The sequence below is a fragment of the Nonomuraea rosea genome (genome assembly GCF_039539705.1).
Classification (GTDB): domain Bacteria; phylum Actinomycetota; class Actinomycetes; order Streptosporangiales; family Streptosporangiaceae; genus Nonomuraea; species Nonomuraea rosea.
This window is the reverse complement of record NZ_BAABDQ010000012.1, coordinates 173,015-285,041: the sequence shown is the minus strand read 5'-3', so window position 1 is coordinate 285,041 and position 112,027 is coordinate 173,015. Positions and strand designations below refer to the sequence as shown.

At 71.0% G+C, this 112,027-nt stretch carries 105 protein-coding genes and 1 riboswitch (2 of these 106 cut by a window edge); of the genes, 66 read left to right on the top strand and 39 right to left on the bottom strand.

Features of this window, described 5'->3' with window-relative positions:
- Positions 1–180, bottom strand: partial view of a FecCD family ABC transporter permease gene (locus ABEA43_RS27720; RefSeq protein ID WP_345566280.1) — the 5' portion only. 894 nt of this gene lie to the left of the window's left edge; only the first 180 of its 1,074 coding nucleotides appear in the window; its start codon is at positions 178–180; its stop codon lies off the left edge, out of view.
- 88 nt (positions 181–268) lie between these two features.
- Between ABEA43_RS27720 and fes the strand changes: the two genes are divergently transcribed.
- From fes to ABEA43_RS27705, 3 genes are read left to right on the top strand one after another with little or no spacing between them, the layout of a single operon-like run.
- On the top strand, positions 269–1,585 hold the full coding sequence (fes, locus tag ABEA43_RS27715) for an enterochelin esterase (protein WP_345566278.1): 1,317 nt from the start codon (positions 269–271) through the stop codon (positions 1,583–1,585).
- A 22-nt stretch (positions 1,586–1,607) separates the two neighbouring features.
- Complete coding sequence (locus ABEA43_RS27710) at positions 1,608–2,579, top strand: ABC transporter substrate-binding protein (protein WP_345566276.1); 972 nt, start codon at positions 1,608–1,610, stop codon at positions 2,577–2,579.
- 46 nt (positions 2,580–2,625) lie between these two features.
- Positions 2,626–3,753, top strand: a complete 1,128-nt coding sequence (locus tag ABEA43_RS27705; RefSeq protein WP_345566273.1) for an acyltransferase family protein — start codon at positions 2,626–2,628, stop codon at positions 3,751–3,753.
- A 17-nt stretch (positions 3,754–3,770) separates the two neighbouring features.
- Here ABEA43_RS27705 and ABEA43_RS27700 read toward each other — a convergent pair whose 3' ends face one another.
- The 3 genes from ABEA43_RS27700 to ABEA43_RS27690 all read right to left on the bottom strand — a co-directional run bounded on the left by ABEA43_RS27700 (position 3,771) and on the right by ABEA43_RS27690 (position 8,213).
- A complete protein-coding gene (locus tag ABEA43_RS27700; RefSeq protein WP_345566271.1) occupies positions 3,771–5,798 on the bottom strand; it encodes a SpoIIE family protein phosphatase in 2,028 nt (675 codons plus the stop codon).
- Between the two features lie 121 nt (positions 5,799–5,919).
- Positions 5,920–7,740 (bottom strand): glycoside hydrolase family 15 protein, encoded by a 1,821-nt coding sequence (locus ABEA43_RS27695; protein ID WP_345566270.1) that lies wholly within the window; start codon positions 7,738–7,740, stop codon positions 5,920–5,922.
- A 65-nt stretch (positions 7,741–7,805) separates the two neighbouring features.
- On the bottom strand, positions 7,806–8,213 hold the full coding sequence (locus tag ABEA43_RS27690) for a VOC family protein (protein ID WP_345566269.1): 408 nt from the start codon (positions 8,211–8,213) through the stop codon (positions 7,806–7,808).
- A 26-nt stretch (positions 8,214–8,239) separates the two neighbouring features.
- On the opposite strand from ABEA43_RS27690, the gene ABEA43_RS27685 reads away from it, so the two are divergent.
- On the top strand, positions 8,240–8,884 hold the full coding sequence (locus tag ABEA43_RS27685) for a TetR/AcrR family transcriptional regulator (protein WP_425570373.1): 645 nt from the start codon (positions 8,240–8,242) through the stop codon (positions 8,882–8,884).
- Between the two features lie 3 nt (positions 8,885–8,887).
- Here the strand turns inward: ABEA43_RS27685 and ABEA43_RS27680 are convergent, their stop codons facing one another.
- On the bottom strand, positions 8,888–9,268 hold the full coding sequence (locus ABEA43_RS27680; RefSeq protein ID WP_345566263.1) for a hypothetical protein: 381 nt from the start codon (positions 9,266–9,268) through the stop codon (positions 8,888–8,890).
- 243 nt (positions 9,269–9,511) lie between these two features.
- On the opposite strand from ABEA43_RS27680, the gene ABEA43_RS27675 reads away from it, so the two are divergent.
- The 6 genes from ABEA43_RS27675 (at position 9,512) to ABEA43_RS27650 (ending at position 15,280) form a co-directional block, all read left to right on the top strand.
- Positions 9,512–10,093: a hypothetical protein gene (locus ABEA43_RS27675; RefSeq protein WP_345566262.1), complete on the top strand. Its 582-nt coding sequence runs from the start codon at positions 9,512–9,514 to the stop codon at positions 10,091–10,093.
- A gap of 49 nt (positions 10,094–10,142) precedes the next feature.
- Entirely contained in the window at positions 10,143–11,168 is a 1,026-nt protein-coding gene (locus tag ABEA43_RS27670) for a phosphotransferase enzyme family protein (RefSeq protein ID WP_345566260.1), read from the top strand.
- 68 nt (positions 11,169–11,236) lie between these two features.
- Entirely contained in the window at positions 11,237–11,605 is a 369-nt protein-coding gene (locus ABEA43_RS27665; RefSeq protein WP_345566259.1) for a metalloregulator ArsR/SmtB family transcription factor, read from the top strand.
- Positions 11,602–12,120: an SRPBCC family protein gene (locus tag ABEA43_RS27660; RefSeq protein WP_345566258.1), complete on the top strand. Its 519-nt coding sequence runs from the start codon at positions 11,602–11,604 to the stop codon at positions 12,118–12,120. The genes ABEA43_RS27665 and ABEA43_RS27660 overlap by 4 nt, the downstream gene beginning before the upstream one ends.
- A 51-nt stretch (positions 12,121–12,171) precedes the next feature.
- Positions 12,172–13,143 carry an NAD(P)-dependent alcohol dehydrogenase gene (locus tag ABEA43_RS27655; RefSeq protein ID WP_345566256.1) on the top strand — a complete coding sequence of 324 codons (972 nt, stop codon included), beginning with the start codon at positions 12,172–12,174 and terminating at the stop codon, positions 13,141–13,143.
- 7 nt (positions 13,144–13,150) lie between these two features.
- Positions 13,151–15,280 (top strand): protein kinase domain-containing protein, encoded by a 2,130-nt coding sequence (locus tag ABEA43_RS27650; protein ID WP_345566254.1) that lies wholly within the window; start codon positions 13,151–13,153, stop codon positions 15,278–15,280.
- 13 nt (positions 15,281–15,293) lie between these two features.
- Here ABEA43_RS27650 and ABEA43_RS27645 read toward each other — a convergent pair whose 3' ends face one another.
- Complete coding sequence (locus tag ABEA43_RS27645; protein WP_345566253.1) at positions 15,294–15,644, bottom strand: MerR family transcriptional regulator; 351 nt, start codon at positions 15,642–15,644, stop codon at positions 15,294–15,296.
- 58 nt (positions 15,645–15,702) lie between these two features.
- On the opposite strand from ABEA43_RS27645, the gene ABEA43_RS27640 reads away from it, so the two are divergent.
- Positions 15,703–16,884 (top strand): MFS transporter, encoded by a 1,182-nt coding sequence (locus ABEA43_RS27640; RefSeq protein ID WP_345566251.1) that lies wholly within the window; start codon positions 15,703–15,705, stop codon positions 16,882–16,884.
- Here the strand turns inward: ABEA43_RS27640 and ABEA43_RS27635 are convergent.
- The 6 genes from ABEA43_RS27635 to ABEA43_RS27610 form a co-directional block, all read right to left on the bottom strand.
- On the bottom strand, positions 16,871–17,656 hold the full coding sequence (locus ABEA43_RS27635) for a class I SAM-dependent methyltransferase (protein WP_345566250.1): 786 nt from the start codon (positions 17,654–17,656) through the stop codon (positions 16,871–16,873). The genes ABEA43_RS27640 and ABEA43_RS27635 overlap by 14 nt on opposite strands.
- A gap of 44 nt (positions 17,657–17,700) precedes the next feature.
- Positions 17,701–18,633 (bottom strand): anti-sigma factor RsbA family regulatory protein, encoded by a 933-nt coding sequence (locus ABEA43_RS27630; protein WP_345566249.1) that lies wholly within the window; start codon positions 18,631–18,633, stop codon positions 17,701–17,703.
- On the bottom strand, positions 18,630–18,977 hold the full coding sequence (locus ABEA43_RS27625) for an STAS domain-containing protein (RefSeq protein WP_345566247.1): 348 nt from the start codon (positions 18,975–18,977) through the stop codon (positions 18,630–18,632). Before ABEA43_RS27625 ends, ABEA43_RS27630 begins: the two co-directional genes overlap by 4 nt.
- 219 nt (positions 18,978–19,196) lie before the next feature.
- Positions 19,197–20,468, bottom strand: coding sequence for a cytochrome P450 (locus ABEA43_RS27620; protein ID WP_345566246.1), 1,272 nt, complete (start codon positions 20,466–20,468; stop codon positions 19,197–19,199).
- A 10-nt stretch (positions 20,469–20,478) separates the two neighbouring features.
- Entirely contained in the window at positions 20,479–20,670 is a 192-nt protein-coding gene (locus ABEA43_RS27615; protein WP_345566245.1) for a ferredoxin, read from the bottom strand.
- On the bottom strand, positions 20,667–21,548 hold the full coding sequence (locus ABEA43_RS27610) for a TetR/AcrR family transcriptional regulator (RefSeq protein WP_345566242.1): 882 nt from the start codon (positions 21,546–21,548) through the stop codon (positions 20,667–20,669). Before ABEA43_RS27610 ends, ABEA43_RS27615 begins: the two co-directional genes overlap by 4 nt.
- A gap of 412 nt (positions 21,549–21,960) precedes the next feature.
- On the opposite strand from ABEA43_RS27610, the gene ABEA43_RS27605 reads away from it, so the two are divergent.
- A complete protein-coding gene (locus ABEA43_RS27605; protein WP_345566240.1) occupies positions 21,961–22,527 on the top strand; it encodes a helix-turn-helix domain-containing protein in 567 nt (188 codons plus the stop codon).
- A 321-nt stretch (positions 22,528–22,848) separates the two neighbouring features.
- Here the strand turns inward: ABEA43_RS27605 and ABEA43_RS27600 are convergent, their stop codons facing one another.
- The gene (locus ABEA43_RS27600) at positions 22,849–24,531 is read right to left on the bottom strand and encodes a PucR family transcriptional regulator (RefSeq protein WP_345566238.1); all 1,683 of its coding nucleotides are present in this window, start codon (positions 24,529–24,531) and stop codon (positions 22,849–22,851) included.
- A 119-nt stretch (positions 24,532–24,650) separates the two neighbouring features.
- On the opposite strand from ABEA43_RS27600, the gene ABEA43_RS27595 reads away from it, so the two are divergent.
- From ABEA43_RS27595 to ABEA43_RS27575, 5 genes are all read left to right on the top strand, one after another.
- Positions 24,651–25,958, top strand: coding sequence for an alpha-hydroxy acid oxidase (locus tag ABEA43_RS27595; RefSeq protein WP_345566237.1), 1,308 nt, complete (start codon positions 24,651–24,653; stop codon positions 25,956–25,958).
- Complete coding sequence (locus ABEA43_RS27590) at positions 25,955–26,878, top strand: ABC transporter substrate-binding protein (RefSeq protein WP_345566236.1); 924 nt, start codon at positions 25,955–25,957, stop codon at positions 26,876–26,878. The genes ABEA43_RS27595 and ABEA43_RS27590 overlap by 4 nt, the downstream gene beginning before the upstream one ends.
- A 2-nt stretch (positions 26,879–26,880) precedes the next feature.
- Positions 26,881–27,822 (top strand): amino acid ABC transporter permease, encoded by a 942-nt coding sequence (locus ABEA43_RS27585; protein WP_345566234.1) that lies wholly within the window; start codon positions 26,881–26,883, stop codon positions 27,820–27,822.
- Positions 27,819–28,583, top strand: a complete 765-nt coding sequence (locus ABEA43_RS27580; RefSeq protein WP_345566232.1) for an amino acid ABC transporter ATP-binding protein — start codon at positions 27,819–27,821, stop codon at positions 28,581–28,583. The genes ABEA43_RS27585 and ABEA43_RS27580 overlap by 4 nt, the downstream gene beginning before the upstream one ends.
- Positions 28,584–29,049: 466 nt before the next feature.
- Positions 29,050–29,403, top strand: coding sequence for a DoxX family protein (locus tag ABEA43_RS27575; RefSeq protein ID WP_345566230.1), 354 nt, complete (start codon positions 29,050–29,052; stop codon positions 29,401–29,403).
- Between the two features lie 301 nt (positions 29,404–29,704).
- Here ABEA43_RS27575 and ABEA43_RS27570 read toward each other — a convergent pair whose 3' ends face one another.
- On the bottom strand, positions 29,705–30,106 hold the full coding sequence (locus ABEA43_RS27570) for a nuclear transport factor 2 family protein (RefSeq protein ID WP_345566228.1): 402 nt from the start codon (positions 30,104–30,106) through the stop codon (positions 29,705–29,707).
- Positions 30,107–30,636: 530 nt separating this feature from the next.
- On the opposite strand from ABEA43_RS27570, the gene ABEA43_RS27565 reads away from it, so the two are divergent.
- On the top strand, positions 30,637–31,065 hold the full coding sequence (locus ABEA43_RS27565) for a hypothetical protein (protein WP_345566226.1): 429 nt from the start codon (positions 30,637–30,639) through the stop codon (positions 31,063–31,065).
- Between the two features lie 25 nt (positions 31,066–31,090).
- Here ABEA43_RS27565 and ABEA43_RS27560 read toward each other — a convergent pair whose 3' ends face one another.
- The 5 genes from ABEA43_RS27560 to ABEA43_RS27540 all read right to left on the bottom strand — a co-directional run bounded on the left by ABEA43_RS27560 (position 31,091) and on the right by ABEA43_RS27540 (position 35,306).
- Positions 31,091–31,447, bottom strand: coding sequence for a nuclear transport factor 2 family protein (locus ABEA43_RS27560; protein ID WP_345566223.1), 357 nt, complete (start codon positions 31,445–31,447; stop codon positions 31,091–31,093).
- Between the two features lie 262 nt (positions 31,448–31,709).
- Positions 31,710–32,930 (bottom strand): ABC transporter permease, encoded by a 1,221-nt coding sequence (locus ABEA43_RS27555; protein ID WP_345566221.1) that lies wholly within the window; start codon positions 32,928–32,930, stop codon positions 31,710–31,712.
- Positions 32,930–33,637 carry an ABC transporter ATP-binding protein gene (locus tag ABEA43_RS27550; protein WP_345566219.1) on the bottom strand — a complete coding sequence of 236 codons (708 nt, stop codon included), beginning with the start codon at positions 33,635–33,637 and terminating at the stop codon, positions 32,930–32,932. The genes ABEA43_RS27555 and ABEA43_RS27550 overlap by 1 nt, the downstream gene beginning before the upstream one ends.
- 8 nt (positions 33,638–33,645) lie before the next feature.
- A complete protein-coding gene (locus ABEA43_RS27545) occupies positions 33,646–34,782 on the bottom strand; it encodes a peptidoglycan-binding protein (RefSeq protein ID WP_345566217.1) in 1,137 nt (378 codons plus the stop codon).
- Complete coding sequence (locus ABEA43_RS27540; RefSeq protein WP_345566215.1) at positions 34,782–35,306, bottom strand: hypothetical protein; 525 nt, start codon at positions 35,304–35,306, stop codon at positions 34,782–34,784. The genes ABEA43_RS27545 and ABEA43_RS27540 overlap by 1 nt, the downstream gene beginning before the upstream one ends.
- Positions 35,307–35,486: 180 nt before the next feature.
- Between ABEA43_RS27540 and ABEA43_RS27535 the strand changes: the two genes are divergently transcribed.
- Positions 35,487–37,052, top strand: coding sequence for an alpha/beta fold hydrolase (locus ABEA43_RS27535; protein WP_345566214.1), 1,566 nt, complete (start codon positions 35,487–35,489; stop codon positions 37,050–37,052).
- Positions 37,053–37,098: 46 nt separating this feature from the next.
- Here the strand turns inward: ABEA43_RS27535 and ABEA43_RS27530 are convergent, their stop codons facing one another.
- The gene (locus ABEA43_RS27530; RefSeq protein WP_345566212.1) at positions 37,099–37,746 is read right to left on the bottom strand and encodes a carboxymuconolactone decarboxylase family protein; all 648 of its coding nucleotides are present in this window, start codon (positions 37,744–37,746) and stop codon (positions 37,099–37,101) included.
- Positions 37,747–37,755: 9 nt separating this feature from the next.
- A complete protein-coding gene (locus ABEA43_RS27525) occupies positions 37,756–38,901 on the bottom strand; it encodes a serine hydrolase domain-containing protein (protein ID WP_345566210.1) in 1,146 nt (381 codons plus the stop codon).
- 143 nt (positions 38,902–39,044) lie between these two features.
- Between ABEA43_RS27525 and sigJ the strand changes: the two genes are divergently transcribed.
- The 4 genes from sigJ (at position 39,045) to ABEA43_RS27505 (ending at position 42,231) form a co-directional block, all read left to right on the top strand.
- The gene (sigJ, locus tag ABEA43_RS27520) at positions 39,045–39,932 is read left to right on the top strand and encodes an RNA polymerase sigma factor SigJ (protein ID WP_345566208.1); all 888 of its coding nucleotides are present in this window, start codon (positions 39,045–39,047) and stop codon (positions 39,930–39,932) included.
- A gap of 229 nt (positions 39,933–40,161) precedes the next feature.
- Positions 40,162–40,299, top strand: coding sequence for a hypothetical protein (locus tag ABEA43_RS27515; protein WP_345566207.1), 138 nt, complete (start codon positions 40,162–40,164; stop codon positions 40,297–40,299).
- 7 nt (positions 40,300–40,306) lie between these two features.
- Positions 40,307–41,788: an MFS transporter gene (locus ABEA43_RS27510; RefSeq protein ID WP_345566205.1), complete on the top strand. Its 1,482-nt coding sequence runs from the start codon at positions 40,307–40,309 to the stop codon at positions 41,786–41,788.
- Positions 41,785–42,231 carry a MarR family winged helix-turn-helix transcriptional regulator gene (locus tag ABEA43_RS27505; RefSeq protein ID WP_345566204.1) on the top strand — a complete coding sequence of 149 codons (447 nt, stop codon included), beginning with the start codon at positions 41,785–41,787 and terminating at the stop codon, positions 42,229–42,231. The genes ABEA43_RS27510 and ABEA43_RS27505 overlap by 4 nt, the downstream gene beginning before the upstream one ends.
- A 13-nt stretch (positions 42,232–42,244) precedes the next feature.
- Here the strand turns inward: ABEA43_RS27505 and ABEA43_RS27500 are convergent, their stop codons facing one another.
- A complete protein-coding gene (locus ABEA43_RS27500; protein WP_345566202.1) occupies positions 42,245–43,084 on the bottom strand; it encodes a helix-turn-helix domain-containing protein in 840 nt (279 codons plus the stop codon).
- 134 nt (positions 43,085–43,218) lie between these two features.
- Here ABEA43_RS27500 and ABEA43_RS27495 point away from each other — a divergent pair, with 134 nt between their 5' ends.
- The 11 genes from ABEA43_RS27495 (at position 43,219) to ABEA43_RS27445 (ending at position 61,124) form a co-directional block, all read left to right on the top strand.
- The gene (locus tag ABEA43_RS27495; RefSeq protein ID WP_345566201.1) at positions 43,219–44,166 is read left to right on the top strand and encodes an alpha/beta hydrolase; all 948 of its coding nucleotides are present in this window, start codon (positions 43,219–43,221) and stop codon (positions 44,164–44,166) included.
- A 79-nt stretch (positions 44,167–44,245) separates the two neighbouring features.
- On the top strand, positions 44,246–45,091 hold the full coding sequence (locus tag ABEA43_RS27490) for an alpha/beta fold hydrolase (protein ID WP_345566200.1): 846 nt from the start codon (positions 44,246–44,248) through the stop codon (positions 45,089–45,091).
- Between the two features lie 290 nt (positions 45,092–45,381).
- On the top strand, positions 45,382–46,584 hold the full coding sequence (locus ABEA43_RS27485; protein WP_345566198.1) for an amidohydrolase family protein: 1,203 nt from the start codon (positions 45,382–45,384) through the stop codon (positions 46,582–46,584).
- A 65-nt stretch (positions 46,585–46,649) separates the two neighbouring features.
- Entirely contained in the window at positions 46,650–47,540 is an 891-nt protein-coding gene (locus tag ABEA43_RS27480; protein WP_345566196.1) for an SseB family protein, read from the top strand.
- The gene (locus ABEA43_RS27475; protein WP_345566194.1) at positions 47,537–47,941 is read left to right on the top strand and encodes a hypothetical protein; all 405 of its coding nucleotides are present in this window, start codon (positions 47,537–47,539) and stop codon (positions 47,939–47,941) included. Before ABEA43_RS27480 ends, ABEA43_RS27475 begins: the two co-directional genes overlap by 4 nt.
- Before the next feature lie 126 nt (positions 47,942–48,067).
- A complete protein-coding gene (locus ABEA43_RS27470; RefSeq protein ID WP_345566192.1) occupies positions 48,068–48,412 on the top strand; it encodes a hypothetical protein in 345 nt (114 codons plus the stop codon).
- Positions 48,413–48,422: 10 nt separating this feature from the next.
- Positions 48,423–59,045, top strand: coding sequence for a WXG100-like domain-containing protein (locus ABEA43_RS27465; RefSeq protein WP_345566190.1), 10,623 nt, complete (start codon positions 48,423–48,425; stop codon positions 59,043–59,045).
- A 268-nt stretch (positions 59,046–59,313) separates the two neighbouring features.
- On the top strand, positions 59,314–59,838 hold the full coding sequence (locus tag ABEA43_RS27460) for a hypothetical protein (RefSeq protein ID WP_345566189.1): 525 nt from the start codon (positions 59,314–59,316) through the stop codon (positions 59,836–59,838).
- On the top strand, positions 59,831–60,379 hold the full coding sequence (locus ABEA43_RS27455; RefSeq protein ID WP_345566187.1) for a hypothetical protein: 549 nt from the start codon (positions 59,831–59,833) through the stop codon (positions 60,377–60,379). Before ABEA43_RS27460 ends, ABEA43_RS27455 begins: the two co-directional genes overlap by 8 nt.
- A 14-nt stretch (positions 60,380–60,393) precedes the next feature.
- Entirely contained in the window at positions 60,394–60,525 is a 132-nt protein-coding gene (locus ABEA43_RS27450) for a hypothetical protein (RefSeq protein WP_345566185.1), read from the top strand.
- Between the two features lie 83 nt (positions 60,526–60,608).
- Complete coding sequence (locus tag ABEA43_RS27445; RefSeq protein ID WP_345566183.1) at positions 60,609–61,124, top strand: GNAT family N-acetyltransferase; 516 nt, start codon at positions 60,609–60,611, stop codon at positions 61,122–61,124.
- Between the two features lie 117 nt (positions 61,125–61,241).
- Here ABEA43_RS27445 and ABEA43_RS27440 read toward each other — a convergent pair whose 3' ends face one another.
- Entirely contained in the window at positions 61,242–61,745 is a 504-nt protein-coding gene (locus ABEA43_RS27440; RefSeq protein WP_345566182.1) for a hypothetical protein, read from the bottom strand.
- Positions 61,746–61,957: 212 nt separating this feature from the next.
- Positions 61,958–62,893 carry a LysR family transcriptional regulator gene (locus ABEA43_RS27435; protein WP_345566181.1) on the bottom strand — a complete coding sequence of 312 codons (936 nt, stop codon included), beginning with the start codon at positions 62,891–62,893 and terminating at the stop codon, positions 61,958–61,960.
- Positions 62,894–62,965: 72 nt separating this feature from the next.
- Here ABEA43_RS27435 and ABEA43_RS27430 point away from each other — a divergent pair, with 72 nt between their 5' ends.
- Entirely contained in the window at positions 62,966–64,330 is a 1,365-nt protein-coding gene (locus ABEA43_RS27430; protein WP_345566179.1) for an MFS transporter, read from the top strand.
- A complete protein-coding gene (locus ABEA43_RS27425; protein ID WP_345566177.1) occupies positions 64,327–66,549 on the top strand; it encodes an arylsulfatase in 2,223 nt (740 codons plus the stop codon). The genes ABEA43_RS27430 and ABEA43_RS27425 overlap by 4 nt, the downstream gene beginning before the upstream one ends.
- Before the next feature lie 23 nt (positions 66,550–66,572).
- Here the strand turns inward: ABEA43_RS27425 and ABEA43_RS27420 are convergent, their stop codons facing one another.
- Together ABEA43_RS27420 and ABEA43_RS27415 are read right to left on the bottom strand one after the other, a co-directional pair.
- Positions 66,573–67,394, bottom strand: coding sequence for a fumarylacetoacetate hydrolase family protein (locus tag ABEA43_RS27420; protein ID WP_345566175.1), 822 nt, complete (start codon positions 67,392–67,394; stop codon positions 66,573–66,575).
- A complete protein-coding gene (locus ABEA43_RS27415) occupies positions 67,391–68,254 on the bottom strand; it encodes a dioxygenase family protein (RefSeq protein WP_345566173.1) in 864 nt (287 codons plus the stop codon). Before ABEA43_RS27415 ends, ABEA43_RS27420 begins: the two co-directional genes overlap by 4 nt.
- A 304-nt stretch (positions 68,255–68,558) precedes the next feature.
- Between ABEA43_RS27415 and ABEA43_RS27410 the strand changes: the two genes are divergently transcribed.
- The 12 genes from ABEA43_RS27410 (at position 68,559) to ABEA43_RS27355 (ending at position 79,815) form a co-directional block, all read left to right on the top strand.
- Positions 68,559–69,521: a DUF6772 family protein gene (locus tag ABEA43_RS27410; protein ID WP_345566172.1), complete on the top strand. Its 963-nt coding sequence runs from the start codon at positions 68,559–68,561 to the stop codon at positions 69,519–69,521.
- A gap of 7 nt (positions 69,522–69,528) precedes the next feature.
- Positions 69,529–69,867 carry a hypothetical protein gene (locus tag ABEA43_RS27405; protein WP_345566170.1) on the top strand — a complete coding sequence of 113 codons (339 nt, stop codon included), beginning with the start codon at positions 69,529–69,531 and terminating at the stop codon, positions 69,865–69,867.
- A gap of 13 nt (positions 69,868–69,880) precedes the next feature.
- Positions 69,881–71,428: an ABC transporter substrate-binding protein gene (locus ABEA43_RS27400; protein WP_345566169.1), complete on the top strand. Its 1,548-nt coding sequence runs from the start codon at positions 69,881–69,883 to the stop codon at positions 71,426–71,428.
- 33 nt (positions 71,429–71,461) lie between these two features.
- A complete protein-coding gene (locus ABEA43_RS27395; RefSeq protein WP_345566168.1) occupies positions 71,462–72,517 on the top strand; it encodes a LacI family DNA-binding transcriptional regulator in 1,056 nt (351 codons plus the stop codon).
- Positions 72,514–73,440 (top strand): ABC transporter permease, encoded by a 927-nt coding sequence (locus tag ABEA43_RS27390; RefSeq protein WP_345566166.1) that lies wholly within the window; start codon positions 72,514–72,516, stop codon positions 73,438–73,440. Before ABEA43_RS27395 ends, ABEA43_RS27390 begins: the two co-directional genes overlap by 4 nt.
- Positions 73,440–74,309, top strand: a complete 870-nt coding sequence (locus ABEA43_RS27385; protein ID WP_345566165.1) for an ABC transporter permease — start codon at positions 73,440–73,442, stop codon at positions 74,307–74,309. Before ABEA43_RS27390 ends, ABEA43_RS27385 begins: the two co-directional genes overlap by 1 nt.
- Positions 74,310–74,311: 2 nt before the next feature.
- Positions 74,312–75,301, top strand: a complete 990-nt coding sequence (locus tag ABEA43_RS27380) for an ABC transporter ATP-binding protein (protein ID WP_345566163.1) — start codon at positions 74,312–74,314, stop codon at positions 75,299–75,301.
- Positions 75,285–76,298: an ABC transporter ATP-binding protein gene (locus tag ABEA43_RS27375; protein ID WP_345566161.1), complete on the top strand. Its 1,014-nt coding sequence runs from the start codon at positions 75,285–75,287 to the stop codon at positions 76,296–76,298. The genes ABEA43_RS27380 and ABEA43_RS27375 overlap by 17 nt, the downstream gene beginning before the upstream one ends.
- A 55-nt stretch (positions 76,299–76,353) precedes the next feature.
- Positions 76,354–77,535 (top strand): phospholipase D-like domain-containing protein, encoded by a 1,182-nt coding sequence (locus ABEA43_RS27370; RefSeq protein ID WP_345566160.1) that lies wholly within the window; start codon positions 76,354–76,356, stop codon positions 77,533–77,535.
- A 180-nt stretch (positions 77,536–77,715) separates the two neighbouring features.
- On the top strand, positions 77,716–79,011 hold the full coding sequence (locus ABEA43_RS27365; protein WP_345566159.1) for an extracellular catalytic domain type 1 short-chain-length polyhydroxyalkanoate depolymerase: 1,296 nt from the start codon (positions 77,716–77,718) through the stop codon (positions 79,009–79,011).
- 184 nt (positions 79,012–79,195) lie between these two features.
- Positions 79,196–79,321, top strand: coding sequence for a lasso RiPP family leader peptide-containing protein (locus ABEA43_RS27360; protein WP_345566157.1), 126 nt, complete (start codon positions 79,196–79,198; stop codon positions 79,319–79,321).
- Between the two features lie 164 nt (positions 79,322–79,485).
- Complete coding sequence (locus ABEA43_RS27355; RefSeq protein ID WP_345566156.1) at positions 79,486–79,815, top strand: hypothetical protein; 330 nt, start codon at positions 79,486–79,488, stop codon at positions 79,813–79,815.
- A 26-nt stretch (positions 79,816–79,841) separates the two neighbouring features.
- Here ABEA43_RS27355 and ABEA43_RS27350 read toward each other — a convergent pair whose 3' ends face one another.
- The 4 genes from ABEA43_RS27350 to ABEA43_RS27335 form a co-directional block, all read right to left on the bottom strand.
- Positions 79,842–81,623 carry an AfsR/SARP family transcriptional regulator gene (locus ABEA43_RS27350; RefSeq protein ID WP_345566155.1) on the bottom strand — a complete coding sequence of 594 codons (1,782 nt, stop codon included), beginning with the start codon at positions 81,621–81,623 and terminating at the stop codon, positions 79,842–79,844.
- A 110-nt stretch (positions 81,624–81,733) separates the two neighbouring features.
- Positions 81,734–82,297 carry a GAF domain-containing protein gene (locus ABEA43_RS27345; protein ID WP_345566154.1) on the bottom strand — a complete coding sequence of 188 codons (564 nt, stop codon included), beginning with the start codon at positions 82,295–82,297 and terminating at the stop codon, positions 81,734–81,736.
- Positions 82,298–82,353: 56 nt separating this feature from the next.
- Positions 82,354–82,890, bottom strand: a complete 537-nt coding sequence (locus tag ABEA43_RS27340; RefSeq protein ID WP_345566152.1) for a dihydrofolate reductase family protein — start codon at positions 82,888–82,890, stop codon at positions 82,354–82,356.
- Between the two features lie 95 nt (positions 82,891–82,985).
- A complete protein-coding gene (locus ABEA43_RS27335) occupies positions 82,986–83,795 on the bottom strand; it encodes a lytic polysaccharide monooxygenase auxiliary activity family 9 protein (protein ID WP_345566150.1) in 810 nt (269 codons plus the stop codon).
- A 178-nt stretch (positions 83,796–83,973) separates the two neighbouring features.
- Here ABEA43_RS27335 and ABEA43_RS27330 point away from each other — a divergent pair, with 178 nt between their 5' ends.
- Complete coding sequence (locus ABEA43_RS27330) at positions 83,974–84,471, top strand: hypothetical protein (protein ID WP_345566147.1); 498 nt, start codon at positions 83,974–83,976, stop codon at positions 84,469–84,471.
- A 110-nt stretch (positions 84,472–84,581) separates the two neighbouring features.
- Here the strand turns inward: ABEA43_RS27330 and ABEA43_RS27325 are convergent, their stop codons facing one another.
- Complete coding sequence (locus tag ABEA43_RS27325) at positions 84,582–85,574, bottom strand: helix-turn-helix transcriptional regulator (RefSeq protein ID WP_345566144.1); 993 nt, start codon at positions 85,572–85,574, stop codon at positions 84,582–84,584.
- Between the two features lie 136 nt (positions 85,575–85,710).
- On the opposite strand from ABEA43_RS27325, the gene ABEA43_RS27320 reads away from it, so the two are divergent.
- Positions 85,711–86,832: a WD40/YVTN/BNR-like repeat-containing protein gene (locus ABEA43_RS27320; RefSeq protein ID WP_345566142.1), complete on the top strand. Its 1,122-nt coding sequence runs from the start codon at positions 85,711–85,713 to the stop codon at positions 86,830–86,832.
- A 50-nt stretch (positions 86,833–86,882) separates the two neighbouring features.
- On the opposite strand, the gene ABEA43_RS27315 is transcribed toward ABEA43_RS27320, so the two are convergent.
- Positions 86,883–87,368 carry a hypothetical protein gene (locus tag ABEA43_RS27315; protein ID WP_345566141.1) on the bottom strand — a complete coding sequence of 162 codons (486 nt, stop codon included), beginning with the start codon at positions 87,366–87,368 and terminating at the stop codon, positions 86,883–86,885.
- Positions 87,369–87,582: 214 nt separating this feature from the next.
- On the opposite strand from ABEA43_RS27315, the gene ABEA43_RS27310 reads away from it, so the two are divergent.
- The 4 genes from ABEA43_RS27310 to ABEA43_RS27295 all read left to right on the top strand — a co-directional run bounded on the left by ABEA43_RS27310 (position 87,583) and on the right by ABEA43_RS27295 (position 92,751).
- Positions 87,583–89,226 carry an FAD-binding oxidoreductase gene (locus ABEA43_RS27310; protein WP_345566139.1) on the top strand — a complete coding sequence of 548 codons (1,644 nt, stop codon included), beginning with the start codon at positions 87,583–87,585 and terminating at the stop codon, positions 89,224–89,226.
- Between the two features lie 102 nt (positions 89,227–89,328).
- Entirely contained in the window at positions 89,329–89,919 is a 591-nt protein-coding gene (locus ABEA43_RS27305; RefSeq protein ID WP_345566137.1) for a TetR/AcrR family transcriptional regulator, read from the top strand.
- A 99-nt stretch (positions 89,920–90,018) separates the two neighbouring features.
- Complete coding sequence (locus ABEA43_RS27300) at positions 90,019–91,479, top strand: FAD-dependent monooxygenase (RefSeq protein WP_345566135.1); 1,461 nt, start codon at positions 90,019–90,021, stop codon at positions 91,477–91,479.
- Positions 91,480–91,602: 123 nt separating this feature from the next.
- On the top strand, positions 91,603–92,751 hold the full coding sequence (locus tag ABEA43_RS27295; RefSeq protein WP_345566133.1) for a DUF418 domain-containing protein: 1,149 nt from the start codon (positions 91,603–91,605) through the stop codon (positions 92,749–92,751).
- Between the two features lie 20 nt (positions 92,752–92,771).
- Here ABEA43_RS27295 and ABEA43_RS27290 read toward each other — a convergent pair whose 3' ends face one another.
- Positions 92,772–94,121 carry an aminotransferase class I/II-fold pyridoxal phosphate-dependent enzyme gene (locus ABEA43_RS27290; RefSeq protein WP_345566131.1) on the bottom strand — a complete coding sequence of 450 codons (1,350 nt, stop codon included), beginning with the start codon at positions 94,119–94,121 and terminating at the stop codon, positions 92,772–92,774.
- Positions 94,122–94,222: 101 nt separating this feature from the next.
- On the opposite strand from ABEA43_RS27290, the gene ABEA43_RS27285 reads away from it, so the two are divergent.
- Complete coding sequence (locus tag ABEA43_RS27285; protein WP_345566129.1) at positions 94,223–95,146, top strand: LysR family transcriptional regulator; 924 nt, start codon at positions 94,223–94,225, stop codon at positions 95,144–95,146.
- A 184-nt stretch (positions 95,147–95,330) separates the two neighbouring features.
- The gene (locus tag ABEA43_RS27280) at positions 95,331–95,852 is read left to right on the top strand and encodes a hypothetical protein (RefSeq protein ID WP_345566127.1); all 522 of its coding nucleotides are present in this window, start codon (positions 95,331–95,333) and stop codon (positions 95,850–95,852) included.
- An 11-nt stretch (positions 95,853–95,863) separates the two neighbouring features.
- Here ABEA43_RS27280 and ABEA43_RS27275 read toward each other — a convergent pair whose 3' ends face one another.
- Positions 95,864–96,535, bottom strand: a complete 672-nt coding sequence (locus ABEA43_RS27275) for a response regulator (protein WP_345566125.1) — start codon at positions 96,533–96,535, stop codon at positions 95,864–95,866.
- On the bottom strand, positions 96,532–97,704 hold the full coding sequence (locus ABEA43_RS27270) for a sensor histidine kinase (RefSeq protein WP_345566123.1): 1,173 nt from the start codon (positions 97,702–97,704) through the stop codon (positions 96,532–96,534). The genes ABEA43_RS27275 and ABEA43_RS27270 overlap by 4 nt, the downstream gene beginning before the upstream one ends.
- Positions 97,705–97,951: 247 nt before the next feature.
- Here ABEA43_RS27270 and ABEA43_RS27265 point away from each other — a divergent pair, with 247 nt between their 5' ends.
- Positions 97,952–99,193, top strand: a complete 1,242-nt coding sequence (locus ABEA43_RS27265) for a serine hydrolase domain-containing protein (protein WP_345566121.1) — start codon at positions 97,952–97,954, stop codon at positions 99,191–99,193.
- Between the two features lie 72 nt (positions 99,194–99,265).
- On the opposite strand, the gene ABEA43_RS27260 is transcribed toward ABEA43_RS27265, so the two are convergent.
- On the bottom strand, positions 99,266–100,048 hold the full coding sequence (locus tag ABEA43_RS27260) for a dienelactone hydrolase family protein (protein ID WP_345566119.1): 783 nt from the start codon (positions 100,046–100,048) through the stop codon (positions 99,266–99,268).
- 413 nt (positions 100,049–100,461) lie between these two features.
- Here ABEA43_RS27260 and ABEA43_RS27255 point away from each other — a divergent pair, with 413 nt between their 5' ends.
- On the top strand, positions 100,462–101,001 hold the full coding sequence (locus ABEA43_RS27255) for a hypothetical protein (protein WP_345566117.1): 540 nt from the start codon (positions 100,462–100,464) through the stop codon (positions 100,999–101,001).
- Between the two features lie 66 nt (positions 101,002–101,067).
- On the opposite strand, the gene ABEA43_RS27250 is transcribed toward ABEA43_RS27255, so the two are convergent.
- Both ABEA43_RS27250 and ABEA43_RS27245 read right to left on the bottom strand, forming a co-directional pair.
- Positions 101,068–101,688: a hypothetical protein gene (locus ABEA43_RS27250; RefSeq protein ID WP_345566115.1), complete on the bottom strand. Its 621-nt coding sequence runs from the start codon at positions 101,686–101,688 to the stop codon at positions 101,068–101,070.
- 98 nt (positions 101,689–101,786) lie between these two features.
- Positions 101,787–102,302: a hypothetical protein gene (locus tag ABEA43_RS27245; protein WP_345566113.1), complete on the bottom strand. Its 516-nt coding sequence runs from the start codon at positions 102,300–102,302 to the stop codon at positions 101,787–101,789.
- A 201-nt stretch (positions 102,303–102,503) separates the two neighbouring features.
- Between ABEA43_RS27245 and ABEA43_RS27240 the strand changes: the two genes are divergently transcribed.
- The 3 genes from ABEA43_RS27240 (at position 102,504) to ABEA43_RS27230 (ending at position 105,400) form a co-directional block, all read left to right on the top strand.
- The gene (locus ABEA43_RS27240; RefSeq protein WP_345566111.1) at positions 102,504–103,133 is read left to right on the top strand and encodes a hypothetical protein; all 630 of its coding nucleotides are present in this window, start codon (positions 102,504–102,506) and stop codon (positions 103,131–103,133) included.
- Positions 103,134–103,242: 109 nt separating this feature from the next.
- Positions 103,243–104,196, top strand: coding sequence for an NAD(P)H-dependent flavin oxidoreductase (locus ABEA43_RS27235; RefSeq protein WP_345566110.1), 954 nt, complete (start codon positions 103,243–103,245; stop codon positions 104,194–104,196).
- A 244-nt stretch (positions 104,197–104,440) separates the two neighbouring features.
- A complete protein-coding gene (locus ABEA43_RS27230) occupies positions 104,441–105,400 on the top strand; it encodes a sulfotransferase family protein (RefSeq protein ID WP_345566108.1) in 960 nt (319 codons plus the stop codon).
- A 16-nt stretch (positions 105,401–105,416) separates the two neighbouring features.
- Here ABEA43_RS27230 and ABEA43_RS27225 read toward each other — a convergent pair whose 3' ends face one another.
- On the bottom strand, positions 105,417–106,328 hold the full coding sequence (locus ABEA43_RS27225; RefSeq protein ID WP_345566106.1) for a hypothetical protein: 912 nt from the start codon (positions 106,326–106,328) through the stop codon (positions 105,417–105,419).
- Between the two features lie 279 nt (positions 106,329–106,607).
- A riboswitch (SAM riboswitch) is annotated at positions 106,608–106,728 on the top strand.
- Between the two features lie 93 nt (positions 106,729–106,821).
- Here ABEA43_RS27225 and ABEA43_RS27220 point away from each other — a divergent pair.
- The 5 genes in view from ABEA43_RS27220 to ABEA43_RS27200 are tightly spaced (each overlapping or abutting the next) and all read left to right on the top strand, a layout consistent with a single transcriptional unit that may run on beyond the window.
- Entirely contained in the window at positions 106,822–107,877 is a 1,056-nt protein-coding gene (locus tag ABEA43_RS27220; protein WP_345566104.1) for an ABC transporter substrate-binding protein, read from the top strand.
- A complete protein-coding gene (locus ABEA43_RS27215; RefSeq protein WP_345566101.1) occupies positions 107,856–108,956 on the top strand; it encodes an ABC transporter ATP-binding protein in 1,101 nt (366 codons plus the stop codon). Before ABEA43_RS27220 ends, ABEA43_RS27215 begins: the two co-directional genes overlap by 22 nt.
- Positions 108,953–109,819, top strand: coding sequence for an ABC transporter permease (locus tag ABEA43_RS27210; protein WP_345566099.1), 867 nt, complete (start codon positions 108,953–108,955; stop codon positions 109,817–109,819). Before ABEA43_RS27215 ends, ABEA43_RS27210 begins: the two co-directional genes overlap by 4 nt.
- A complete protein-coding gene (locus ABEA43_RS27205) occupies positions 109,812–110,624 on the top strand; it encodes an ABC transporter permease (RefSeq protein WP_345566097.1) in 813 nt (270 codons plus the stop codon). Before ABEA43_RS27210 ends, ABEA43_RS27205 begins: the two co-directional genes overlap by 8 nt.
- Positions 110,621–112,027, top strand: the 5' portion of a protein-coding gene (locus ABEA43_RS27200) for a hydantoinase/oxoprolinase family protein (RefSeq protein WP_345566095.1). It continues 837 nt past the right edge of the window; the window shows 1,407 of its 2,244 coding nt (coding positions 1–1,407); the start codon lies at positions 110,621–110,623; its stop codon lies beyond the right edge, outside the window. The genes ABEA43_RS27205 and ABEA43_RS27200 overlap by 4 nt, the downstream gene beginning before the upstream one ends.

Below are 112,027 nucleotides of genomic sequence, written 5' to 3'. Positions count from 1 at the left end.
GGGGATCTGCTTGGTCCCGATCGCCAGGCCGGCCAGGATCACCGCCGCGAGCAGGGCGACGCCCAGCAGCAGCCCGCCGCCGCGCGCCGCGGCGGTGCTGCGCCGCGACCGGCCTTCTTCCTGGCCGGGGGCCGGTCGGACCGCGGGCGCGCGACCCCGGGGTGACGGTCTTGAGAGCATGAAGTTAGCTTAGGCTAAGCTAAGTTAACGCTGGTGACAGGGGGGCTGGTGGGATCCCGTCATGGACCACAGGAGAGGCGGGACAGACGTGTCAGACATCCAGCGGCCGGCGGCCCACGTCACGGCGGGACCGTGCGTCGAGCGCCTGGAGCGTGACCTGGCGGGCGCGTCCGGGGCGGCCGGGCGGGCGGAGCTGCTGGCGGAGTTCTGGGCGGCGGCCGAGCGCCGGGGCACGCCGCTGGTGGCGGAGATCGAGGGTGATCCCGGCCATCGCGCCGTCACCTTCCTGTGGCGCGGCGGGCCTGACGACCGGATGCTGGTCGCGCTGAACCGCGTCGCCGTGCGCGACGATCCGGCGGCGTCCCTGATGCGCCGACTGCCGGGCACGGACGTCTGGCATCTCACGTACCGGCTGCGCGCCGACCATCGCGGCTCGTACCGGATGGCGCCGGCCGGCGTCTCGGGGCCGGCGGCTCTCGCCGGCGTCTCGGACAGGCCGTCGGACCCGCGGAGGGCGGGCGTGCCCGGCGGCGAGCTGTCCAAGGCGGCGCTGATGGCGGACGGCCGGCCCGATCCGCTCAACCCGCATCGCCTGGCGAGCCGCTGGGGCCGGCCGGACGCCTCGGTGGTCTCCCTGCCGGCCGCGCCGCCCCAGCCGTGGGCGGACCGGCGCGCCGGGATCCCGCGCGGCGAGGTGCACGAGCACCGGCTGCCCGCCGGCGTCCTGGGCGCAGAGCGGACGGTGTGGGCGTACGTCCCGCCGGGCGGCGTCCCCTCGGGTGCCCCGGTGGCGGTCCTGTGCGACGGCGACATGTGGTTCGGCGGGCTCGCGTTCCAGGACACCCTCGACGCCCTCATCGCGGACGGCGCGGTGCCGCCGCTGGTCGTCGTCGCCCCTGATTCGGCCGGCAACGACGTCCGCTGGGCGGAGCTGGGGGCGCGGGAGCCGTACGTGAGCTTCCTCGCCGACGAGGTGCTCGGCTGGGCGTCGGAACGGTGGCCGATCACCCGCGACCCCGCGCGGACCGTCGTCGCGGGGCAGAGCCTCGGCGGGATGGCCGCCCTGTACGCCGGTCTGCTGCGGCCCGAGCGGTTCGGCAACGTGCTGGCGCAGTCGGCGTCGCTGTGGTGGCGGCCGGGCCTGGAGCCGGGCGTGCCGAAACTCGCTCCCGCCGGCCCTCCCTGGCTGGCCGGGCGCTTCGCCGAGGACCTGCGGCGGCCGATCAGGGTCCGCCTGGACGTCGGCCTGCATGAGGGACCGATGGCCGGCTACGCCCGCGACCTGGACGACGTGCTGCGATCGCGCGGATGTCCGGTCGTCCTGACCGAGTACAACGGCGGCCACGACTATGCCTGCTGGCGCGGCTCGCTGGCCGACGGCCTGATCGCCCTGCTGACCCCCTGATGATCACCCTGAGGAGCAATTGATGGACAAGCAGGCATTCCGGCGAGCCCGACGCACCGCCGCCGTCCTGGCCGGCGCGCTCGTCGTGGCCGCCTGCGGCAGCGCACAGAGCGGCACGGCCGCCGCGCCGGGCGCGTCCGCCGCCACCCGGACCCTCACCGACGCCGCGGGCCGCACGGTGAACGTGCCCGCCGCCCCGCACGCCGTCGTCGCCCTGAGCGAGCCGACCCTGGACGCCGCCCTGGCGCTGGGGATCCAGCCGGTCGGGACCACCGCGGGCAGGGGCCAGAACGGCGTGGCCACGTATCTGGCGGCCAAGGCCGAGAAGGCGCAGGTCGTGGCCACGGTCGCCGAGCCTGACCTGGAGAAGCTGGCCACGCTGCGGCCGGACCTGATCCTGCTCGACGAGACGGTCGGCGCCAAACGGGTGCTCGACAAGCTGCAGGCCATCGCCCCGACGGTGCTGACCGCCAAGCTCAACGCGGACTGGCGCACGGCGTTCACCGTCACGGCCGACGCCCTGGGCAAGAGCTCCCAGGCGCAGACGTGGCTGACGGACTTCGACGCGAGCGTGGCCTCGGCCAAGACGAAGCTGGGCGCGAACGCCGGCGCGACGGTCAGCGTCATCCGCTGGCAGAACGGCGCCCCTTCCGTGGTCGGCAAGGGTGTCGGCCACGTCGGGTCCACCCTGTCCGCGCTCGGCCTCGGCCGGCCCGCCGACCAGCAGGGCGCGAGCTCCGGGCACAGCGAGCCGGTCAGCCTGGAGAAGCTCGACACGATCGACGGCGACTGGATGTTCTTCGGCACGCTGGGCGACAAGACGGTGGGGCAGCAGGCGTACGAGGAGGCGGCCAAGGTGCCCAACTTCACCGAGCTGGGCGCCGCGAAGAAGGGGCACGTGGTGGTCGTCGAGGGCTCGGCCTGGAACAGCGCCGGCGGGCCGCTGGCGGCGCAGACCGTACTGGACGACATCACCCGGGCCCTGGCCGGCTGACTGGCCCCAAGTCGGACGAATCCCCTCATGACCTAGAATCCCTCAGATGCTCCCGGCCCCCAACCGGCTGGCCTGGCTGGATGCCCTGCGGGGGCCGGCCGCGCTGGCCGTCACCCTGCACCACGCCGGCTGGACCTTCCTGCCCGGCCTCTGGGCGGTGGTGGACCGCCGGATCGATTTCGGCACGTGGGGCGTGTTCGTCTTCTTCCTGGTCAGCGGCTACATCATCCCGGCCTCCCTGGAACGGCGCGGCGATCTGCGCGCCTTCTGGACCGGCCGGGCCTTCCGGCTCCTCCCGCTGCTGCTCGCCGCCTGCTGCCTGGCGCTGTTCCTGGCGCACCTGGGCTTGATCCCCGGCGAGCCGCACCTCACCGAACGCCCCCTGCCCCTGGTCGTGCTCGGCAACGTGACGATGCTGCAGGAGCTGCTCAATCTGCCCGCCGTCATCAGCGTGACCTGGACGCTGTCGTACGAGATGGCGTTCTACCTGATGAGCGTCGCCCTGTTCGCGGTGCGGCAGGCGCACCGGTCGGCCGGGATCGCGGTCGCGCTGGCGCTGGCGGCCGTGCCCCTGGGCCTGCTGTTGCCGGGGGCGACGATCGGCGGCGACGCCGGCCTGGCCGCCGCGCTGCTCGCCCTCGCCGTCGTCGCGGCCATCGCGGTGACGGCGCTGGGGCCCGGCCGGTTCCGTACGGCGGCCGCGGTCGCGGGCGGGCTCCTTGGCCTGGCGCTGGTGGTCCTGGGCAGCCGGGCGGGCACCTGGCAGGGCGTGATCATCCTGGCCACGATGTTCGCGGGCACGGCGGTGCACCGGGCCCAGCAGGGGACGATCTCCTGGCGCGCGGCGGGGACCGCGGCGGCGGCGGTGCTGGTGTGCGGGCTGCCCGCCAAGGACGACTCCGGCTGGGCCCCCGCGCTCGTGCTCGCCTTCGGCGTCTTCGCGCTCGCGTACGGCCTGCGCCACCGGTCGTTCCCGCGCTGGCTGACGCGGCTCGGCGTGATCAGCTTCTCCCTCTACCTGCTGCACCCGATCCTGCTGCACGTGGTGCCGAACCTGCCGCTGTACCTGCTCGCCCTGATCCCGCTCAGCCTGCTGACCTACCACCTGATCGAGGCCCCCGCCCAGCGCCTCGGCAAGCGCCTGACCACCCCCATGACGCCGCGCGGCGGCTGAGCGCACCGAAGGGCCAATCAGCGGGTACGGGCGACAAGGAGGGCGATGTCGTCCTCCGAGCCCTTGTCCCCCACCATCGTCTCGACCACCGTGGCGCACAGGCTCTCCAGCGGCAGCGCGGCCCCGGCCAGCGCGGCCCCGAGGCGGTCGATGCCCGCCTCGATGTCGGCCTCGCGGGTCTCGATCAGCCCGTCGGTGTAGAGGGCGATCAGGCTGCCCTCGCCGAGCTCGAGTTCGAGGGACCCGAAGGAGCCCAGCCCCACGCCGATCGGGGTGCCGCTGGGCGGGCGCGGGAAGCTGACCGCGCCGGACGGGTCCATGAGCGCGGGCGGCGGGTGCCCGGCCGTGGCCATGGTGCAGCGCCGGGTGCCCGGGTCGTAGATCGCGTACAGGCAGGTGGCCCCCACGGCGTCCAGCGGGAAGCCGTCGTCGCCCGCGTCCTCCTCCGTCAGCCGCAGGACCAGGTCGTCGAGGTGCGTGAGCAGCTCGTCCGGCGGCAGGCCCATGTACGTGAGCGTGCGCACGGCGGTGCGCAGCCGCCCCATGGTCGCGGCGGCGTTGATGCCGTGCCCGGTCACGTCGCCGACGACCAGGGCCACCCGGGAGTCGCGCAGCGGGATCGCGTCGAACCAGTCGCCGCCCACCCCCTCGTGGACGTCGGAGGGCAGGTAGATCGAGGCCACGTCGACGGCGTCGCCGCCGCTCAGGTTGCGCGGCAGGAGGTTGCGCTGCAGCGCGAGGGCGGCGGTGCGCTCACGGGTGTACTGGCGCGCGTTGTCGAGGCTCAGCGCGGCGCGCGCGACGAGCTCTTCCGCGAGCATCAGGTCGTCCTTGGTGAACGCCGCCGGATTCTCGTTGCGGACGAACACCGTCACGCCCAGGATCTCGCCGCGGGCGGCCAGCGGGATGATGAGCAACGTGTGCATCCCGGTGCCGTGGATGATCTCGGCGCGGGCCGGGTCCTGGTCGAGCCAGGTGCCGGGCGAGGTGTCGAGCAAGGGCTCGAAGTGCGACCGGCCGGAGGACAGGACCTCGGTGAACGGGGACGACGGGGGGACGAAGACCGCCTGCCCGCGCGGCCAGAGGGACTCGGGGATCCCGTCGTGGACGGAGGCCACGCCCGCGCGGCGGAAGACGGGGATCCGCGCTTCGGTGGCGGCCAGCCGTTGCAGGGGCGGGGTGTCCGGGAGCACCGATTCGGCCAGGTCGACGGTGACGTAGTCGGCGATGAGCGGCACGGCCAGGTCCGCCAGCTCCTGGGCGGTCTGGTTGACGTCGAGCGTGCTGCCGATCCGGATGCTGGCCTCGCGCAGCAGGGACAGGCGGTCGCGGGTCCTGCTGGTGCTGATGTCCAGGGCCAGCGAGCACACCCCCAGGGGCTGCCCGTCCACGCCGTCCAGGCGGAACAGCGAGGTCGACAGGGTGAGCTCCGCGCTCCCGTCGGCGGCGGTCCAGCGGGCCTCGCGGTCGATCATGGGGTTGCCGTCGCAGAGCACCCTCGACATAGCCTCCCGCGCGGCGTCGGTGTCGATCCCCGGTATGGGCTCGCGCAGCGAGCGGCCGATCGCGTAGTGGGGGAAGACGCCGTTCAGCTCGTGCGCCGCCGCGTTCAGCCAGACGCATCGGAGATCGCGATCCCAGATCGCCATGGCCACCGGCGAGCGGCTGATGAGCGGCTCCAGCAGGTCGGCGGCCCTCCCGGGCGTCTCCGCGGTCGCCGGCGTCATGGACAGCACCCACGCGACGCCGGGTCCGGGGGTGCGCAGCCGGGAGCCGGCGACCCGGACGAGGAGGGCGCCGCCGTCGCGGTGGCGCGCCTGGAGGAGGCCGGACCAGCGCTCCCGGTCGCCGGGTGCGACCGGTGGCAGGAAGACCGGCGCGGCGGATCGGTCGAGGACTTCGGCGGCCCGGTATCCGAAGAGCTTCTCCGCGGTCCGCGACCAGCCGGTCACGGTGCCCGCGTCATCGATCACGACGACCGCTGGAAGGGTCTCTTCCGCCGCGCCGCCCGACGTGCTGCCAGGTGCGGCCATATCAGCATCCATCCACGCTTCAGGCGAAGCCTCGCAGCCCAGCATAGTACGTCTGACCTGCGGAAATACTTGACCTCCGCTTGTCGCGGCCGATGCCGGCCACAGGGGTACGGCGCGGTAGCCTGCCGCGAGCTCAGCCGAGCGCGTGGTCGAGGTTGAAGGCGGCGCTGATGAGCGCCAGATGGGTGATGGCCTGCGGGAAGTTGCCGAGCTGCTCGCCGGTGTGCCCGATCTCCTCGGCGTACAGGCCCAGGTGGTTGGCGTAGGTGAGCATCTTCTCGAAGGCCAGCCGGGCGTCGTCGAGGCGGCCGGCGCGGGCCAGCGCCTCGACGTACCAGAAGGAGCAGATCGAGAACGTGCCCTCGTGGCCTTCCAGCCCGTCGGGGCTGACCTCGGGGTCGTAGCGGTAGACCAGCGAGTCGGAGACCAGGCCGTCGCTGAGCGCGTCGAGGGTGGACAGCCACTTGGGGTCGGTGGGCGAGACGAACTTGGCCAGCGGCATCATCAGGATGGACGCGTCCAGCACGTCCTCGTCGAAGTGCTGGACGAACGCCTGCATCGTGTCCGACCAGCCCTGCCGCATGATGTCGCGGTAGATGGTGTCGCGGGCCCGCCGCCAGCGCGGGATGTCGGCGGGCAGGCCACGCTGGGAGGCCATCCGCATGGCGCGTTCGATGGCCACCCAGCACATCAGGCGGGAGTAGACGAAGTTCTTCCGGCCGCCGCGGGTCTCCCAGATGCCCTCGTCGGGCTGGTCCCAGTTGTCGCAGACCCAGTTCACCAGCGTGCACACCTCGTCCCAGCGGTGGCTGGAGATCGGCTGGCCCCACTTGTTGTAGAGGTAGACGGAGTCGATGAGCGCGCCGTAGATGTCGAGCTGGAGCTGGTCGGCCGCGGCGTTGCCGACGCGTACGGGCTTGGAGCCGCGGTGGCCCTCCAGGTGGGTCAGCTCGTGTTCGGGCAGGTCGCTGCGGCCGTCGATGCCGTACATGATCTGCAAGGGCCCGGTACGCTCGTCGCCGCCGAGCGAGACGTGCTCTGACAGGAACCCCATGAAGGCCTCGGCCTCCTCCGTGAAGCCCAGCCTGAGCAGGGCGTACACGCAGAACGCGGCGTCGCGCACCCACACGTAGCGGTAGTCCCAGTTGCGCCCGCCGCCGATCCGCTCGGGCAGGCTGGTCGTGGGGGCGGCGACGATCCCGCCGGTCGGGGCGTAGGTGAGCAGCTTCAGGGTGAGCGCCGAGCGGTGCACGACCTCCCGCCACCGGCCGCGGTAACGGGAGGCGGACAGCCATTTACGCCAGAACCGCACCGTTTCCGCGAACTGCCGCTCCGCCTCCTCGATCGGGCAGTCCTGGGCGGCGACGCTCCCGCCGATCCGGTCGAGGGCGAACACCGCGTGCTCGCCCTCCTGGAGCTCGAACCTGCTCCAGGCGTCGCGCCCGTCGTGCTCGACCGGCACGCTGGCGGCGAGCGAGAGGGACAGCGACTCCGACTCGAAGATCGTCCTGGACCCGTCGCCGCGGATGGTGTGCGGCTGCCTGGCGTAGTCGAAGCGGGGCGCGATCCTGGCGCGGAACGGGAGCGTGCCGCGCACGCAGGCGACCCGGCGGATCAGCCGGTGCCGGTCGGCCTCGCGCGAGTCCTCCTCGATCGGCATGAAGTCCTGGATCTCGCCCACCCCGTCCACCGCGAAGAAGCGGGTGATCAGGACGTTCGTGTCGGGGAAGTAGAACTGCTTGGTCGTCGCCGGGATGTCCGCCGCCAGCTCGAACGACCCGCCCTGGTCCGCGTCGAGGATCGAGGCGAACACGCTGGGGGCGTCGAAGCGCGGGCAGCAGTACCAGTCGATGGTGCCGTTCGTGCCCACGAGCGCGACGGTCCGCAGGTCGCCGATCAGCCCGTGCTCGCCGATCGGCAGGTAGCGCGCGTCGTCCGCGGCGTCTGACTGCATGCCCCCAAAGTACGCAGCTCAGCGGCTTCGTGCCCGTTTCCGCGCGGTGCGCGCGCCAGATCTTCTCAGCCTGTCTGGTACTGGCCGGCGTACTCGGCGGTGGGCGGGATGGGGGTGATCACGTCGATGAGCGCCCCGCCGGGGTCGGCGACGATGAAGTGCCGCTGCCCGAAGTCCTCGCTGCGCAGGTCCAGCACGGCGGGCAGCCCGCCCTGTACGACGAGCCGCCGCCACTCGGCGTCCACGTCCTCGACCTCGAAGTTGAGCAGCAGCCCCCGCACGGCCTCGCGGTGGCCCTCGGGCAGCGTCGGGTGCCGGTGGTCGAGCAGGGCCAGCTCGTATCCGGGGCGGCGCAGGCTCACGTACCAGTCCGCCTCGAACGTCACCTCGAACCCGAACCACGTGACGTAGAAGTCGCGGGACTCACGCAGCCGGGAGGTGCACAGAACCGGATAGAAGCTGGTCAGCATCATGGAGAACTCCTTCACATACCGTCGGTATGTCAAGGTACAGTACTGACATACCATCGGTACGTCAACGGAGGTGGGCCGCGGTGCCCCAGGGCAGCAGGATCGAGCAGCGCGAGCAGACCAGGCGGACGCTGGTGCGCGAGGGCAGGCGGCTGTTCGCGGGCCACGGCTACGCGGCGGTCGGCCTGTCGCAGATCGTCGCCGCCGCCGGGGTCACCAAGGGCGCCCTCTACCACCACTTCGACAGCAAGGCCGACCTGTTCCGCGCGGTCCTGGAGCAGGTGCAGGGCGAGGTGGCCGGCACGGTGGCCGCGACCGCCGAGGCCCAGGACGACCCGTGGGAGCAGCTCAGGGCCGGCTGCCGGGCCTTCCTCGCGGCCGGCACCGATCCGGACATCCAGCGGATCATGCTCATCGACGGCCCGGCGGTCCTGGGCTGGAGCGAGTGGCGGGCGCTGGACGAGGCGGCCTCGGCCCGCCATCTGGCCGAGGCGCTCTCGGGCCTCGTCGAGGCCGGGATCATCGAGCGGCAGCCGGTCGCGCCGCTGACCCATTTGCTGTCGGGGGCGATGAACGAGGCCGCCCTGTGGCTGGCCGGCTCCGGGAACGAGAGTGACCTCGACGACGCCTGGGCCGCTCTGTCCCGGATCCTGGAGGGCCTGCGTCGCGGCTAGCGCTCACTTCCAGAGGCGCTTGGTCTTGTGACAGGTGCGGTAGGTGTTGGTGCGGTCTTGGGTGGCCCAGCAGAACGTGAGCCGGTCGATACTGCCGAGAATCACGTAATCGTGCGCGCTGGACGCCTGGGGCCCGGCCTTCAGATCGACGTCGTTTCCGAAAGTCGTCACGTAATGGACGGTGACGTAGTGATGATCGTCCCTTCGGCCATAGAGGTAGATATGAATGCCTCCTCTTCCCACGATGACCTCGCCGTAAGGATCCTGCCCGTCCACGCGGCCACCGTTGAATCTCGGCCCGGCGGCGGCGTCCGCCGGCAGGCCGGCAGCCGTCATGACCAGTGCCAATGTGGCGGCGACGACGACCTTGAGGCGACGTGACACACTTTCTCCTCTCGTTGATCGGGACGAAGCAAGAATGCCACTCACGAGTACGGGCCACGGCATGGGGAAGGAAAATTTCCTGGGGCTCCCATTTTTGGCCTGCGACGTGCCGCCGGACGTCTTCGGGCAAGGTTTCGTGCCATGTGGAAGAATCGAAAGCCTGCGAATAGTTCCGCTATTCCGAATGACCCGGAAATTCCGCCGGAAATGCTGACATCGGCGCATTCGACGCGTCTTCCCGACGTGCCGCGCGAGCGTCGCCCCGCCTTCGCGCTGCTCGGCCTCCTGCTCGTGCTGGCCGGGGCGGTCGCCACCGTCGTGAGCGCGGTGCGGGCGGGCGACCGTACCGAGGTCATCGCCATCACGCAGCGGCTGGGCGCGGGGCAGCCGATCCCCCTCGCCGCGATGAGCAAGCGGGCGGTGGCGCCGGTGGGCATGTACCTGCCGTGGTCCGAACGTGAGCGGCTCGCGGGCAGCGTCACCAGCGTCACGGTCCTGCCCGGCACCCTGCTCACCCGGGCGATGACCACCCCGGCGGCCACCGAGCGCGTGCCCGGCAAGGCCCGGGTCGGGCTGCTGCTCAAGCCGGGCCAGATCCCCGACGACCTGGTGGCAGGCGACCGCGTGCAGATCGTCCACGTGCCGGCCAGCCCTGCGGCCGGGGAGAGCCGGGTGCTCGTGCCGAACGCCCGCGTGGACGGCGTCGCCAAGCCGGGCGGTCCGGACAGCGGGCGGGTGGACGTGATGGTGGACGGCACCCTCTCGCCGCAGATCGCCGAGTACGCCTCCAAGGGCGAGATCGCGGTCAGCGAACTCGGCACCTGACCCGGCCGAGACGCCTGTGGGCGAGCAGGACGGTTCCCAGCGGAGGCGGATGCGTACGACACTGGTCCGAGGATGCTCTCAGGAAGGGCTGATCGTGGTCGATGACCTGGTCGCGCACGTGCGGGAGGCGTTCGGGTGGGACGCGGACGTCGTGGTGTCCGCGGGCCCCCGGGGTGCGCTGGGCCAGATCTGGCGGCTGGACGTCGGCCCGGCCAGCTACGCGCTCAAGGAGATCTTCGCCGACCCGCCGTCGGAGGCCCTGATCGAGGCCGAGCTGGCGTTCGCGCGCCGCGCCGCCGAGTCGGGCGTGCGGCTGCCCGCCAGCCACCCGGACCGCGAAGGCCGCCACCTGCTGACCGCGCCCGGCGGCACGCGGCTGCGCCTCTACGACTGGCTCGACCTGACGCCGGTCGATCCGGCCGCGCCGGACACCCCGCAAGAGCTCGGGGCGTTGCTCGCCCGCCTGCACCGCTGCGCCCCCGCCGCGTCCGCCGAGCCGGCCGGCGGGCCGCCCGACCGCTGGTACGACCGCTTCCCCGCCGCACACGAGTGGGCGGAGGTGACCGGGTCGGGCGCCGCCTGGGCCGCCCAGGTCGCCGCCATCGCGGCCGCGGTGCCCGAGCTGTGCGCGGCGGTCGCCCCCGCCGATCCCGCCGACCTGATCCTCTGCCACCGCGACCTGCACCCGGAGAACGTCCTGGCCGACCCCGCGGGCGCGCTGGTGGTCGTCGACTGGGGCGACCTCGGCCCGGCCGCACCGGGCAGGGAGCTGGCCAGGGCCCTGTTCGACTGGTTCTGCGAGCATCACGTCGCCGACCTCGGCGCCATGGGACGCATGTACGACGCGTACGTGCGCGAGGGCGGCCCCGGGCGCGTGCTCGGACCGGCCGACTTCTCGATGCTGCTGGCCTCCCGGCTGAACTTCCTGCTGGTCCAGACCCGCATCGCGATCGACCAGGAAGCCGAGCCGCGCCACCGCGCGTGGGCGGAACGCGAGATCGACGAGGCGCTGCACATCCTGCCGACGACCCGGCAGCTCGCCGACGTGCTGGAGCTGACCCGCGCCCACCGGTGAGCCTCCTGTCCCGCAAGACGGGGAACCGGCCGTTGCCTAACGCGTAACCTACAGGTTACGCTTTCCGGGTGGACGGGGCAGCGGCGGCGATCGCCGATCCGGTACGGCGGGAGATCCTGGTGATGTTGCGCGACGAGCGCCTTCCCGCAGGCGAGATCGCCCGGCGTTTCGTGATCAGCAGGCCCGCCGTGAGCCGCCACCTGCGCGTTCTGCGCGAGAGCGGGCTGGTGCGCGACGAGCTCGTCGGCAGGCAGCGCTTCTACGTGCTCGACCCCGGCCCGCTCGGCGAGCTCGTCGAGTGGCTGAGCCAGTTCGAGCGGCGCTCCCCCTGGGAGAGCCGCTTCGACGCGCTGGAGACCGAGGTCTACCGGACCCGCCGCGACCGGCGCACTCAGCGCGACACGGCCGGCGACGACGAAAGGGAGAACACCGCATGAGTCCCATACCGACAGGAAGGCTCATCCGCACGGAGGCGGGCAGCGATCTCGTCCTGCGCAGGACGTTCCGCGCGTCCGCCGAGGACGTGTGGGCCAGCGTGTCCGAGTCCGACCGCACGGCCCGCTGGTTCGGGCCCTGGGAGGGCGTCGCCGCGCCGGGCCGGACGATCAAGGTGCAGATGGCGTACGAGGAGCAGGCGCCGTGGTGCGAGATGCGCATCGACGCGTGCGAGCCCCCGCGCCGGCTGGCCCTGTCGATGGTGGACGAGCACGGCGCCTGGCGGCTGGAGCTGCTCCTGAGCGAGGCGGACGGCACGACGGAGCTGCGGTTCGTCCAGCACCTGGACAGCGAGGAGGGTGTCGGCGACGTGGGACCGGGCTGGGAGTACTACCTCGACCTGCTCGTGGCGGCACGAGCGGGCACGACCGAAGACACGGTCAAGCCGGCTTGGGACGACTACTATCCGGCGATGAAACCGTACTTCGAGAAACAGCGGGAAAACGACGAGCGGTGAATGCCGGACGATTGCCGAATTCGATCTTCTTGTGATCGCTACAATTCAGGCATGAAGGCAGCAGTCCGCGCCAGATATGGGCCGCCGGACGTGGTGAGTGTGTCGGAAGTGGCGCGGCCCGCGGTCAAGGACGGCGAGCTGCTCGTGAAGGTCCACGCGACGACGGTCAACCGTACTGACTGCGCGTTACGGGCTGCCAAGCCGTTCATCTGGCGGTTTTTCGCGGGGCTCGTCCGGCCGAAGGTGACGATTCTCGGAAACGAGTTCGCGGGCGAAGTCGCGGCGGTGGGCGCGGGCGTCACGTCGTACGAGGTCGGCGACAAGGTTTTCGGGTACAACGACGAATCATTTGGGGCCCATGCCGGTTATATGACGATTTCTCAGGACGGCAAGCTCGCGATCATGCCGGACGGGCTGAGCTACGAGGAGGCCGCGCCCAGCACCGAGGGGTCGCACTACGCGCTGACGATCATCACGACGGCGAAGGTCCGCAGCGGGCAGGACGTGCTCGTCTACGGCGCGACCGGGGCCATCGGCTCGGCGCTGGTGCAGCTCCTGCACAACCTCGGCGCCACCGTGACCGCCGTCTGCGGCCCGAAGGACCTGGAGCTGGTCAAGTCGCTGGGCGCGAGCCGGGCCGTCGACTACACGGCCGGGGACTTCACGAAGGACGCGCAGCGATACGACGTCGTCATCGACGCGGTCGGCAAGACCTCGTTCGGCCGGTGCCGGCGGCTGCTGAAGCCGCGCGGCGTCTTCGTCGCCGCCGATCTGGGCCCGTGGTCGCAGAACCTGTTCCTGCCGCTCGTCACCCCGCTGTTCGGCGGGCGGAGAGTGCGGTTCCCGCTCCCCCGGAACGACCCGGGGATGGCGCGGCATTTCAAGGGGCTGATCGAGTCGGGGGCGTTCAAGCCGGTCATCGACCGCCGCTATCCGCTGGACGAGATCCTCCAGGCTTACCGGTACGTCGAGACAGGCCAGAAAATAGGAAATGTCGTGATCAGCGTCGATCATTCGGACTAGGACGCTCATGGCGCAGATGTCGGCGAGATCATATGCGAGGGCCCTCCTTCAGGAAATCGAGGGCCACCACGGGGAGCGGCAGACGGCCCGGCTCACCGAGCAGGACGAGGCCACCGTGCAAAAGGGCGCCGAGACCTTTCTCAACGACATCCTCGACCACATCTCCAATTACGAGATGGAGCATCGCGCCGATTTCATGGCGGCCTGCGAGAGCGCGCGGCTCAGGATCGCGGCCGGTCAACGCGGCTCGATGCTGCACGGCGTCATATCGCTGATCTGCCTGAACCTCAAACTTCTCGACCGCCGTTTCCAGTCGCCCGATCAGGAGGCGCAGCGGGAAGCCGACGAATACTGCGCCGCGCTCCTCGCCGATCCGTGGATCAAAGAGGCGATCAGGCTGGTCTACCGGCCCGCCGGCCACGCGGCCGACACCAGCGAGGCCCGCACGTGGAACGACCTCGATTTCGGCACGCTCGAATATCACAAGGCCGGCACGACGTCGTTCATCCTGAAGGGCCGGATGAGCCGGGCGGTGAACGAGGCGGGGTCCCGGCCGATGCTGGCCGTCAAATGCGTCCTCTTTCCGTGGAACAAACTGGCCGCCATCGCCAGGGCCACCGACGCGTACGCGGCCACGTACGGCGCCGACGAGCTCACCTCCGTGATAGTCAAACCCATCGCGTCGTCGGACCGCTGGGTCATCATGCCGTTCCAGCCGGGAGAGACGCTCGGCGAGCACCTGTCGGATTTCGCGGCGGGCCACCCCAGCATGGCCGCCCGGCTGGAAGAGGCGCACCGGATCGCCGCGAAACTCACCGCCGCGCTCCACCTGCTCGCCGGCGGTGTCCCGGTGGACGCCAAGAAGCCGCAGCACCAGCACCTGGACCTGTCGCCGAACAACGTCATCCTCGACCGCGAGACCGGCGAGTTCCGCCTGATCGACCTCGGCGTGAACCATCTCTACAGCCGCCAGGTCGGCATCGCCGAGCACGACGACTCCGTCTACATCGCGCCGGAGATCAAGAACAGGCGGCCAGAATCCGTCACCGCGGACGCCTATTCGCTGGGCATCATCCTGATGGAGATCGTGGCCGGCAGCCCGCCCAGGGACGGCAGGACTCCGGAGGAGATCTGGACCACGAGCCCCATTCTCGGCCGGGTCCTGGAGGATTTGATCGACGAACGCCCCGATCGCCGTCTGCTGCTCGGCCCGGACGACCGGAATTTCACGTTCGACGCCCTCCGCACACATCTCGAATTCCATTTCTCTCTGGTGCGGCAGGAATCCGAGGCGAAGGACGACCATTTCTCCCGGCCGTTCGCGAAGTACACGCCCACGTCACGGGAAGTGTCGACGCAGTTCAGGCAGGTGATGAAATGGCGGCGGCTGGGCGACGCCCGGCCCAGGCACGAGGAATATCTCCTGCTGTTCTCGGTGATCGCCACCGCGTCCTGGTGGTTCATCGCCGCGAAGACCGCGCTGCTCAAGGTGGACGACGTCGTCACGGGCGAGCTCGACCTGGCCGCGTTCGCCGCCGACGCGGGGCTGGCGGCCAACATCATCGCCTTCTGCCAGGGGCTGGTGGCCGCGAAGTACTACCAGACCGTGCTCGCCAGGCTCTCGGTCAAGGAGATCCCGGGGAGGCTGGCCAGGACGACCGAGCTTCTCATGCGTTCCATGGCGATCGTGGCCGTCCCCACCACGATCCTGTCCACGTTCTGGGCTGATCTGTACTGGATCTGGCCGTGGACCTGCGCGGCCGGCGCCCTCGCGGTGACGGCGTGCAACGGCATCACCCTGCGGCTCGCGACGCAGACCGTCCGGGCTTCCGGCAAGGAGTTCTCCACCGTTCCCGAGCCCGGCAAGGTCTTCGCGCGCGGCTTCGAGCAATGGTGGTGGACGATGCTGATCTACGCCATCACGATCATCATCATCGCCGCCGGCGTCGCCGTGGGCCTGCTCCAGGACATCTGGGCGTACGTCTTCATCCTCGTCGTCATCACGGTGGGCGTGCACTACGTCAGCAAGTGCGTGGGCGCCGGGCCCGCGGTGCGCGGCAGTCTCGCGCGGGCCTTCTTCGGCGGCGAGCGCCTGGCCATCCTGGCCAGGCGCGATCAGGCGCCCGGCCCCGGCTGAGCATCGGCGGGTTTCAGGGCGCGGCGCTGATCACGACGTCGAGGGCTTCGCGGGACGTGCGCAGGTCGTCCATCGCCCGGTCGATCCGGTCCCGCTCCCTGCGCAGCTGCCCCAGCACGTCGGGGCACGTGGGTGCCAGGCGCTCGCCGCCGGTGCCCAGGCACGGCAGCACGGTGGCGATCGTCGAGGTGCTCAGCCCGGCGGCGAGCAGGCTGCGGATGCGGCGGACCGCGTCGACGTGGTCGTCGGTGTAGTCGCGGTAGCCGCTGGGCCGGCGCTCGGGTGTGAGCAGACCCTGCTCCTCGTAGTAGCGCAGGAGCCGCTCGCTCACGCCGGTGCGCCGGACGAGCTCGCCGATCCGCATGTGACCTCCCTCACCGCCGGTTGACTCTCACATGCATGTGAGACTTTAGCGTACCGGCATGAAGAAGAGCATCGTGGTGCCGGCCGTGCTCATGGTGAGCGTGTTCGTGGTCGGCACCTCCGAATATCTCATCGCGGGGCTGCTGCCGCAGGTCGCCGCCGATCTGCGGGTCTCCGTGCCCACGGCGGGCCAGGCGGTGACGGCGTACGCGCTGGGTGTCGTCATCGGCGGGCCGCTGGTGACGATCCTGACCGTGCGCCTGCCGCGCAAGGGGCTGGCGCTGGGCTTGCTGCTGCTGTTCAGCGCGGGCAACGCCATCTGCGCGCTGGCCGGGTCGTACGAGCTGCTGATCGCCGGGCGGGTCGTCGCCTCCCTGAGCCATGCCGCGTTCCTGACGCTGGCGTTGCTGCTGGTCACGCGCGTGGTCGAGCCGCGCCGCGCCGGCACCGCGATCGCCGCCGTGGGCTCGGGCTTCTCGGTGGCGACCCTGCTGGGCGTGCCCGTGGGCGTGCTGCTGGGCGAGGGCGCGGGCTGGCGGGCGCCGTTCGCCGTGCTGGCCGTGCTCACGCTCGTGGTCGCCGGGCTGCTCGCCGCCGTGCTGCCCCGGCAGGACGCGCCGGCCACCGGCGTACGGGCCGAGCTGCGCACGGTCGTCCGGCCGCGGGTGCTGCTGGTGATCGCGACCACGGCGGTCGGCCTGGCCGCGACCTCGACCGTGTTCACCTACCTCGCGCCCGCGCTGACCGGGATCACCGGGTTCACCCCGGCGGCGGTCTCCATCCTGCTGCTGGTCTATGGGGCCGGCAGCCTGGCGGGCGGCCTGATCGCGGGGCGCCTGGCCGACCGCTCGCTGGCCGTGACCGTCCGGGGCACGTTCGCCGGGCTGGCCGTGGTGCTGATGATCTTCCCGTTCGCGCTGCCGTGGCAGGCGTCCGCCGTGCTGGCGGTGCTCGCGTTCGGCCTGCTCACCTCGGCCACCACGCCGGTGCTGCAGAGCCTGGTGCTGCGGCACGCGGGTGACGCGCCGACGCTGGCGGTGTCGGTGAACGTGTGCGCGTTCAACATCGGCATCGCGGCCGGCTCGGCCCTCGGCGGCGGGCTGGTGGCCGTGGACGGGCTGCGCTGGCTCGGGTTCGCGGCGGCGGCGCTCAGCCTGGCCGCGCTCGCGATCAGCTACGCCGCCGTCCCCCGCCGCACGCCCGTGCCCGTCAGCGCGTCCCGTCTGGTCAGGGGTGGATGACGATCTCGAGGTATTCGAGGGGCATGAGCAGCGTCTCGTCGTCGGTGTTCAGCTCGCGGACGAGCTTGGTCAGATCGGCGGTGAGCGACTCCCGGCCCGCGGCGTCGAGGGCTTCCAGCGCCATCACCGTGGGCCCGTACGTCTCGCACCACGCCCGGACGTGCTCCTCCGGGCCGGCGAACCGCCACCACAGCTCGCGCGGCGCGGCCTCGATACGGGCCTCGGGCCCGAACAGCTCGCGCAGCCCCTCGATCGTCCCCCAGCGGCTCTCGGGCCTGGTGCCGGGCGGCGGGGCGACGTACTCGGTGTTGAGCGCGAGCATCCGCCCCATGTATCCGGACGGCGTCCAGCAGGCGAGCGCGATCCGGCCGCCCGGCCGCACCACCCGCAGCAGCTCGGCGGCGGCGCGCTCCTGGTCGCGGGCGAACATCACCCCGAACGTCGAGGTGACGAGGTCGTAGGCGTCGTCAGGGACCGGCAGCGCCTCGGCGTTCCCCTCGCGGAAGTCGATCTCCAGCGCCTCGGCCTCGGCCCGCCGCCTCGCGTGCGCCAGAAGCTCGGGCACCAGGTCCACGGCGGTGACCCGGGCGGCGCGCCGGGCCGCGGCGAGCGCCACGTTCCCGGTGCCGGTGGCCACGTCGAGGTGCGACTCCTCCGCGCGCAGCCGCGCGGCCTCGCACAGGAGCTCCGCGGCGAGCAGGAAGCGCGCGCCGACGAACCGGTAGTCGCCGACCGCCCAGGTTTTGCGTTGCAAGGTGTCCTGCTCGCTCATCAGGTCCTCTCCAATGATTCGTCTCCTGCATGCGTCGGCTGAGGTCAGGTGCGGGCCAGGTGGAGGCGGATCTGAGTGCCGTCGTCGTGCGTACGGATCTCCAGCAGCTCGCACAGCTGGCGCACGATCCACAGGCCGTGGCCGTGGCCCGCGGTGGGATCGGGCGGCAGGTAGCCGGGGTGCGGGAGCTCCATCCGGCCGGAGTCGGTGACGTCGCAGGTGACCGTGGTCTCGTCGGCCCACAGCAGGATCCGGCCGTGCCCGCCACCGTGCTGGACGGCGTTGCCCGCGACCTCGTTGACGGCCAGCACCAGCCGGTTGACCTCCTCAGCGTCCAGTCCGAGCTCGATCGCGTGCGCGCTCAGCCGCCGGCGCATCCGGTGCAGGTGGTCGTCGAAGGGGATCTCCATCACCGTGCCGAACGGCTCGGGCAGCGGCTGGTGGTCGATGGCGCAGGTGAAGGCGGCCGGGTCGGTGTAGGCGGGGCTGTGGAGCGTACCGGAGGCCGTCAGCACCGACGGGTGCGTACGCCGGGCGTCGGCGGTGATCCGCTCGGGCAGCGCCCGCTCGTCGTAGGGGCACACGACCCAGGCTGGGCTGCCCGCGAACGCGGCGTTGATCACCGACTCGTAGCGGGTCCACTCGGCCTCCGCCACCGCGTCGCGGCCGTCCCAGACGGGCTCGCCGATGATGCGCACGCGGTGGTGGAAGGGCTTGTGGGCGTCGACATACCGGTGGTACGCGGCCAGGGTCCGGCCGGGCGCGTCGTACCAGCTCAGGGCGGGCACGAAAGACACGTCGGCGGCGGCCCCGCCGAGCGCGCCGGCGAGCAGGGCGATGTTGGCCTCGGTGGTCACGGCCAGGATCTTGTCTCCGGCGGCCAGCCCGTCCAGGCAGAAACCGGTCAGCGGGGTCAGGAACGCCTGGTCGCTGTCGTAGAACAGCGCCTGGTGGAGCAGCTCGGGCGGCGTGTTCATGGGCGTCCAGCCTTCTCCAGAACCAGGCCGAAGGAGCCGTCCCACCCCGCGAGGCGGACGACCTTGGCCATCGCGGGGGCCAGGTGGCGGACCCGCAGACGCCGGCCATCGGGCAGGGACAGGGCGACCCGCACGAGCTCGCGCAGCCCCGCCACGTCGATGAACTCCACATCCGCCATGTCCACGACGACATCACCTTCCTGGCCGATGGCGCACTCGAGAGCCGCGTGCCAGGCCCGGCCGGTCACCCGGTCGATCGAGCCTTCCAGGTGCAGCGTCAGGCTCCCGTCATCGGCGAGCACGGGGAAGACGCACAGCGATCCGTCATGGAACAGGGCATCCATTCGCGTGTCCTCCGGGCGATCTGCTCCGGTGGAAGCCCGGGCCCGATCATCGGCTTCGACCTGACGCACCGATGAATCTGGGGCAACCTCCGGAACGGTCGGGTGTGCCACGCCGGGCCGACGGCTCCTGACAGGGAGACCCTACCGCGTTCGCATGTCATGAAATATGGCGAAAATCGAAGAATTCTGTCTCCCTAGCCTCCAGCCCCTCATTAGCGGTCAGCGGACGCGCAGCGGCAGCGTACGCGGCCCGCGGACCTGACCCGCCGCCCAGGTCACCGCCGCCGGGTCGGCGAGGGTGAAGTCCGGGATCCGCTCCAGCCAGACCTCCAGGGCCACCCGCAGCTCCATGCGCGCGAGGTGCGAGCCGACGCAGCGATGGATGCCCAGCCCGAACGCGGCGTGCCGGTTGACCTCGCGATCGATGACGATCTCGGCCGCCCGGTCGAAGTGCGCGGGATCGCGGTTGGCGGCCGGGAACGACAGCAGGATCCAGTCCTCGGACTTCATCTCCACGCCGTTCCAGTGCATGTCCTCCTTGACCAGCCGGGCCATGGTGACCGGCGCGTACGCCCTGAGCAGCTCCTCCATCGCGGTCGGCAACAGGCCGGGCTCGGCCACCAGCCGCTCGCGGTCGCCGGGCGTCTTGGCCAGGTGCCACAGGGACGCGCCGATCGCGCTCCACGTGGTGTCGATGCCGGCGATGAGCAGCAGCGCCATCGTGCCGGCCACGTGGGAGGGCTCCAGCTTGTGCCCGCCGAGCTCGGCCTCGATCAGGTAGGTCGTCAGGTCGTCGCGCGGGTGGTCGATGTGGTCGCGGATCTGCGCGAGCAGATAGTTGAACAACTCCTCCGAGCTCGCCAGGCGTTCCTCCGGGGGCAGGTTGATGCCTTCGAGCGCGTTCTCGATGAACGTGCGGAAGCTCGGCCCGTCCTCGGGCGGGAAGCCGAGCATGTCGGCGATGACCCGCATGGGGATGTGCTGGGCGTAGTCGTGCGCGGCGTCGACGACGTCCTTCCCCTCCATCGCGTCGATGAGCGCGTGGCAGAACGCCCTGGTGGCCTCCTCCCGCTTGGCGACCGCGTTCTTGGTGAAGGCGGGCAGCAGCAGCTTGCGCGCGTGGTGGTGGAAGGGCGGGTCGGAGGAGATCGGCGGCACGCCGCCCACCGGCGCCAGCTCCTTCGGCGGCCGGAAATTGCTCATGATGATCGCCCGCGAGGAGAAGTGCTCGGTGTCGTAGGCGATGGCCGCGACGTCCTCGTAGCGGGTCGGCAGCCACGCGCCGCCGAACCGCTCGGTGTGCGCGATCGGGCAGCTCTGCCGCAGCTCGTCCTGGATCGGGTACGGATCGGCCGCCCACTCGGGCTCGGCGTGGGAGAAGTCGGTCGCCCAGTCCGAGACCGGCCCGGTGACGATCTCGTTGCGGGTGCCGAGTGGCCGGTCCTTCTGCCCTTCCTGGAAGTCCCGGTTGAAGCGGTCATCGACGGTCATGTCACGCCTCCTAGAGGGTCTCGATCGCGCGTTCCGGGCAGTTGGAGATCGCCAACCGCGCCGCACGCTCCTGGTCCTGCGGCACGATGCCGTCGCCGACGACCTGCCCGTAGCCTTCGTCGTCCTCGCTGAACAGGTCGGGAGCCAGGTCGTAGCAGCGGCCGTGCCCCTGGCAGCGCCCTGAGTCGATCTGCACCTTCACTGGGGTGCTCCCCTCTGTGCCGTGGTGTCGGTGTCGTCGATGTCACTGGCCTGCTCGCCCTGCTCGCCCTGCTCGCCCTGCTCGCCCTGCTCGCCCTGCTCGCCCTGCTCGGGCTGGCCGGCCGGGTCGGGCTGGCCGGCCGGGTCGGGCTGGCCGGCCGGGTCGGGCTGGCCGGCCGGGTCGGGCTGGCCGGCCGGGTCGGGCTGGCCGGCCGGGTCGGGCTGGTCGGGCTGGTCGGCCTGGTCGGGCTGGTCGGGCTGCACGGGCGCGGCGTCGCCAGGGTGGCTGGGGACGCCAGGCGCCAGGGCGCCGACCACGCGGGCGAGCAGCGCGGTCCACTCCCCGTCGTCCACCGCGCGCAGGGCCGGCGTCACCAGCGCGCTGCCCATCGCCAGCAGGAGGCAGAAGTGGGCGACCGCGTCCGGCGACAGCGCGGGATCGATCTCGTCCGCCGCCTGGGCGACGCGTACGAGCGCGGCGAGCCAGTCGGCGCGCTCACCGGAGTAGTCACGCATGGCACGCGCGACCTCCTCGTCCCGGCGGGCCGCGACCATCGCCTCGACGATGAGGTGCCCGCACGCCTCACGCCGGCGAGGCAGCCGCCGGCCGACGACGACGAGCAGGTCCGCGATCGACCGGTCGGGATCAGCGGCGAACAGCGTGGCCAGCAACCGCGGCCCATGCGCCCGCAACGCGGCCACGAGCAACTCGGCCTTGGACCCGAAGTGCGCGTACAGCGCGCCGTTGCTCACCCCGGCGGCCGCGGCGATGTCGCTCACCCGAGTGCCGTCGTACCCGCGCGCAGCGAACACCTCGGCGGCTGCCTGCAACAGCCGCTCCCGGGTCTCGGCGGCGGTGACGCCTGCGATACGCCCCATGAATGAATTAAAAAAGCGTTCATTTGATACGTCAAGAGCTCCCCGGCACCGACCTGTCTGTCTGGCGGCCTTGAAGACGACAGTCCGTCGCGGCAACTGGAAGCGGACATGGAAGCGCGCAATCGAAGTTGACAGTAGCGACATGTACGGCAGGAGGTTCGGCCCGGGATGGCGGCGGTCTTGCCACGGCGGCTGCCGCTACGACCCCTGGGCCGGCACCCTCTGGCACGAATACTGCGACGACTACCACCCCACCGCGGTAACCCAGCAAACCACCGCAGCTGTCCGGGCATCCCTGAAGCGAGTACGGACATAACAGTTGATCTTCAGCTCCCGCACGCCACCACCGCGCGATTTCAAGATCCAGTAGACCTCTTGAGCCTTCTCAGGGGCTGGTCTTACCGTCGTGACCATGCAACAGATCGATGACCTGGACGTGCTCAAGGTTTTGACCAGCCGGTTTCGGATGAAGCTCTTCAGCCTCCTGTTCCGGATTGGCCCGGTCACGGTGAGCGAGCTCGCCAGGCGGATGGATGCTGACCCTGGCCAAGTGAGCTATCACCTGCGGCGGATGCAGAAGCATGGCTTGATCGAGGACGTGCCGGAGCTCGCCCGGGACAGCCGGGAACGCTGGGTGCGGGCATCTATGGGCGGGTTTGCAGTGGTGAATCTTGAAACCCCGGAAGCCAGAGCCGTGGTGCGGGAGTGGAATTCACAGTGGGTGATCGACCAGTTCGAGCGGCTGCGCGACTTCGAACGCACGCACATGACGCTTCCCAAGGAATGGCAGGACGCGTCCTTCGGAAGCAGCCGCCACCTACGGCTCACCCAGGATGAGCTCGCGCAGCTCGCCGACCAACTCAACGCTGTGCTGGAGCCGTGGCGCGAGCTGACTAAGTCGCGGGTCGAATCGAGCGAGGCTCTGCCAGATACACGCGCAGTCTTTCTCTTCTACCACGCGTTCCCCGAAGAACCCTGAGGAGCCTTCCATGTCTTACATGCACGAGGAGTGGGGTCGCGCCTACCTCGCTGAACAGCAAGCCGAGGCCGAACGATTACGCCTGATCCCGCCGCACTCACGCAAGCGCGTTCTTCTACACCTCCGCGGTCGGTTCGCAGTCACCCTCCGCCGCCTCGCCGACCACCTCGAACCTGCCGGGCAGTCCTGAGGTCGCCGGCTGGCCCACTGATGCCGGGAGGCTCCGGCGTGCCTGGCCCCGGGGCATCCGAGGGCCGCACGTTACTGCGCAAACGCTTAACGATCTTCGGCTGAGATGTATCTGTCGTCCGTTCGCCCTGGCTAGGAAGGGCCGGACAGCTCAGAGATGGACAAGCGCAGCCACGCCCAGAGTCTTGAGTTCGGATCTTCCAGATCCAGTTCGAACTCCTCTGCCAGTCGCGTCATCCGGTAGCGCACGGTGTTGTTGTGTACTTGCAAGCTCGCAGCCATCGCGGAGATGTTCGTGTTGTGGACGAAGTACGCGAGCAGCGTCGGCAGGTAGTCAGTGCCGTGCTCCTGGTCATGTCGTCTGAGACGGTCGATTCCATCGTCGAAGTGCAGGCCGGCATCGGCGACGAAGTGACCGATCTTCAACAGGCTGAGCGGGACCCTGTGATCTTCGTACATCCCGGAGATATGTTGGGCGTCAGGCCATGCGCCACGCCTGTGCAGCTTGCCCAAGTAGTGCAGCGTCGCCAACGCCTCGTCCTTGGACTGCGCCACCTGCTCGACCTTCGGCGCGATGCTGCCAACGGAGGCGATGAGAGGACCCGATGTGATGGTATTCGCGTAGGTGCAGATCTCCTCGATCACCCGCCGTTGCGTTGCTCTGGGGTTCGCACCGTCGGCGGGCAGCAAGGCGTAGACCACCGAGTCGATGACCGCACTGTGGCTTGTTCCGAACTGGACATTGCAGATGGTCGTGATCAGATGCAGCAGACGTCGGACCTCCCGAACGGCGTCGAGGTTTCCGCGCTCGGGCCGAACGATGCTGAATGCGGCGACCGCGATCTCGTGGGCGACATCCAGCCCCAGTTGGGCGGCTGCGAAGGGGGCGCTGGGCGGATCGTCCACGAGCGTGCGGATCAGATCGCTGCTACGCCGTTGACCAAAGTCAGATTCTGAACGCGCATTGAGCATATGCAAACCCGCCAGGTCGCCCATCCTGTCCAGGGCCTGCAGCGCGTCCGCCCGCTTCTCATCGCCGGGGTCGATGACCCAGATGGACCCCAGCAGTTCGCCGCCTGCCCGCACTGCCAACGCGAGTCGGTCCATCCCCGCGTAGGGGGAGGGCATGACCAATGCGTTGTTAGAGGCGTAGACCCTTTTGAAGCCCGGGTCGAATGCGGGGGGCTCGGGCTCCTGCAGGGTCAGGGTAGTAAGGCGCCGGATCTCGTCGATCGGCTGTCCGGGCAACGTCGAGTAGCCGACGACATTGCCGAACGTGTCCACGATGCTCGCTGCGCCATCGGTGATCGATGCGATGGCGTTGGCGAATGCGTACAGGTCACCGAGCCGGACCCCTGACACGGTGTCGACTGCAGCTCCTACGACGGCAGACCTCGCGAGGGCGGCCAGACGGGCCCAGTCGGCGTCGTGGGGGGCGACCAGCATCGCCATGCTGTACCTGTCGGCGGTTGAGCCCAGGAGTGCGAGGTTTGCGCCATACGCCTTCACCACGACGGCCGCGGCGTTTCCCGCGGAAGCTCGCTGCAGGAATGTATCGAACTCAGGCGAGCCGTAGGTGCAGCCGACCGCGAGGATGATGCGCCCGTCCAGGCTCGTCCAGTCGTCGGCGGGGTCGTAGAGCATCACGTCAGTGACGGGCCGCTCCGTGGTGTCCGAGCGGGGGTTGGCGTGTACGAGGTCGGACTGCATGAGTCTCACGCAGTCGGCCAGGCGAACGATCGATGTCGCTCCGTCAGAGTCGTGCGTCACGCTGACCGTCGTCGACTGTCGCGGATGCAACCCACCGTCAGCCATGAGCTTGGACGCTATCACAAGCATTGTGCGCAAATTCTGGACGTTTTCACATTTACCTTGGATGTGACGAAAGTCATTGTTGGGGCGTGCCAATCCCACACTCGCCAGAGAGGTACCACGTGAAGTTCAAGGACTTGCGGACCCTGGCCTCGGTACAGGCCCCCGCCAGGTCCGTCTCCGAGCGGCTCAAGAGGAGCTGCTTCAGTGTCGAAGACGTCCGCCGCATGGCGGCCCGCCGGCTCCCCAAGAGCATCTTCGACTACATGGAAGGTGGAGGAGAGGACGAGGCCTCGCTGCGGCGCAACCAGGAGGCCTACTCCGACTGGTCGTTCGTCCCGAGGTGGGGCTCTGTCGCGAACCTCGACGTCAGCAGTTCGTTGCTCGGCGGACCGGCTTCCATGCCCCTGTACCTCACACCCACCGGTGGTACTCGCCTGTTTCACCCCGAAGGCGAGATCGCAGTGGCCCTGGCAGCACAAAAGGCAGGCCTGCCCTTCGGACTCGCGGGCCTGAGCAATACACCCATGGAGGCCGTCAGCGCTGCTGCGCCCTCGTTGCGCCGGTTCTTCAACTTCTCCCTCACGACCGACAAGGGCCTGCTCCAGGCGCTCGTCGACCGGGCAGCGAGCGCCGGCTACGAAGGTCTGATCATCAACGTGGACTGCCGGGCGATCGGGCACCGCGAGCGCGACTACCACAATGGATTCACGGCTCCGCCGTCGATCCGAGGCAAGATCGTCCTCGAAGGGGCGCTGCACCCTCGATGGGCCCTGCGCTTCTTGGCCAATGACGCGATCGCCTTCCCCAATCTGAGCGGCGAGGTCTCGACCGGCCCGCTCACGAGCACGCCGGACATGTGGCGCTCACTCCTCGCCGGCAGTTACGAGCCGACCGACTGGAGGGACATCGAGGACCTGCGCGAGCGGTGGCGCGGTCCCATCATCGTCAAGGGCTGTGTCAGCGCCGATGACGCCCTGGTCGCCGCTGGAATCGGCATCGACGCCGTCCAGGTGAGCAACCATGGCGGCCGCCAGCTCGACCACATGGCCGCACCGCTGGACGTCTTGCCCGAGATCGTCGACAAGGCCGCAGGCCGCGTGGAAATCATCGTCGACGGTGGCATTCGTCGCGGCACCGATGTGGTGAAGGCCCTCGCGCTCGGGGCTGATGCCTGCGCCATCGGCCGGCCCTACCTCTACGGCGTGGCGGCCGCCGGGCGGCCCGGCGTGGAGCACGTCCTCAACCTGTTTCGCGCCGAAATCACCAGAACGATGATGCTCCTCGGCGTCACAAGCATCAAGGAACTGCGGGCCCGAGGCAGGGACCTGCTGCGACACCGTAGCGACGCACTCGGCCCCCAGGCACGCCCCCCAAGCACCCACTTAGGTCCGCCATGCGGCGCCAAGCACAATGGAAGTCCCAGATGAACAACCTCTTCACCATCAAGCGCCCTAGTCGCCTCCGGGCCGTCGTGGCCACGGCCGTCGTGCCGCCCCTCCTCGCCTTGCTCGCAGCCTGCGGTTCAGGTACCGGCGACAATGCGCCGGTGCCGGCGTCGGCGCCGGCCATGGCTGTCGACTCGAAGGCTGCGGGACTGCTGCCCGACTCGATCAAGTCCAGCAAGGTCCTTCGGGTCGCCATCCCCACCAACGAGCCTCCCACGCAGTACTACAAGGAGGGTACGAAAGAGATGACGGGGATCAACCCCGACATCGCTCGCCTCATCGGTGACGCGCTGGGCGTGGAGGTACAGATCGAGGTGGCCAACTTCGACTCCATCATTCCGGGGCTCGCGGCCGGCCGATACGACATGACGGTCTCGTCGATGACCCCCACCGCTGAGCGGATGAAGGTCCTCAACTTCGTCGACTACCTCTCCATCGGCAACTCCATCGCTGTCGCGAAGGGCAATCCGGTCGGCGTCAAGGACGAGCACGGCTTGTGCGGGAAGCGGGTCGGTTTCCTTACCGCTTCCTACCAGCTGACGACCCACGTTCCCGAGTACAACAAGGAGTGCACCGGCAAAGGCGAGAAGGACATCGCCACGTACCAGTACCAGGACACTCGTCAGGCCATCTCTGCCCTCACGAGCGGACGACTCGATGCGGTGCTGGCCGACTCGCCGATCATGGGCTATGCGGCGACGCAGAACCCGCAGATCGAGGTGGTCGCCAACTATGGCGTGGACCCCGTCGGTGTGGGCGTGCCGAAGTCCTCGGGCCTGATCGATGCAGTCGGTCCTGCCGTGGCCGCCGCGATCAAGAGCGAGGGATACGCAAAGGTGCTCAGCACGTACGGCATCGAAAGCGCAGCAATCACCGACGCTCGCGTCAACTTTGCTCAGTAGTGATGCCTGACATGCAGGAACAGCCCAGGTCCCCAGGAACGGTCACTCCCGATGCGGCAGTTCGTGGTGCCACGGACGAGGCGACCACGGTGGTGCCGCTCAAGCACAACGTCCGGCTGGCCGCAGCAATCGTGCTGCTTGTCGTGGCAGCAGCTGTCGCCTTCAGCGTGGCGACCAACGAGAACTACCGATGGGGGGTCGTTCGCTCCTACCTGTTCAACGATCAGATTCTGGCCGGAGTCGGCCTTACGCTCCTGCTGACCTTGATCTCCATGACAGCCGGCATCCTCCTGGGCACGGTCCTGGCGATTCTGCGTCGCTCAGCCAACCCCATCGTCAGCACGCTGAGTCGCGGCTACATCTGGTTCTTCCGTGGTACACCGCTGTTGGTGCAACTGATCTTCTGGTACAACATCGCCGCGCTGTACCCCACCATCAGCATGGGAGTCCCCTTCGGGGGGCCTTCGATCGAGATCGCCTCAGCCAACCAGCTCATCAGCCCGCTCGGGGCGGCCCTCCTAGGCCTCTCACTCAACGAGGCTGCGTACATGGCGGAGATCATCCGAGGTGGAATCGGATCGGTCGACCGCGGTCAGACCGAAGCCGCACGAGCTCTGGGGATGAGCAACGGCAAATTGATGCGGCGCATCGTGCTACCCCAGGCGATGCGGGTCGTGCTACCCCCGACGGGCAATCAAGTCATCTCGATGCTCAAGGGCACCTCGCTGGTCAGCGTGCTCGCAATCTCCGACCTGCTCTACTCCGCGCAGATCATCTACGCGGCGAACTATCAGACGATCCCGCTGCTCATCGTCGCCAGTCTCTGGTACCTGCTCTTGACGACGATCTTGTCCTTCTTCCAGAACAAGATCGAGCGCCGCTACGGCCGCGGATTCGACACGCCACCACGGCGGGTCCGCCACAAGACGAGGACGGCATCATGAGCACCGCGATGGTGGCAGCCCAGAACGTTCGAAAGAACCTAGGCTCCACGGAGATCCTCAAGGGCATCAACCTCGAAGTGGCCAAAGGTTCGGTTACCTGTCTGATCGGGCCGTCGGGTTCGGGCAAGACGACCTTCCTGCGATGCATCAATCACCTGGAGAAGGTCGATGCCGGGCGGCTCTACGTCGACGGGCAGCTCGTTGGCTACACCGAGCGCAACGGGAAGCTCTACGAGAAGAAGGAGCGCGAGACCGCGAAGTCGAGACTCAGCGTCGGCATGGTCTTCCAGCGCTTCAACCTGTTCCCGCACATGACTGTGCTCGCGAACGTCGTAGAGGCGCCGATTCAGGTGCAGCGTCGTCCCCGCCAGGAGATCACCGCCGAGGCTCAGACGCTTTTGGACAGGGTGGGGCTCGGGCACCGCGGCGACGCGTACCCCCAAGAACTTTCCGGTGGCCAGCAGCAACGGATTGCCATCGCCCGGGCACTGGCCATGAAGCCGAATCTCATGCTGTTCGACGAGCCCACCTCGGCTCTGGACCCCGAGCTGGTGGGGGAGGTCCTCGACGTAATGCGCGACCTCGCCGAGGCCGGTATGACCATGGTCGTAGTCACCCACGAGCTGGGCTTCGCCAAGCAGGTCTGTGACCAAGTGGTATTCATGGACGACGGCGTCGTCGTCGAGAGCGGCCCACCCAAAGAATTGCTCGACCGCCCTCAGCACGAACGGACTCAGGCCTTCTTGTCCAAGGTGCTCTAGCCAGTTCAACGGATGGACAATGCACCTCCAGACCTCGCGGATGAACCGGCCGATCGCGGCGTCGAGGGTCAGCTTGGCTTGGGCGGCGCGGTCCTTGCTGCCCTTGGGGGCGTAGCCGGGCAGGTGGGCCAGACCCATCTGGTTCATGGTCTCCATGAACCGTTCGATCTTGCCGTGGCCGTGCGGCCGGCCCTTCTTGCTGAACATCGGCCGCACGCGCAGATCGGCCACCACCTGACGCGGGACACCGTCGCCCGGCCCGAGGCGAGAACGCCTTCGTCAGGTGGGCGAGGGCGATCGTTATCCAGGGTTCTCCAGCGAACCGCCTGGTCAGCTGCATGTGAGCAGTAAGTAACGTAGGCAAGTCACCAGCCGTGGCCGGCATCGCCTCACATGTCCGGCAGCTGTTTCGTCGAACTAGTCAGACAGGCCGCAAGGCCGAAGTAACGACCATCATGGAGGGCTCATGTTCGCCGCGTACGCGACGATCATCATCTTCGCCTCGCTGCTGTTCGGTAGCGCGGCCGTCATCTATCTGATCGGTCACGAATTTCCGAAGGCCCAGCTGGACATGAAGCGCCTGCCGCGATCGTGGGGACCCGTCCTGGGCGCGATGCTGGCGTTGGGCTCATTGGGATTGCTGGGCGGATTCGCCATCCCCATGCTGGGGACTCTGGCTGCCTACAGCCTCGTGCTGTACTTCGCCGGCGCGCTCCTTGCGCACCTGCGAGTGGGGTCCCGCAAGCTTGGAAACTGGGCCTTGTTCTTCGCCACCGCGGTGGCTGCACTGGGCGCGAACCTGCTCTACCACTGGTGGTGATCCCTGGAGACGGGAGTGAGAAGTCGGGACCGCCCGACCCTGCTCAGTTCTCGGCAGGGTAGTGATGGCAGGCCGGCTTCGAATTCGGCGGACATGGCCGGCATGGCGAAGATCATCTCGGACTGGGGATCATACGTGCACCCACCATGGGCGAGCCCGCGAGCCCGTCGGGCTTGGGCATCACGAGGATGTGGCGGGCACGGACGGCTGCCAGGACGGTAAGTTCCGGCCACATGGCTCCGGAGATCCCGGCCCTTTGCCGCCGGAACTTACAAGCGGGACGTGACCGGTCGAGCTCCTGTCACGAGCTTTCGTCAGGCCCGAATGTCTCCGTGACCAACTGGGTGTCCATGTACTCACGGACCTCCTGGACGAGCCCGTCCTGGAATCGGAAGACCCAGCAGTAGTTGTTGTCATACCTGCGACCGTCGGCCAACGCGTTATATCCCGAGTGTTCCACCACCACGAAGTCACCGTCGCCGTGGATATAGTGCGTCTCACTGCTCGACGACGGGCTGAGCGTTTCCCTTGCTCCTCCGAACAGGGTGTCCACCACCAGCTGTTTGCCCTCAATTGTCCGGGACCACTGGTTGACCCCCATCCAGCGCCAGGTGACGTCCTCGGCCATTGCGTCGAAAAGCGGTCCTACCCGGCCCTGCGCCATCGAGCTCATGATGTCGCGCATGCGTTCCTTGGGATCCATGGGCCGACACGGTATCGACCCAAGGGGAACCGCCGCAAAACAACGCGCGCCCGACTGTATGCGATCTGCCACCGTGAGTGAGCGGTTCGGCGGCCGGACCAGAGCGGACACGGCGACATCTACTTCGTCCGCGGACTCGACGAGTATGTGGTGCTTCGTCGGGGCGCGGACGAGGACATGCGGCTCATCACGGACAGACAATGGCGGTGATGCGACATGCCTACGCCGCCCGGCACCGCCTTGCCTACATCGCCGACGGCGAATACCTCACCGACATCGACCCGGCCTTTCCCAGAAGAAGGCACGGCGCGGACCTGACCGGCTCAATCAACACCTTCGTGAGCTCGGCATTGATCCGGCTTCCGATGACCGCATCGAGAACTCCATCCCGGCGGCCCTGGAACTTGCCGGTCGGACCACCAAAGTCATGGTTCCCCCACAGCACCTGTGCCACCCTGCCCTTGGCGCCGCCATACCCGTGGCCTACTGAGCGCCTTGACCATCTTTCGTGATCTCGGCACCATGCCGACATGAGTGTCGGCCTGATCATCGCGATGCCTCTCCGCCAGTGGGGGCTCATCGACGCGTCCATGGACAATGACGCCAGCGTCGAAACGGTGAACGGCAATCGTCGCCGGGCCGATCTTGCGCGCAGTATCCGACGAGCCGGTTGGGATCAGATCGCGAATTGGACGCCCGGCGTTCCCGGGTCCGGTTCGTGGCCGCCGCCGGACGAGATCGTGAAACCCAAGCTCACGACCGCTCAATGGCTTTTCACGATCGACGTCCTCGAATGCTGGGCCGCAGCCGCCGATCGCACTGGGCGTCACGAAGCCGCCGCCCAAGAACGCGAGCTCCAAAAACTGATCCTCTTCCGGCTTCAAGCGCACGGAGTCCGGCTCCCTAGAGCCTGCGCGGGCAACGCTGGGCCAGAACAACCACGAACTTCGCAGTCATAGCCTTCGCTCGAGGGGCCTGAAGAGATCAGCTCGCTGTGGTTGCCTGAGACCACACGGCCTGCCAGCGTCCCTCGCGCAGCTCGTAGCAATCGGTGTGCCAGCAGGTGAAGGACAGCAGGTCTCCGTGATTCGCGGAGACGTCGATCCGCGCCCGGTACCGCAGGATGGCCATCTGGTCGCTGCTGCGTACGACGATGTCCGAGACAGCCTCGAACACCTGGTAGCCAAGTTGTCCCGAAGCGATTTCGCCCAGGTACTCCGCCTTCGACAGAGCAATGCCGCGCGGAGTGATCAGCTGATAGTCGTCCGCGTGCAGGACGTCTGCGGTTTCCATGTCTCCCGTGACCAGGGAACGCAGGCGCTGCCGCTCGATGTCACGCATCGCCTCGGCATGTGGCCTCATCCCGCCTCGTTTCTCCGCCTTGTCGGCGTCCTCCGCGCCGAACGATCAGGATTCTATGGTCATGCGGCAGATCGCTGTCAGCCCGCTGGAGTTGTGTCGTTTCGCCTGGCAGACCGGGCCGCTCGAATGCCGCCCAAATGACGAATGGCGGCATCGGCCCGCATCGGCGACCGTGCGACGCCGTGAAGAACTCAAGCCCAGCTGTCCGGAAAGCGCAGGGCGGATCACCTGGCTGGGCCAATCAGGGCGTGGACAGGGCCTCTGTCGGCGACAGGCGGGAGGCGCGGATGGCCGGGTAGAGGCCGGCGAGGGCGCCGATGAGCAGCGTCGCGGCCAGGCCGCCCATCGTGGCCCAGGCCGGGACGACCGAGGGCCAGCCGCTGTACAGCGCGTAGCCCGTCGTCACTCCCGTCCCCAGCAGGATGCCGCCGGTGCCGCCCAGGGCGGACAGGAGCAGGGATTCGGCCAGGAACTGGGTTCTGATCTGTCCCCTCGTCGCCCCGAGTGAGCGGCGCAGGCCGATCTCCGCGCGGCGTTCCAGCACCGAGATGACCATCGTGTTGGCCACGCCGACCCCGCCCACGAGCAGCGCGACCGCGCCTACGCCGAGGAGCAGGTTGGCGAAGGCCTGGCTGGTGGCCTGCTTGGCGGCCAGGGCGTCGGACGGGCGGGCGACGTCGACCTCGTTCGGCGCCTCCGGGTTGGCGGTGCCGGCCAGGACCTGGCGTACGGACTCCAGCTTGGCCTCCTCCGCGCGGGTGTAGAGCGTGGTCGGGTGCCCGTCGAAGCCGAGTCGCTGCTCCGCCACCGGCCAGCCGATCATGACCCCGCTGTCCAGCTCCGCGGCCAGCGCCACGGGCTCCAGGATGCCGACGACCGAGAAGCGGATGCCGCCGACGACGATCTGGGTGTCGACGGTGACCGAGCCGATGCCGAGCCGCTGGGCGGTGGACGCGCCGATCACGGCGGCCGGGTAGCGTTCGGTGGCGGCGTCGAGCCAGGTACCGCTGCTCAGGGTCGCACCGACCGTGGCGGGCAGGTCGAGGCGGGCGGCGTAGGTGTTGATGCCGTTCGTCTGGGCCTCGGGGATCTGCTCCGTGCGGTAGACCTTGGCGTCGGCGACCTTGCCGATCGACGAGGCCGACTCGACCGGCCCGATCCGCTCGATCATGGCTTCGGCGTCCGTCGGCATCGTGGCCTGCTCGCCCGTGAGCGTGTTGCCCGCGGAGATGGTGAGCAGGTTCGTGCCCAGTGCGGAGAGCTGGCGGTCGAGCTCGGCGCCCGAGGAGGACGAGAGCCCGACCACGGCGACCATGGCCGCGATGCCGATGGCGATGCCCAGCGCGGACAGGAACGCCCGCAGCGGCCGGGTGCGCAGGCCGACCGCGCCGACCCGCATCACGTCCCGCGGCCGCATTCTGGCTGGAGCCAGCTTGGGCCGCTCCAGCTCGATGACGGCCATCACGTCACCCCGGATTCGATGGGTTCGGGCCAGGACTCGGAGCCGGCCACGGAGTCGGAGATGATCTTGCCGTCGCGCATGCTCACCTGACGGGGCAGGCTGGCGGCGATCTCCCGGTCGTGGGTGATGATCACGATGGTGGTGCCGGCGGCGTTCAGCTCGTGCAGCAGGTTCATCACGCCGCTGCCCGAGACCGAGTCCAGGGCGCCGGTCGGCTCGTCGGCCAGGAGCAGCGGCGGGTCGCCCGCCACCGCCCTGGCGATGGCCACGCGCTGCCGTTCGCCGCCGGACAGCTCGTGCGGCTCGTGGTCCATCCGGTGCCCGAGCCCCACCCGCTCCAGCGCCGCCGCCGCGCGACGGCGGCGCTCCTGCCTGCTCAGGCCCGTGTAGATCAGGCCGTCGGACACGTTGTCCAGCGCCGGGACCTTCCCGGCCAGGTGGAAGGACTGGAAGACGAACCCGATCGTGGTGGCCCGCAGCGCCGAGAGCTGGTTGTCCGACAGCTTCGAGACGTCGTAGCCGTCGATCTGAATGGTTCCTGACGACGGGCGATCCAGGGTGCCGACGACGTTCAGCATGGTCGACTTGCCCGAACCGGACGGGCCGACGATGGCGACGAGCTCGCCGTGCGCGATCCGCAGCGACACCGACCTGAGCGCCGCCACCCCGCCCGGGTACGTCCTCGACACGTCCGTGAGAGCGATCATGGGGTACGTCACTTCGGCATCCCGACGGTCATGCCCTCGGTGAGCCCGTCCCCGGAGACCTCGACCCGGCCTCCGGCGAACAAGCCCGTCTCAATCACGACATATCGGGACTTGCTGCTTTCTATGATCTCCAGGCCGTACCCGCCCTCCTTCAGCGCCACGAGCGCCGCGACCGGCACGGTCAGCACGTTCTTCCGCTGGGAGGCCGTGAACGTCACGTCCACCGACGCCTTGTCCAGCCCCTTGGCCGCCTTGCTGTCGCCGATCGAGACCAGCACCTCCACCCGCGTCTCCGGGTCGCTCTGCCCCTCCCCTGGCACGATGACCGTGGCCACCTCGGTGACCTTGCCGTTCACGCTCTTGCCGCCCGGCAGTGTGACCTCGACCTTCGCGCCCTTCTTGGCCATCCGCTGGTCTTCGGCGTCGAGCTGTACCGTGACCACCTTGGACGTGCCGGTGTAGGTGAGGACCTTTTGGCCGGGCGCGGCCGGCTGGCCCTTCTCGGCGTCGAGGCTCTCCACGCGGACCCTGCCCGGGGCGAAGACGACGCGGCCCAGCTCGACCACGCCGGTCTCGTCCAGACCGCGATCATCCTGCCATTCCTTGACGGCCTCGGCCGTGTCCCAGGTGTACTCGTCGTCGACCGTGAAGCCGTCGTAGCCGAGCTTGCGCAGGTTGCGTTCCAGGCTCTCGACGTCCTTGCCCTCCACGCCGTTCTTGAGGTCGCGGTAGGCGGGCGTCGAGCCGTACATGAGCATGACCGGCTCATTGTCCACCCGGTACAGCGACCTGCCGCGGGTGATCGTCGCGCCGCTGCCGGGCAGCCAGGTGACCGTGCCGGGCTGCCGGCTCACGGCCGTGGTCACCGGGCCGTAACCGAGCTCGCCGTCGGCGTCCCTGGTGTCGTTCAGGGTCTGCTTGGTCACCGTCGTGGTGACCTGAGGCAGGGCGCCGGCCGGCGCGGCCGGGCCCGCGCCGCCTTCGAGCAGGCCCGCGCCGTTCACCGCGAGGAACCCGCCGCCCGCTGCCGCCGCCACGATCAGGAGCCCGGCCACCAGCTTGCCGCGGTGGCGGCGCTGCCGGGGCGGCGTGGCCTTCGGCTCCGCTGTGCCGTCGGTGGTCACCCGGTCTTTCACCTGCCCCATCAAGAACCTTCCGGGGCGGCCTCAGCGGACTGCTTCTGGCACTTCTCCTCCGCGGCCTTGAAGTCGGGGTCCTCGCCGGCCTCCTTGGTGATGCGCATCATGCCGCCCTCGGGGTCGGGGTAGCTCTCGACGCCGTTGTCGCGCATGCACTGGGCCAGCTTGCGCAGGTTCTCGGCCATCTTGGGGTCGTTGCGGACCCGTTGCTGGCCGTCCGGCGCGTACTGCTTGCAGGCGGCCTGGGCGGCCTTGACCTTGTCCTCCGGCGCGTCGAACGTCATCGCCATCTTGCCGCTGGAGTCGGGGTCCGGCATGTCGATGCCGTTCTCGCGCATGCATTGGGCGTACTTGAGCGCCTTCTCCTGCGAGTCCGCGCTCGGCTGGGCGCCGGCCGAGGCCTGCTTCCCTGCGCCGCCGCTCGCCGACGCCACGTCCGCTCCGCCCGCGCCGCCGGAACCGCAGCCGGTCAGAAGCAGCGTGAGCGCGAACGGTGCCGTGACCAGCGCGCTGAGAACTCGTCCTCGCATGAACATCTCCTCCGTCGAATGAACATCGTTCGAGCAGAGATCAATATGGCAACGCGTGCATATGGGACGGATATGGTCCGCCGATCGGCCGCCCATCGGTAGAAGCGGTCACCCTCGAAGTCCCGCCAGGAAAAAGTGGTCGGCCATGACGACCACGCATCAGAGAGCGAGGTCTCAGCAGTGGGACGTAAGAGAACGATGGGCGTGGCCGGCGCGATGCTGGCGTTGAGCATCCCGGCCCCCGCGAGCGCCGCCGAGCAGGCCGGCCCAGGCGCGAGCGCCATCGCGAAAGCCGATATGTCGTCCGTTCAGTGGAAATCCTGCCCGTCCTACTCCGATGAGGTGATCCAGAGCCTGCGCGTGACGCGGGAGCAGCTTCCGGCCTTCCGCACCCAGATGAAGCGCCTGGAGTGCGGGACGGTCAGCGTCCCGCTGGACCATCGCGACCCCACCGGCCGGGAGATCGACATCGCGGTGACCCGGCTGGCCGCCACCGACCAGGCCCACCGGCTCGGCGCCCTGGCGGTCCTGCCGGGAGGGCCTGGCCAGAGCGGCTACCTGGACCCGGTCCGTACCGTGCTCAACAAGGAGATGGCGCGGCTCAACGGGCGGTACGACATCATCGGCTTCGACCCGCGCGGGGTGGGCTACAGCACCAAGGTCGCCTGCCCCCTCTCGCAGGGGAGCCCGCAGGAGCCGGGCGCGGTGACCAAGCGGGCGGCCAGGAAGATGTACGACGCCCAGGTCGCCGCCAACCAGAAGTGCGGACGCTCCGATCCCGCCTTCCTCGGCCGGCTCACCACCGACAACGTGGCCGAGGATCTGGACCTGGTGCGGGGCGCACTCGGCGAGCGCGAGCTCAACCTGCTCGGCCTGTCCTGGGGCACTTCTCTGGGCATGGTGTATCGCAGCCTGTTCCCCGAACGGACCGGGCGAGCCTTCCTGGACAGCACCGCGCCGCCGTGGACCGATCTCATGAGGCACACCGAGGGCAGCGCGCAGGCGGCCGAGCGGAACTTCGGGCGCATGGCCGCCTGGCTGGCCCGCCGCAAGGAGGCGTACGGTCTCGGCGCGACCGCCCGGCAGGTGCGCGAGCAGGTGGCGAAACTGGTCCGCGACTACGACAAGAACCCCAGGACCTACACCGACCTGCCCAGACCTGTCGACGGCTCGGCCGTCGCCGACCTGGCCAAGCGCGTCTCGACCGACTGGCCGCGCGCGGGCAAGGCCCTGTCCGAACTGCGGACGGCGACCGGCGCCACCGCCCCGCCCACCGTCAAGGAGCTCCTCGGCGGCGGTCAGATGACGGGGGCGCCCCTGCCCGGCGCGCCGGAAACGCTGAACATGACCATGAACTGGGCGGTCAAGTGCAACGAGGACGGCAGCCGGCCCGGCTTCACCACCGCCTGGCGCGCCTACCAGCAGCTCGTCAAGCGCCAGCCGGCGACCGGCCGGCCCTGGGGGCTGGGGGGTGCCATGTGCCAGGGCTGGCCACTGCCCGTGCAGCGGCCCACGCTGAAGCGGGGCAGCGGGTCGCTGGTGCTGTCCGGGCATCTGCATGAGTTCATGTCCGCCTACGACTGGACGCTGCAGACCCGGCGCGCCGTCGGCGGCACCGTCTACACGGTCGCCGACGACGTGCACGTCTCTGCCATCCGGGTGCCCGAGTGCGCCGCCGATGTGGTGACGTACTTCGAGACGGGCCGGATCGACAGAGGGTGCGAGGGCGTCGGGATTCCGGATTGACGCCTGATCTACCGGGCCGGACGGGGCTGGCCCTGCTCAGCGGTGTCTACTGCCTCCATTGCTCCGCCGGCGACGTCCCCGGCAGCGGCTTGCCGATGAGGGCCAGCGGGAGGAAGAAGCAGACCTGGCCGATGGCCATGACGAGCGTGGTGAGCGCCTTGTCGTCGTACTGCTCGGACGCCCTCGCGTACAGCTCGTCGGGGACGCGCTCGCCGGACGGGTTCGGGGTGAGGACGGATTCGACCAGTTCCAGGGCGATGCGTTCGGCATCGGTGAAGTAGGGCGCGTCCCGCCAGGAGGCCACGGCGGTGATGCTCTCCTCGGCCGTGCCGGCCTTACGGAGGTCGCGGGTGTGCAGGACGATGAGGTACGTGTTGCCGACGATCTGGCCCGCGCGCAGCTGCAGCAGGCTGATGGTGGTCTGCGGGATCGTCCCGTTGCCTGTCGCCTTGTACAGGGCGCCGCCGATGTCCTTGAGCTCGGGGATGAGCACGGAGGGGTTGGGCAGGCGCGACTCGGTGGTGGTCATGATGGGGATGTCCCTTCTGGGTGTCGAACGGTGGATCGCTGCTCTGACGGATCGCATGGCGCGAAGGTGACCGATGGAGCGGTCGGCTCCATCCGGCCAGGACGGCCAGGACGGGGGCAGGGCGAGGCCGGTCTTCGCAGGACGGGTGGCGGTGTGCGTGCTCATGTGAGGTCCTCAGGAGGTGGTGGCGTCGTGCAGCGCGGCGGCGAGGCGGTCGTGTTCGGGGTAGGACCAGCCGAAGCCGAAGCGGCGCCGGGTGTAGCCGAAGGCGATGCCCCTGACCGGGTCGGCGAAGGCCTCCGAGCCGGCCGAGCCGTCGTGGCCGAACGCGTTCGCGCTGAGGAACGGGTAGCGCAGGCCCTTGGCCTGGAAGCCGAGCGCGTAGTTGCCCTGGTCGCCGCGGACGAGATCGGCGCCGATGGAGTGCGGCTGGGCGAACTCGGCGAGGGTATCCGGCTTGAGCAGCGGCGGCTGCCCGTCGAGGCCCCAGACGGCCGCCGCGTACAGGCCGGCCAGGCCGCGCGCGCTGCCCACGCCGCCGGCCGACGCCTGGCCGTTCGCGCGGACGGCCCGGGTGTTGGCGAACGCCGCCTGGTCCAGCGGTGGCGTGCTGTTGAGCCCGTACGCGATGCCGAGGATGCTGTGCGGGCCGGGAACGTTCGACCAGAACGCGCCCTCCTGCTCCGGCGTGGCCGTCCACCATTGGATCGGCCGGAACCGTTCCTCTTCGGCCTCGGGCAACCCCAGGTAGAGATCCAGCCCGTACGGGGTCCGGATGCGCTCGTCGTAGACCTGCTGCAGCGACTGCCCGGTCACCCGCCGGATCACCTCGCCCGCCATGGCGAACGTGACGAACCCGCCGTAACCGTAGGCCGAGCCCGGCCGCCAGTACGGGCGCTGCGCGGCCAGGCGGCGGGCGATCACCGCGTCGTCGGCCAGTTCGGCCGCCGACAGCCCGCCGTCGACGCCGATGACGCCGCAGCGGTGAGTCAGCACGTCCCGCAGCGTGATCGTGTCCTTGCCGGCGGCGGCGAACTCCGGCCAGCACCGGGCCACCGGCTCGTCGAGATCGAGGACCCCCTCCTGCGTCAGCAGCGCCGCCACCAGCGTCGCGGCACCCTTGGTGGAGGAGTAGACGCCGGTCAGCGTGTCGCCGCTCACCTCGTCCCCGGCCCACAGGTCGGCCACCCGCCGGCCGTGCGCGTAGGCGCTCAGCTGCGCGCCCACCTGGCCGTCCTGCTCGGCCACCACCGCGGCGAACGTCTCGCGCACCTGCTCGAAGCCGTCCGCGACCGTTCCGTGGACATCCGTCCTGCTCATCGTCGGCAACCCTTCGTGAGTGAGTGTCGGTCTCCGACATGACGGATGGTCCGGAGGGAAGGTGACCGGCTGCGTTCGCGGTCACCTTTCACCGGTTTGCTGCGTCAGCGCTCTGACGTGGTTGAGATGAGAGGAAGACGACCGTGACGCCCCATGACTTCCTGGCCGAGCAGTTCCAGGGGCATCGTCCCCATCTGAACGCGGTCGCCTACCGCATGCTCGGCTCACTGAGCGAGGCCGAGGACGCGGTCCAGGAGGCCTGGCTGCGGCTGGCGCGTTCGGACTCGGGTGACATCGACAATCTCGGTGGCTGGCTGACCACCGTGGTCGGCCGGGTGTGCCTGGACATGCTCCGCGCCCGCAAGTCCAGGCGTGAGGAGTCGCTGGAGGAGCGCCTGCCCGATCCGGTGATCAGCCGTGCCGATGCCGCCGATCCGGAGCAGGAAGTGCTGCTGGCCGACTCGGTGGGCCTGGCGCTGCTGGTGGTGCTGGAGTCCCTGACCCCGGCCGAACGGCTGGCGTTCGTGCTCCATGACATGTTCGGCCTGCCGTTCGAGCAGATCGCGCCCATCGTGGACCGCACCCCCGTGGCAGCCAAGAAGCTCGCCAGCCGCGCGCGCCGGCGCGTCCGCGGCGCGGCCCCGAACCCCGACCCCGACCTGGCCGATCAGCGCCGGGTGGTGGACGCGTTCCTCGCCGCCGCCCGCAGCGGCGACTTCGCCGCGCTGATGTCCATCCTCGACCCCGACGTGGTGCTGCGCGCCGACGGCGGGGTGCTCACCGGCGGCATGAAGGTCCTCCGCGGCGCGGCGGCCGTGGCCGGGCAGCTCGCCACGTTCCAGCGCATGGCCATCAGCGCCGCCACCCACCCGGCCCTCGTCAACGGCCTCGCCGGCCTGGTCAACACCATCGATGACCAGCTCATCTCCGTCATGAACTTCACCATTTCCGACGGCAGGATCGCCACATTCGACATCCTGTCCGACCCCGACCGGCTGGCCCAGCTCGACCTCACCCGCCTGGAGCCGTGAACCCCGGCCCTGCCTCCGGACATGTGCACCGCTCAAAGGAGTTGAGGACCGCCGAACCCCGTGTTACACACGACGGCTGGTCAGATCGGGACGGGGCGGTGCATCGCGTGGCACGGGCGGCAAAGGAGAACCAAACAGGGCGGAGGGGCTGGCCGCTGCTGGCGGCCAGGCGCTGCAAGCGGACGCCGAAGGGTCGGACGCCAAGGACCACTGGTTCGCACGGACCGGGATGATCCGGGAGACGGGCGCCGCCGGTGGGGCGCTGCTCGCGGGCGCCCTGCTCACCATCGAAGGCGGCGCCCGCGACGTCGTACCGGAAAGCTCAGCGATGACCGGCATTGGCCAGTTTTTAGTTATGCGAATATAATCGTTATATGCATATAACCAGACGGGCGCCCGCCCCACCTTCGTCCGCTTCCGTGCTCAGCCCCCGCCGGCGGATGCTCGTCCTGGCCATCTGCTGCATGAGCCTGTTCATCGTCGGCCTGGACAACACGATCGTGAACATCGCGCTGCCCGCCATCCGCCGCGACCTGAACGCCTCCGTCTCCGGCCTGCAGTGGATCATCGCCGCCTACACGGTGGTGCTGGCGAGCCTGCTCATGCTGGCCGGCTCGACCGGGGACCGGGTCGGGCGCCGCCGCACGTTCCAGGCGGGCTTGTCGCTGTTCACGCTCGGCTCGCTCATGTGCTCGCTCGCGCCCAGCCTCGGCTGGCTGATCGCGGCGCGGGCGCTGCAGGCCGTCGGCGGCTCCATGCTCAACCCGGTCGCCATGTCGATCATCACGAACACCTTCACCGAGCCGCGCGAGCGGGCGCGGGCCATCGGTGTGTGGGGCGGCGTGGTCGGCGTCAGCATGGCGCTGGGCCCGCTGGTCGGCGGCTCGCTGGTGGGGTCGGTCGGCTGGCAGGCGATCTTCTGGATCAACATCCCGGTGGGGCTGGCCGCGTTCGTGCTGTGCGCGCTGTTCGTGCCGGAGTCGCGCGCGCCGCGCCCCCGCCGGGTGGACCCCGTCGGGCAGGTGCTGGTCATCGTGCTGCTGGCCACCCTGACGTACGCCTTCATCGAGGCGCCGGAGGCCGGATGGGGGTCGCCGCGGACGCTGGGCTGCTTCGCGGTCGCGGCGCTGGCGCTGGCCTGCTTGGCGCCGTACGAGCTGCGCCGCGCCGAGCCCCTGATCGACCTGCGCTTCTTCCGTAGCGCGCCGTTCACGGGGGCCACCGTCATCGCCGTGTGCGGCTTCGCCGCGCTGGGCGGGTTCCTGTTCGTCAACACCCTCTACCTGCAGGACGTGCTGGGCCTGTCCGCCCTGCACGCCGGGCTCTACACGCTGCCCATGGCCGGGCTGACCGTGCTCTGCGCGCCCTTGTCCGGGCGGATCGTCGGGAACGCCGGACCTCGCGTCCCGCTGCTCGTGGCCGGGGCCACCATGGCGGCCAGCGGCCTGATCTTGACGGGGCTGTCGGCGGACACCCCGGTCTGGCGGCTCATGGCCGCGTACGTGCTGTTCGGGCTGGGCTTCGGCATGCTGAACGCGCCGATCACCAACACCGCCGTGTCCGGCATGCCGCGTACGCAGGCCGGGGTGGCCGCGGCCGTGGCCTCCACCAGCCGCCAGATCGGCCAGTCGCTCGGCGTCGCGGTCATCGGCTCGCTGGTCACCTCCGCGGTGGCGGGACCGTTCGCGACCGGGTTCCCCGCGGCCAGCCACGTCGGCTGGTGGATCATCGCCGCGTGCGGGCTGGCGATCGTCCTGCTCGGTATCCTGACCACGACCGGCAGGGCCCGCCGCAGCGCCGCCCGCACCGCCGAACGGCTCGCCCACGCTCCCGACAGAATGGCGTACGCCCCATGAGCGACACCCCCGACCAGGAGGCGGTGGCCCGCGTCTGGGCCGCCATGTACGACCTCGTCCTGCGGCAGGAGGACCGCCGCAAGGAGGTGGCCGAGACGCTCGGCATGAGCTTCTTCCGGGTCAAGGCGTTGCGCCGCCTGCTCGCCGGGCCGATGACCATGCGGGAGCTGACCGCCGAGCTGTCCACCGACAAGCCGTACACCACGCTGATGGTGGACGACCTGGAGCAGCGCGGCTACGTGACCCGCAGCGTCTCCCCCGACGACCGCCGTAGCAAGATCGTCGCCCTCACCCCGGCGGGGACGGCCGTCGCGGAGGAAGGTGAGCGCATCCTGGCCCGACCGCCGCGCTCCCTGCTCGCCCTGGACCCTGGCGACCTGGCCGCCCTCGACCGCATCATGGCCAGGCTCCGCACCCCTGAGGCGTCCGCGCTACGGTCGTGAGCCCCGCGCCGGCCTACGACGCGGAGACCCGGGCGGCGAGGACGCGCAAGCCGTCATGGGAGGGTGTGCCGGGCTCGGCGGTCAAGATGACCAGCTGCTGGTCGGGGTCGGCGGTGCAGGTGAGGTTGGACCAGTCGAGGGTGAGATCGCCGGCGATCGGATGGCGTAGTGACTTGTCGCCCGTGCCCCGGATCGCGACGTGGTGGGCGCCCCACCACTGCCGGAAGTCCTGGTCCCGCGCCGACAGCTCGGCCACCAGCTCGGTCAGCCGTGGATCTTGGGCGTCCCGGGCGGCCTCCATACGGAGTTGCGCCACGCAGGACCTGGCCACGTGGTCCCAGTCCGGATACAGCGTTCTGAAGGCCGGGTCGGTGAAGACCAGCCGGACGAAATTCCGCTGCTCCTCCGGGATTCCCGCGAAGTCGGTGAACAGAGCGGCGGCCATGGGGTTCCACGCGAGAATGTCCGTGCGCCGGCCCAGGACCACGGCCGGGGTGGTGGCGAGGTCGTCCAGCAACCTCCGCAACTGGGGCAGGACTCGCTGTCCCGCCCGCCCGCGCGGCCGGGCGGCGTCCTTGCCGGACAGCTCGAACAAGTAGACGCGTTCGTCGTCGCTGAGCTGCAGGACGCGGGCGATGGCGTCCAGCACGGGTTCGGAGGCCTGCCGGCGCCCCTGCTCCAGGCGGGTGTAGTAGTCGGTGCTGATCGAGGCCAGCATGGCCACTTCCTCCCGGCGCAGGCCCTTGACGCGGCGCCTGCCGGTGCCGGGCTGCCCGGCCGCGGCGGGGCTCAGCTCCCTCCGCCGCGCCTTGAGGAAGTCGCCCAGCTCGCTGGGGAGCGCGTTCCTGCTCATAACCCGATTCTCCCAGCGAAGGGGGGCCGAACGTGTCCCAGGACACGAGTCGCCCCTTTTCCGGCCCGGTGGCGTGTGTGAGTCTCGGTGCCGATCGCCGAAATTCCGTACCTGCGCCGAGAAGAACCGAGGACATGAAGACGAACACCAGCTTCACCAGCAACAACCTCGCCCTCGCCGGGACCCTGTTCACCCCTGACGACCACACCGGCGGCCCGCTGCCGGCGATCGTCGTCTCCCACCCGGGGGGTGGGGTGAAGGAGCAGACCGCGAGCGTGTACGCCGAGCGCCTGTCCCGCGCCGGTTTCGCCGCGCTCGTCTTCGACGCCGCCCACCAGGGCGAGAGCGAAGGCGAGCCGCGGGGCCTGGAGAACCCTTTTCAGCGCGCCGAGGACGTCAAGTCCGCCGTGAGCCACCTGACCACCCGCGACGACATCGACCCGGCCCGCATCGGCGCTCTGGGCATCTGCGCCTCCGGCGGCTACGTCCCCTATGCCGCGCAGACCGACCACCGCATCAAGGCCGTGGCCACCGTCAGCGCCGTGGACATGGGCGGGGTGTTCCGCGACGGGCTCGGCCGCACGCAGAGCCCGGAGGTGCTCACGGCCATGCTCGACCAGGCCGGCGCCCTGCGCACCGCGGAGGCACGGGGCGCGGCCCCGCGGATGGAGCCGTGGATTCCCGACAATGCGGAAGACCTGCTGGAGACCGCTTCCACCCAGTTCCGGGAGACCTGGGAGTATTACTGCACGCCGCGCGGCCTGCACCCCCGCGCGAACAACGGATGGGTGCTGCGCAGCATCGACCAGATCGCGCAGTACGCCTCGTACGCGATGATCCACCTCATCTCCCCCCGGCCCCTGCTGATGATCGTCGGCTCCGAGGCGGAGACCGCCTACTTCAGTCGCGAGGCGATCGAGCAGGCGGCGGAGCCGAAGGAGCTGTTCGTCATCGACGGCGCCACCCACATCGGCCTGTACGACAAGGACCAGTACGTCACCCCGGCGGTCGCCAGGCTCGCCGGCTTCTTCGGCGAGCACCTGACCAGCGGTGAGGCTGTCCCTACCACCGTCCGGGGGTGACCTTCATGGTGTCCTCCACCGGGCGTGGCCACACTGATCAAGAAAGTTGGCCAAGCGCCCGATTGACCGGAGGATCCCCATGCGTGTCCAGGTGAACGGCACATCCCTGTACGTGGACGTCGAAGGCGCGGCCCTGGAGCCGGACGGCTACACGATGCGCGAGAAACCGACCCTCCTGCTGCTGCACGGCGGCCCCGGCCACGACCATTCGATCTTCAAGCCCGCCTACGGCCGGCTGGCCGACCTGGCCCAGATCGTCTACGTCGACCAGCGCGGCAACGGCCGCAGCCAGGACTCCGACCCCGCCACCTGGAACCTCGACCAGTGGGGCGACGACGTGCGCGCCCTGTGCGACACGCTCGGCATCGTCAAGCCGATCGTCCTGGGCTGGTCCTGGGGCGGGGCCGTGGCCATGAGCTACGCCTCCCGCCACCCCGATCACCCGGCCAAGCTGATTCTGCAGAGCACCGTCGCCCGCTGGGAGCTGGACCGGATCGTCGAAGGCTTCCGCGCCGAGGCGGGCGAGGAGGCCGCCACGGCCGCCAAGGCGTTCCTCACCGAGGGAACCCCGGAGACGTTCGCCGCCTTCGGGCAGCACTGCGCCCCCGCCTACAGCCCCGACCCGGGCTTCCCCGCGGAATCCGACATCCAGGCCATGGCCCGCATGATCCCGAACCTCGGGCTCACCATGAGCTTCATGTCCACCGCCCGGTTCGACCTGACGGCGCGCCTGGCGTCGATCCGGTGCCCGGCGCTCGTCGTGGCGGGGGCCCGCGACCCCATCACGCCGCTGTCCACGGCACGGGAGATCGTGGAGGGGCTGCCGGGGGCGCGCCTGGAGGTGTTCGAACGCTCCGGCCACTTCATCCCCGACACCGAGGGCGAGCGGTTCTTCTCCCTGCTGCGCTCCTTCATCACCGGCTGACCCGGCGCCATGACGTACCTGCCGGTCGGTGAGCCGCTGCGCGCGCGGCTCATCGCACTGATCGAGGTCATCCGCGCCCAGGGCGAGCGGACCGGCCCGCGACCGACCCGGGGGTGACAGTGGATCGCGCGGACCGCCGGCGGATCATGATCGCCAGTGACGTCTGCAGGGCGTCGCTGCCAGCCGCCGTGAGATCGCTTCGAGATGCGGCGAAACGAGCGGATCCGGGGAACTCATTCCCGCGCGGGCGAGTCCTTCTCTAGGACGGCTGATGGGAAAGGTGGTCGACCATGCTGGCAATTCGCGTGCCGCGCGTCTTCGACGGTGAGCGGCTGATCGGTGGCCGCACGGTGCTGGTGGACGACGGCCGGATCGCCGGCGTGGAGGCTCATGACGCGGCGTTGCCCGGCGACGTGCCGGTGCGGGATTTTCCCGGCTGCACGCTGCTTCCCGGCCTGATCGACGCCCATGTGCACCTGTGCGCCGACAGCGGCCCGAGGGCTCTCGACCGGCTGGCTCCCGGCGAGGACGACGCTCCTGACGACGACGCGCTGACCGGCGTGATCGAGGGCTCGCTGCGCGCCCAGCTCGCCGCGGGCGTGACCGCCGTACGGGACCTGGGCGATCGGCGCGGCGCCGTGCCGGCCTGGCGGAACGGCGCCAAGCACGCCGCGGACCTGCCCGCCGTCGTGGCGTCCGGGCCGCCCGTCACCAGCGTCCGCGGGCATTGCTGGTACCTCGGCGGCGAGGCGCGCGGCGAGCGCGAGATGCGCGAGGCGGTGCGGCGGCTGGCCGAGTCGGGGGCCGACGTCGTGAAGGTGATGGCCAGCGGCGGGGTGCTGACGCCCGGCACCGACACGATGAATCCCCAGCTCACCGATGCCGAGCTCGCCGCCGTCGTCGCGGAGTCGCGGGCGCTCGGCCTGCCCGTCACCGCCCACGCCCACGCGCTGACCGCGGTCGAGCAGGCGATCCGGGCCGGAGTGGACGGCATCGAGCACTGCACCTGCCTGACCCCCGATGGCGTGCGGATCAGCGACGAGCTGCTGGCCGCGCTGTCCGGCAGCGGGATCTTCGTCTGCGCCACGCTGGGGCACGACCCCGGTGTGTTCGTGCCGCCGGCCGTTCAGGAGATGGCGGCGCGTGCGGGCGTCACCGTGGAGGCGCTCGAACAGGGCGTCCGGCGGCTGTACGAGGGCGGCGTACGGCTGGTGGCGGGCGCCGACTCGGGGATAGGCCCCGCGAAACCGCACGGCATCCTGCCCAGGACCATCGCCGAGTACGTGCAAGCGGGCCTGCCCGCGGCCACCGCGCTCGCCGCCGCCACGTCGGTCGCCGCCGAGGCGTGCGGCCTGGCCACCCGCAAGGGCCGGATCCGGCCCGGCCACGACGCCGATCTGCTGCTGGTCGAGGGGGACCCCGTCGAGGACCCGTCCGCGCTGCGCCACCTCCGAGCACTCTTCCTGGCCGGCCGGCCGCACCCCCTCCCCTGAGCCCACCGCGACGCTTCAGACCTGGTTGAGCACACGCAGGCGGTCACGTTCGGCAGACTGAGCGGATGAGGTCGAGTGATCATCTACCCGGCACGCCGTTCGAGGAGCGGCTGTGGGCGGCGCATGCGGACGGGCAGTCGGCGCTGTGCCTGAGCCTGTTGCGCGACGCCGACCTGGCGCTGCCGATCAGCCCCGCCGCCGCGGCCGGGACCGAGGCCCCCGCGTGGGCGACGGCGGCCGGCCCCGAGCGGACCTGGCTGCTCGCCTACACCTCCGTCGCGGCGATGCGGCTGGCCACCGGCAGAGTGGCGGCGCACTGCCGGGTCGTCACGCTGGTCGAGCTGGCCGCCGGGTGGCCGGATCCGCGGTGGGGGCTGGCGGTCAATCCCGGGCTGGAGGCGTCGTTCCTGCTGGAGTCCGGTACGGTGGCCCGGCTGGCGGTGCCCACGCTGGTCCAGGATCTCCTGCTGGATCCCGGGTCGGGGGTGCCCGCGGTGCAGAAGCTGCTCTCCCCCGCCGACGTCCACGCGCTGCTGACCGGCGGTGAGCCGCGCGTCTCCGGCTACTGCCATCACGCGCTGGACGTCTCGCACATCGCGACGCCCTCCGTGCTCGCCGCGGCGCTCGGCCAGTCCGACATGGTGACCGAGGACGGCTCGCTGAACATCCTGCGCTGGCGCCCCGCCGGCCTCGGCCTCTACCGCACTCCGTACGGCGGGACGGACGAGGCAGGCAGGGCCGCGGTGGCGGGCTGGGTGGTGGAGGAGCCGCCGTTCGTCGGGATGGGCCTGGTGCCCAGCGTCGATCACGTCATCCGCGAGTACAAGGTGTACGGGGTGGGCCTGCCGCACGGCGCGGAGATCTGGGAGCTCACCGCGGCGGGGACCGAGCATCGGCGCGCGATGTACCACGGCGACCTGCGCAGGTGGCTGCTGATCGGGATGAGGGCGCGATGAGCCTGCACTTCTACCGGGCCCGGTGGCAGGGCTCGGACTACGTGGCCAGTCCCGAGCCGCACGCCCTGGAGCTGTGGGTACGGCTGCGCAGCCCCGACCCTGCGGACGGTTTCGAGGAGGTCGAGCCCGGCTGCCACGTACGCACCGTGCCCGCGGCGGAGTGCTCGGCCCTGCACTTCGTGACGACGGAGTGCTCCTGGCGGGGCGAACGGTTCCAGGTGCACGACGAGCGGGACGGGCGGCTGCTGATCGAGTATCTGGGCGGGTCCGCGCCCGCCGCCCTGGAGCTGGGGCTGGAACGGGTCGAGCGCGGCGTCTACCGCATCTGGGCCCCCCGGGAGGAGATCACCGAGATGGCTGAACGAGCCGTGTCACTGAATGTCGAGAATGAACACTTTTGAGCCAGCACTTGTCTGCTGATGTTCATGTGACGGAAACTAGCCAGTAACACAGGAGGGGCGTAAGAGGCAGGTTCGTCCCACCCTGGGCTTTCTGGCATGGTTCGCCGATCAGGTGGGAGGCAGGCAGTGAGGCTCTGGGACGGCACGCAGATCGTCAAGCCCGTCGTCGACCGGGCCACCTCCGAGTGGTCCGCGATGGCCGAGGACCTCGAACGGGAGCTCGCGGTCCTGGTCAACCAGGTCAAGGAGGCGCTCGCGACCGCTCCGTGGGGCGGCGGCGCCGAGGGCGCGGCGTTCAGGGCGGCCCATTTCCGCAACGGCGGCCCGGACCGGATGCTCACCCAGTGCGGCGAGCTCTCCAAGGGGATCACCGAGGCCGGGGCCATGGTGTGCAAGGCCGTCGACAACACCCTGCAGACGGACGCCGACATCAAGCGCGACCTCGCCGCCGGGTTGAGGGTGGAGATCTGAGGCCCGGGACGTGACGGCCAACGGCGGCGGTCCCGGCGTTCAGGGCACCGGCAGCCAGAACGGCGGCGGGCAGGCGAGCGCGCAGCCCGCCGTCCGCATCGACAGGGACGTCCTGCCCGCGTGGGAGACGGAGCACCTGCCCGAGTGGGTGGCCAAGTGGCTGATCCCGATGCTGTCGGCCGGGCAGAAGTGGCCGGACGCGACCGAGAGCGGGCTGTCGAAGCTGGCTCAGACGTACGAGCAGCTGGCCGCCGGCGCCGTCGGCTCGACGCCGCGCGCCGGCGGCGCCGTGCGCACCCTCGCGACCGGCTGGCAGGCGCCCGCCACCGCGGGCTTCGCCGGCCGGGCCGGTACCCTGTACGGCCACGAGGGCGGCCTGGCCGGGGCGAGCGGGAACGCGCAGGCGTACGCGCAGCAGGCCAGCAACTTCGCGGTCGAGACGCAGTACTCCAAGCTGTCCATCAACGTGGCCTTCTGGGTCACGGTCATCGCCATCGCCATCGCGCTCTTCGTCGCCTTCTTCACCGCCGGGTCCTCCACTGCGCTCATCGGCCCGTACGCGGCCGGGGCCCGGGCGGCCATCAGCCGGATCCTCGTCAGGCTCATGACGCTGGGCGCCAGGGAGCTGGGCACGACGCAGCTCGCCCGCGTGACCGTGCTCAGCGGCGCCACCGGGCGCGGGCTGCTCGCCCGGATCCTCGGCTCGTCGATCGGGCGCGAGCTCATCGAGGAGATCGGCGAGGAGTTCTTCATCGACGCGGCGGCCCAGTACCAGCAGATCAAGATGGGGACCCGGCGGGAGTGGGACTGGCAGAAGTCCAACGCCGCGGTGATCGGGGCGGGCACCGGCGCGCTCTTCGGCACCGCGCTGGCCGGGCCGGTGTCCCGCGTCACCAGGCACGTGCCGGGGTTCGCCGGGCGCGCGCTGACCACCGGCCTGACCAACACCATCGCGTCCCCGGCGGGCAGCTTCATCGCCAACGGGATGGTCTACGGGCAGTGGCAGAACCCGTTCACGGCCGACTCGCTCATGGGCGGCTTCCTCGGGGGCGCGGGGCGGACGGGGACGATCAGCCCGTTCAATCCCGAGGTGTACACGGCGCTGGCGCATCCGAGTGCCTCGCTCGCCTCCGCGTACGACGCGGCCGCGCGTGCCGACGCGGCCCGCTCGGGCGAACCTCCTGCCGGTCCTGCGGACCCCCGCCCGACCGGCACCGGCCCGTCCGACGGCGGCCCGCCCGGCGCGGCCGGGCCCGTGCGCGTCCCCGAGCCCGCGGCGGCTGGCAGAGCGGCCGCCGGCGCTCCTTCGAACACCCAGACCCCGGACTCGCCCAGAGGTACGACGTCAGCCGCGGCCCCCGGGGCGAACCCGGACACGGACACGGCCTCGCGCAGGAGCAGTACGGCACCGAACCCCGCCCAGCAGAACGCGGATCCGGCGCAGGCCGACACGGATGAACAGGCCGACGACGCGGCCCCGCAGCCCGATGCGGACGCCACGACGACGGCGAACCCGAAGTCCGCCGCGGCACCCCTGTCACCGGACGGCGCCACCACGCAGACAGGCGAGAGCAACCGGACAGACGAGAACACCTCGCAGCCGGATGCCACCGCGCAGCCCGATGAGAACGCCGCGCAGCCGGGCGACGCCACCGCCCAGACGGGCGACACCACCGCCCAGACGGGCGAAGACGCCCAGCAGCCCGACAGCGCGCAGCCCGATGAGAACGCCGCCCAGCCGGACGGCACGACCGCCCAGACGAGTGCGGACACCCAGCAGCCGGACGGCGTCACGACGCAGTCGAACGGCACGACGGCCGCCTCAGCGCCCGATGGCGCGCCCGCCGCCGTCCGTGCCCGGATGGCGCTGATCGGGGCGTTGTCCACGGACTTCGCGGATGCGGTGATCGGTCCCACGGGCGACCTGCTCGTTCTCACCGACCAGGGCCCGCGCGTGATTCCGGCCGCCACCATGAGCCGCATCCGGGCGGCGCTGAACGCCAGGGCCGAGGACGTTCAGGATTCCGCCGAGCTTCAGGCCGAGGCCACCGCCATGCTGACGGTCGCCCAGGCGGGCGACACGACGGCGCAGACCGGGCGGCCCGACGACACGACGGCGCCGGACGAAGGCGAGAGCGCCCCCGCGTACACGAGCAGGCCCGGCACCGTGACCTCCAGGCCGATAGCCGGCACCAGGTACGTGGCCGACGGCCGCCAGGGCGCTGACCTGGGCCTCGACGAGGTACGCGGCGCCGCGGACGATCAGCTGACGGCCCACTTCCACGGCCAGGGCGTCGTCAGCGTCACCTGGTCGCAGGACGGCCAGACCCTGGTGGTGCGCACCGAGACGAACGGCACCCACTACTTCCTTCCCGTCATCGGCGAGATGACCCCGGGCCTCATGGGCGAGACCGACGTCAGGACCGGCCAGGAGGACGACCCGCACCTGGTCCACTTCGGCCCGCGCGTCGCCGGCGACCAGGTGTCCAGGGTCTGGCTGCACGAGATCACCGACACGCTCCAGCAGGTCGCGTCGCCCAGGCCGCAGGGGCTCCTGCGCGGCAGGGCGGCCCGGGCCACTCAGAACGCGTGCGTGCCCGCCCACCTCAACGAGCTGTCGTACCTGGCCGAGAAATGGCGGCAGGCCACGACGATGCGGGAGAAGCGGCTGCTCGCCGTGGACATCGACGGCCTGGCCCGCAAAGTGCGCGAGCACGGCGAAACCCCGCCCCTGCCGCCCTGGGCCCCTGCGCAGGCCACGCGCGGGCAGCAGGCCCCGCCCTTACCCGGCGGCAACCCCGCCGCCCAGGAGGTGCGGAACGTCATCGCGGCCCTCAAGGCGGCGGAGCAGGCGATCCAGCAGCAGATCGCCGCGAAGACGGCCAGCGCGGAGGAGGCGCGTAAGCAGGCCCGTAAGGCCTCTCGCCAGGCCCGCAAGGCGAAGAACCAGCACGACCAGGGCCGCTTCGAGCGGGCCCGCAAGGCCCGCCAGGAGAACCGGGAGCACCGCGCCACGCAGGCACGGCACGCGAGGATCGCGGCCGCGTACGACGCCGCGCTGAAGCAGGCGACGCATGCCCGGCAGACCTACGAGCAGTTGCTCGCGGCGATGAGCCAGGCCGGCACGCCCGCGCGGTACGGCGAGGTCGGCATGAACGCCATCGCCGCCCGCCTGGCGGCCGACGCGGCGCGCCGCCACCAGGGCTACCTGGACGCGCTGGCCGCGGCGCTGCCGCACGAGCTCAGCCTGTCCACGACCATTCCCGCGGGCCGGCTGGCGCACCTCAGCACCCTCACCACCGCGGTCAACAAGCTCCTGGAACGCAACGGGACCGGCTACCAGTTCACCGCCGACGAGCTGGAGCGCGCCCTGCGGGCCGACTTCCACAAGGTCGTCTCCCCCGACGGCGTCGTGCTGCGCGTCGGCCACGGCGCCAAGGCGGCGGAGCTGCGGATCCGGCTCACCCTGTCCGACCTGGCCGAGGTGCTGGACCCGGGCGTCAAGGCGTCCGAGATGATGGTGGGCCTGTTCTTCCAGTCAGGCCGTACGGTCTCCGCGACCGAGGCCGGCAGCGGCGGCTTCTCCGTCGGCTTCAACACGGGCGTCCTCGCCCAGTTCATGAACGAGGGCGAGTGGGCCAGGATGGTGACCGAGCTCCTGGGCGTCGGGATCGGGGGTTCCGCGGGGCGCAACCGGTCGGCGACGGGCGGGGCGGGGACGTACGCGCAGGGTGGCTCCGTCACCGACAACAGGAGCGAGGCGCTGCTGTTCGACGCCGCCGCGACCTGGACCGTCGACATCCGCACGCGGCAGGCGGAAGGCTGGCAGGGGACCACGACGGTGAGCTCCGGCGCGCCCGGCGACACCGCCGCGCAGCGGCTGTGGATCAACCACACCTTCACCGACCAGCCGCCGCGCAAGCTGACCTGGATCGACGAGGGCGACCGGGACCCGGACATGCCCAACCACGTGGTGGCCGGCATGTCGGACCTGGAGGGCACGCTCGACGAGCTCGCGGCCGCGCTCGGCGGCGACTACACGCAGGTCGGCTCCGTCCCGCGCGACGAGCTGCGCATGTTCGTCACCGACGAGTTCCCGCACCGGTTGCGCGACGCGGTGAACGGCGGGCTCAACCGCGTCTTCACCAGGGACGGCGAGCCGCACGCCCAGGTACGCGCGGAATCCAGGGTCATCCTGGTCGCCGCCGAGCCGCTGGGCGGGGCGAGCCCGGCGGAGATGGAAGAGGAGGTGCTCAGCGACTTCGTCGCGGTGCCGGGCGGGGCGTCGTCGGGCGGGTCGCTGGAGGTGAACGCCTCGGCCGGGGTCAACCATCCCGCGCTGCGCGAGGTCGACGCCGGCGGCTACCAGCCCACGATCGGTCCCAAGGTCAAGGGCTCCAGGTCGGCGTCGCGGTCGTACTCGGCCACGGCCGGCAAGCAGGCGATCCACCCGAGCGTGCACCGCAAGACCGCCCCCAAGCAGAGCTACCGCGTCGTGGTGGAGACCACGTTCGTCGTGGAGGTGTTCGGCAAGCCGCCCGTGCGGCTGCAGCCGACGCGGAGCGAGGCGGTGATCAGCCTGCGCGAGTCGGCCGCCTACCGTTTCGGCTTGCCCGTCGATCGCGCCGCGCTGATCTACGAGAACGGCCGGCCGCTGCTCGACGCGAACGGCAAGCAGGTGCTGCGCGGCGATCCGCGGCCGGGCCCGCCGCCAGGGCGCAAGGCGGAGCTGCCCGAGTGGCTCGGCGAGGGCCCCGGGAAGATGCGCGGCGCGGGCCCGGCCCTGGTCCAGGAGATCAGCGGGCTGGACCAGGTCAGGAAGGACGTGCTGGACGAGCTCGCCGAGCGCGGCATCATCCCGAAGATCGTCGACGGCGTGCCGCAGTACGCCGGCAACCGGCTCACCCGCGCCAGCCAGATCCTCAACCTCCAGGAGGTCGCCGACCAGCTCTCCGACCACCGCATCCGGTCCGCCTACGACTCGGCGGCCCAGGACGGCGGCATCGTCGTGGACCTGGTGCTGCACAGCCTCAACGGCACCCCGGACCACTACATGCTGCGCGTGTCGCTGAAGCAGGACTTCGGCGACACCGACTACGTCGGATATTCCGACTCCGAGACGGTGGTCAACCTCGACATCGGCTCGGACACCTCGGCTCGGGCCGTCAGCCGGTCCAGGACGTACGGGGGCAACGCCTCCGTCAGCGAGAGCGACGGCCCCGACAAGGGCGACGACGGGCTGTCCCACGAGGTGGGCGTCAACGGCGGCGGCAGCCACACCCGTACGACGGGCTCCAGCGACGGCGGCACGGTCAACGTGGTGGCGCTGCAGGAGAACACCGGCCCCGTCGCGATCTTCTCGGTGGCCCACGACCTCACCGTGGAGCTCGTGCACGACGGCCAATCCGAGGAGCTGACGTCCGGGCGCGGGCGGGCCAGGCTGCTGTTCGCCACCGACCTGCTCCCGTCGGCCACCCCGTCGGCGCCCGCTCCACTGGGCACGATGTCCAAGAAGCTTCTGTCACGCGCGAAGCTGCTGCACCTGGACGCTCCCGGCGTGCTGGACGCGGCGCAGCAGGTGCTGCCGAGAGGGCTGCGCGCGAGCTCGGTGGCGTACCAGAACATGACGGCGTTCCTGAACGTGCGCCATCTCGTCGCCCACCCCAGGTTCCTGCGCCGGGCGATCACCACCAGGCTCGGCATCCGCGCGGACGGGACGCCCACCCGGTCGGAGCTGACGGTGGCGGGCGAGCCCGGCGAGACGGAGGTGCTCGCCGTCGTCGACCACGTGTCCGGCAAGATCCTGTTCGGGCTGAACAGCGCGGGCGTGTCGTGGGGCGGCTCGACCGGCCACTCCATCGGCTCCTCGGTGAACGGCTCCGACCTCGACAACGACGGCACGTCGAGCGACGGCGGCACCGTCAACCTGCCCTCCCGGTCGGGCGGCACCGCCGACTCCACCTCGAACCTGGACATCTGGGGCACCGAAGAGCTCACGATCGAGACCGGCCGCCACTACATCCTGCGGACCGCCATGAACCTCACCCTCACGGGGTCCGAGAGCGCGGCGCACGCGGTGCCGCTCGCGGACCGGGTCCCGCTCGGCGAGAACCTGACGGCCACCGCGCAGGGCACCGCGCTGTTCTCGCTCCCCGAGTACGACGCGCTCCTCATGTACGCGGAAGGCGACCTCGACCTGCCGGGCACCCTGGTGTCAGACGCCATCGAGCGCCTGCTCAACGGCAGCCTGGACCTCGACAAGAGCCTCGCGGTGCCGCTGGTCCAGCGCTACGTCAAGGAGGTCGCCGAGGCGCGGGCGGCCGGCGAGGACGTCTCGTACGCCGATCGGCACACCCCGAAGGCCCTGCTCGCCAAGCTCAGGGAGCTGACCGGGCTGGGCAGGGCCGGCGAGGCGGCGGGTGAGCGGCAGCTCCGCCGCACGCTGTCCGACGCGTCGGACCTGATCGCCCGCTCCAGAGACGTCGTGGTGGCGGCGCCGTACGACAGGACCGCGGGCATGAGCACCGTCGAGTCGTTCGACCTGACGGACGCGCAGGGCGAGCCCGTGGACCTGAGGGACGCCGTACGGGATGCCGTGCGCGCCGCCGCGCCGGACGCGCTGGACACGAGCCCGACCCTGGACGCGGAGCTGGACGTCGACTTCTCCGACGACGCCGCGCCGATCCGCGTCACCGACATGTGGTCGGCGCGCGGCTACGAGAAGACCTACCACGTGCAGGCCGGGCCGCAGGTCGCGCCGACGGAGGAGGTGACGGTCAGGGTACGCCTGGAGCCCGACGACGGCGCGGACCCGCGCAGGGGGACGTTCCTCACGCGGACGTCGCAGGCCGGGATCATCGTCCAGCACTACCGCTACAACGACCTCACCCACTCCGAGGCGTACAACGGCTCCTACTCGGCCGGTCTCGACTACGGGAACGCGGACCAGGGCGACGGCACCGGGGTCGGCGTGGGGACGGACCGGACCCGCTCGTACGCGGGCTCGGTCAACCAGCAGGGGACGCGGCTGCAGCGGATGGCGCTGTTCAACGGGCTCGACCGGGTGCAGCAGAACATGCGGCTGGTCATCGAGGTCGAGCGCAAACCCGCGCGCAGGCGCCGGGTCCGGCTCCCGGGCTTCCTGCGCAGGAACCGGTCCGCTCCCCCGTCCGTCTACCACGCCTCCCTCGTACGGCGCCTCCCGGCGGGCATGGTCCGGCCCGTCGCCGAGGATCCGGGTCCGGTCGCCACCGTTCCCGACCCGCGGCAGGTCGAGCTGCGCCCCGGGCACTTCCCCGAGGCGCTGTGGCACGACCCGGGCAGGCCCTCCCTGCTCGACGTCGTCAGCGCCCGGCTGACCAAGATGCTGGGCGCAAGGGCCGTCGAGGAGGGCTGGTCCGAGCTGGTCAGGCGGCTGTCTCCGTCGGCCCTGCTGACCGCGTTCGAACGGATGGCGGGGCCGGACGGGGCCGTGATCGTGCGGACGGCCCGGCCGAAGTTCAAGGACCAGGGCACCCAGGTCACGATCAAGGCCAGGACGTCGGATTTCACCGTGGTCGCCGGGCCGTTCGACGCGGAGAAGGGGGAGGTCGACAGGAAGGCCGACGCCCAGAACGTGACCGTGTCCCGTGGCCGCACGCTGCCGGTCGGGCAGAGCGGCAGCATCAAGGACGGGAACTCGGGTCTCGACGGCAGCGTGCGGGCCGGTGAGCAGGCGTCGGAGAGCGTGACCGACCATCACGGGGCGCGCCGCGAGCGCAGCGGCTTCGAGAAGGGCAAGGCCTACACCGTCCGGCTCAGGGTGGACTACGACCTCACGTTCCAGCACATGGCGCGGCTGCGCGACGGCAACGAGCACGCCGTCGGGGACCCCGTGCACGTGCCCGGCGCCACCAGCGGGGAGGTCTACGTGACCCTCTTCGGGGAGGAGATCGAGGAGCTGCGCTCGCGGATGGAGGCGGGCGTCCGGCTCGCGCCCCCGGACAGCGGCGATTCCGGCCTGCCGAGGTTCAGCTTCGTTCCTGAGCAGGACCGGCAGGGGCTGATCCAGATCCTGGGCGATGCCCGTCTGGCCGCGCGCGAACGCGTCGCCGTGGCGGTCGTGGCGGTCCGCGAGCCGGACGGCGTCCACCGGTACGAGGCCTCGCCCGACGGGACGCTGCGCGACCTGGCGCCGGACGGCGGGTTCGCCGAAGCCTTCGCCGGCCTCGCCCCCGAGGTGCTGGACGCGGCCGATCAGGCGGGGCTCGATCTGCGGCACGTCTTCATGAACTCCGAGGAGCCCGGCACCTTCACCCAGCAGGTGGTGGCGGCCCTGGCGGCGAACGGGGTGGCCCCGGCCGAGCCCGCCAAGCCGGTCTGGCCGGCCGAGACGGCGGCGGGCGGTGGTGTCGCCTCGATCCCGGCGGCCGGCGGCAACGTGACGTCGGGCCCGGCGCCCGGCGGCAACGTGGCTCCCGGTGCGGCTCCCGGTGGATCGGCAGGCACGCCGTCGCCCGCGATCGAGGGCACGCCGCTCAGCAGGTCGGGCCGGCCCGACGGCGTTCCGGACCTGACCCAGGAGGAGGTACGCGGCCAGCACGTCACCGCGGGCGACCTGGGCGGGGCGGCCGCGCATCTGACCTGGTCCGGGGACGACACGGTGACCGTCCAGTTCGCCGCCGCGCCCGACCAGCACGTACAGGTGCTCATCCAGGATCCGGGCGAAGGGCTCAACGCGGCCACGGAGCTGCGGGCCGGCACGCCGGAGAACCCGCACCTGCTGCGGATCTCGCCGCGCGTGCACCCTGACGTGGTGTCGTCCGTCCTGGTGCACGACCTCTCGCACGTGGCGCAGGCGGTCACCGCGGCGGCGGCCGGCACGCCGCAGGGCGTCGTCAGGACGGCGCTGTCGGAGAACCAGGCCGAGGGCACCGACCAGTGCCTCGTCCCCCGGCTGGACGAGCACGCCCACCTGTCGCGCAAGTGGCGCGCCACCGGCGACCCCGGCACGCGGGGGCGTCTGGCGGAGGCGATCGACGCCATCGCGGCCGACATCGAGCGGCGCGGTCACACGCCGCCCCCGCCGCCGTGGGGGACGGGCCCGCGCGTCCCGGCCGTCGTCCCGCCGCAGGGCCGGATCGCCCGGCTGCTCAACTCCCGGGTGGTGGCGGGGCTGGACACCTCGGCGGCCGGCCTCTCCCGGCTGGCGGAGAACGCCGGGGTCGCCGGGGTCGCTCCGGTGGCGGGGCGGGCCGACGAGTTCACGGTGACGGCTCGCGGCGTCACCTTCACGCTGGCCCTGACCGCGGGCGCGCCGGGGGCGACGGGGGTGACGGTCGCCGACGCCCGGACACCGGACCGGCTCGTGCTCCAGCTGCCCGGCGGCGGGACGGAGACGGCCATCGCGGTGGCCGAGCAGGTCGCGGCCCACGCGGCAACCCTGCCCACCACAGCACAGGGCAGCCCCACCCTCGGACCCGCCGCGCCGGCCCGCACCCAGGCGAACGGGCCCGCTGCGCCGGCGCGTGATCAAGAGCCCGGAGCCCGGGCAGATGGACCCGCTGGGCCGGCGTCCGCCCAGGAGCCGGGTGCCCGGACGGATGGGCGCCCTGGTGGTGCGGCGGATGCGGCGCTGCTCGCGCGGATCCGCGGGTTGATCGGCGCGCTGGCCGAGGCGGGGCCGGGCGGGGGTAGCGCTTGGGCGGCGGCGTTGCAGGCCGAGGTCGCGCGAGCCGGGCTGGCGACCGGGCAGGCCGGGTCGGCCGCCAGGCTGGTGGCGCTCGGGCGGGCGGGCGAGCTGACCCCCGAGCAGGTGCAGGCGATCCGCGGCCCCGCGACGCTCCCGGAGGCGGCCGCCGCCCGGGCCGTAGCACGGGGCGCGGCGCTCATGGGCGCCCGGGTCCACGTGTTCGGCCCGGGCCTGATGGACATCGTGCTGCCCGGCCGGGCACCCATCCCGGTCGAGGTGCGCCCGGCCCAGAACGGCGTCCTCGCGCAAGGCGCTCCCGCCCCGGACGGCGTCCCGGCGCAAGGCGTTCCTGCTCAGGACGGCGCTGCCGCGCAAGGCATCCCGGCGCAAGGCGCTCCCGCGCAAGGCGTCCCGGCGCAAGGCGTCCCCGCTCAGGACGGCGCTGCCGCTCGGGACGGCGCTGCTGCGCGAGGCGTTCCCGCTCAGGGCATGCTGACGTACCAGGTGGATGGCCGGCTTACGGTCGGTGCGAACGAGCGGGCCGCCGCCGCGACGGCCGCGGCGGCGGTCGCCGGGGCGTTGCGGGTGCCGGTGGGCGACAGTGCGGCCGTGGCCGAGCTGTACGAGGCCGTCCGCCAGGCGCGGGCGGCCACCGCGGCGCAGCGGCCCGCGCGGCTGGGGGTGCTGTTCGACCTGGTCACCGCCGCGCGCCCCGAGGTGTGGCGGCTCATCCCCCAGCCGGTGGCCGCCGAGCTGGCCGCGCTCGCCGACGGCCCGCGCCCCCGGGACTGGCCCGCGTACCTGAACCGCCTGCGCGCGCTCGCGAACGCGACCGGCTGGTACCCGGAACCGGAGTGCCGCTGCCCGAACGGCGAGCCGTGCACATGCGGCCTCCGCACCACGATCGGCCAGGACCAGGACCAGGGCCGGCAGCGGGCCGAGCCACAGGCCGTGCCGGCATGACGGCCACCGGACAGCACCATTTGAACCACGTCCACGCTGGCATGCCGACCACCGGACGACCCCGCATGGACCACCTCCACGCCGACACGACGGCCACCGGACGGCACCACGCGTATCCCGTCCACGCCAGCACGACGGCGCCAGACGACCACACGACACGACCACCGCCGGACGACCCCCGCATGGGCCGAGTCTGCGGTGGCGGGTTGGCTGTGGGTGGGGCGGTGTGGGTTTCCGGCATGATGGGACTTCCGAGGAGAGGACGGCTATGGCATTCGCGGTGGCGCGGACGAGGGACGAGGCTCATCTCTACCTCGACCTGCACCCGTGCGCCTGCGGTGAGGCGGCCACGACCTGGCGCAGCGGGCTCGTCAGCGTCGAAGGACTGCTCGTCAACCGCTATTCGGGCGCGTGCGAGAAGTGCGGGACCCCCAGGGAATACCTGTTCGGGCTGCCCGAGCGGCCGGTGATGCCCGCCGGCTATCCGACGTTCGGCGGCGCGGAGCCGTCCGAGCTGCTGGACGCGGGCGAGTGGCTGTGGGTGGCGGACCTGACGGCGGGCAACGTGCCGGTGGACGACCAGGCCGAGGCCGTACGCACGCTGCGGGTCGCGGCGGCGGCCGTCGAAGAGGTCGTCAAGTTCGTGCCGCCCGGCGCGGACGCGGTGCCCGGCGACGGGTTCTGGTCCGAGCGCGGGCAGCGGATGCGGGCGGCCGAGCCCGGCAGGTTCGACCTCGATCGGCTGCTGATCGTCAGGGACACCTACCAGGATCTGGCGGTCCGTCATGCCTGAGCCGGGGCTGGCCCGCTCGCTCGTGGAGGCGTACGTCTACCTCGACCTCGTGGCCCCCGACGGCGAGCCGGGCGCGTCGCGGCGGGCGGAGGTCTCCCAGGAGGCGGACGGCTGGCGGCTGCGGCTCGGCGAGGCGGAGGTGCTGGTCCCGTTCGAGGCGGAGGCCGGGACGCGGGAGGAGGGCCTGACCTTCGGGTTCGGCCTGTCCGAGCTGATCGACCCCGGCCAGTGGGTGCTCATCGCCGCCACGTACGCGAGCAGGGCGCTGGAGTCCGGGCTGTTCTTCGCCGCCGGCCCGTCGGACGACGACGGGTTCGACGAGGTCGCGGACGGCTGGCGGTTCGCGGCCGACGCCGTGGCGGAGGCGCTGAAGTTCTTCCCCGGCGACGCCCCCGAGCTGCCCCCGGACGCGTTCTGGAGCGAGCTGGGCAGGTCGGTACGCGAGTCCGAGCCCGACCGCCTCACCAGGGCGAAGCTGGAGAGCGATCTCGACTTCTACCGCCGGAGCCTGGCCGACTTCCACCGGCTCCACGCCCGCTGACGGTGAGGCGTCCGATGCCGCACGCGGTCTTACCGGCCTCCTCGCTCAAGGCCGCCGCCGGGAAGGTGCGGGCCGTTCGCACGGGCGACCCCGCCCAGCGGGCCGTTCACGCGAGCGCCCCCACCCAGCGGGCCGGTACGCGGTGAGCCGGGCGCGGCCGGGCCCGCGTCATTCCGGCCGGATCGAGCTCGCACCGGAGGCCGGCCCTGGATCGCTGACGTTCGAGAGCATGACGCCGGCGGACGTGGACGACGTCGCCGCGATCGAGGAGGCGAGTTTCCCGACCCCGTACACCGCCAGGATGTTCCACGACGACCTGCGCGGCGGGCAACCGGCCTGCTGGTGGGTGATCCGTCACGACGACGCGCGGGGCGATCGCGGGCGGGCGCCGATCGTCGCCTATGCCGGCTACTACCTGCGGCGCGACCGGGCGCACCTCGCCAAGATCGCCACCCATCCCGCCTGGCGGCGGCGCCGGCTCGGGGAGGGGCTGCTGCTGAGCACCCTGCTGGCGGCTCGCGGCCAGGGCGCCGACTCCGTGACGCTCGAGGTCCGCGACGGCAACACCACGGCTCAGCGGTTCTACGTCAAGTGGGGATTCGTGCTGTTACGCCGGTTCGAGGGGTATTACGAGGACACCGGCGAGGACGGGCTCATCCTCGCGTTCACCGGCCTGGCGGACCGGCGCACCGCGGGGTGGCTGGAGCGGGAGCTGGCCGGCATCGCGATCGTGCCGCCTGGTTGAGAGGCGAGAGCCCGCCCCTGCCACGGCGCTTCCGTGGCAGGGGCGGGCTCATAAAACGCACCGGCCGATTCCGGACCGCCCGGATCAGCCCGATCAGCCCGGATCAGCCCGATCAGGTCAGAAGGGCTGGTTGTCCACTGAGTTGACCTTGATCGCGGTGATCTTGATTTGCTGCATCCGCACCTGCGCCGTGCCCCCGGGCTTGGTGCAGGCGAAGACGAGCTGGCCGGTGCTGGTGAAGTTGTGCACGAGGGTCACGAAGACGCCCTGCTTGCTGTTCGGCGGCAGGGTGACCTCGGCGAAGTCGGTGTCGGCACCGCCGGCCGCGCTCATCAGGCACGTGTAGTTGATCGCCGCGGACCCGGTGTTCTGGGCGGTGAGCTTCGCGGTGATCGTGTACGCGCCCGTACCCAGGAAGAGGCTGAAGCCGGGGCTGACCGAGTTGGAGTGGATCAGCTCGTTGTTCCAGCGGCTGATCACCTCCGGCGGGACCGCCTCGGCCGATGTGGCGTTCCCCGCCAGCAGCGCGCCCGCGGCCACGGCGGTGGTCGCCACGGCGGCCAGCGCAGACAGGCGCAGGGTCCTGCGCCCGCGGACCGGGGTGGTTGACGGCATGGTCATACAGGTCTCCAAGCAGTGGATGTGATCTCCCCTCGCGGGACCGCGCAGGGAGGCGGCACGCCCGTTGCCGGCCGAGGCGGAGCCGGCGGCTCACGTGCACCCAGGGAACTTAGCTCCCGGCAGTCACGCGGGACCGCGCAGAAATACCCGCACCGGCTGTGCCACGCGGTATCGCGTCGAAGGGCCACGACCTGCATGGGCGTGACCCGCGCTCACCAGACGGCGGTGCGGGCGGTCAGCGCCGGGGCCTCCTGGTACAGCAGACCGAGGAAGGCGTCCACCTGCTTCGTCGTCGTACGCCCCGCCTTGCGATAGACGCGGATCTCGCGCTGCCACAGCGGCGCGGGCAGCGGCCGGATGACCGTGCCGGCGCCGAACACGGCGACCTGCGCGGCGAACGCGCCCAGGATCGCGACGCCGAGCCCGGCCGCCACCAGCGCGGCGATGGTCGTGGGCTGCGAGATCACCATGATCTCGACCGGGTCGGCGCCGACCCGGTCGAGCCGGTCGCGGTAGTCGGTCCACCCGCCGTAGGGGTCTCCGGTGACCATGACGGTCTCGCGGGCGAGCAGCCCCAGGTCCACGGGCGACGCGGTGGCCAGCGGATGGTCCTCGGGCACGACCAGCACGATCTTCTCGTGGAACAGGTGGGCCGACGGGATGTCGTGGTGCACCTGCGGGACGTCCGAGGTGCGCAGGGCGAGGTCCACCTCGCCGTGCGCCAGGGCCTCCTCCAGCTGTGCCGGGTCACCCTCGCGCAGCACCACCGTGACCCCCGGGTGCAGGCGGCGGAAGCGCTGCATCAGCGGGGCCAGCAGCACGGCGCTCAGCCCCGGGTAGCCGCCCACGATGATCCGGCCGTTGAGCTCGGTGTGCAGGGTGCGCACCTCGTCCACACCGGACCGGATCTCCGCCAGCGCCGCCCGCGCCTTGGGCAGGAACCTGGCGCCGGCCGCGGTCAGCGCGACCTCCTTGCTCGTACGCACGAGCAGCGCGCTGCCCAGCACCCGTTCGAGCGCCGCCACGTGCGCGCTCACCCGGGGCTGCGAGCGGCCGAGCGCCCGCCCCGCGGCGGTGAATCCGCCGTGGTCGACCACGGCGACGAAGGACGCCAGCCAGCTGAGCTGCAGGTCCAGCCGTTCGATCATTCGGAAAACGTATGACTTTGAGTTGCACCATGGCAATAGACGGATGGTTATGCCCGTCGTAGATTCGCCCGCATGACGAGCGAGACTGTCGAGTTCGACGCGGGCCGGATGACGAGAGGGCAGCGGAGAATCGCGCTGACCGCCATCGGCGGCTACTACGTCGACGGCTACGACCTGCTGGTACTGTCGGGCGCCCTGCTGGGCATCGGGCCCGAGCTCTCCCCCACTCCCGGGATCCTCGGCCTCGTGGGCGCCTCGGCGTTCATCGGCATGGCGCTCGGGTCGCTGCTCACCGGACCGCTGACCGACCGCCTCGGACGGCGGCCCGTCTTCTTCGCCTCGATGGCCGTGTTCGTCCTGGCCTCGCTGGGATTCCTGCTCGTCAACGACGTGTGGCAGCTCATCGCGCTGCGCTTCTTCGTCGGCTTCGCGATCGGCGCGGACATGCCGGCCTCGGCGGCGCTGATCGCGGAGTTCATCCCGTCGCGGCGGCGCGGGACGTTCACCGGGCTGGGCGGGGTGGCCTGGATGCTGGGCGCGCTCACCGCCATCGCGGCCACGCTGCTGATCTTCTCCGCGGCCGGCGTGGAGCACTGGCGGTGGGTGCTGGCCACGGGCGCGATCTCCGCGCTGGTGCTGTTGTTCCTGCGCCGCCGGACGCCCGAGTCGCCGTACTGGCTGCGCGCCCACGGCCGCCACGAGGAGGCGCTGGCCGCCTGGCGCTACGCCACGTCGGGCGACGACCTCCCGGAGAGCGTCCCGGCGAGTGCCCCAGTGAGTGCCCCAGTGAGTGCTCCAGCCGGTCAGCCGGCCCCGATGCGCCTGCTGTTCCGCAAGCCGCTGGTGGTCATGGTGGCCATGCTGTGCGTCTACTGGGGCTGCAACAACCTGTACGGCTCGGCCATCCTGCTCTACCAGCCCAGCCTGATCAAGCGCATCGTCACGCCGAGCACGTTCACCTCGCTGCTGTTCACGGCGGCCACGACGGCGCTGGCCGTGCTCCTGGGCCTGGTCGTCTGCCTGTGGGTGATCGAGACGATCGGCCGCCGCTTCGTCGCGATCGCCGGCACGGCCGCGGCCGCCGTGTGCACGTTCGTCATCTGGGCCGGGTTCGGCACCTCGTGGCTCGTCCTGGTCGCCTTCGCGGTCACGATCGCGGTGATCAACGGCGGCACCTCGCTGGCGTTCTACTCGTGGGCGCCCGAGCTGTTCCCCGCCTCGGTGCGCGGGCGGGCCGTCGGCATCGTGAACATGGTCGGCAAGTCGGGCAGCGTGGTCGGGACGCTGGCGCTGCCGAGCATGTTCGAGGCGCTGGGGGCGGGGTCGTTCCTGGTGATCGCGGGCATCGCGCTGGTGAACGTCGTGGTCACGTTCTGGCTGGCCCCGGAGACCCGTGGCCTGACGCTACGGCAGCTTGAGGAAAGGGCATACGCATGACGACCGGGCACGTGGGACGTACGTACCAGGACTCCACGCCGTGGTGGCCGCAGCCGCCGCGGCCGCGCGAGGGGGCGCCGGACGTGATCGTCGTCGTCCTCGACGACGTGGGGTTCGGCAGCCTCGGCTGCTACGGCTCGGAGATCGCCACGCCCGCCATGGACGGCCTGGCCCGCGACGGGCTGCGCTACACCAACTTCCACGTCACGCCGCTGTGCTCGCCGACCCGCGCCTCCCTGCTCACCGGCCGCAACCACCACGCGGTCGGCATGTCCCTGCTGTCCAACGCCGACAGCGGCTTCCCCGGCAAGCGCGGGACGGTGACGCACCGCGCGGCCACGATCGCCGAGGTGCTGCGCGACACCGGATACAACACCTACGCGCTGGGCAAGTGGCACCTGGCGCCCATGGACCAGACCAGCGCGATCGGCCCCTACGACCAGTGGCCGCTGGGCCGCGGGTTCGACCGCTACTACGGGTTCCTGGAGGGCATCAGCGACCAGTTCCATCCCGAGCTGGTCCAGGACAACCACCGGGTGGAGCCGCCGCGGACGCCGGAGGAGGGCTATCACCTGACCGAGGACCTGGTCGACCGGGCGATCGCCTACGTCTCCGACCACAAGTCGGTCGGCCCGGACAAGCCGTACTTCCTCTACCTGGCCATGGGCGCGGGGCACGCGCCGCACCAGGCGCCGGAGGAGTACCTGCGGCGCCACCGGGGCCGCTACGACGAGGGCTGGGACGTGATCAGGGAACGCCGTCACGCCCGGCAGATCGAGCTGGGCGTCATCCCGCCGGGCACCGCGCTCGCCCCGCGCAACGACGGCGTGCTCCCGTGGGCCGAGCTGCCCGCCGGTGAGCGGGCGGTCGCCGCGCGGCTGCAGGAGTCGTTCGCGGCGATGATGGAGCACACCGACGCCCACCTCGCCCGGCTCCTCGCGCACCTGGACCGGCTCGGCACCCGGCGCGACACGCTCATCGTGCTCATGTCGGACAACGGCGCCAGCCAGGAGGGCGGCCGGCTCGGCAACACCAACTCCATCGCGTACGAGAACGGCGACGAGGTGCCCCACGCCGACAACCTGGCGCGCCTCGACGAGATCGGCGGCCCGCGCTGCCACGGCAACTACCCCTGGGGCTGGGCGCAGGCGGGCAACACCCCGCTCAAGAGGTACAAGCAGAACACCCACGCGGGCGGTGTACGGGCGCCGCTCGTCGTCTGCTGGCCGGCGGAGATCGCGGGCGGGGGCGTGCGCTCGCAGTTCCACCACGTCATCGACGTGACGCCGACGATTCTCGACGTCATCGGGGCCGAGATGCCGGAGACCCGCGGCGGGCTCCCGCAGCTGCCGGTGCACGGCACCTCGATGCGCTACACCTTCGCCGACCCCGCCGTGCCCACCCGCCGCACCACGCAGTATTTCGAGATGTACGGGCACCGCGCGATCTGGCACGAGGGCTGGAAGGCCGTGGCCTACCACGAGCGCGGCACGTCGTACGACGACGACCGGTGGGAGCTGTACCACCTGGACGACGACTTCTCCGAATGCCACGACCTGGCCGCCGAGCGCCCCGACGTGCTGCACGAGCTGATCGGGCACTGGTGGTCGGAGGCGGACAGGTATGAGGTGTTCCCGCTGGACGACCGCAACTTCGCCGAGCGGGCGGCGATGTACCACAGCGCGGCGTCGCCCCGCCGAAGGCGAAATTTCACGCTATATCCAGAAATGTCGCGCATCCCCGGCGGCGTCACCCCGCTCATCTACGACCGGTCGTACACCATCGACGCCGAGGTGCGGCTGCGGGACGGCGACGAGGGCGTGCTCCTCTCCCAGGGCGACGTGAACGGCGGCCACGTCCTGTACGTCGCCGGCGGCCGGCTCCACTACGAGTACAACCACCAGGGCATCAGGTACCGCGTGCACGGCGACCGTCCGCTGCCGGCCGGCGACCGTACCCTCTCGGTGCTCTTCAGGAGGACCGGCGACGGCAAGGGCGTCGCCGCGCTCGCCGTGGACGGCCGCCCCGCGAGCGAGGAGCGGCCGCTCACCACCGCGCGCTACCTGATCGGCTGGCAGGGCCTGGTGCTGGGCCGGGACGCCCTGTCGCCGGTGAGCTGGGACTACCCGCCCGGTTTCCCCTTCACGGGGACGATCGAGCGGGTGCGGATCGAGCTGGGCGACGACGTGCCCGGCGCGGTCCACGAGGTCTTCGACTGATGACCGCGGGGGCGCGGACGCGGTCAGGCGATGGGCGTGCGCAGGGTGCCGAGCCGGTCGATCTCGACCTCGACGACGTCCCCCGATCGGAGCAGCCACGGCGGGGTGCGGACGTAGCCGACGCCGTCGGGGGTGCCGGTGGCGATGACGTCGCCGGGGTTGACGGTGAAGGTGCGGCTGATCAGGGACAGCACCTCGCCGACGCCGAAGATCATGTCGCGGGTGTTGCCGTCCTGGACGACCGTGCCGTTGACCCGGGTCCGCACGCTCAGCCCGTCGCGCAGGTCGCCTGCCTCGTCGGCGGTGACGATGGGGCCCATCGGGCCGGTGCGGTCGCCGTTCTTGCCGAGGGTCCACTGCGTGGTGAGCTTCTGGGCGCGGCGGGCGGTGAGGTCGTTGAAGGTCGAGTAGCCGAGCACGGCCGCCGCGGCCGTCTCCGCGTCCGCGTCGCGCAGCGGCTCGGACACGTACGCGGCCACCTCGCCCTCCCAGTCCAGGCCCGCCTCTCCGGCGGGTACGGACACGGGGACGCCGCCGACGCTGAGCGAGGCCGTCCACCGGCCGAACAGCGTCGGGTGCGCGGGCACCTCGAAGGAGCCCTCGGCGGCGTGCGCCCGGTAGTTCAGCCCGACGCACACCACGCGCGCCGACGGCGGCACCGGCGGCGCGAAGCTCACCGACCCGGCCGGCACGCCCTCGCCCTGGAGCTGCGCGGCCTTGGCCGTCCAGCCGCGGGCGTCCGCCCAGAACCGGGCCACGTCGGTCACCACCAGCACGGCGTCGCCGTCGAGGCGGGCGACGTACACGGTGTCGTCCCCGGGGATCCGCACTCCGGCGAGCTTCACTGTCCGTCCTTCCAGTCGAGCGGAACGAGCTTGAGATCGAACTCGATCTCCTCGTACGGGCCGTCCATCTCCCACCCGCCGGTGCGCTCCAGGGGCCGGCGGACCAGCTCGTCCTTCACCGCGTACGCGGCGTCCGAGCCGAGATAGGGGTCGCCGGCCAGGAACACGTGGGTGGTCAGCGGCCGGTAGCCGGCGGCCGTGACCCGGTAGTGCAGGTGCGCCGGGCGCATGGGGTGGCGGCCGATGGCGCGCAGTAGCCGGCCGGCGGTGCCGTCGGTGGGCACCGGGTAGCTGCTGGGCCGGATCGTGCGGAACCAGTAGCGGCCGTCGGCGCCGGCGGTGAACAGGCCGCGCAGGTTGCCGTCGTCCTGGGCGTCGTCCTGGGTGTCGTACAGGCCGGCGTCGTCGGCCTGCCACAGGTCCACGCGCGCGCCGGGCAGCGGGGTGCCGTCGCAGTCGAGGACCCGTCCGTGGACCACGGTGGGGACCGCCCGCTCCCGCTCGGGCCCGGCGCTGATCCAGGCGCCCAGGTCGCGCTCGGGCGCGGGTGAGTGGAACGGGCCCTCCACGGAGGAAGGGGTCATGTTGTCCGGGCCGACGTGGTTGACGTCGTCGACCGCCGTGGTCAGCCCGAGCATGTCGGACAGCAGGATGTACTCGTTGCGCACCGGCGTGCAGAGCTTCCCGGTCTCGACGAGGAAGTCCAGCCCGGCGAGCCACTCCTCCTCGGTGGGCCGCACCTCCTCGACGAAGGCGTGCAGGTGGGTGACCAGGGCGGAGACGATCTCGTTCAGGCGCGGGTCGGGCCCGTCCACCTGGCTCAGCACCTGGTCCAGCGTCCTGCGCGGTGTCTGGGTCATCCGGCACCGCCCCGCCGGCGAATGCAGTTCGCGTGTTTCATGGCAAAACTCCTGGTCAACGGGATGCCGGGTGGAATCAAACATCCGTATGCTTAGGTGATTATCCTCCCGCAGGAGAGTACCGGCCAGCCGCGTGGCCCGGCTAGCACCCCGAGGGCTTCCGGGGCCTTGTGTCCGGTTTTGTCGTCCTGATCCCTTGACATCCGCAGATGCGGCAAGTTAGCGTCCTCGAAACCTGGAATTAACGTTCACGTGAACGTTCATCCTGCACAGGTAATTTTCGATGGGAAGGACGCCCTTGAGCGTGGATACCACCCATGCCCCGGCCGAGGATCTACGGCGCGCGCTGATCGCGGCGGACCCGAAGCTGTCCAAGTTCAATCCGCTCCCCCGCATTCTCGCCTTCGACGAGTTCAACACCGGAACGCACGGCTGGTGCGAACTCATCGGCAATCACGACGGCCACGGAAATCTCGACACGGTGGACGTGCACATGCGCGACTTCCGGCCGCCGCAGCTCAGCTCGTGCGATTTCTTCGACATCGGCACGCACGCCGCGATGAGCGGGAATTACGCGCTCAAGGTGGCCACCCGACCGGTGACGGGCCACACCGCGGTCGCGATCCGGCGGCTGACCATGGCCCAGCGCGGGGTCGTGCAGTTCGAGACGTACTTCACCTACAAGAGCGAGGCGGCGACGGCCGACTCCTCGCTCGGCAACAGCTTCGGCGACGTCGAGTGGGATGCGAACTCGCATCCGTCCGAGGCCCAGTTCGGGGCGTTCACCGTGGCCACGGACCTGTGCGACGGCGAGGGCATCCGCTACCACTGCGTCGCCCGCTACCAGAACACCGACCTGGACAACCGGTTCACCAGGCGCTGGATCTATCCCGTGGTGCCGGAGCCGACGCCCAAGGAGAACCTGCACAACCAGGAGAACCTGTCGCCCGTCGAGGACTTCACCGCCTTCCGCCCGGAGGACTGGCACGCGTTCGACGAGGAGCCCCAGTACCTCTGCTACAACGAGGTCCCGACCAAGGTCAATTGGCACTACCTGCGCTGGCAGTTCGACACCAGGACGCGGACGAATATCGAGCTCCAGGTCAACGACCGGGTCATGGACATGCGCCAGATCCCGGTGCCGCAGTACGCCGACAAGTATGACGGCCTGGAGAATCTGCTCAACTTCTATGTGAGTGTGCGCACCCATTCTCCGGTACGCAACTTCCTTTTCCTGGATTCCGCTCTGATTTCCGTGGATTGGTGACATCGAAATGAGGCACGCTCTTACCGCGGTTCTGGAGCGAAACACCACTTTTTCCGCTGATTTCACGACCGAGCCGTACGAGGCCGGGTGGGCGGCGGAAGCCCGCTGGTTCGTCCGGACCCTGGCCCTGGAGGGCGACGAGCCCACCCTTCGCCTGACCGCCCAGATCTCCCCCGACGGCCTGCACTGGGTCGACGACGACGAGAGCACCGAGCGGATCGCCACCGAGCCGGGGCTGGTGTCCCTGCGGGTGCGCGAGTTCGGTCACTGGCTGCGGCTCCGGGCCACGCTGACGGGCGGCGGCCCCAAGGCGAAGGTGCTGATCTACCTGGCGCTCAAGAGCTGAGAGAGGAACGGACATGACAGCACTGGAGGGAGTGGGCAGGCGGCAGTTCCTGACCCTCCTGGGAGCCGGGGTGGCCGGCGCCTCCCTCCCCGCCCTGGTCTCCGGGTGCGCCCCTGGCGGCCCGGCGACGGGGACGGCCGCGGGGACCAAGCGAGCGCTCAGCGCCGCGTTCTACCAGGCGATCAACGACCTGGACCCGCACGGGGCGAGCGCGGTGGACGAGGCCTCGCTGCTGGCCAACCGGCAGATCTACGACACGCTGGTGGCCAGGGACGGCGAGCGGCTCGCGCCGCGCCTGGCCCTCTCCTGGCGCCAGCCCGACGACGAGACGTGGGAGTTCACCCTCCGCGAGGACGTCGTCTTCCACGACGGCAGCAAGCTGACCTCGGCCGACGTCAAGGCGTCGCTGGAGCGGCTGGCCGCGTCCGACGGCCCGCAGAAGCCCCTGTGGTCCGGGGTGTCCGCGGTCGAGGCGCCCGACGCCAAGACGATCAAGATCACCACCAAGGACCCGCTCGGGACCATGCTGGTGAACCTGACGCTCGCGTTCATCGTGCCCGCCGCCCAGATCGGCAAGGGCGACCTGTCGCGCAAGCCGGTCGGCAGCGGCCCGTTCGCGGTCGAGTCGTTCACGCCGTCGTCACAGCTCGTGCTCAAGCCCGCGGCCTCCTACTGGGGCGGCGCGCCCAAGCTGGCCGGCCTGCGCCTGCCGTACATCCCCGAGTCCTCCACCCGCATGACCTCGCTGCAGAACGGCGAGGTGGACGTCACCTGGATCATCCCGCCCGACGAGCTCAAGCGGCTGGGCGGCGTCAACGGCGTGAAGGTCGAGAGCAAGCCGGGCGTGAACTACTTCCTCGCCTGGTTCAACTGCGGCAAGAAGCCGTTCTCCGACCCGCGCGTGCGCCGCGCGCTGCACCACGCGCTGGACGTCAAGAGCATCGTCTCCAGCCTGTACGGCGACGCCGCCGCCGTCATGGACGCCCCCATCCCGTCCGCCGTCTTCGGCCACGCGTCACAGGAGCCCTACGAGTACGACCCGGACCTGGCCAAGCGCGAGCTGGCCGAGGCCGGATTCGGCTCGGGGATCCGCACGTCGATGATGTGGTTCAAGGACACGGGCCCGCTGGCGACCGAGCTGGCGCAGTCGATCATCTCGGCGTGGGCCAAGGTCGGCGTCACGGTCGAGCCGCAGCAGATCGAGAAGGCGGCCTGGCTCAAGCGGCTGACCGCCCTCGACTGGGACATCGAGCTCCAGGTCAACACCGTGACCACGGGCGACGCCGACTACACGCTCGGCCGGCTCTACACCAGCGAGGCCAACCGGATGGGCTACAAGAACAAGGAGCTCGACGGCATTCTCGCCAAGGCCAAATCGACCGCCGACCAGGACGAGCGCAGGTCGTTGTACGGCCAGGCGTGCGAGATCATCTGGCGTGACGCGGTCGGCGTCTTCCCCGCGGCGCTGTCGAGCACGTACGGGCTGCGTTCGACCGTGGCGGGATTCGTCCCCGCGGCCAACAGCCAGCCCGAGTTCCGCACGGTGTCCACCGCCGGGTGACCCATGGGGAACCACACAGAGTCCGGGAGCGCCATGCGTGAGGCACGCCGCACCACACTGAAGCACATCGCCGAGAGCCTCGGCGTCTCGGTGAACACCGTCTCCAGGGCGCTCGCCGACAAGGACAGCGTCGGCGTGGAGACGCGGAACCGGGTCAAGGCCGAGGCCGAGCGGCTCGGCTACGTGCCGAACTCGACGGCCAGGTCGCTGGTCCTGGGCTCGGCGAGCACGCTCGGCATGGTGATCACCAATCCGTCGAACCCCTTCTACGCCCAGCTCATCAGCGGGATGGAGCAGCACTGCCGGCGGCACGGCTACTCCTTACTGCTGATGGCGACCGAGGAGAGCCTGGCCAACGAGCGGCGCGCGGCCGAGGAGCTGCTGCGCCGCGGCGTGGACGGGGTGCTCGTGGTGACGGTGCAGGAGGGGGCCGACCATTGGCGGCGGTTCAGGGCGGCCGGGGTCCCGGTCGTGCTGATCAACCGTGACGTGCCCGAGCTGAACACCGACCTGGTGGGCGTCGACCACGTCAAGGGCGGCTACGAGGCGGCCAGGCACGCCATCGCGCAGGGCGCCAGGAAGATCTACTTCCTGGAGGAGGACCTGGGCGTCTCGTCGGTGGCCGACCGCGTCGAGGGCTACCGGCGGGCCATGGCCGACAGCGGCCTGCCCATCGAGCCGGACACCATGATCAAAGTGCCGACCCGCCGGCTGGAGCAGAGCGCCATGCCGTGGGACCCGAGCGAGGCGTACCGGCTGGCCAGGGAGGTCGTGCGGACGGCGCAGCGGCCGATGGCGTTCGTGGCCGGCAACGACTACTTCGCGCTCGGCGTCTACCGGGTCGCCGACGAGGCCGGGCTGCGGATCCCCGAGGACATACTGGTCGTCGGCTACGGCGGGCACCCGTTCGCCCCCTACGTGATCCCCTCGCTCACCACCGTGGAGCTGCCCGCCGCCGACATCGCCGTGTCCGCCGTGGACCACATGCTGCGGCGGCTCAAGGGGCCGGCGGCCGAGGGCACTCCTGAGCAGATCCTGTTCCCGCCCAGCCTGGTCGTACGGGCGTCGAGCGGCGGGAGCGGCACATGACCGCCTTCCTCGGGCGGCGGCTCGCCCAGGCGCTGCTGCAGATCTGGGGCGCCATCACGATCGTCTTCATCGCCCTGCGCGTGCTGCCCGGCGACCCGGCCGAGCTGATCCTCGGCAGCCAGGCCACGCCCGAGGCGCTGGAGACGCTGCGCGCCCAGCTCGGGCTCCGCGACCCGCTGATCGTCCAGTACTTCGACCACCTGCGGGCCGTCGTCACCCTGGACTTCGGCCAGTCCTGGCGGCAGGGCGTCAGCGCCCTGGACGCCACCATGGAACGGCTCGGCCCGACGCTCACCCTGTCCGCGTGGGCGATGGTGATCACGATCCTGCTGGGCTTCGCGACCGGCTCGTTCGCCGCCCGGCGCGCGAACACCTGGGCCGACCACCTCGTCTCCGTGTCCTCGCTGGTCGGCCAGGCGCTGCCGCCGTTCTGGATCGGCATCATGCTGTCGCTGATCTTCGCCCGCTGGCTGCAGATCCTGCCCAGCACGGCCGACGGGAGCATGGTGAGCCTGCTGCTGCCCGCGCTGACGCTGGCGCTGCCGTTCGTGGGGTGGCTGGGCCGGCTCGTACGGACCGGGATCCTCGAAGAGATGAACCAGGACTACGTCCGCACGGCGCACGCCAAGGGGCTGAGCCACCGGGTGGTCTTCTACGTCCACGTGCTGCGCAACACCCTGGTCCCGGTGGTGACCATGCTGGGCCTGCTCATGGGCTACTTCATCGCCAACGGCGTCATCGTCGAGGTGATCTTCGCCTGGCCCGGGATCGGGTCGCTGCTGGTGGACTCGATCACCTTCCGCGACTACGCCGTGGTCGAGGCCGTCCTGACCGTCATCACGGTCTGCTACATCCTGCTCAACCTGCTGGTCGACGTGCTCTACGTGTACCTCGACCCCAGGATCCAGTTGGAGAACGCCTGATGTCAGTGAACACCGAGGTCAGGGCGCTTCCTGGCCGGCTCAGGGTGCTGCCCCTGCGCGCCCGCCTGGCGCTCGGGACCGTGCTGCTGTTCGTGCTGGCCGGACTGCTCGGGCCGCTGCTCGCGCCGTTCGACGCGGCACGTACGAGTCCCGTGGACCGGCTGCTGCCCCCGGGCAGCCGGCTGTCCGACGGCGTCGTCGCCTGGCTCGGCACCAACCAGGTCGGCCAGGACATCCTGGCCGAGGTGCTGGCCGGGATGCGCACGTCGCTGACCGTGGCCCTGGTGACCGTGGTCGTCGGCGGGTCCGTGGGGCTGCTGCTCGGCCTGCTCGCCGGCTACTTCGGCGGCTGGGCCGACGGGATCATCTCCAGGATCGGCGACATCCAGCTCGCCTTCCCCAGCCTGCTGCTGGCCATCCTGCTGGCCGGCGTGCTCGGCCCGAGCATGGTGAACGTGATCATCGCGCTCGCCGTCACCCGGTGGGTGATCTTCGCCAGGGTGGTGCGCGGCTCGGCGCTCGCCGTGCGCGACCGGGAGTTCGTGGACTCGGCGCGGGTGATGGGCGCCTCGCACGCGCGCATCCTGCTCACCTACATCCTGCCGTCGTGCCTGCCGCCGCTGCTGGTGGCGGCGACCGTGCAGGTCGGCCTCACCATGGTGGCCGAGGCGTCGCTGAGCTTCCTCGGACTCGGCGTGCCGGCCTCCCAGGCGTCCTGGGGCTCGACGATCGCCGAAGGCCGCGACTACCTGGCCTCGGCCTGGTGGATCGCCGCCGCGCCCGGCGCCGCACTGGCGCTCGTCGTGGTGAGCATCGGCATACTCGGCGACCTGCTGCGCGACGCCTCCGACCCGATGACGGAGCTGTGACCATGGTGAACCTGCTGGAGGTCGAGGACCTGGCCGTGGAGTTCGACACGCCGAAGGGCCCGCTGCGGGCCGTGCGCGGGGTGTCGTTCGAGGTCGGCGAGTGCGAGACGCTCGCGATCGTCGGCGAGTCGGGCAGCGGCAAGAGCGTGACCGCGCAGACGCTGATGGGGCTGGTGCCGCTGACGGCCCGGATCGCCGGCGGGCGCGTCACGATCGAGGGGCGCGACGTCGTCGGCCTGCCCGACCGCGAGTGGCGCGAGCTGCGCGGCGAGCGGATCGCGATGATCTTCCAGGATCCGCTGAGCGCGCTCAACCCGTCGCTGACCGTGGGCTATCAGATCGCGGAGATGTTCCGCAGGCATCGCGGCACCCGCCGGGCCGAGGCCCGGCGCCGGGCGGCGGAGCTGATGACGCAGGTCGGCATCCCGGACGCCGAGCGGCGGCTGGACGACCATCCGCACCGCTTCTCCGGCGGCATGCGGCAGCGCGTGATGATCGCGATGGCGCTGGCGCTCGACCCGCGGCTGCTGATCGCCGACGAGCCCACCACCGCGCTGGACGTGACCGTCCAGGCGCAGATCCTGCGGCTGCTGCGGCAGCGTCAGCAGGCCGAGCGGCTGGGCATGATCCTCATCAGCCACGATCTCGGCGTGGTCGCGCGGGCGGCCGACCGGGTGGCCGTCATGTACGCCGGCCGCATCGTGGAGACGGGCACCGTGGCCGAGGTGTACGAGCGGCCCGCGCACCCGTACACGCTGGGGCTGATGCGGGCCGTGCCCGACCCTCGCGACGCCGGCGCCCCGCTGGAGGCGATCGACGGCCAGCCGCCCGACCTGGCCGCGCCGCCCGAAGGCTGTGCCTTCCACCCGCGCTGCCCGTTCGCCAGGGACGTCTGCCGCACGGACGACCCCGCGCCGCGCACGCTCGGCCCCCGCCGGGCCAGCGCCTGCCACTTCGCCGAGGAGGTGATCGTGAATGGCCTCCGAGCCTGAGCCCCTGCTGGAGCTGACCGATCTGGTGACCAGCTACCGGCTGCGCGCCGGGATCGGCCGGGCGGGCGGCGAGGTGCGCGCCGTGGCCGGCGTGAGCCTGACCGTCCGCGCCGGCGAGACCGTCGGCCTGGTCGGCGAGTCCGGGTGCGGCAAGTCCACGATCGCGCGGACCATCGTCGGCCTGGTGCGACCGGCCGCGGGCAGGGTCCTGTTCGAGGGCCGCGACCTGGCCACGCTGCCGGCCAAGGAGCTGCGCCGGTTGCGCAGGGAGATCCAGCTCATCTTCCAGGACCCGTACGCCGCGCTGAACCCGCGCATGACCGTCGCCGCCCTGATCAAGGAGGCCTGGCGGATCCATCCCGGCCTGGTGCCGCGCGAGCGCTGGGACGAGGAGGTACGCGCCCTGCTCGGCCGCGTCGGCCTGCGCCCCGAGCACGCCGGCCGCTACCCCCACCAGTTCTCCGGCGGGCAGCGGCAGCGCATCAGCATCGCCAGGGCGCTGGCGGTGCGGCCCCGGCTGATCGTCTGCGACGAGGCCGTGTCCGCGCTCGACGTCTCGGTACGTGCCCAGATCCTCAACCTGCTCCAGGAGCTGCAGCGGGACCTGGGCGTCGCGTACCTGTTCATCTCGCATGACCTGGGCGTCGTCCGGCACCTGTGCGACCGGGTGGCGGTCATGTATCTGGGCAAGATCGTCGAATCCGGCTCCAAGGAGAGCCTCTACGGCGGCCCGTCGCACCCGTACACGCAGGCGCTGCTGTCGGCGGCGCCGAGCCTGGACGACTGGCGGGACGGCGGGCGGGACGGCGGGCACGGCGAGATCGTCCTGACCGGGGACGTCCCCTCGCCGCTGAACCCGCCGTCGGGCTGCCGGTTCCGTACGCGCTGCTGGCGGGCCGAGGACCGGTGCCGCGAGGAGGAGCCGGCGCTGATCGACCGGGACACGGGCCACCCCGTCGCCTGCCACTTCCCCGGAGTCGTCCACTCGCCCGCCTGACCCCCTGACTCCATCCCCCCGCGTCGAGGCAGGCCGCCTCGTGAAGGAGTGATCCATGCCAGGCAAGCTCATCTCCGCACTCGCCACCGGTGTCGTCACGGGCGCGCTCGCGCTCACGGGCGGCGGCCCGGCCGTGGCCGCGTCGAGCACGTGCGCGGACGCGCCCGTCACGCCCGTCACGACGGGCGCGGTGTTCAACGATCCGGCGGGCGGCGACCCGGCCGCCCTCGTGCGGACCATCTGCGGCCTGGTCCGCCAGACCCCGCCGGGGGCCCGCATCCAGGTCGCGCACTTCGTCATGTCGGGCACGGCGGGCACGGAGTTCGCCGACGCGCTGATCGAGGCGCACCGCCGCGACGTGGACGTACAGGTCGTCCTGGACGGTGACACGCGCGGCGCGGCCATCGCCGCGAAGCTGTCGGCCGAGCTGGGCACCGATCCCGCGGCCGGCTCGTGGGTGCACGTCTGCACCGGGCCGCCGTCGGGAGGCACGGCCGCGTGCATCGGGAACAAGGGGCAGCACAACAAGTTCTACCTGTTCTCCCGCACCGGCGGCGCCTCCGACGTGGTGGTGCAGTCGTCGGCCAACCTGACCGACCTCAACTCCTCCACGTACTGGAACAACGCGGTCGTCCTGCCCGGCAACCGCGCCCTGTACGCGGCCTACGCCGGCTACTTCGCCGACCTGGCGGCCGAGCGCAAGGACCTCGACTACTACCGGGTCGTCAGGACCGGCTCGCGGGGCGGCCCGGTGCACGCGCACTTCTTCCCCAAGGCGAGCGGCGACCCCATCCTGACCTACCTCGGCAAGGTGTCCTGCAAGGGCGGCACGACGATCCGCGTCGGCATGTCGGAATGGGACACCTACCGCATCGCGATCCCGGAGAAGCTGCGCGACCTGGCCGCGCGCGGCTGCACGGTGCGGATCGTGTACGGGATCATGGACGACGAGGTCAAGCGGCTCCTGCTGGCCGAGCCGCGCGTCGAGCTGCGCGTCCTGGGCGACGGGAGCGCGCTGCCCGGTCGCGTCCACTCCAAGTATCTGCTGGTCGAGGGCACGTACGACGGCGAGCGCGATGCCCGCTGGGTCTTCACCGGCAGCCACAACTACAACGAGACCTCGCTGCGCCGCAACGACGAGACCCTGCTGCGCATCGGCAACCTGGCCGTGTACGACCAGTACGCGGCCAACTTCGAGCGGATGCGCGCCGTCGCGCCGCCGGCCGTGCAGCCCTGACGTCTCCCTGGGCCTGCTCCGGCGGATGAAACTTTCGCGGCCCATCAGATCGTTTCCGCACGTTGGAGCAGGCCACAGCGGGGGTCAAGGGTCCTGCGCTTGCCAATTTGAAACTTTCGCTTCAATATCGAAATGTTTCGGGCGCGAGCGAAAGGGCCTCGGATGAGAGTGCGAGTTCGTATGGCGGGATTCACGATCATGGCGGCGGTGCTCGCCGCCACGGGCCTGGCGCTGGCCACACCGGCCTCGTCGGCCCAGCTGACGGAGATCACCGGCTTCGGCACCAACCCCAGCAACCTGCGGATGCATCTGTACGTCCCCGACGGCGTCGGAGCCCGGCCGCCGGTCCTGGTCGCCGTGCACTACTGCACCGGCTCAGGCCCCGCCTTCTACTCGGGCACCGAGTTCGCCTCGCTGGCCGACCGGTACAAGTTCATCGTCGTCTACCCGTCGGCCACCAGAAGCGGCGCCTGCTTCGACGTCTCCTCGCCGCAGGCGCTGCGGCACGACGGCGGCAGCGACCCGGTGGGCATCGTGTCGATGACCAGGTACGTCCAGCAGCGCTACGGCGGCGACCCCGACCGCACGTTCGTCACCGGGGCGTCCTCCGGCGCGATGACGACCAACGTGCTGCTCGGCGACTATCCCGACGTGTTCAAGGCGGGGTCGGCGTACATGGGCGTGCCGTTCGCCTGCTTCGCCACCACCGACGGGTCGAGCTGGAACAGCGCGTGCGCCAACGGGCAGATCGTGCGCACGCCGCAGCAGTGGGGTGACCTGGTGCGGGCGGCGTACCCGGGCTACAGCGGGGCGCGGCCCCGGATGCAGATCTGGCACGGCACCGAGGACGCCACCCTGCGCTATCCCAACTTCCAGGAGCAGATCAAGCAGTGGACCAACGTCCACGGCCTGAGCCAGACGCCGAGCCTCACCGACACGCCGCAGGCGGGCTACACCCGCACGCGGTACGGCGGCACGGGCGGCATGGCGCCGGTCGAGGCGATCAGCATCCAGGGAGCGGGGCACGACCTGCCCAGGGCCGGGATGGCCGCCGAGACGATCCGCTTCTTCGGCCTGAACACCGGCCCGACGAGCACTCCCACCGTCACGCCGACCGTGACGCCCACGGTGACTCCCACCGTGACCCCGACGGCCACGGGCCCCTGCCAGGTGACGTACACGATGAACACCTGGAACACGGGCTTCACGACCGCGATCTCGATCACCAACTCGAGCTCGGCGCCGGTGAGCGGCTGGCGGCTGGCCTTCACGCTGCCACAGGGGCAGACGGTCACCTCCGCGTGGAACGCCTCCGTCTCGCCGTCCACCGGTCAGGTCACCGCGACGAACGCCTCCTACAACGGCTCCATCGCGCCGGGAGCGTCGGTCTCGTTCGGCTTCCAGGCCACCCATGCGGGCAACACGGCCAAGCCCGCCTCCTACGCACTCAACGGCACCACCTGCTCGGCCGCCTGAGCAGGCCGGCTGGACCGTCCCCGCTCCCCCTCCAGCGCACGGGAGCGGGGACCAGCCATGTCCGGGGCCCTGGGGAATCGGCGGGGAAGCGGCCGGGAAACGGGGCCGGGCACGATCGTCAATGTCAGAGGCAAGGACGAGCGAAACAAAGGCTCCCCCCGGACAACCCAGGAAAGGAACGTCCATGAAGGAGATCAAGGGCATGTACGAGGCGCCGTCTTTCACAGAGGCCGGCGACTTCTCGGAGCTCACGCAACGCCCCGGGAACGGCACCTGCGCCGACAGCACCTGGGGCTACTACCGGGACTGACCGGGCCTTGCCCGGCGGTCAACACCCGGGAGAGTGAGAGGCGGCGGCACCGGCGGCGCCGGATTCCACTCTCCCGGGCACACCCTTCTCAACGCATCAGGAGTAGTCCCATGTTGTGGCGTCTGTCGGCAAACGTGACGATGACCGAAACCAGTATGGGAGCCATGTCCAAGGTGAGCGGCTGTCTGGCCGCCGCCGGCGTGCTTCTCCAGCACCACAGGTACGCCGTCGTCGTCGCCGCGCTCGCCGTGGGCGTGGCGATCGCGGGATGGGTGCTGATCAGCCTTTTCCTCTCCACGCCGGTCGCCAGGGACAAGGGCCTGGTCATCCCCGCGAGCGGGCTGTCAGGGAACGTGGCGGAGCTCCCGTACGACCGGACCCTCGTCGAAGCCGGGCCCCAGGCGGGCCAGCGGACCCAGCAGGCCCTGCGCGCCCTCGTCGGCCTGGCCACGCTCGTCAGGGTGGAGCGCATCGGCGAGTTCCGCGACGCGTAAGTGGCCTGCTGCGGCCCGGCGGCCGGTCAGCCGCAGTACTGTGCGGCCGGGACGAGGACGGCGGCGAGTGCGCGCATCACGGCGGCGTCCAGCTCGCTGATCGGGTCCTCGGCCAGCGCCCGCGCCCGTGCGTGCGCGAGGACCAGGTTGTCGCACCCGTACGCGAGCGGCAGCCCGCCGCCGACCCCCCGCACGGTGACGACGCGGGCGTCGATGAGCGCCTCGATCAGCTCCTCGGCCTCCGCCGCGCAGACCTCCAGGAGCTCGGACGCCTCCAGCAGGGAGAGTTCGGCGCTCCCGTAATAGCCGATCCTGCGCAGCAGGGCACGAGCCTCGGGCGGCAGCGCGTGGTAGCCGGCGTCGAGCGCGGGCCGTACGTCCAGGTCGTCGTGGCGCAGCTCCCCCAGGATCCGGTCGCGGTCCTCCAGCCGCGCGGCCAGGGTCGCGACCCGCCAGTGCGGCTTGGCCGCCAGCTTCGCGGCCGCGATGTCGAGCGCCAGCGGCAGGCCGCCGCACAGCTCGCTCACCCGCCGGGTGGCCTCGGGCTCGGCGGCCAGCCGGTGCGCGCCGGCCCCGTCGGCGAGCAGCGTCCACGCGTCGCCGGGCGGCAGCTCGCCCAGCGTGATCTCCACGGCCTCGCGCAGGGACGCCAGGGACGCCCGGCCGGTCGCGATGAGGGCGCACGCGTCACCGGCCGGGAGGAGGGGGCGGATCTGGGCCGCGCTGGTCACGTTCTCCAGCATGATGAGGATCCGGCGGTCGGCGAGGAGCGTCTGCAGGCGGCCACGGCGCTCGTCGGGCCGCTCGGGCACGCTCGTCTCACCGAGCGCGCGCAGCATGCCGGGCAGCGCGCCGTCCGGGTCGGCGCTGTACAGCGAGCCGTCCGGGAACATCTCCGCCGCCCGATGGGCCGCCTCCAGCGCCAGCGTGGACTTGCCCGACCCGGCCGAGCCGGTGATCGTCACCGCGCCGCGGCCGCCTTCCAGCGCCGTCTGGATCCGCCGCAGCTCCGCGCCGCGACCGGCGATCCGCACCGGGCGGCGGGGCAGCTGGCGCGGCGCCGGCGCGTCCGGGCCGGGGCCGTCCGCGCGCACGACGGGCTCCTGGCGGAGGATCTGCTCGTAGAGCCGCCGCACCTCGGGCGAGGGGTCGATGCCCAGCTCGTCGGCGAGGTCCGCGCGCAGCCTGGTGTAGGCGGCGATGGACTCGCCCGTGCGGCCCGCCCGGTAGCAGGCCGCCATGAGCTGCCAGTGGAACCGCTCGCGCAGCGGATGCTCCCCGACCAGCCGGCGCAGCTCGGGGATCAGCTCGTCGTGCCGGCCGATCGCCAGGTCCGCCTCGATCCGATCCTGTACGGCGCTCAGCCGCCGCTCCTCCCACTCCACCGCCATCGAACGGAAGACGTCGCTGTCCAGGCCGGCCAGCGCCGGTCCGCGCCACACCTTGAGCGCCTCGCGCAGGATCCTGGCCTTGGACCCCGGCTGCGCCGCCGAGCCCGCCCGCTCGGTCAGGTCCTTGAACTGCCAGGCGTCCACGGCGTCCCTGCTCACGTCGAGCAGGTACGAGCCGTCGCGCTCGACGACGCACACGCTGTGCTTGCGCAGCTCGCCGACGCCGCGATGGACCTGGTTGCGGGCGCTCTTGGCCGGGCTCTCGCCGTACAGGCCGTCGATCAGGGAGTCGAGGCTGACCAGGCGGCCGGGTGACAGGAGCAGGCGAGCCATGACCGCCTTCGAGCGTTTGGTGGCGAGCCTGATCTCGCTGTTTCCCCTCCAGAGGGCCACCGTGCCCAGTAAGCCGAATCTCATGGTCACCCGTCCTTCGCCGAGATCTGTGAGTTCAAGATTCTCGGCGACCCCCTATGGGGGACAACCCCTATGACCTCTACCCATAGCGGTCGGCACACCGAATTTAGGGGTCAAATAGGCGGGCAGGAGCGCAGCAGGCGGCTCGCCCGCTGGGCCAGCGGCCACATCAGGCGCTGGCCCACCTCGACGAGCTGGCGGACCTCCCGGTAATGGACCGACAGCATGCCCAGCAGCGCGCCCTGTCCGTCCAGCAAGGGGGTGGAGTGCACCGTGCGCACGCCGGCGGCCAGCAGGATCCGCAGCGCCTGGGTGCCGGCCAGCTCGGGGTCTCGCGCGACGTCGCGGACCATGACCGGCGCGGTCCGCGCCATCGCCCGGCCGCACACCGAGCCGGCCTCGTCGCGTACGACCTCGAAGAAGCGCAGGAACGGCGCGCCGAACCCGCGCTGCGCGGCGATGCGCAACCCGCCGCCCGTCTCGTCGAGCAGTTGCAGGTTGCCCATGTCGGCGCCGGCCAGCTCGATCGCGGCGTCGAGCGCGGCTTCCGCGACCCTCTGCCGGTCGGAGCTCAGCCCCAGGCCGGGATCCAGGAACATGCGCAGCGACGTCCGCTGGACCGCCCGGCCCGGCGGCGGCACTTCGCGCGGCGGGCGCGGTTGCTCAAGGATGTCCATCGATCCGATCCTGCCACTGCCGCCGCGCGGGTACGCCCACGCCCCTGGCCGCGGGGCTACTTCGGCCCGTACGTGAGGACCACGATGCCCGACGTGAAGCGGGTCGTCGCCAGCAGGTTCAGGTGCGTGACGTCCAGGCCGTCGAACAGCCGGTCACCGCCGCCCGCGACGGCGGGGAACGTCCAGAAGTGGAACTCGTCGACCAGCCCGTTGTCGATCAGCGTGCGGTCGAGCCGCCCGGTGCCGAACTTGAGGATGTTCTCGCCCGGCTGCCGCTTCAGCTCGGCCACGGCGGTCGCGACGTCCCCCTCGATCAGCGTGCCGTTCCAGTCGCCCGCCTCCTTCAGCGTGGTGGAGGCGACGTACTTGGGCAGGCTGTTGATCCGGTCGGTGTACGGGTCTCCCGACCGCGTGCCCCACGCCTCGGCGAAGCCCTGGTAGGTCTCCCGGCCCAGAAGCAGCGCGTCGGAGGAGAACAGCAGCTTGGCGGCGTAGTCGCTGTGCTCCTCATCCCAGTACGGCGGGCCCCAGACCTCGGGCGAGCTGATGACCCCGTCCAGGGTGACGAACGTCGACTCGATGAGCTTCCTCATGGCGTTCTCCTCCGGTTGCTTTGACTGATGGCTTCAGCCTGCCGGAGCGCGCTTACGGTTTACTGCTCATCCCCTTCAGGTGCCGCCGGATCCCGCTACCGAGGGTCGCGGCGGCCCGCACGGACGGCGATGACCATCGCCGCACCCGCCCCTGCGACGAGCAGCATCACCACGCCCGCCTGCCAGGGAATCCCGTCCGTACTCGTGACCTGGTACGCCGCCGCCGCGGCGGGCCTGGCCGGCGCCGCCGTGGCACGGTTCTTGAAGATCACGTCGGAGCAGGAGTAGTAGGTGTCCGGCGTATCGGAGTTCTGCCAGATCGTGTAGATCAGGTGGCGGCCGGCCCGTCCGCTGGGGAGCCGGCCCTTGAAGATGTAGGAGCCGTCGGCCAGCTTCGGGTCGGTGACCTTGAGGAAGGGCTTGCTCTCCAGGTCGGCCCACTTCAGCGGCTTGGCCGGGTCATAGCCGGATTTCGTGACGTAGAGCCGGAAGGTGCCGCTGTGCGCGATCGTGCCCCGGTACTCGAAGGTGTGGCTCGCGCCCGGCTTCAGCGTGGTCGCCGGCCAGTCGGAGCGGGCCAGGTCGAGGCCCTTGAAACCGGCCAGGCCGCCGCTGCACAGCTTGCCGTCCGGGATCACCGCGCGATCCTTGCCCGCGACGTTCGCCACCCGGAGGTTGTCCCATTCGCCGGGCATGACCGAACCGGACACCTTCGCCGCCGCGCGGCAGGCCGCCGCCTTCGCGCTCAGCGTGCTGTCAGCGCCGCACGCCGCCGCCCTGCTGAGCGGGCTCTCCAGCGCGCCGTGCGCTCCCGCCGGCCGGGCGAGCCCGCCCAGTCCCGCGAGCAGGACCGCTGACAACAACAGCCCGGCGCCCGCGCGCCTGCCCAAGATCCGGTGCCGCACGTGGGCCGCCCCTTCCTGCCTCGTCCTACAGCAGAGGTACGGGCCTGCGGCCGCTCCAGTTCAAAAATGAGCGGCCGGCATCGCACGGACATGCCGCAACGTGGCTGCAACGGCGTCCGAAACCATCGAGGCATCGGACGGGCGGGGGAACCGCCCCGGATGCGAGGAGTGATGGTTCATGTCCACTTCGACTCTGCCAAGGACGCGGGCACGCTGGGCGGCCTGCGCCGCCGCGCTGGCCGCGCTCGCGACCGTGGGACTGGTGACCCCGGCGCACGCCGCGGTGCCGCCCGAGGTGATCATCGCTGACACGTTCGCCACCAGAACGGTGACCGCCAACACGCCGGCCACCTTCCAGTTCAGCGTCCCGGCCGGGCACTGGACGGCCGTGGCGACGCTGACGGCCCGCAACAACACCGCGACGGCGGCCCCGCTGTCCTGCAGCTTACTGATCATCAGTGGCAGCAGCACGAACAACACCGGCGTGGTCTCCACGGTGCTCCCCAACGGCCAGCTCGCGAGCCTTTCCACCGGTACGGCGCGGACCGTGCAGACCTCGGGGGTGGTCCGGCTCGTGTGCCAGGCCACGTCGAGCACCACCACCAACATGTCGGTGTTCAACGTGAACATCATGGCGTCCAAGGCCAACGCACTCACCCGGGTGAACCTCGGCTGAGCCGCCCCTCGGGTCCCGCGAGGGCGGCCGGGCCGGCGTGCTCTGGGGGGCGCGCCGGCCCTGTCCGGTGAGGGTGGCGAGCTGGCGGCGGCCGTCCGCGGGGCCGGGGATCACACCTCGCCCCACCAGCCGCGCCGGGCGGCGAGCAGGCCCGCCTGGAACCGGGTGCGCGCGCCGAGCCGGTCCATCAGCTCACTGACCCGCCGGTGCACCGTACGCAGGCTCACCCCGAGCTGACGCGCCACCGCCTCGTCCTTGAGCCCGGCCGCCAGCAGCGTGAACAGCTCAGGATCCGGCGACCCCTCCGCACCGAGGACGTCCCCGGAGGGCTTGGCGGGCAGCGGCAGCGACGACCGCCACAACACCTCGAAGAGGGTGACCAGCGCGTCGAGCAGCGTCGAGGAGTGGACGACGACCGCGCTGTCGGCATGGGCGGCCGCGTCGGTGCTGAGCGGCAGGATCGCGGTGCGCCGGTCGGCGATGGCCAGCTTCATGGGCACCTCGGGGCTGATCCTGGCCTGCTCGCCGGCCGCGGCCGACTCCTGGGCCAGGCGCAGCTTGCCGGGGATCTCCAGGGCCGACACGTCGTAGATGCCGCGGACGAGGACGCCGTGTTCGAGGCGTTCGAGCTCGGCGACGTTCTGCTCGGTCGGGTCCTGGGCGTATGGTGGCCGGTCCAGCACCAGCAGCTCCTCGGTGGCGCACTGCTGCAGCTGCGCGAACCGCTGGACCACGGCCGCCTGCCCCTGCACGACCTCGACCAGCTCCTCGGGCGCCAGGTTCTCCATCCGCGGCGTCTCGGCGAGCAGCGCGAGCGCGGCCACACGAGCCTGGGCCAGTCCCTCCTCCCTGCGCGAGATGAGCGCGGCGACCGCGACGTCCGGCCGGATCGGCAGGAACCGGACGGGACGCCCCGCCATGCGGCTGACCAGGCCCAGCGCCTCCAGCCTGGAGAACGCCCGGCGCAGGGCCACGGTGGTGCGGCCGGTGTGCTCGGCCAGCTCGGGCAGGGTCGCCCGCGGGCGGCGCAGCAGGTCTCGGTAGATTCGCTCGTCATCGGCGTCCACCCCGACGGCCGACAGCGCGTTGTCCTCGGCGTTCATGATCCACGATCTTGTCAGATCCACGCAATGTCGTAAACCTGCCAGCCATTGCGCTAGCTTCGGCGATCCACTCCCCGGTAGGACAAGACATGGGACCTTCCGACGTCCCATGTGCTCGGCCTAACAGGGAGACATTGTGAACAAGGTGCTCACCATCGGGCTCGCGGCCGCGCTCGCGGTCCTGTCCGCCGGGCCCGCCGCCGCGGACCCGGAGCAGGCCGGCGACGGCTTCGACGGTTCCGGCCGCTGGCGGCAGCCGGCCTGCGAGACGGTCACGGGTGACGGCACGGTGACGTACACGCGGAATGAGGGCAGGACCCTTGTGCCGACCAGCAAGGTGCTGCAGCCGGTCGTCTACACCACCGGGCTGGTCACGCTCGACCGCCCCGGCCAGTTGCTCTCCCTGTCGAACAACCTGCTGTCGCGCTCCGATGACGCCGGCTGCACGTGGGCGCCGGTGAGCAAGGTGAACGGCTCGCACGTCGAGCTGGTGGCGGCCCGCGGCGGCCGGGCCTACGCCTGGGACCGGGACGGCAACCTCTCGCTCGCCACGCCCGGCGGCAGCACCCCGCTCACCTCGCCGGCCGGTGAGGTGGCCGGGCTCGGGGCCGACCGGCTGCGCGCCGACCGCCTGCGGGTGGCCGACGGGGACGGTCAGCTGCGCGAGTCGAAGGACGGCGGGCGCACGTGGCGGCCCGTGGGGGTGCCCGCGTGGCCGCAGAGCGAGCTGCTCATGGTGTACACGGCGGTGTTCGACCCGTACAACCTGAACCACGTGGTGCTGGGCGCCGCCGGCGTCGGCGCGCGCGTCACCTACGACGGCGGCCGCACGTGGCGCACGGCCTCCGGGCTGGGCGACCGGGTCAACGTGTTCAGCGCGGCGATCTCCCCCGCCGCGCCCAACGTCGTGTACGCGATGGGCCTCAACCTGGCGGAGCTGGACGCGGGCGTGCCCTCGGGCGGCCGGCACATCTACCGCTCGCTCGACGGCGGCCGGCACTTCACCCCGATCGTGGACCACGGGAACGAGGTCACGCTGCAGAACGGCCCGCCGATCGCCGCCCACCCGACGGACCCCGGCGTCGTGTACTTCACGTTCGGGACGGGCTGGTCGGCGACCGGCACGGACATCTACACCTACGACTCGCGCAGCAACCGGGTCACCACGCGGCACAACGCCTACGACCGGGTCACGTCCATCACGTTCAACCCGGCGAACCCGAGGGTGATGTACCTGGGGGTGTCCGAGGAGGTCTGACCCGCGCGGAAAAGACGACGGCAGCGCCGGGACCGGCGCTGCCGTCAGCGTCACTTCGACAGGTAGAGAGTCTTCCAGGTGCCCGCGTACAGGCAGTTCAGCGACGGCTTGGCCGACTTGCCACCGGCGCAGACCTTGAGCTCGACCTGGTAGACGTCGTGGTACTCGAAGGAGAAGCGCTTGGCGGTGCGGTAGGTGCAGTCGCGGACGCTGTGGTGCTTGAACGGCAGGTTGTTCTTCGCGTCCCGATAGGTGATGCGGAAGACGGCCCAGCCGCAGGTGGCTGACCTGCGGGAATAGTCGTACACCTGGCCGGAGACCTTCAGCGTGGCGGCGGCCGGGATGTCGGCGTGGTCCTCGCCGGAGACCGTCAGCAGGCCCGCGGCCTTGGCGGCGTGGCCGGGAGCGTAGTAGGGGCCCCACGTCTTGACGGCCGAGTCCGTAGCGGGCGTCGCGGCCTGGGCGTCGGTGCTGATCGCGAGGGTCGTGAGGGTGGCGGCGGTGGCCAGGACGGCGAGACTGCGGCTGATCGTCATCGGGGGGCGATCCTTTCCTGGTGGAATGGCCACAGTGTGCGATTGCCCGATTTCAAGCCGCTTGCTGTGAATAAACTGCTGCTTTCAACCTTCTTGCCGGTACGGGTGTAACTACGTCCACCCCCGCCGTACGCCTGGATGCATTCTCCGGATCCGCCCCCGCTTCTAGCGTCAGAGGCACATATTTCCGGACCAGCACCAGGGGGTGGGGATCATGGGCGAGGTCACACGCCGCGGGTTCCTCGGCGGCACGGCGGCATTGGGCGGCACGGCGGCGGCAGCGGGCTTCGCCCCGGCCGCCCTGGCATCGGGCACCGCGTTGACATCGGGCGCTGGGGCGCCGGCTTTCGGCCCGGTCGTCGTACGGCCGGGCGACCCCCGCTACGAGGACCTGGCGGTCCGCAGGACGAACCAGCGCTTCCGCCACGAACCCGACTACTTCCATCTGGCCGGCTCCACGGAACAGGTCGTGGCGGCCGTGACCGAGGCCGTCCGCGCGAACCGCCGGGTGACCGTGCGCAGCGGCGGCCACTGCTACGAGAACTTCATCGGCGACGGCGCGCAGGTGGTGATCGACCTGTGCGAGATGTCGGAGGTGTACTTCGACGAGAAGCGCGGCGCGTTCGCCATCGAGGCGGGGGCCACGCTGATGCAGGCCTACCGCGAGCTGTATCTCGGGTGGGGCGTCACCATCCCCGGTGGCCAATGCGGGGGCGTGGCCGCCGGGGGGCACATCGCGGGCGGCGGGTACGGCCCGCTGTCCCGCCGCCACGGCCTCACCGTGGACCACCTGGAGGCCGTCGAGGTCGTGGTCGTCGACAAGTCGGGACGGGTCCGCGCGGTGGTGGCGAGCAGGAACCCGGCCGACCCGAACCACGACCTGTGGTGGGCACACACGGGCGGCGGCGGCGGGAACTTCGGCATCGTGACCCGGTACTGGATGCGCGACCCGGCCGCCAAGGGCGACGACCCGTCCAAGCTGCTCCCCCGGCCGCCCGCCACGGTGCTGTCCGGCGTGGCCATCTGGTCCTGGAACGGCATGACCAGGGAGTCGTTCCGCCGCCTGCTGCGCAACCACGGCGAATGGCACGCGCGCAACAGCGCCCCCGGGAGCCCGTACGCCTCGCTGTGGGGGTCTCTGCTGATCCCGGGGCGGCAGCCGGGGGCCGATCCCGGCGGGATCATCATGCCCACCCAGATCGACGCCGGCGTGCCGGGCGCGGAGCAGCTCCTGCGCGACCACTTCGCCGCCGTGGCCGAGGGCGTCACCCCCGAGGTGTTCGTGCCGCCGCTGCAGCGCGACCCGTGGTTCCAGGCGGTGCGCACGTTGTCGCTCGGCGCCGAGTCGGAGTCGGGACGGTACAAGGGCAAGTCCGCGTACCTGCGTGAGCCGCTCACCGACGAGCAGGCGGACGTGGCCTTCGACGCGCTGGGGACGGCCGGCGAGGTCTCGCGGACCGGGATGCTCTGGCTCCTGTCGTACGGGGGCCAGGTCAACGCGGTACGCCCGGCCGCCACCGCGACGGTCGAGCGCGGGTCGATGCTGAAGATGCTGCACCTGGCCACCTGGGAGCCGGGCCAGGACGGCGCCGCGCAGCTCGCCTGGGTCCGCGAGCTGCATCGCAAGACGTTCGAGGCCACCGGAGGCGCGCCGGTGCCCGGGGGCGCGTGCGGCGGCGCGTACATCAACTACCCCGACGTGGACCACGCCGATCCCGAGTGGAACACCTCCGGCGTGCCGTGGTCCACGATCTACTACGGCGCCGGCTACGCCCGCCTGCAGCGGGTGAAGGCCCGCTGGGACCCGCGCGACGTGTTCCGCCACGCCCTGTCGGTACGGCCGCCCGGCGGCTCGTGACGCCGCGCGCCCTCGCCCGTCCGGTGTGCCGAGCACGCCGGGAACCACTGTTACGGTAGTACTAGAGCCATAGTGGATGGGTGAGACCCGAAGGGTGACCAGGTGCCACCGCGCAACCAGCAACGGCGTGACCTTCTGGCCGATGCGGCCATCGACATCATCGTCGCGGAAGGGCTGCACGGGCTGTCGCACCGCACCGTGGACGTGCGGGCGGACGTGCCACGGGGCACGACGTCCAACTACTTCCGCTCCCGCGAGTCGCTGCTTGAGGCGATCGTGCGGCGCATCGTGCACCTCCATTTCGAGCTGATCGACGACCTGCGGGCGGGCGCGACCGGCGGCGACGGGCTGACCGAGCTGCTCGGCGACGTGGTGGAGCAGGCGCTGGGCCGGTTCAAGGGGCGCTATGTGGCGCTGTTCGAGCTGGCGCTGGAGAGCACGCGAAGGCCCGAGCTCCAGGAGGCGTTCGCCCGCATCTCCGGCGAGGCCATGACGTTCACCCGCGAGGCGCACAGGACCGGCGGTCACGAGCCGCCGGCCGAGGAGATCGCGCTGCTCAACGCGTTCTACAACGGCGTGCTGTTCACCTCGCTGGTGATGCCGCAGGCATTGGGCGGCCGGACGCCGGGCGAGGTCACCCGCGCGATGCTGCGGCGGGTGCTGGACCAGCCGAGTCAAGCACAGCTACAGTAGTACTATAACGGTAGTGGATAGAGGCACGGTAGATAGGCACGGTCATCGGGCACACCCGGTCACCGGCAGGTGGCCGCACCGCACTCAAGGAGGCCTCCCATGACCCCTGACCACGTGATCGTCGCCGGCGCCGGGCCGACCGGGCTGGCCCTCGCCGCCGAGCTGGCCCTGGCCCGTGTCCGCTGCACGATCCTGGAGAAACGCGCCGACCTGCCCAACATCACCCGCGCCTTCGGCGTGAACGCCCGCACGCTGGAGCTCCTCGACTCCCGCGGCCTGGCCGGCGAGGTCATCAGCCGGGGCAACAAGGTGCCGCGGGCGCAGGCCAACGTGGGCGTCTACGTCGACTTCAGCAAACTGGCCAGCCGCTACCCGTTCATGCTGATCGTCCCGCAGAGCGGCACGGAAGGAGTGCTGGAAGAGCGGTGCCGGGCGCTCGACGTGACCATCGAGCGCGGGGCCGAGGTGGTGGGCGTGCGGCAGGACGACGACTGGGTGGACGTCGAGATCGAGGGCCCGGACGGCCGCCGGGTCGAGCGCGCGGCCTACCTGGTGGGCTGCGACGGCGCCCACAGCACCGTGCGCGAGCAGGTCGGGGCCCGGTTCGTCGGCGAGCGCTACGACGTCAACCTGCTCCTGGCCGACGTACGCCTGTCGGACCCGCCGAGCGAGGTGCTGTTCGGCCGCGCCAACGCCGCCGGCATCCAGTTGCTCATCCCCTTCGGCGACGGCTTCCACCGCTCGATCTCCTTCCTGCACGGCGCCGCGCCCGGCGACCAGCCGCCCACTCTCGACGAGGTGCGCCGCGTCACCCGGCAGATCGCCGGCAGCGACTACGGTATGACCGAGGCCCGCTGGATGAGCCGCTTCCACAGCGAGCGCAAGCAGGCCGAGCACTACCGCTTCGGCCGCGTGCTGCTGGCCGGCGACGCCGCGCACGTCCACTCCCCCGCCGGCGCGCAGGGCATGAACACCGGCATCGGCGACGCCACGAACCTCGGCTGGAAGCTCGCCGCCACGGTGCACGGCACCGCGCCGGCCTGGCTGCTCGACACGTACGAGGCCGAGCGCCATCCCGTCGGCGAGCGGGTGCTCAAGGTGACCGACCGGATGTTCCGGATGGTCATGATGCGCTCCGGCCTGCTCCAGCGGCTCGCCCGGGTGGCCATGCGGCTCGCCTTCCGCATCGAGCCGGTCCAGCGGGTGCCGCGGACGTTCCTGTCCGGCATCGGCACCTCCTACCCGCCCGACGGGGACCGGCCGCACCGCCTGGCCGGGACGTACGCGCCGGACGTCACGCTGGGCGGCATCCGGCTGGCCGAGGCGCTGCGCACCGGGCGGTTCGTCCTGCTCGACACGACGTCCGCGCACGCGGCGGCCGACCTTGCCGGCAAGGAGTACGCCGACCAGGTCGTGACCCTCACGGGCAGCGACGGCGGCCTGCCCGCGGTGATGCTGGTCCGCCCGGACGGCTATGTCGCCTGGGCGACCGACGACCATGGCGGCGCCGCCGTGGCGGCCGGGCAGGCGCTCGCGAGGTGGCTGGGGCGGGAGGCGTGACTCTTCCCGCTCTGGCGGTGGCCTGGCGCGACTGAAGTCGGGGGTCCGTACATCGATGGATGTACGGCCGTTTTCGCCTGCGCGGACGAGGTTCGCGGGTGGTCGCGGCGCGAGGCTTGAAGGGTGAGCGAACGCATCGACGCCTTGGACGTGCTGCGTGGGGTGGCCATCATGGGCACCCTAGGCACCAATATCTGGATATTTACTGATCCGGTCGGTCCTGCGGGCTTTCTGGGGGCTTTGGGGGCTTCCGGGCCGGTGGAGACGTTCCTGCGGTTCCTGACCAACGGCAAGTTCCTGGGGCTGCTGACGCTGCTCTTCGGGATCGGGCTGGAGCTGCAGTACCGGAGCGCCGTGCGCCGGGGGCTGACGTGGCCGGGCCGGTATCTGTGGCGGGCCACCCTGCTGTTCGCAGAGGGCGCGCTGCACTACGTCCTGATCTTCGAGTTCGACGTGCTCATGGGGTACGCGCTCACGTCCGTGATCGTCGCGTACCTGATCGGGCGAAGCGCGCGGGTGGTCACGGGGTGGATGGTCGCCGCGGGCGCGCTGCACGTCACGCTGGTGAGCCTGCTGACGTTGCTCCTGCTGGCCACGGGCTCCGCCCAGGACGCCAAACCCCCCGGCTCGGCGGGTGCTCTCTACGCTCAGGGGAGCTGGCCGGAGCAGGTCGCCGCCCGGCTCCAGAACCTCGGCGTCTACCGGGCCGAACTGATCTTCATCGTGCCCATGGGGATCGTGTTGTTCCTGCTCGGCGCGCGACTGCTGCGCGCGGGCGTCTTCGACCCGGGCGAGGGCGGCGCGCGGCTGCGCAGGAGGCTCGCCGTGCTCGGGCTCGGCGTCGCCGCGCCCCTGAACCTGATCACCTCCTACGCGGGCCCCGCCTGGTTCGCCGTCGACCGGTACATCCTGCCGCCGCTGGTCGCCCTGGGCCTGCTCGGGCTGATCAGCTCGATCGCGCTCGGCCTGCGCGGCGCTCCCGGGCCTCTGCGCACCGCGCTCGCCAACGTCGGCCGGACGGCGCTGTCCTGCTACGTCCTGCAGAACCTCGTCGCCGGCGTGCTCTGCTACGGCTGGGGCCTTGGGCTGGCCGTCCGCCTCGACCCCGCGCGCCCGTGGTGGGTGCCGGTGGCGTGGGCGGGCATCTGCGTGCTGTTCGTGGCGCTCGCCTCGCTGTGGCTGCGCCGGTTCCAGCGGGGGCCGCTCGAACTGGCGTGGCAGTGGGCGTACCAGGCGCCCTGGTCACGACGGCGCGTAGACGCCACGACCTGACAGGCCGTCCATCGGGAGCGTCACGCGGCGGCGGCCGGGGGGCCGAACAGGAGGTGGCGGACGGCGTCCTCGTCGGCGAGCGCGCTCGCGGCCCGGGTGAGGGAGCCGTCCACGGCGGCGGCGAAGGCGTCCGGCCCGCCCAGGAGGCCGATCGTCTCCGGCGGCAGGAACTTGATCAGCAGCGCCGACGTACCCGGCGGCAGGCCCGCGAAGTGCACGGTCAGCAGCCCGCGGTCGCGCAGCATCGCCATCGCGAGCAGCGCGGTCGCCTCGATCGGCGCCACCGTCACCGGCCTGCCGCCCACCGGACGGGACAGCCCGTCACCGACACGGCCGGACGACTCTCCCCCCGACCCGCCGGACGGCTCGGCGGCGGCTCGGCGGCTGAGTTCGGCGGCGATGGCCTCGCCCGGGATGCGGGTGATGAACGGGGTCTCCTCGACCAGCGCGTCCCCGAGCCTGGCGCGCAGGGCCGCGCCCACCCGGCGGGTGGAGCCGACCAGCTCGCGGACGCGTTCTGGCCGGTAGGACTCCAGGCAGTTCGCGACGGCGGGATAGAGCACCGGCCGGCACTCGGTGCCCAGCTCGTAGCACCGGGCCCGGACCCGGGCGACGAGATCGGCGCGCCCGCCGAGCAGACCCACCCGTGGCCCGATCACCCCGTACTTGTCCAGGCCCGTGGCGCCGAGGTCGGCGCCGAGCTCCAGCGTGCGCGGCTGGCCGGCGACCGCGGGACCGACCCGCGCGCCCCCGGCGTCGTCCACGACGACCACCGCGCCGTGCGCGTGCGCGAGATCCACCACATGCCGCAGGTCGTCCGCGCCGAGAATGTCGTACGTGACCGCCAGCCGGGTCAGCGTCACCACCGAAGCGCCGGGATGCGCGCGCAGGGCCGCCTCGAACCCCGCCACCCCCACGGTGTCCACGAAGTGCCCGCCCGCGTCACGCACCGCCCGCACGATGGCCGGGTGACTGTACGCGGGCGAGACGCCGATCACCGTGTCGCCGGGCCGCACGGTCACCTGCATGGCGGCGAACAGGGCGGCGGTCAGCCGGTTCGTGACCATGATGTCGTGCCGGTCCGCCGTTCCGCCCAGATGGGCCAGGCCCAGCTCGCGAACCCGCTCCCCGTGCAGCGCGCCGCTCCACTCGTCGTCGAGCAGGCCGGAGGCGGGATCCGGGAGGGGCAGCCCGCGTTCGAGCCCGCTGACGTTGTGCAGCTCGGCGCCCGCCGCCTGCCTGTGGCGGATGTGCCGCCACGCCTCGGCCAGCTTGCGCAGGTGGGCCTCGGTGTCGGTCAGGAACGCCCCTGCCGCGTACGGCAGCCCGTCGGAGGAACGCAGGTCCTGGATCTGGCCGGCCGCGGTCATCGCGCCGCCCCCTCTGCTGGTCGGAGATCTCCAGCACAACAGACCCCACATGACACGACAAGCTCAACAATCTGCCGTCAATCATTCGATATCGTGCACCAATGACGCTGCCGGTTCCCGCCCTTCGCCTGCTGCACGAGCTGCGGCTGCGCGGGACGCTCACCGCCGCGGCGGAGGCCCTGCACCTGTCCCGTTCCGCGGCCAGCCACCAGCTCGCCGCGTTGCAGCGCGGCGTCGGCGTCCCGCTGACCGAGAAGGTCGGCCGCGGCCTGCGGCTCACCGAGGCGGGCCAGGTGCTCGCGCTGCGCGCCGAGCGGGTGCTCGCCGAGATCGAGGCCGCCGGCGCCGCCGTCGAACGGCTCAGCGGCACCCTGTCGGGCACCGTCCGCGTCGGCCTGGTGCAGACGCTGGCGATCAACGTGCTGCCGCGGCTGCTGACCGAGCTCGCCGGGGAGCACCCGCTGCTCCGGGTGGAGGGCCGCAGCCTGATCGCCGAGAACTCCTCCGTCATGGTGGCCTCCGGGCAGATCGATCTGGCCGTGGTGCCCTCCTACGACACCGTGCCGCTGATCGTCACCGGTGGCCTGCGGGCCGAGGTGCTCTTCCGCGACCCCGTACGCCTCGCCGTGCCCTACGGTCACCGGCTGGCCGGCTCCCGCCACCCGGTGCCGCTGGCCGAGCTGGCCGGCGAGCGCTGGATCGCCGGTGAGGCGGGCACCTACTTCGGCCAGCTCGCCGAGGCGTTGTGCCGCCAGGTCGGCCTCGTTCCCGACGTCGTGCACCGCAGCAGCGACTCGGCCGTCGTGGCCGCGCTGGTGGCCGCCGGGCACGGGATCGCCTTCATCCCGGCGCTGGCCTACCTGCACCAGCATCCCCGTGTGCGGGTCATCGACGTCGTGGCCGAGCACGCCGGTCGCGACATCGTCGCGCTGCTGCGGCCGGGCAGCGCGGGCCGGCCCGCCGTACAGGCCGTCCTGCACGCCTTCTTCAACCCGGGACCCCGGCCGGGCCTCGAACCGGCCTAGCGGGCGCGCCGGACGCCCGCTGACAGCCGCCGCGGGCCCGGCGGACGCCCGCTGACAGCCGCCGCGGGCCCGTGACAGCACCGCATCAGTGCGCGAACAGCCGTGGTCGGCATCGTCTTCCCCATCGAGACCGGCGGGGTTCAGCAGGAACCCCGCCGAGGACACCGATGAGGAGAACCCGACCATGATCACGTTCGCCGCCGCCCTGCAGCTGCTCATCGCCCTGGCCTTCATCAGCATCCCTCTGGTGCGCCACCGCTACGGCGGCGGCGCGAAGGAGGCCGCCGAGGCCGAGCTGCGGCGTCAGGGCGTCCCCGTCACCGTCCTCGCGGAGAACAAGCTCAGCTTCGACGCCAGCGGCCACGAGACGGCGGTGCCCGCCACCGTCGCGCTGGTCATGACCATCCTGGCCGTCCTCAACCTCGCCGGGAACGCCTGGGGCCAGACCCTGTCCTGGGTTTTCCAGCCGATCGTCCTCATCGGCAACTTCCTCATCCTCTACAGCCAGCTGACCGCCGCCAGTTCGGTGCGTTCGGCCTTCGAGCGCAAGGGCGACCCGACGCTCCGGCGCATCGACGTCCCGGCCCTGCTCAAGGCGGCCGAGAGCGCCTTCCCTGCCTGGGTCATGCCGATCCTGCAGAACATCCGCCACACGGTCGTCATCGGTGGCTCCGTCCTCGTCCTCGCCGCGCTGATCCTCGGTTGAGCGCCGTGCGGTCAGGTGAGGTCGCCGGGCACGGTGAGCCCGCTCTCGTACGCGACGATCACCGCCTGGACCCGGTCCCGGAGCCCGAGCTTGGTCAGGACGTTGCTGACGTGCGTCTTCACGGTGTGCTCGCTGACCACCATGGCCCGCGCGATCTCCGCGTTGGACAGGCCGCGCGCGATCATCCGCATCGTCTCCCGCTCGCGGGCGGTCAGCACGGCGAGCCGTTCCGAGGGGGGCTCGGCAGGCCGCGGCGGCGCCGCCCTGGAGGTGAAGTCGGCGATCAGCTTCGTCGTGATCGAGGGCGCGAGCAGCGACTCGCCGGCCGCGACCACCCGTACGGCGTGGACGAGGTCGTCGCGGCGGACGTCCTTGAGCAGGAACCCGCTCGCCCCGGCCCGCAACGCGTCGTAGACGTAGTCGTCCAGGTCGAACGTGGTCAGCATGAGGACCCGGCAGTCGCTCTCCGCGCACACCACGCCGGCCGCCTCGATGCCGTCCATGACGGGCATGCGGATGTCGAGCAGGAGCAGGTCGGGGCGATGCTCACGGACCGCCGCGACGGCCTGCGCGCCGTCCCCCGCCTCGGCGACGACCTCGATGTCCGGCTGGGCGTCGAGGATCATGCTGAACCCGGCGCGTACCAGCTCCTGGTCGTCGGCGACCACCACGCGTACGGTCATGCCGGCACCGCCCGCCGGGGCGCGGGAAGGCGTACGAGGACCTGGAAGCCCGGCGCGCCGGCGCGCCGGCCTGCGACGGCGGTGCCGCCACACGCGGCGGCCCGCTCGCGGATGCCGATCAGGCCGTTGCCGCCTGACGGCAGGGCCGCGCCGCCGCCGCGGCCGTCATCGGTGATGTCGATCATGATGGTGTCGTCCTGCCAGGTGAGTCGGATGTCGGCGCGGGTGGCGTCCGCGTGCTTGACGATGTTGGTGAGCGCTTCCTGGGTGATCCGGTACGCGGCCACCTCGGCGTCGGGAGGCAGCGGCACCGGGTCGCCGGTGGCCGCGTACGTCACCTCGATGCCGGTGGCTCTGACCTGCTCGGCCAGGGCGGGGATGGCGGCGATCGCCGGCTGCGGCGCGCGCGGGCCCTCGTCCTCCTTCAGCACGTTGAGCATGCGGCGGAGCTGGATCATGGCGTCGCGTCCCGCGGCGGCGATCGCGTCGAACGCGGCCTCCGCCCTGGCCGGGTCGCTCCTGACCACCACGGGTCCGGCCTCGGCCTGCACCACCATGAGGCTGACCGCGTGGGCCAGGATGTCGTGCATGTCGCGGGCGATCCTGGCCCGCTCGCGTTCGGCGGCGCGCTCGGCCTCGGTCTCGCGCTCGCGGGCCAGCCGGACGGCCCGCTCCTCCAGCGCGGCGGCGTGCGCCCGCGAGGCGGCGGCGGCGCGGCCGATGGCGTAGGCGGCGGTGAACAGCACGATGCCGCGCAACGCGGTCTCGGCCGAGCCGACCAGGAGCAGGCCGCCGCCGAGCGTGACGGCCAGCATGATCAAACGGGTCCAGCGGGCGGAGTAGGCGGCCACGGTGTAGAGGGCGACCAGCCCGCCGTACCAGACGGGTTGCCTGGCCACCTCGTCGACGAGGTCGTAGCAGCCTGTCGCGGCCAGGGTCGCGACCAGGACCACCACGGGCGCGCGCCGCCGCCAGATCAGCGGCACCACGGCGACGATCACGACCGCGTACCCCCACCAGTGCCAGGGCGTGCCGTCCCAGCTCTCGCCGAACACGAGCGGCCAGAGCTGCGCGACCAGCACCAGCGCCGCGAGCACGGCGTCCACCCAGATCGGCGGCACTGAGCTCGCCCACCGCCGGACCGGGGCCAAGAACCGTATATCGGACACGGAGTCCCATTCTGCCTGCGATGTCATGGGGCGAGGGCGGCGGGTCCGGCCGCGAAGAGGGCGATGCGGAAGCTCATGAGGGCATACTCGGCCGTCCCACCCGTTCCCGGCATCGCCGGTACGGGGGATCTCGCGGCTCCCTCTCACGGGCGAGCAGGAATCCGTCACACCGGCGATCCGCTTCGGCGGCGTGCTCGACAGGATGGTTCGTATCGCAGCTCAACCCCTCTCACCTGGAGATATTCCGATGAAGCTCGCTGCCGCCTGCCTGGCGCTCGCCACCACCTTCGTGACCGTACCGGCCCACGCGGCCACTCCAGCCCTGAGCACCTCCACCTCCGTGGCCGCCACCCCGAATCCGTGCCCGCCGCCGGCCGTCGTCCAGCCGGACCCGGGGGCGGCGATCCCGCCGATCAACCCGGCCGCGCTGAGGCAGGCCATCGGCGGCCTGCCCGCCGCCGACGCCACCGCCGCGATCGTGCGGGTCGGGGGCAGCAAGGGCTCGTGGACGGGCGTGAGCGGCGTCGCCGACCTGGCCACCCAGCGCAAGGCCTCCGGGAACGTACGCTTCCGGGCCGGCAGCGTGACCAAGATGCTCACCACCGCGGTCGTCCTGCAGCTCGTGGCCGAGGGCAAGCTCTCCCTGACCGGGACCGTCCAGGACTACCTGCCCGGCCTGCTGCCCGCCTCCTATCCCAAGGTGCGCGTCGGCCAGCTGCTGAACCACACCAGCGGACTGCCCGCGCCCACCCTGCCCGGCACGTTCGAGTGGGTCTACCAGACCCGGTTCAAGACCTGGACGCCGAAGGAGTACGTCGCGCTGGCCGTGCAGAACCCGATCGAGTTCGCGCCCGGGACCAGGCAGCACTACCTCAACACCAACACGTTCGTGGCCGGGCTGCTGATCGAGCAGGTCACGGATCGTTCGTACGAGCACGAGGTCACCACCAGGATCCTGCGCCCGGTCGGCATGCGGAACAGCTACCTGCCCGGCACCTCACCGCGCATCCGGGGCCCGCACCACAAGGGCTACCAGAGCGTGCCCGCCGGATTCGACGACGCCATCGCCTACGGGGACGGCCACGTGGTCGACATGACCGAGACCAGCGTCACCTCCACCTGGGCCTCCGGCGACCTCATCTCGACCACGGCGGACCTGGAGAAGTTCGTCACGGCGCTGTTCTCCGGCAAGGTGGTGCCGAAGGCGCAGCTGGCGCCGATGTTCACCGTCCCGGACGTCAAGATGCACGACGAGTGCGGCAACCAGCCGGCCGTCTACACCTCCGGCATGACGAAGCTGGTCCTGCCCGGCGGAATCGTCGCCTACGGCAAGACCGGCGCCCGCCACGGCTACGCGGCCGGCGTCGGCGCCACCCGCGACCTGAGCCGCACCCTGGTCTACTCGGTCAACTCCACCGACGCGAAGGCATCCGGCCAGAACCAGCGCACCCTGAGCATCGCGCTGGCCGCCTTCACCCCTTCTGCCTGACGTACGGGACCTTCAAGACCTTCGGGACTTTCGGGACCTTTGTCACCTTTGGGACCGGCCTCCGCCTGACGTTCAGCGCTCCGGGCCTTGCTGAGTGCCAGGCCCCGGGCTGGACAGCCAGCGACCGAACCAGGCGACAACACGATGGATCGTTTGCTCGTTGAGCTCGGGCGCGAGGAAATGGCCCACGCCCGGGTACTCGACGTATTCGAGGCGTGCGGGATCACCGGCGTAGTGCGGCGCGAGGAGATCGTGGAAGGCGCGAATGCCGGCCGTCGGGACGTACTCGTCGTTCTCCGCAGTCTGCGACAGGATCGCGACCGGGAAGAAGCTCTCCGGGTGCCGGTGCGGACTGTCAGGCCGGGGCAGCGTCCATTCCGGGCTGCCGACGATCGGTGCGGCGGCCCGCAACCGCGAGTCGATCAGAACCGCGAGGTACGAGACCTCGGCCCCCAATGATCGCCCGGCGATGCCCACCCGGTCCGGATGCGCCCAGCCCCGATCACAAAGCGCATCGATGAGGGCAGGAACCTCGGCGGCGGTGTCCTGGATAACGCGGATGAAGTCGGACTCCGTGGCCTCGAAGTCGGTCTCCCAGCGCTCATCGGAGAAGACCTCGGCGAAGTCCGGCCGGCGGCGCGCACCGTGCCCCACGGCGTCGAGCCCGATCGCCAGGAATCCGCCTTCGGCGATCCCGGTCAGGTAGGGGGCCATCCTCTCCTTATAGCCGGAGAAGCCGTGGTAGAAGAGCACGGTTCCGCGCTCGGCGGCGCGTTCCGGCGAGTCCTGAAATCGGGCCAGCGCGGGAACACCTGCGATTTCGTCGATCAGTTCGTGTACGTCGCCGAAGGTCATCCGGCAAGTCTCAATCGCTACCGCGCCGTCCGGCAAAGGGTTATCGGGGAACCCGGCGACGCCAGGCTTCTGCGACGCGAAACGTCTGACGGGCGCGTTCAAGAAGATCGTTGCGGCGGGACTTCAGCCGCAGATGCGGAGCGGCCGGCGTTGGGCGGGTCCACCTCGGGTGCGGCGGCGAGCTCGTAGCCGAGGGGATCGGGTCGTTCGCCTCGATGGGGCCGTCGGAGGCCGCCCCATGTGCCGTCCGTCGGCGGCTCGGCGGTGAAAGTTTCAGCCTGCGACGTGCGCGGACGCCGCCTGGCGGGCCCGGCGCTGGTGCGGCGCACGTACCGGACCTAGTGTGCCGGTCCTGGGGGTGGCCCGACCCGGCCGTGCCCTGACCTGCTTCCCTGACGCGAAAGGGAACGTCGATGGAGCCTCGTACCCGTCACTTCCTCCGCTCCCTGCCCGCGCTGGCGCTCGCCGCCGCCGTGGTGACCGGGCCGTCCGCGTACGCGGACACGTATCGCACCGCGACGGCCTCGGGCTCAGGCCCGTCCTGGTCGGCCGGGACGACGAACGCCGAGAACAACGCCCGTGCGGCGCTGAACCAGCAGGCGGCGCAGGTGGGCGAGGTCTGCCCCAGTGTGTCGGTCTCGTCCACCCACGTGTACACGGCGCCTGACGGCTCGGCGTACATCTTCTACGCGACCGCGTCCGGCACCTGTGTGACGGCGCCTCCTCCGCCACCGCCCCCGTCGTACACGGTGCCGCGTTCGGAGACCCGCCAGGGCGGTGGGGCCACCGCCAGCGCGGCCATCCAGAACGGCGCCCAGGCCGCCCGCTCAGCGGTGCTCGCCGCCGGCGTCGCTTGTACGAACTGGCAGACGGCGTCCACGTTCGTGTGGGCCGCGTCCGGCGGTGTCTGGCACATCTACGACGTCACGGTCTCAGCCACCTGTACGAACTGAGCCCGCGCCCTCGCACCACCCCGGCTCCGGCCCCCTGGAGCCGGGCCCGAGGGCTGGGGTGGGCCGTCAGCCTCGGCGGTCCGAGGCGGACAAGTCCAGCTCTGCGGCTCGGCGGAGGTCCTTGGGGCGGCCGATGGCGCGACGCATCCGGATCAGGTCCGTTCGGGAGACGTAGTGAACTTCCAGGCCGCCCGGGTCGACGGCGACGATCGCGCGGTCAAGGAACTCCCGGACATCAAGGGTTCCCCAGGGAAGCGCCGGGGTGCAGCAGTCACCGCCGGCTCCAGGTGAGGCGAACTGCACCTTGGGGCGGAGCAAGGAACCCGGCCGAGTTGCCAAGGGATTGCCCGTTTCGTCGGAAAGCTGGGCGTTGACGGAGGTGAAGGCGGCCGCAAGAGCCGGGGCGTGGGCCGGGTCGCCGTCCCAGAGGACGTCCAGATCACCGGTCAGCTCGGCGGATCCATGCATGATGCCGGCGACCTGCCCGATCGCCACGACCCGAACACCGTAGTGGTGGAAGGCTTCGAGCAGCGGAAACGGGTCGAATCCGAGGGCACCGTCCGTGCCGATCGTGCCGACGTCGTCATCGGCGTCCTCGTGCCCCCGGCCGGTGACCGCCCGGTTCCGGGCCAGCTCACGTGTGCGCCGTGCGGCGGTGCGGAGTCGTTCCAGCGGTTCGTCGATCATCCGATTCATGCAACACCGGCCGCACTCCTGGCGCACTCGAATTTTCGAGACAGCCATCCATGCCCGGCGTGGTGGCATGACGACTGGTGCAGATACTGTCAGCGCGTCTGGATGCCCTCTGATCGCTGCCCCTCGGATCTCACCCATGCGCCGCGAGGAGCTTCGACTTCCTTGTCTTCTTGACGAACGGCTCGGCGTAGAGCACAGGCGGCGGCCATCAGTGCGAAGCCGAGCCAGATGGACGGCAACTCCAGGTCACCTGAGGGCAGCTTCTCGAAGACGGCAATGGAGAAAACCTCACTGCTTGTCACCCTGCCGAGAGCGTTCGCGAGTACGTTCACCGCCCCACCGGCGACCAGTAACCCGAGAACGGCCTGAGTGAACCGTCGTCCCCGCCACTTGCTCGTCAGTGCCACGAGCAGCGCAGGAAAAGCGAATATCAGAAGCGTGGACTCGATAACCGCCATCCAAAACAACAGCATGTTTCCGCTGAACACCATTGAGGCAACGACGCCAACCCCGAAACCGGCGTCTGAGCTCGCGATCTCGCAGTAGCCAGGCATTGTCCTGGCCCAGCCGCATGGGGAATACATCGTCGGCAGCAAAGCGAACATGCCGGCAATCAATCGCCATAAGCCTGGTTGCATATCTCACCCCTCAAAAGTTTCGATCACAACGGTTAAGGAGTATGCCACGGTAACGGATCCGTGTTAAGTAGGTGATTCAGCGGGTCTCTTTTCGTTTGCGATCCTTCGATCGCTTTCCGCGGCAGAAGGCCGCGGCCCACTGCGGGCCTCGTGCCCTAGGTTGTCGGCGTGGCTCCGTTCGAGAAAGCGGGTTTCCCTGTGTTCAGTGAGGTCGCCAAGCGTTATGACGAGCTGGTTAGCCAGAGGACGTGGGAAAACATGGCGTGCACGGTGACGCTCCCCGATCACGGCGTGCTGACGGTCGAGGACGCAGTGCGCCGACTCGGGCTGGATGCCGCCATGCTGCGCACTGCGAGAGAGGTCGAGCCGGAGGACCTCGAACTCCAGCAAGTCGGCGCGGGCGTCGTCACATGGTCGAACAACCCTTATCTCGATGGCAAGGAGGTGACGGATCGGATCGGCGGTGCGGGATTCCGGCACTGGTCTCTAAGTGGCGACATCGAGGGCAACACCACCCTGTATGCCTCCTATGGAGAGAGCAAGGGACAGCTCCAATTTCCCGAACCTTATTGGTTGCCCTTCGTTCCCTGGACCGAGCAGATCGGGCCGTTGGCGCCCTACGCGGAGAGATTCGCTGCCGTCTACGACACCTGGTCGGGCGAACCCGAGACCTGGTCCGACAACCCCGAGGTCTCGGCGCTGGGCACGTGTCTTGCGGTGATCGAGCTGGAGAGCGGCGTTCGCCTGGACAAGGAGATAAGCAGGGGCCCGAGAACATACGTGCCGATGCCCAGATGACCGCCCATCAGTGCTGCCTGGACGTACCTGACCATCGACCTGGGCTGATCCCCGGCCGCGTCCGCAGGAGGGAGAATCGTCTTCATTGAGATGAGTTGGAGGGTGGGCGATGTTGCGGACCTGGGTGACCGATCGGTTCGGGCTGGAGCTGCCGTTGGTCGGTGCGCCGATGGCAGGGGTGAGTGACGGGCGGCTGGCCGCGGCCGTGTCCGCAGCGGGCGGGCTGGGCATGTTCGGCGTGCCCGCCACCGCGGCCCCCTCGTGGATCGCCGAGCAGGCCGCCGTCGCCGCCGGTGGCGGGCGTCCGTACGGCATCGGGTTGATGGCCTGGGCGCTCGACGACGATCCCGGCCAGCTTGACGCGGTGCTCGACGCCCGGCCCAGCCTGGTGTCGGTGAGTTACGGGCCCTTCGATCGCTACGTCGAGCCGTTGCGGGAGGCCGGGATCGTCGTGGCGACGCAGGCGGGCACCACGGACGAGGCGCGCGCCGCCGAACGGGCCGGGGTGGACGTGGTGGTCGCGCGCGGTGGCGAGGGTGGCGGGCACGGTCGCGCCGAGGTGGCCACGTTGCCGCTGCTGCAGAGCGTGCTGGACGCGGTGCGCATCCCCGTGCTGGCGGCCGGCGGCATCGCCGGCGCTCGCGGCCTGGCCGCCGTCCTCGCCGCGGGCGCGGAGGGCGCCTGGGTGGGTACGGCCTTCCTCGGCTGCGCCGAGACGACCCTCTCCGATACGGCCAGGGAGCGCGTCATGGGGGCGAGCGAGACCGGTACGGCCTATGGCCGGGTTTTCGACGTCGCCCAGCGGCTGGCCTGGCCTGCGGAGTTCGGTGGGCGCGCCCTGCGCAACGCGTTCTTCGACCGGTGGGCGGGGCGGGAGGAGGCGCTGGCGGTGGATGAGGGGGCGCCCGCTGAGCTGGCGGCCGCCCGTCGCACGGACGACTTCGGCACCGCCTACATCTATGCCGGTCAGGCTGTGGGCATGGTGCGGGAGCGGCGTACGGCCGCCGACGTGGTCGCGGCTTTCGCCGCCGCGGAAGAGTTGCTCGGCCGGTTCACGCCCTGACGCCGCCGTTTCGGCCGGTTCACGTCCTGACATCGCCGTTTCGGCCGGTTCACGTCCTGACATCGCCGTTTCGGCCGGTTCACGTCCTGACGCCGCCGTTCAGGGCCCGGAGGGTTGGCGCTTAGGGGCCCCGGGCGGTGCTCAAGGGAGCGGGTGGTTCTGGTGGGCGGGTGCTGCGGGGTTGCATTATCGATATATTTGGTAGGTAATTGGGATATTGGCTGTCTCGCTCGAGAGGACGACCATGTCCCTGCCGGATTTCTTGATCGTCGGCGTGCCCAAGTCAGGCACGACAGCGCTCCACGCCGCCCTGCAGTTACACCCGGACCTGTTCATGTCACCGGTCAAGGAGCCCAAGCACTTCCTCACCGACGGCCCGCCGCCCACCACAGGCGGCCCGGGCGACGCCGAGACCTACCGCGAGCACATCTGGCGGCGCCCGGACTACGAGGCCCTGTTCGCCGCCGCCCCGGCCGGTGCCCTGACGGGCGAGGCCACCCCGTTCTACCTGTACGACCTCGACGCGCAGCGGCGTATCCGGGCCGCCGTCCCGGACGCCAGGCTGATCGTGATCCTGCGCGACCCCGTCGAGCGCGCCCACTCCAACTGGACGCACCTGTGGTCGGCCGGGCTCGAACCCCTGGACGACGTCGTACGCGCCTGCGCGGAGGAGCCACACCGGATCGCCGCCGGATGGGCGCACTTCTGGCACTATGTCGGGCTCGGCCGCTATGGGGAGCAGTTAGCCCACCTGTTCACGCTGTTCCCCCGCGAACAGGTGCTGATCTTCCGTTACCGGGACCTCGTCGACCGGCCCGCCGAGACGCTCGACCGGATCTGCGGCTTCCTCGGCGTACGGCAGGGCCTGCTCACCGACCTGCCGAAGGAGAACGTCACGGCGCACCCCGAGGCGAACCCCCGGCACCGGATGCTCTCGTCGGTACGCCGGCGGCTGCCCGCCCCGCTGGCCCGGCCCATCGAGAACCTGCTCCAGCACCGGGGCAGGTCCCGCCGGCCGCTGACCTGGGAGCAGCGGCGGCGGCTCCTGCCGTACTTCACCGAAGACATCCTGCTCCTGCAGGAGGTCACCGGCGAGGACTTCAGCGACTGGCTGGGGCCGCGGACGCGCTCGGGCGGCCTGGTCGGCAGCCGGCCACCCGGCCGGCACCAGTCCAGGAACGGCCGCCCGGCCGCACCCCGATGACGTAACACACCGTGCGTCAGCGGAGCTCGGTGCGCAGGTCGTGGGCCCCGTCCGCACGGGTGTACTCGTAGTAGAGCCGGGTCCGGCCGCCCGGCAGGTCCACGAGGTCGAGGTAGCGCAGCCCGCCGCCCCCGTGAGGAGAGGAGGCCGCAGGGGCGTCGCCGCACGGGGTCAGCGACGCGGGATCCGTGCCCACCGCGATCCCCGTGCGCTCCTCGTAGTTCTCCGCCGCGCTCGCCCGCCCGTCGTAGAAGGCCGCCACCCGGTCCCCGTCGAAGCGCACCGCCGAGATCCGCACGCCCCTGGCGTCCCACAGGCCGGGCCGGCCGCTGAGCGCCGTGCCGTGCCAGGTCCACTCCAGCCCGTCTGCGCTGGTGGCGTAGTCGGTCACCATGCGGTCCGCCTCCTCGGGGTCGGCCAGCGGGTGGCAGGAGGCCCACAGGTGCCACACCCCGCCCCGCCGTACGATCACCGGGTCCTTCACGCCGGTCTTCGGGTCACCGGGCAGTACGGTCCTGCGCGAGCGCGGGTCGAAGCCCGCCGGGCCGGCGGCCTCCAGCACCTCCACCCGCCAGTGCTTGGTCCCCTGCGTGGCGCAGCTCAGGTAGAGCCGCCACCGGCCCTCGGGCGTGCGCACCAGCGTGGGCCGTTCCAGCGACTCCGTGTCCATCTCCGCGCGAGTGATCGTCACCAGCGGCTCGAACCGCTCGCCGTCCGACGATCCGGCCACCACGACCGCGTAGCCGCGGCCATGACCCACCGGGCGGCGCAGGCGGTAGGCCAGGTAGATCTGCCCGTCCGCGGCGACCGCGCTGGGCGCGCCCGACCAGTGCCCCTCTCCCCCGGCCTCAGGCTCTATCGCGACGACCGCGCGATCGGGCGTGGGGAGCAGGGCCGCGAGCTCGCGGGCGTCCTCATTGATCGACATGGGCTCGAGACTAGGCCACGGTACGGAGCTCGGCACGGCGCTCACTCTCCCTTTACGTGCGGCACAGCAATCCATGTATTCCCTATGAATTTTACGGCAAATACCTGCCCGGCGTGGGGCGACGCGGCGCATGGACGGGCGGAGGATTAGGCGATGCGGCGCTTGGGGTAGGCAACAGGATGCTGACCACCAAGCTTGACCTAATGTATAGAGAGAGTGTCGAATAGTAACAAACCACCCAAGGTGATTTGGCATAAAACCGACTGGTATAGTGGCTTTTGTCAAGAGTCCAGTGCCAAGCCCCGGCTTGCTGGACGGCAACCCTCCTACCGTGGCGGGGTGCCCCGGGTGATGACATGGTCGTCGAGCTGAACGGTGCTCCTGGCGGCAAGCGCGGTTCTCGAGCCGTGCCCTGCCCTCCGCGCCCTTGGCCGGCTGCTCGGACGGAAAGGTAATGATGAAGGGCGGAGTCACTCGCCTGGCGGGAGCGGGCGTGGCGGTCGTACTGGCGCTGGCTGCCTGCGGCGGCGTGGACACGGGCGGCGGCACATCGGGTGGGGAGAAGCAGGAAGAGCTCACGGTGACCGCGTTCGCGGGCGCGTGGGGAGAGCTGTTCAAGAAATCGTTCGTCGAGCCGTTCGAACGCGACACCGGCGCGAAGGTGAACCTCGTCTACGGCGCGAACGCCGAATGGCTCACCAAGCTGCGCGCGGCCGGGGGCAAGAACCCGCCGTTCGACGTCCTGGCCTTCACCCCGGACGCGTCGCTGCCCGCCGCCTCCGCGGGTCTGCTCCAGCCGCTCCAGACCGACCGGCTGACGCACTGGAAGGACCTGGACCTGACGCTCGGCTCGAAGTCGGCCTACGGCGGCAAGCAGTACGGCGTACCGCTGACCACCGGCTCGACCGGCCTCATGTACCGCAACGACAAGATCAAGACCGCCCCGGCGGACTGGTCGGACATCTTCGACAAGAAGTACTGCGGCCACGTCGCCCTCCCCCCGCTCACCTACAACCCGGGCCTGGAGTTCTTCTCGGCCCTGGTCACCTCGCAGGGCGGCAAGCTGTCCGACCCGGCGGCGGTGGACAAGGCGTTCGCCACGCTGGAGACGCTGAAGGGCTGCGTGTCGGCCTTCCCCGCCAACGCGGGCGCCGCCGCCACCGTCATCGAGAACGGCGACGCCTGGATCATGCCCTTCTGGGACGGCCGCGCGTTCGCCCTGGCCCAGGCGGGCTCCCCGATCAGCTTCACCTACCCCAAGTCGGGCGCCGTGGGCGCGCTGACCTCGTACTTCATCGCCAGCGGCACTCAGCACAGCGAGCTGGCCATGAAGTTCCTCGACTACCTCACGGCGGCGGAGAACCAGAAGCCGTTCGCCGAGGGCACCTGGTACGCGGCGGGGAACAACACGATCAAGTACAACGACAACTTCGAGCAGTGGGTCGAGCACGGGCCCGAGGTCTACAAGAAGTTCGTCTGGGTCGACTACACGGTCGCCACCCCCAAGCTCAACGAATGGCAGCAGCGGTGGAATCAGATCTTCGGCTGATCGAGTTGCCCGAGGAGGGCGCCGGGCACGTCGAGATCGAGGGGCTGGCCGCCGGCTACGAAGGCGCCCGCGTGCTCGACCTGGACCGGCTGTCCATCCGCAAGGGCGAGTTCCTGTCCATTCTCGGGCCCAGCGGCTGCGGCAAGACGACGCTGCTCAACTGCATCGCCGGCTTCGTGCGGCCCACCGCCGGGCGGATCGTGATCGACGGCTCCGACGTGACGGACCGGCCGCCGTACCGGCGCGGGCTCGGGATGGTGTTCCAGAACTACGCGCTCTTCCCGCACATGACCGTCGCCGACAACGTCGCGTACGGGCTGCGCGTCCGCAAGCTCGGCAAGGCCGAGCGCGACGAGCGGATCTCCGAGGCGCTGCGCCTCGTCGGGCTGGAGGGGTTCGCCGGGCGGCGGCCCGGCCAGCTGTCCGGCGGCCAGCAGCAGCGGGTGGCGCTGGCCCGCGCCCTGGCCATCCGGCCCGCCGTCATGCTCCTGGACGAGCCCCTGTCCAACCTCGACGCCAAGCTGCGCAGGGAGATGCGGGCCGAGCTGCGCGCCATCCAGCGGCGGATCGGCACCACGATGGTGTTCGTCACCCACGACCAGGAGGAGGCGCTGGCCCTCTCCGACCGGGTGGCCGTCATGAACGGCGGCAAGATCGAGCATCTCGGCACCCCCGACGAGGTCTACCGGCGGCCGGCGACGCGGTTCACGGCACAGTTCATCGGGGCCGCGAACGTCCTGGAGGGCACGATCACCCCCGCTGGCACGCTCGACGCCGGCGGGATCGTGGTGGACTGCGGGCCGCTGCCGGCCGGGCCGGGCGAGCGGGCCGTGGTCGCGATCCGCCCCGAACGCATCCGCCTGGATACCCAAGGCACGGACGGTGTGGCCGGGACGGTCGGCTATCGGGCCTTCGCGGGCGACGCCTGGCACGTGGAGGTGCGCCTGGCCGACGGCCGCGCGCTGAGCGTGCAGGTCCCCGACACCGGCGCGGACGCCGACCCGCCCGGCGCGGGCACGCCGGTCGTCGCGCGCTGGGACCCGGCCGACGTGATCGTCCTGGAGACGGGGGCCGGATGACGGCCGCGCCGCGCCGCTGGACCGGCCTGACGTACGTCCTGCCGCTCGTCGTCTTCCTCGCCGCCCTGTTCCTGGTGCCGCTCGTACGCCTCCTGCGGCTGAGCTTCAACCCGGTCGACACCTTCAACGCGGCGCTGCCCGGGTTCACCCTGACGCAGTACGGGCGGGTGTTCACCGAGCCGTACTTCTACGGCTCGCTCCTCCAGACCCTGGCCACGGCGCTGCTGGTGGCGGTGCTGTGCGTGCTGCTGGCCTACCCGGCCGCGTACTTCCTGGCCCGGCGGCGCGCCGGGGTGCTGCGCACGCTGCTGTTCGTCGTCGTGATCTCGCCGCTGCTGACCAGCGTGGTGGTGCGCACCTACGGGTGGGTGGTGCTGCTGTCCGGGAACGGCGTGGTCAACAAGGCGCTCGTGGCCTCCGGGCTGCGGGATCAACCGGCCCAGTTCCTCACCAGCTATCCGGCGGTCGTGATCGCGGTCACGCACGTGCTGCTGCCGTTCGCGATCATCCCGCTCACCACGGCGCTCGGCGGGCAGGACCGCAACCTGCACCGCGCCTCGCAGACCCTCGGCGCCGGCCCGATCCGCACGTTCCTGCGTGTCACCGTGCCGCTCAGCCTGCCGGGCGTGGTCACCGGCGCGCTGATCGTGTTCGCGCTCGCCATGGGCATCTATATCACGCCGCTGCTGGTCGGCGGGGTGACCCAGCCGCTGACGGGCATCCGGGTCTACGACCAGGTGACGACGGTGTTCGACTATCCGGTCGCGGCGGCGCTGAGCTTCGCGCTGCTGGCGCTCACCATCGTGTCCACGACGCTGCTGGCCGGCGTGTTCCGGATCTGGGAGAGGCGGCTGCATGGGTGAGCGTGGCTACGACAGGGCTTACGACAGGGGTGTCCGGCTGGTGGCCGGAGGGCTGGCGGCGCTCGTCTTCCTGTTCCTGATCGCGCCGCTGGTGGTGCTGGTCGTGAGCTCGTTCAACGCGGCGGGGTCGATGGCGTTCCCGCCGTCGGGGCTGTCGCTGCGCTGGTACGCCGACGTGCTCGGCTCGCCCGACTGGCAGGTGTCGTTCCGGCTGAGCGGGCTGCTCGTGCTGCTGGTCGTGCCGACGACCGTGGTGATCGGGACGCTCGCCGCGTACGGGCTGGCGCAGGGCTCGTTCCCTGGCCGCAGGCTGCTGCAGGGGCTGGCGCTGTCGCCGCTGATGGTGCCGGAGATCATCATCGCGCTCGGGCTGCTCTACTACTTCCACGGCATCGGGCTGATCAACTCCGTGCCCGGCCTGTGGCTGGCGCACTCGCTGGTCGCGCTGCCGTTCGTGGTGCGCGCGGTCACGGTCAGCGCGGCGCAGCTCGACCCGGCGCTCGAACGGGCCGCGACGAGCCTCGGCGCGGGCCGGGCCAGGGTCTTCTTCACCGTGACGCTGCCGCTGCTGCGGCCCGGCATCCTCGCGGGCGCCATCCTGGCCGCGGTCACCTCGCTGGGCGAGGTCGCCGTCACGGCGCTGGTGGCCGGCGCCAACACCACGACGATCCCGCTGCGGATCTTCTCGGCGGTGCAGTACCAGCTCGATCCGTCGATGGCCGCGGTGTCCACGCTGCTCATGGCGGCGAGCGTGGTCGTGATGGTGGTGGCCGACCGGTTCGCTCGCATCTCGGAGGCATTGTGACGTCTGACGGCAGGGCTACCGCGCAGGCGGGCCCTGAAGGCACCGCTACCGGCGACGGGGCGACCGCGCGGATCGGCATCGACGTCGGGGGCACGTTCACCGACCTGGTCGCGGTCGTGCCCGAGCGCGGCCTGGTGATCCACCACAAGGAGCCGAGCACGCCCGCCGACCCCTCCAAGGCGGTCGCGGACGGGCTGGCGGCGATCCTCGCCCAGGCCGAGCTGCGGCCCGAGGAGGTCGCGGGCCTCACCCACGGCACCACGATCGGCCTGAACGCCGTCATCCAGCGGCGCGGCGCGCGCATCGCCCTGGTCGTGACCGAGGGCTACCGGGACATCCTGGAGATCGGCCGCAGCCGCATGCCCTCCTCCTTCGACCTGTACGCCGGCAAGGAGGAGCCCCTCGTCCCGCGCAACCGGATCGTCGAGCTGCCCGCCCGGCTGGGCCCGCGCGGCGAGCCGGTGACCACGCCGGATGCCGCCGACCTGGATCGGGCCGCGGCACGGCTGCGCGCCACCGGGGCCGACGCGGCGGCGGTCGTGATCCTGCACGGGTACACCGATCCGGCTTTCGAGGAGGGCGTCGCGGCCAGTCTGCGCGAGCGGCTGCCCGGCCTGCCGGTGACGGCCTCCGCGACCGTCTGGCCCGAGGTGCGCGAGTACGAGCGGGCGCTGGTCGCGTGTCTGAACGCCTACATCCAGCCGCTGATGCGCGACTACTTCGCCCGGCTGGAGAGCCGGGTGCGCGGGCTGGGCGTGCCGGCCCCGATCTTCATCAGCGCGTCCAACGGCGGCTCGATGAGCCTGCGCTCCGCCGCAGAACGCCCCATCGAGACCGTCCTGTCGGGGCCCGCGGCCGGGGTCGCGGCGGCGGCGCGGCTGGCGCGGAGCGCGGGGCTGGGCGCCATCGTCACGTTCGACATGGGCGGGACCAGCAGCGACATCGCCGTGACACTGGGCGGCGCGCCTGAGCTGGCCACGCATACCACGGTCGGCGGACTGCCCCTGATCGTGCCCATCGTCGCGGTGAACGCGATCGGCGCGGGCGGCGGCTCGGTCGTCTGGGTGGACGGGCAGGGAGTGCTGAAGGTCGGGCCGAGCAGCGCGGGGGCGGATCCCGGGCCGGTGGCGTACGGGCGGGGCGGCGACCGGCCGACCGTGACCGACTGCTACCTGGTGACCGGGCTGATCGACCCTGCGACGTTCCTGGGCGGGCGGATGCGGCTGGACGCCGACGCCTCCGCCAAGGCCCTGTCCGGCATCGCCGACCGCCTCAACGGCCACTCCCCCGCAACCGGCCCGGACGCCCGCGCGACCGGTGACGGCGCACCCGCGAACGCGCCGGACGCCTCGGACACCTCGGACGCCTCGGACGCCTCGGACGCGGACCGGCCGGGCGCGCCG

Excerpts from the sequence above, each read along its gene's own strand:
- ABEA43_RS27710 (WP_345566276.1), top strand. The coding sequence starts at position 1,608 with ATGGACAAGCAGGCATTCCGGCGAGCCCGACGCACCGCCGCCGTCCTG.
- ABEA43_RS27705 (WP_345566273.1), top strand. The coding sequence starts at position 2,626 with ATGCTCCCGGCCCCCAACCGGCTGGCCTGGCTGGATGCCCTGCGGGGG.
- ABEA43_RS27700 (WP_345566271.1), bottom strand. The coding sequence starts at position 5,798 with ATGGATGCTGATATGGCCGCACCTGGCAGCACGTCGGGCGGCGCGGCG.
- ABEA43_RS27695 (WP_345566270.1), bottom strand. The coding sequence starts at position 7,740 with ATGCAGTCAGACGCCGCGGACGACGCGCGCTACCTGCCGATCGGCGAG.
- ABEA43_RS27690 (WP_345566269.1), bottom strand. The coding sequence starts at position 8,213 with ATGATGCTGACCAGCTTCTATCCGGTTCTGTGCACCTCCCGGCTGCGT.
- ABEA43_RS27685 (WP_425570373.1), top strand. The coding sequence starts at position 8,240 with ATGTCAAGGTACAGTACTGACATACCATCGGTACGTCAACGGAGGTGG.
- ABEA43_RS27670 (WP_345566260.1), top strand. The coding sequence starts at position 10,143 with ATGCGTACGACACTGGTCCGAGGATGCTCTCAGGAAGGGCTGATCGTG.
- ABEA43_RS27660 (WP_345566258.1), top strand. The coding sequence starts at position 11,602 with ATGAGTCCCATACCGACAGGAAGGCTCATCCGCACGGAGGCGGGCAGC.
- ABEA43_RS27655 (WP_345566256.1), top strand. The coding sequence starts at position 12,172 with ATGAAGGCAGCAGTCCGCGCCAGATATGGGCCGCCGGACGTGGTGAGT.
- ABEA43_RS27650 (WP_345566254.1), top strand. The coding sequence starts at position 13,151 with ATGGCGCAGATGTCGGCGAGATCATATGCGAGGGCCCTCCTTCAGGAA.
- ABEA43_RS27645 (WP_345566253.1), bottom strand. The coding sequence starts at position 15,644 with ATGCGGATCGGCGAGCTCGTCCGGCGCACCGGCGTGAGCGAGCGGCTC.
- ABEA43_RS27640 (WP_345566251.1), top strand. The coding sequence starts at position 15,703 with ATGAAGAAGAGCATCGTGGTGCCGGCCGTGCTCATGGTGAGCGTGTTC.
- ABEA43_RS27635 (WP_345566250.1), bottom strand. The coding sequence starts at position 17,656 with ATGAGCGAGCAGGACACCTTGCAACGCAAAACCTGGGCGGTCGGCGAC.
- ABEA43_RS27630 (WP_345566249.1), bottom strand. The coding sequence starts at position 18,633 with ATGAACACGCCGCCCGAGCTGCTCCACCAGGCGCTGTTCTACGACAGC.
- ABEA43_RS27625 (WP_345566247.1), bottom strand. The coding sequence starts at position 18,977 with ATGGATGCCCTGTTCCATGACGGATCGCTGTGCGTCTTCCCCGTGCTC.
- ABEA43_RS27620 (WP_345566246.1), bottom strand. The coding sequence starts at position 20,468 with ATGACCGTCGATGACCGCTTCAACCGGGACTTCCAGGAAGGGCAGAAG.
- ABEA43_RS27610 (WP_345566242.1), bottom strand. The coding sequence starts at position 21,548 with ATGGGGCGTATCGCAGGCGTCACCGCCGCCGAGACCCGGGAGCGGCTG.
- ABEA43_RS27605 (WP_345566240.1), top strand. The coding sequence starts at position 21,961 with ATGCAACAGATCGATGACCTGGACGTGCTCAAGGTTTTGACCAGCCGG.
- ABEA43_RS27600 (WP_345566238.1), bottom strand. The coding sequence starts at position 24,531 with ATGGCTGACGGTGGGTTGCATCCGCGACAGTCGACGACGGTCAGCGTG.
- ABEA43_RS27590 (WP_345566236.1), top strand. The coding sequence starts at position 25,955 with ATGAACAACCTCTTCACCATCAAGCGCCCTAGTCGCCTCCGGGCCGTC.
- ABEA43_RS27585 (WP_345566234.1), top strand. The coding sequence starts at position 26,881 with ATGCCTGACATGCAGGAACAGCCCAGGTCCCCAGGAACGGTCACTCCC.
- ABEA43_RS27580 (WP_345566232.1), top strand. The coding sequence starts at position 27,819 with ATGAGCACCGCGATGGTGGCAGCCCAGAACGTTCGAAAGAACCTAGGC.
- ABEA43_RS27575 (WP_345566230.1), top strand. The coding sequence starts at position 29,050 with ATGTTCGCCGCGTACGCGACGATCATCATCTTCGCCTCGCTGCTGTTC.
- ABEA43_RS27570 (WP_345566228.1), bottom strand. The coding sequence starts at position 30,106 with ATGGATCCCAAGGAACGCATGCGCGACATCATGAGCTCGATGGCGCAG.
- ABEA43_RS27565 (WP_345566226.1), top strand. The coding sequence starts at position 30,637 with ATGAGTGTCGGCCTGATCATCGCGATGCCTCTCCGCCAGTGGGGGCTC.
- ABEA43_RS27560 (WP_345566223.1), bottom strand. The coding sequence starts at position 31,447 with ATGCGTGACATCGAGCGGCAGCGCCTGCGTTCCCTGGTCACGGGAGAC.
- ABEA43_RS27555 (WP_345566221.1), bottom strand. The coding sequence starts at position 32,930 with ATGGCCGTCATCGAGCTGGAGCGGCCCAAGCTGGCTCCAGCCAGAATG.
- ABEA43_RS27550 (WP_345566219.1), bottom strand. The coding sequence starts at position 33,637 with ATGATCGCTCTCACGGACGTGTCGAGGACGTACCCGGGCGGGGTGGCG.
- ABEA43_RS27545 (WP_345566217.1), bottom strand. The coding sequence starts at position 34,782 with ATGGGGCAGGTGAAAGACCGGGTGACCACCGACGGCACAGCGGAGCCG.
- ABEA43_RS27540 (WP_345566215.1), bottom strand. The coding sequence starts at position 35,306 with ATGCGAGGACGAGTTCTCAGCGCGCTGGTCACGGCACCGTTCGCGCTC.
- ABEA43_RS27530 (WP_345566212.1), bottom strand. The coding sequence starts at position 37,746 with ATGAGCACGCACACCGCCACCCGTCCTGCGAAGACCGGCCTCGCCCTG.
- ABEA43_RS27525 (WP_345566210.1), bottom strand. The coding sequence starts at position 38,901 with ATGAGCAGGACGGATGTCCACGGAACGGTCGCGGACGGCTTCGAGCAG.
- ABEA43_RS27515 (WP_345566207.1), top strand. The coding sequence starts at position 40,162 with ATGATCCGGGAGACGGGCGCCGCCGGTGGGGCGCTGCTCGCGGGCGCC.
- ABEA43_RS27510 (WP_345566205.1), top strand. The coding sequence starts at position 40,307 with ATGCATATAACCAGACGGGCGCCCGCCCCACCTTCGTCCGCTTCCGTG.
- ABEA43_RS27505 (WP_345566204.1), top strand. The coding sequence starts at position 41,785 with ATGAGCGACACCCCCGACCAGGAGGCGGTGGCCCGCGTCTGGGCCGCC.
- ABEA43_RS27500 (WP_345566202.1), bottom strand. The coding sequence starts at position 43,084 with ATGAGCAGGAACGCGCTCCCCAGCGAGCTGGGCGACTTCCTCAAGGCG.
- ABEA43_RS27495 (WP_345566201.1), top strand. The coding sequence starts at position 43,219 with ATGAAGACGAACACCAGCTTCACCAGCAACAACCTCGCCCTCGCCGGG.
- ABEA43_RS27490 (WP_345566200.1), top strand. The coding sequence starts at position 44,246 with ATGCGTGTCCAGGTGAACGGCACATCCCTGTACGTGGACGTCGAAGGC.
- ABEA43_RS27485 (WP_345566198.1), top strand. The coding sequence starts at position 45,382 with ATGCTGGCAATTCGCGTGCCGCGCGTCTTCGACGGTGAGCGGCTGATC.
- ABEA43_RS27480 (WP_345566196.1), top strand. The coding sequence starts at position 46,650 with ATGAGGTCGAGTGATCATCTACCCGGCACGCCGTTCGAGGAGCGGCTG.
- ABEA43_RS27475 (WP_345566194.1), top strand. The coding sequence starts at position 47,537 with ATGAGCCTGCACTTCTACCGGGCCCGGTGGCAGGGCTCGGACTACGTG.
- ABEA43_RS27460 (WP_345566189.1), top strand. The coding sequence starts at position 59,314 with ATGGCATTCGCGGTGGCGCGGACGAGGGACGAGGCTCATCTCTACCTC.
- ABEA43_RS27455 (WP_345566187.1), top strand. The coding sequence starts at position 59,831 with ATGCCTGAGCCGGGGCTGGCCCGCTCGCTCGTGGAGGCGTACGTCTAC.
- ABEA43_RS27450 (WP_345566185.1), top strand. The coding sequence starts at position 60,394 with ATGCCGCACGCGGTCTTACCGGCCTCCTCGCTCAAGGCCGCCGCCGGG.
- ABEA43_RS27445 (WP_345566183.1), top strand. The coding sequence starts at position 60,609 with ATGACGCCGGCGGACGTGGACGACGTCGCCGCGATCGAGGAGGCGAGT.
- ABEA43_RS27440 (WP_345566182.1), bottom strand. The coding sequence starts at position 61,745 with ATGACCATGCCGTCAACCACCCCGGTCCGCGGGCGCAGGACCCTGCGC.
- ABEA43_RS27435 (WP_345566181.1), bottom strand. The coding sequence starts at position 62,893 with ATGATCGAACGGCTGGACCTGCAGCTCAGCTGGCTGGCGTCCTTCGTC.
- ABEA43_RS27430 (WP_345566179.1), top strand. The coding sequence starts at position 62,966 with ATGACGAGCGAGACTGTCGAGTTCGACGCGGGCCGGATGACGAGAGGG.
- ABEA43_RS27425 (WP_345566177.1), top strand. The coding sequence starts at position 64,327 with ATGACGACCGGGCACGTGGGACGTACGTACCAGGACTCCACGCCGTGG.
- ABEA43_RS27415 (WP_345566173.1), bottom strand. The coding sequence starts at position 68,254 with ATGACCCAGACACCGCGCAGGACGCTGGACCAGGTGCTGAGCCAGGTG.
- ABEA43_RS27405 (WP_345566170.1), top strand. The coding sequence starts at position 69,529 with ATGAGGCACGCTCTTACCGCGGTTCTGGAGCGAAACACCACTTTTTCC.
- ABEA43_RS27400 (WP_345566169.1), top strand. The coding sequence starts at position 69,881 with ATGACAGCACTGGAGGGAGTGGGCAGGCGGCAGTTCCTGACCCTCCTG.
- ABEA43_RS27395 (WP_345566168.1), top strand. The coding sequence starts at position 71,462 with ATGCGTGAGGCACGCCGCACCACACTGAAGCACATCGCCGAGAGCCTC.
- ABEA43_RS27390 (WP_345566166.1), top strand. The coding sequence starts at position 72,514 with ATGACCGCCTTCCTCGGGCGGCGGCTCGCCCAGGCGCTGCTGCAGATC.
- ABEA43_RS27385 (WP_345566165.1), top strand. The coding sequence starts at position 73,440 with ATGTCAGTGAACACCGAGGTCAGGGCGCTTCCTGGCCGGCTCAGGGTG.
- ABEA43_RS27380 (WP_345566163.1), top strand. The coding sequence starts at position 74,312 with ATGGTGAACCTGCTGGAGGTCGAGGACCTGGCCGTGGAGTTCGACACG.
- ABEA43_RS27375 (WP_345566161.1), top strand. The coding sequence starts at position 75,285 with ATGGCCTCCGAGCCTGAGCCCCTGCTGGAGCTGACCGATCTGGTGACC.
- ABEA43_RS27370 (WP_345566160.1), top strand. The coding sequence starts at position 76,354 with ATGCCAGGCAAGCTCATCTCCGCACTCGCCACCGGTGTCGTCACGGGC.
- ABEA43_RS27365 (WP_345566159.1), top strand. The coding sequence starts at position 77,716 with ATGGCGGGATTCACGATCATGGCGGCGGTGCTCGCCGCCACGGGCCTG.
- ABEA43_RS27360 (WP_345566157.1), top strand. The coding sequence starts at position 79,196 with ATGAAGGAGATCAAGGGCATGTACGAGGCGCCGTCTTTCACAGAGGCC.
- ABEA43_RS27355 (WP_345566156.1), top strand. The coding sequence starts at position 79,486 with ATGTCCAAGGTGAGCGGCTGTCTGGCCGCCGCCGGCGTGCTTCTCCAG.
- ABEA43_RS27350 (WP_345566155.1), bottom strand. The coding sequence starts at position 81,623 with ATGAGATTCGGCTTACTGGGCACGGTGGCCCTCTGGAGGGGAAACAGC.
- ABEA43_RS27345 (WP_345566154.1), bottom strand. The coding sequence starts at position 82,297 with ATGGACATCCTTGAGCAACCGCGCCCGCCGCGCGAAGTGCCGCCGCCG.
- ABEA43_RS27340 (WP_345566152.1), bottom strand. The coding sequence starts at position 82,890 with ATGAGGAAGCTCATCGAGTCGACGTTCGTCACCCTGGACGGGGTCATC.
- ABEA43_RS27330 (WP_345566147.1), top strand. The coding sequence starts at position 83,974 with ATGTCCACTTCGACTCTGCCAAGGACGCGGGCACGCTGGGCGGCCTGC.
- ABEA43_RS27325 (WP_345566144.1), bottom strand. The coding sequence starts at position 85,574 with ATGAACGCCGAGGACAACGCGCTGTCGGCCGTCGGGGTGGACGCCGAT.
- ABEA43_RS27315 (WP_345566141.1), bottom strand. The coding sequence starts at position 87,368 with ATGACGATCAGCCGCAGTCTCGCCGTCCTGGCCACCGCCGCCACCCTC.
- ABEA43_RS27310 (WP_345566139.1), top strand. The coding sequence starts at position 87,583 with ATGGGCGAGGTCACACGCCGCGGGTTCCTCGGCGGCACGGCGGCATTG.
- ABEA43_RS27300 (WP_345566135.1), top strand. The coding sequence starts at position 90,019 with ATGACCCCTGACCACGTGATCGTCGCCGGCGCCGGGCCGACCGGGCTG.
- ABEA43_RS27290 (WP_345566131.1), bottom strand. The coding sequence starts at position 94,121 with ATGACCGCGGCCGGCCAGATCCAGGACCTGCGTTCCTCCGACGGGCTG.
- ABEA43_RS27285 (WP_345566129.1), top strand. The coding sequence starts at position 94,223 with ATGACGCTGCCGGTTCCCGCCCTTCGCCTGCTGCACGAGCTGCGGCTG.
- ABEA43_RS27280 (WP_345566127.1), top strand. The coding sequence starts at position 95,331 with ATGATCACGTTCGCCGCCGCCCTGCAGCTGCTCATCGCCCTGGCCTTC.
- ABEA43_RS27275 (WP_345566125.1), bottom strand. The coding sequence starts at position 96,535 with ATGACCGTACGCGTGGTGGTCGCCGACGACCAGGAGCTGGTACGCGCC.
- ABEA43_RS27265 (WP_345566121.1), top strand. The coding sequence starts at position 97,952 with ATGAAGCTCGCTGCCGCCTGCCTGGCGCTCGCCACCACCTTCGTGACC.
- ABEA43_RS27260 (WP_345566119.1), bottom strand. The coding sequence starts at position 100,048 with ATGACCTTCGGCGACGTACACGAACTGATCGACGAAATCGCAGGTGTT.
- ABEA43_RS27255 (WP_345566117.1), top strand. The coding sequence starts at position 100,462 with ATGGAGCCTCGTACCCGTCACTTCCTCCGCTCCCTGCCCGCGCTGGCG.
- ABEA43_RS27250 (WP_345566115.1), bottom strand. The coding sequence starts at position 101,688 with ATGATCGACGAACCGCTGGAACGACTCCGCACCGCCGCACGGCGCACA.
- ABEA43_RS27245 (WP_345566113.1), bottom strand. The coding sequence starts at position 102,302 with ATGTTCGCTTTGCTGCCGACGATGTATTCCCCATGCGGCTGGGCCAGG.
- ABEA43_RS27235 (WP_345566110.1), top strand. The coding sequence starts at position 103,243 with ATGTTGCGGACCTGGGTGACCGATCGGTTCGGGCTGGAGCTGCCGTTG.
- ABEA43_RS27230 (WP_345566108.1), top strand. The coding sequence starts at position 104,441 with ATGTCCCTGCCGGATTTCTTGATCGTCGGCGTGCCCAAGTCAGGCACG.
- ABEA43_RS27225 (WP_345566106.1), bottom strand. The coding sequence starts at position 106,328 with ATGTCGATCAATGAGGACGCCCGCGAGCTCGCGGCCCTGCTCCCCACG.
- ABEA43_RS27210 (WP_345566099.1), top strand. The coding sequence starts at position 108,953 with ATGACGGCCGCGCCGCGCCGCTGGACCGGCCTGACGTACGTCCTGCCG.
- ABEA43_RS27205 (WP_345566097.1), top strand. The coding sequence starts at position 109,812 with ATGGGTGAGCGTGGCTACGACAGGGCTTACGACAGGGGTGTCCGGCTG.